The organism is Vreelandella hamiltonii (genome assembly GCF_014651795.1).
Taxonomy (GTDB): Bacteria; Pseudomonadota; Gammaproteobacteria; order Pseudomonadales; family Halomonadaceae; genus Vreelandella; species Vreelandella hamiltonii.
Window position 1 is genome coordinate 1 of the sequence record NZ_BMXO01000020.1, and the last position, 83,096, is coordinate 83,096.

Consider the following 83,096-nt stretch of genomic DNA (forward strand, 5'->3'; position numbering starts at 1 on the left):
CGCCAGCGTTCAATCTGAGCCATGATCAAACTCTTCAGTTTAAGATCAATGCGATCCTTACTCGCTGCCCGAAGGCAACAAAAGCGGATCAAACTTGGCTCAAGGCTCAAACGAATTCACTGTGATACTCCGAAGAGCATCTTGGTGTTCGCTTGCCTTGATATTAGGTGATGATTCACCCTCATCGGCAAGCGCCCACATGAATTACCTGATCAAATTGTTAAAGAGCGATTTCGCTGTGCCTGGCTCGGTGACCTGAACCGTGTTGCCTCAGCGAGGAAGGCGTATTCTACGCATTCCGTGGTGTTTGTCAAGGGCTGTTTTCAGCGAGTGAAGCGAGCGATCAATCCAACCAACAGATGACGCTAACTTCCTGACAAACCGAAGGTTTTTCAACCTTCTTCACCGCTGGTAACGCTTGGCGTCCCCGGCAGCGGATACGTACTTTACGGATTCGCTGCCGGGTTGGCAAGGGCTATTTTGAAAAAGTTTTCGTATAGCCGAGATAAAAAAGCGGCAGGCAATGCCCGAGGGCAGACCTGCCGCAAACCACCGATCAGTACCCTGACCAGAGAGTGCCTGGCAAAGGCATGGGCTCAGATCTCGAAGCCCAGGCCAAAATCTTCGCTGGAAATCGCCATCAAGCTACCGGCACCTGCCTGAATCATGGCGGCGTGCGCCTTGGTGCGTGGCAGCAGACGCTGGTAGTAGAAACGCGCCGTATTCAGTTTGGCCGTGTAGAAAGCAGCATCTTCACCCCCCTGTGCACTAGCGGCCTGCTTGGCAGCGCGAGCAAACAGATAGGCGACAGCGACATAGCCGGAGTACATCAGATAATCGACGCTGGCGGCCCCTACTTCTTCACGATCCTGCATGGCCTTCATACCGATACCCATGGTGAACTCACCCCACTGGGCGTTGAGCTTGGCCAGCGGCTCGATGAATTCCTTGAGCGCAGGGTTGTCGGCTTCGGCCTGGCAGAACTTGTGAATCTCCTTGGTGAAGACTTTGAGGGATTCACCCTGGCTCATCAGCACCTTGCGACCCAGCAGGTCCAGCGCCTGGATACCGGTCGTGCCTTCATAGAGGCGCGTGATACGCGCATCACGTACCAACTGCTCCATGCCCCACTCTTTGATGAAGCCGTGACCGCCAAAAATCTGCACGCCTTCATTGGTACACTCGAAACCCACTTCCGTCAGGAAGGCCTTCACGATCGGCGTCAGCAGGCCAAGCAGGGTCTCGGCACGCTCCTTTTCTTCGCCTGGTGCGCCATGCTCGACCACGTCCAGCATCTGGGCGGTATACAGCACCAGCATGCGCCCGCCTTCGGCAAAAGCTTTTTGGGTCAGCAGCATGCGACGCACGTCGGGATGGACGATGATCGGGTCGGCGGCTTTATCAGGGGCCTGAACACCTGAAAGGCCACGCATCTGCAAACGATCACGGGCATAGCCGAGCGAGTTCTGGAAGCTGGCTTCCATCAGACCAAGCCCCTGGATCCCCACGCCCAGACGGGCCGCATTCATCATGGTGAACATGCAAGCCAAACCCTTGTTCGGCGCGCCTACCAGGTAGCCCGTGGCACCATCGAAGTTCATGACGCACGTTGCGTTGCCGTGAATCCCCATCTTGTGCTCGAGAGAGCCACAGCTGACACCATTGCGCTGCCCAGGATTACCCTCGGCATCGGGCAGGAACTTGGGTACGACGAACAGTGAAATGCCTTTGGAGCCTTCGGGCGCATCCGGCAGCTTGGCCAGCACCAAATGAACGATGTTCTCGGCCAGATTGTGCTCACCGGCAGAAATGAAGATCTTGGTGCCGGTGATCTGATACGCGTCGCCCTCAGCAGGAACCGCACGGGTCTTGATCAGCCCGAGATCGGTACCACAATGGGGTTCGGTCAAACACATGGTGCCGGTCCATACGCCTTCGACCAGTTTGGTGAGGTAAGTGGCCTTTTGCGCCTCGGTTCCATGATGACGCAGCGCGTCTGCGGCGCCGTGGGAAAGCCCCGGATACATGCCCCACGCCAGGTTGGTGGCGCAAATCATTTCGGAAAGCATCATGGCCAGCGAATGCGGCAAGCCTTGCCCGCCCTGCTCAGGGTCCGCTGCCAGGCTTGGCCAACCCCCTTCGACATACTGTTGATAGGCTTCCTTGAAACCATGAGGAGCCTTGACCTCACCACCTTCCAGCAGGCAACCCTCTTCATCACCGCTCTGGTTCAGTGGCAATAGCACGTCACGAGCAAAACGGGCGCCCTCTTCCAGAATCGCTCCGACGACATCGGGAGACGCTTCTTCACCGTTGGGAAGTGCCGCGTAGTGGCTAGGGTAATCAAACATTTCGTTCATCACGAAACGCAGGTCACGCAGAGGGGCTTGATAGCTGGGCATGTCACTTCTCCTAAACGGGGGGCTGAAAGAGCGGGTACTCAACAGGCGCTTTCAAACACATGTTTGAAAATTAGCGCGCACGCCCGACGCCGTCAAGCAGTCGTTTGAATTAAACCGCAAAACCGGCTACAACTTTGGTCTTTACCTTATTAACACCATGTTTTTTAAAATAAAAAAACCTGCCCAAAAACTACGGGCAGGCTGTCCATCAGAGCTTACTGAGCGCGGATCACTGCATTCTGATACCACCGTCCAGGCGAATCACTTCACCATTGAGCATCGGATTGGTAATGATCTGCTCGGCCAGCAGCGCGAACTCGTCAGGCTTGCCCAAACGCTTGGGAAAAGGCACCGCAGCGGCCAATGCCTGGGCAGCTTCGTCCGGTATCTCGCTCATCATGGGGGTTTCGAATACCCCTGGCGCAATGGCCATGACACGAATGGCGTGACGCGACAGCTCTCTGGCGGCAGGCAAACTCATGCCCACAACCCCGGCCTTGGAGGCACTGTAGGCGCACTGCCCGACTTGCCCATCGAACGCGGCAATCGATGCGGTATTGATGATGATGCCCCGCTCACCCCCTTCGTCTGGCGGATTGCTGGCCATGGCGGCGGCCGCCAGACGCATGACATTGAAGGTACCTACCAGATTGATCTGAATGGTGCGCGCATAGCCCTCGAGGTCTGCCGGGTTGCCTTGCCGATCCACCAGCTTGGCCACGCTGACCACGCCCGCACAATGAACCACTCCCGAAAGGCCGCTTTCGCCCCCCAGCGCAACGGCCTTGTTCACCGCCACCTGCATGTCGTCGGCGGAGGTAATGTCGGCGATGCAGGCGTGCGCCTGAGACCCCAGCTGCTCGGCAAGGTCCGCAACACGATCACTCATGTCGCACAGCACCACCTTCCCACCCGCCTTTACCAGTCGAGCTGCCGTCGCCGCCCCTAGCCCCGAGGCCGCCCCGGTAATCAAAAACGTACGATCCTTTACCTGCATGGCACTCTTCCTCTGAATGATGTCCTGTGAATCATGAGCTGTGGCGCACTTGCTCGGCGGCTTGAGCACGCAGTTTGAAGCGCTGAATCTTGCCGCTGGGCGTTTTGGGCAGCTCATCGACGAACTCGATGACCCGAGGGAAAGCGTGGGTAGAGAGCCGCTCGCGTACCTGCTGGCGAATCTCCTCCGCCAGCGCATCGCTGGGCTCGAAGCCATCGCGCAGCACGATGTACGACTTGATGACTTCGCCACGAATCTCATCCGGCTGCCCCACGGCGGCGGACTCGGCCACCGCCGGGTGCGTCATGACGCTATTCTCGACATCCGTTGGCCCCACTCGGTAGCCCGCCGTGGTAATGATGTCATCATCACGGCCAGCAAACTGGAACGAACCATCTTCATTACGAATGACCACATCGCCGGTCAGGTAGTAGCCGTTGACGAAGGGGTCTTTCTCCTGCCAGGTATAGCCTTGGAAAAAGTGGGCTGGCGAGCGCTTGATATCCACTGCCAGTACGCCAGGCTCGCCAGGCGGCAGCTCGTTGTACTCGGCGTCGAGAATGGCCAGACGATAGCCCGGCATCGGGACGCCCATGGCCCCCACGTGCTTGGGGTGGTCCAGGGAGTGGTGGTTGTTACAGGTCATGCCCGTTTCTGTCTGACCGTAGTGATCCATCACCGGACAGCCCAATGATTTTTCCACCCAGGTGACCACCTCGGTATTGAGCGGCTCTCCGGCGGAGCTGGCCGCCCGTAGCGTCAGGGTCTGGTGAGCGTCGTCGAACAGGCCAGACGCCTTCATGAGGCGGTAGGCCGTCGGCGCGGCTGCGAAATTGGTGATCTGGTGACGCTTCATGAACGCCAGCGCGCCTTCGGCACTGAAGCCCGCTTCGCAAAAGTGTGTCGTTACCCCCAACAGCAGCGGCCCGGCAATGGCGTAATACAGGCCATAGGCCCAGCCGGGGTCGGCCATGTTCCAGAAACGATCCTCCTCGCGCAGGTCGACCGCCAGCTCCATGTAGAGCGCAAAGGCCGTCATACCCGACAGGGGCACGGCAACGCCTTTGGGCTTGCCGACCGTCCCCGAGGTAAACATCTGCAGGAACGGCTGATCCGGCGACAGCCGGGGCGGGGTATCGCTGATTGACGTATACGTCAATGCCGCCTGCCAATCATGATCCTGGGCATGCTCGCGGGTAGCGCCACCCACGGCCAGCACCGGCGGGCACTGGCTCAGGCCATCGAATTTATAGCGGTTGGCGTGATCGGTTATCACCAGCCTGGTATCTGCCCGCCCCAACCGATAATCGACCGCATCGGGCCCAAACGCGGTAAAGAGCGGCTGGTAGACCGCCCCAATCCGCCAGGTGGCGAGCACGGCCACCAGCAGCGCTGCCGAGCGCGGCAGCATGCAGGCAATTCGGTCACCCTCCCCCAGCCCCTGGCTTTTCAGCCACCCTGCCAGATGCCCACTCTGTTGCTCCAGTTCGGCATAGGTCAGCTTGTGGGTTTGGCCTTGGGTATCCTCATGCACCAGCGCCAGCACATCACCACGGCCCTGGCGTACGTGCCTTCCACAGCAAGCCTCGTAGGCATTCAGGCACCCATCGTGGTGGTCATCCAGCCTGGCGACGACGCTATTTATTGAAAAATCCTCGAGAAATGCCGAATACGCGGGAAGTGAGGTTGCTGCTGATGTCGCTGTCATGACGGCTCTCTTGTGTTGTTGGTCGTGAGCACTCGGACAGGCAGGATTCCACGTAGTATTGATGTTATTGTCCGTTTACGTTAACGGAAGCCTACCGAATATCTCAACGCTAAAAGCATTTACTCAAGAGCGCAAGCCGCAAGCCGCTCGAGAGGGTTAGACGTTGGTCGATCAGACAGCGGTTGGAGAAGCCAGAGGGGCCAAGAGCTATCGAGAAAGGATCATCGAGACAGGATCATCGCGACCAGCTCATCGGCCAGGTCGTCCGGGGTGCGCGGGCCGTTGGGATCATACCAGCGAACGGTCCAGTTCAAGGCGCCAAGAATAAAACGTGAAACCAGAAAGCGGTCTCCATGAATGAGCCCTGCTGCCAGAGCATCGTCGATCACCTCGACCCACATGGCCTCGTAGGCATCGCGTAAATGGCTCAAGTGAGCGCTGGCCGCAGGATCCAGGCGACGCCATTCGAACAGCGCTACCACATGGGCATTACGGTCGGCAAACAGCGTATCGAGGTGCGCCCGCGCCATGGCATGCAAACGCGCCTCTGGCTGATCAGGGCACGCCTGTAGCGCCGCTCTGGCGATGATCAGTGCGTTCTGAGTGCCCTCCTCGATCACCGCTGCCAGGATTTCCTGCTTGTCCTTGAAGTGGTGAAACAGGCTGCCAGACTTGATGCCCATTTCCTGGGCCAGCATGCGCACCGTGGTGCGGTCAAAGCCCTCTTGAACGAATAGCTGAGCGGCTAAGCGTGTCAATTCCTTGCGGCGAGGAGAGGCATTCATTACATTCATGTCATTTACACTAGCGCTTGCTTGGTTACCTAGGAGAAGACCACAGCCCCGCCAGCGGGTCAACGCATCGCTAGCCGCTCAGCACGATAATCACAAAAAATCTATCAGGAGATAGGCCATGAGTAACGCTACCGACATCGTCTTTTTATCCGCCACCCGCACTCCCATGGGGGGCATGATGGGCAGCCTTTCCACCTTGAGCGCCCCGGAGCTGGCCGCCGTGGCCATACGCGCCGCCATCGAGCGAGCAGGCATCGACGCTGCGCTCGTCGAAGAGGGCATCATGGGCTGCGTTCTGCCTGGCGGAGTCAAGCAAGGTCCGGCACGCCAGGCCATGCGACAGGCAGGCATTCCCGATGCCAATGGTGCCACGACCATCAACAAACTCTGCGGCTCTGGCATGAAAGCGGCCATGTTGGCCCATGACCTGATCAAGGCAGGCAGTGGAGCAATAGTGCTGGCGGGCGGCATGGAGTCCATGTCGAATGCCCCCCATGTGCTGACCAAGGCACGCGGCGGCTATCGTCTGGGCCACGGTGAGCTGAAAGACCACATGTTTCTCGATGGCCTGGAAGATGCCGAAACCGGCAAGCTGATGGGGGTCTTTGCGCAAGAGGTGGCCACCGAGCGTGGCTACACCCGTGAACGGCTGGACGATTTCGCGATTGCCTCGCTGGAACGGGCCATGGCCGCCACCAACCATGGTGACCTGGATGCCGAGATGGCGCCCGTCACCGTCACGACCCGCCAGGGTGAAACCGTGGTGACCCACGATGAGCAGCCCTTTCAGGCCAAACTGGACAAGATTCGCCAGCTGCGTCCAGCGTTTGCAAAAGATGGCACCATTACCGCCGCAAATGCGAGTTCGATCTCCGACGGTGCCTCGGCGCTGATTTTATCGAGCCATGAAGCAGCACAGCGTCACGGTGTCAAACCGCTGGCCAGAATGCTAGGGCATGCCACCCACTCGCGTCATCCCAGCGAATTTACCATCGCGCCGGTAGGAGCCATCGAGAAGCTGATGAAAAAGCTTGGCTGGGGCGTCAAAGATGTGGACCTGTTCGAGATCAACGAAGCCTTTGCGGTCGTCACGCTGATGGCCATGGATGATCTGGGCCTGCCTCATGAAAAGGTCAACGTGTTTGGCGGCGCCTGTGCCCAGGGGCATCCCATCGGCTCTACCGGCTCACGCATCATCGCCACGCTGATTCATGCCTTGCGCCAGAAAGGCGGCAAACGCGGCATCGCCAGCTTGTGCATTGGTGGCGGTGAAGCAACCGCCGTGGCGGTCGAGCTGATCGACTGATTCACAGCGCGCTTCATGGCGGCAGCAATGAAGCGCGTCCAGTCTGTGGCCCATGGCTGGCAAAATGATGGGTGTTGCCACAAAATATATATGAAAATTCATATATCAATGCCAAAATGAAGGACATCGTTTTAACGGACCTTCACATGGCACACTTCGACACCTTACCCAACCTCGACCCTGCCCTGTTCAAGATTCCCAGCCCGGAATCCCTGGGGTTGACGAGCAACGGCCTCCCTTCCCCCCAAATCCTGCTGCTGTATGGCTCGCTACGCAAACGCTCCTTCAGCCGCCTGGTCGTCGAAGAAGCTGCGCGCCTGCTCGAAGCCATGGGGGCTCAAACACGTATCTATGACCCCAGCGGACTGCCTCTCCCCGATGCCGAGGATGCCAGCCACCCCAAAGTGGAAGAGCTGCGCACGCTGGCCCAGTGGGCGGAAGGCATGGTCTGGTGCTCCCCCGAACGACATGGCGCCATGACCGGCATCATGAAGGCACAGATCGACTGGATTCCTCTGGCATTGGGGGGTGTCAGACCCACCCAAGGCAAGACACTGGCGGTCATGCAGGTGTGCGGTGGTTCCCAGTCGTTCAATACGGTGAATCAGCTGCGTATTCTGGGTCGCTGGATGAGGATGCTGACCATTCCCAACCAATCCTCGGTGCCCAAGGCCTTCATGGAGTTCGATGACGACGACCGCATGAAACCCTCCCCTTTCTATGACCGCATCGTGGACGTCATGGAAGAGCTGATGAAATTCACGCTGCTGACCCGAGAGCGCAGCGACCTGCTGACCGACCGCTATTCCGAGCGCAAGGAGAGTGCCGAAGAGCTCTCCCGACGGGTCAATCAGCGCGCCATTTGAACGAGGAGTGAACATGACACAGCCACAGCCAGCCGCCCCCAGCAGCGCCGACATGGGACTTTTCGAGCGCTATTTGTCGCTCTGGGTGGCCCTTGCCATCATGGTCGGTATCGCCGTGGGTCAATGGGCGCCCCAGGTACCGGAAACCCTGGCGCGCTTTGAGTATGCTCAGGTGTCGCTGCCCATCGCCGTGCTGATCTGGGCGATGATTTTCCCGATGATGGCCCAAATCGACTTCAGCGCGGTCGCCGGTGTGCGCCGTCAGCCCAAGGGGCTGACCATCACCACCACCGTCAACTGGCTGATCAAGCCATTCACCATGTTCGCGCTGGCCTGGCTCTTCTTCATGGTGATTTTCCGCCCGTTCATCCCTGAAGCGCTGGCCAACCAGTATCTGGCCGGGGCGATTCTGCTGGGGGCCGCCCCCTGCACGGCCATGGTGTTCGTATGGAGCTACCTGACACGGGGCGACGCGGCTTACACCCTGGTACAGGTAGCGCTGAATGATCTGATCATGCTGTTTGCCTTTGCCCCCATCGTGGTTCTGCTGTTGGGCATCTCGAACATCCAGGTCCCGTGGAACACGGTGCTGCTCTCGGTCGTGCTCTACATCGTCATTCCCCTGGCCGCTGGCTATGTCACTCGCAAAGCGCTGATGGCCAGAAAAGGCGCCGAATGGTACGACAAGGTGTTCATGAAACGCCTGGCCCCGGTCACCCCCATGGGCCTGATCGTCACGCTGGTCTTACTGTTTGCTTTTCAAGGCGATGTCATCCTGAGCAATCCGCTGCATATCGTGCTGATTGCCATTCCGCTGATCATTCAGACCTTTCTTATTTTCTTCATCGCCTATGGTTGGGCCAAGGCGTGGCGCGTACCGCATAATATCGCCGCGCCGGGAGCAATGATTGGTGCCAGCAATTTTTTTGAACTCGCCGTGGCCGCCGCCATCGCGCTGTTTGGCCTGCAGTCTGGAGCAGCCCTGGTCACGGTGGTCGGTGTGCTGGTAGAAGTGCCGCTCATGCTGGCCCTGGTGCGTATCGCCAATAAAACGCGCGCGCATTTTCCTGCAGCCCAACCCTCCTGATGAGGACCCCGCCATGATCGTGATCTATCACAACCCTGCGTGTGGCACGTCGCGTAATACGCTGGCCATGATTGAAGCATCGGGAGAAATACCGCAGGTGATCCACTACCTGGAAACGCCGCCCAGCCGAGAGCGGCTTTTGGCACTGCTGGCCATGATGCAGCTGCCCCCCAGGGCGCTCTTGCGCCAGAAAGGGACGCCTTATGGTGAACTGCAGCTCGACGACCCGACGTTGAGCGATGACCAGCTCATCGACGCCATGATGGCTCACCCGCTGCTCATCAACCGGCCCATCGTCAGTACGCCCAAGGGCACGCGATTATGCCGCCCATCCGAGCAGGTATTGGCGCTCCTGGACCACCCTGTTGCACAATTTACCAAGGAAGACGGAGAGACCGTCTACTATCCCCCCACCTAACCGCCCGGCATGGGCAGCCAGGAGCGCCATGCGTCAAGTCATCGAGATGGAGCACCCTGCCGTGGCATTCATCCAGCAGCATGGAGGCGTGGTGACGGTACGCCGTTCGCCACGTCATGGCTGCTGTGGCGGGACGGCACATATCGCCGTGGCAGAGCTGGGCGCGCCAAGCGACACATCGGCCTTCGAATATCATCAGTTGCCAGAGGCCGGCCTCTGGATAGAGCCGTCCCTTGCCTGGCAAGGCCTGCGATTACGAGTGGAAGGATGGTGGAAATTCAGGCGGCTATTTCTGGATGGCGCCCCGTTAACGCCGGGGAGCCGGGATACTCAGCAGCGCTAGCGTGGCTGCCAGCATGAGCAGCGACGTCAGCCATAGCGCGGCTGCACCCCACTGGTCGATCAGCAGCCCAAACAGCAGCGGCGCCAGGGCCTGCAAGGCCCGAGCGGGCATCATGATGAGCCCCTGCCTGCGCCCAAACCCATGCGGGCCAAACAGTGCCAGGGGCAGCGTCCCCGAGGCAATCGTCATCATGCCGTTACCCGCGCCATGCAGCAACGCAAACCCGGCGGCCGGCATGCCGAAAAACGTCAGCAACCCGGCGCCCACGGGATGCAGCGTGGTAGCGATCCTGCCTGCGAACAAGGGGTGAAAACGGCGCAGCAAAACGAACTCCCCCATGCGCGCCGCTACTTGCGCAGGCCCCACCAGAGCAGCCGCTGCAATCGCCACCGACAGAGAAACGCCACTCTCCTGCAGCAGCCTGGGAAGGTGGGCGGCCATGGCCGTGGAAACGAACCACCCCGCCGCGAACACGTACGCCAGCAGCAGCAGGGCAAAACGCGGTCGTTCAGGCGCCTCAGACGCAGGGCTCGACGCGCTGGAGAGCGCTCGCTCGGCCTTGGGCAAGCGAGCGTTCAAGGGCATTCCCAACACGACATGGGCAAGCGCCCAGCTGGCGCAGGCAGCACGCCAGCCCCACTCGCTCTCGATGAAGGCAGTGATGGGCCAGCCAAGGGTACTGGCAAATCCTGCCACCAGGGTCACGCCGGTAATCGAGGCCCTGGCATGACTCCCCAGCAGCCGCCCCAGCGTGGCAAAAGCCGCATCGTAAAGACCCAGCGCCATGCCCACGCCAATCAGCAACCATGCCAGCACCAGTGTCACCGCCCCTTGCGCCAGCGCCAGTGCCAACAAGCCCACCGCCATGATGGCGTTCGAAGCCATCAGCACACCGCGCCCGCCCTGGCGATCGATCAGACGCCCGACGCTGGGTCCCAACATGGCGACCAGCAACAACGCAGCGGAAAAGGCGCCAAATATCCAGCGAGTGGAAAGCTCCAATTCCAGCGCCATGGGCTCCGCCAGAATGGCGGGCAGATAGTAGCTGGACGCCCAGGCAAGGGTCTGGGCACTCCCCAGGGTGAGTGTCAGGCCAGCGCCAGGCGAGCGAATCACGCCACCTGCCTGGGCAACGCCAGTGCCATGAGCGCGCTGGCAGCCACCAGCGCCGCCGCCACCCACAGGCACGCGCTCAAACCATAGGCCATGTAGAGCCACCCCGAGAGCAGTGTGCCGACCAGGCGGCCCATGGCGTTGGCCATGTAGTAGAAGCCTACGTCCATGGACACGCCATCGGCACGGGCATAGTGGACGATCAGATAACTGTGCCAGCTGGAGTTGACGGCAAACAGCACGCCGAAGGCCAGCAGCCCCACTACCAGCCACCCCACCTGTGCCAGGGGCAGCAGAGCCAGCAGAATGGCGAGCACGGCAAGCGCGGCGGCCCAGCCAGCCGTGAGCATCCGAGCGTCTCCACGGAACAGTGCGGTGAGCCTGGGCGCCTGGGTCTGCACCCCGCCGTAGCCAATGATCCAGGCGGCCAACAGCCCTCCCACGGTCCAGTGGCTCCAGCCATGTTGATCATAGAGGAAGACCGGCAAGGCCACGACAAACCACACGTCCCGGGATGCGAACAGGCAGAAGCGCGCCGCCGAAAGCACATTGATGGCGCGGGACTTGGAGAAAATCTCGGAAAACTTTGGCTTGACCTTCTGTTTGCCGAGGTCTGCCTTCAACCGCCACAGCGACAGCCCCAGCACGGCACCCAGCATCAGCGCCATGGCCACCACCGCGCCGCGAAAGCCGATCAGCGTCAACAGCACGCCGCCTACAAAAAAGCCCAGCCCTTTCAGGGCATTTTTGGAGCCGGTCAACATCGCTACCCAACGGTACAAGGCACTGTTGGCATTGGCGCTATCAGCCGGCACCAGCACTTTCACCGCGCTTTTGGCGCTCATCTTGTTCAGGTCTTTAGCAATACCCGACAGCGCCTGAGCCGCCATGACCCAAACGACGGTGAGCATCCCGGCAGGCACCATGAGCATGGCAAGCGCCACGATCTGCAGCCCCAGCCCCACGTTCATGGTGCGGTTGAGCCCCAACCGCGCGCCCAACCAGCCGCCTACCAGATTGGTCACCACGCCAAACGCTTCGTAGAACAGAAACAGCATGGCGATTTGCAGAGGCGAGTAACCCAACTGGTGGAAGTACATCACCACCAGCATCCGCAGGGCCCCATCGGTGATGGTAAACGCCCAGTAGTTGCCCGTGATCAGCATGTACTGGCGCACTTCGAAAGGCAGTGCGCCGATGCGTGCCCTGAGCGACTCAGCCACGGCGCGCCTGCTCCTTGCCCACCTTCCAGGCCAGCTCTGCGGTACGGTTGGCATACCCCCACTCGTTGTCGTACCAGGCGTAGAGCTTCAGCTGCGTACCATTCACGACCATGGTCGAGAGCGCATCGATGACCGAGCTGCGCGGGTCGGTGCGGTAGTCGATGGACACCAGCGGCCGCTCCTCGTAACCCAGAATCCCCTTCAAGGGCCCCTCTGCGGCCATCTTGAGCGCCTGATTGACCTCCTCGACGGTCACTTCGCGCTCGAGCTCGAACACCATATCGGTCAGCGAGGCATTGGCCAGCGGCACGCGAATCGCATGGCCGTTCAGCTTGCCGGTCAGTTCGGGAAAGATGGCGGTGATCGCCTTGGCCGAACCGGTGGTGGTGGGAATCAGGCTCATGCCGCAGGCGCGCGCCCGGCGCAGGTCCTTGTGCGGTGCGTCCAGAATCGTCTGGGTATTGGTAATGTCGTGCACCGTGGTCATGGAACCATGACGGATGCCAAACGTTTCCAGAATGACCTTGACCACGGGGGCCAGACAGTTGGTGGTGCAGCTGGCCGCAGTGACGATGCGGTGCGTAGCGGGGTCGAACAGATGATCGTTGACGCCCACCACCACGTTGAGCACGCCCTCCTCCTTGACCGGCGCACTGACCACCACACGCTCGACCCCCTGATCCAGATAGGCTTGCAGCTTCTCCGTGGTTTTCATTTTGCCGGAGCATTCGATCACCACATCGCACCCGGACCAGTCACCTTCGGCAATCGTCTTGTGGGCGCTGAAGGCGATGGTACGGCCATCGATGGTGATCGCCTCTGGGGTAGCGTCAATGCCCTGCTCCGGCGCCCACTGGCCATGAACCGAGTCGAACTCCAGCAAATGGGCAAACGTCGCCGCATCGCCGCCCGGGTCGTTGATGCGCACCAGGGTTACCTCGTCGGCAGCGACTCGCGCCCACAGGCTGCGCAGTGCCAGACGACCAATACGGCCAAACCCGTTGATACCAATGCGTAGTGACATGCTGAACCTCCAGAGCCAAGTGAACCTCAAATATATGAAAAATCATATATGAAAAATCAAAAAAAACCAGCCATCGAACCCGCAGGCGGCCATGCCCCCTGCGGGTAACCCGTGATCAGTACTGCGTGATCACCCGAAGCGTCCCGTGATGTAATCGTGGGTACGCTGGTCTTGCGGGTTGGTGAAGATCTGGTCGGTGCTGTCCACCTCCACCAGGTCGCCCATGTGGAAGAACGCCGTACGGTCGGCCACCCGTGCGGCCTGCTGCATGTTGTGGGTCACCATGACGATGGTATAGCTCTCGCTGAGCTCATCGATCAGCTGCTCCACCTTGGCCGTCGCGATGGGGTCGAGGGCCGAGCACGGCTCATCCATCAGGATGATGTCCGGGCTGACGGCCACGGTGCGGGCAATGCACAGGCGCTGCTGCTGGCCACCCGACAGCCCGGTGCCCGGCTGATCCAGTCGATCCTTGACCTCTTCCCAGAGCCCGGCACGGCGCAGGCTGCTCTCGACGATGTCGTCCAGCTCGGCCTTGCGCTTTGCCAGACCGTGCAGGCGCGGGCCATAGGCGATGTTTTCATAAATCGACTTGGGAAACGGATTGGGTTTCTGAAACACGATGCCTACCTGGGCACGCAGCAGTACCACATCGCGATCCGGGGCATAGATATCCTTGTCATCCAGGGTGATCTTGCCCTCGACCCGACAGATGTCGATGGTGTCGTTCATGCGGTTCAAGCAGCGCAGAAAGGTGGACTTACCGCAGCCAGAAGGCCCGATGAATGCCAGCACTTCGTTTTCGTACACATCCAGACTGATACCGTTGATCGCTTGGCTGGCACCGTAAAAGACCTTGACGTCCTGGGCGCTCATCTTGACCTTGTCGGTGGCTTTACTGGTGCGGCTCTCGCCAGCGCCTACGCTCACCAATGGGGATGTCTTGGGCTCTGTTGAAGTATTCACTTACCACCTCGTCTCGAATTTTTTACGCAGCCAGATTGCCAGTGCGTTCAGGCTCAGCATCAACCCCAGCAGTACAATGATGGCCGCTGACGTACGCGCCTCGAAGAAATTACGCAGCTCGTTACCCTGCCATAGATAGATCTGTACCGGTAGCGCAGCCGACTGCTCCAATGGCGTGCTGGGCACGTTGGACACGAACGCATTCATGCCGATGAGCAGCAGCGGTGCCGTCTCGCCCAGCGCCTGGGCAACGCCCAGAATGGAGCCCGTCAGGATACCCGGCAGTGCCAAGGGCAATACATGGTGGAAGACCGTCTGCACTTTCGATGCGCCGATCCCCAACGCCGCCTGGCGAATGGAGGGCGGAATCGAGCGCAGCGATGCCCTGGTAGCGATGATGATGGTCGGCAGGGTCATCAGTGTCAGCACCAGACCGCCCACCAGCGGGGCCGATAGCGGCATGCCCAGATAGCCGATGAAGATGGAAGCCCCCAGCAAGCCGAACACGATGGAAGGCACGGCTGCCAGATTGTTGATATTGATCTCGATGAGATCGGTCAAACGGTTCTTGGGCGCGAACTCTTCCAGGTAGATGGCGCTGGCTACACCGATGGGGACCGAAAGCGTGATCACGATCAGCATCATGAACAGCGACCCCATGAAGGCCCCTGCCAAACCCGCCGATGCAGGCGAGCTGCGCGAGTCGGTGTTCAGGAACAGCGACGTGCTGAAGGAGTTGCGGATGACGTTCTCGTCGTAAAGACGGTCGGCCCATTCACGGGTCTGAGCGCTCAACTGCTGACGCGCATCCGGCAGCGAGCGGTCGATATTGCCCTTGATCCAGACGTCGACGTTGGCCGCCGCCAGCATTTTCACTTCCACGGTCTGGCCCAACAGGGAAGGATCCTTGATGAACTGCTCACGCAGCGAGAAACGCTCACCCGATGCCACCAGGGCACGCAGATCACGTAGCTGTCGAGGCTCGACCTCGACCCCCAGCGCCTCTTCCATGGCGCGGTCGATCAATGACTGCCAGTTGACCAGTCCTGCCTGGGTCAGCCACGCGGAATAACGCTCGTTGAACGCCGACTGGCTTTCACCGCTGGCGCGCACCGGCTTCTCTTCCAGCTGGATCACTTCGGGGTCGAAGTACACCTCCGGGTAGAGCGTCGCTTGCCAAAACGCCGGCACACCGCGCATCAGAATACTGATGAACAGAATGGCGACCAGGGTCAGGCCGGTCACGACGGCGGCCAACCCGGCAAAGCGAAAACGCTTTTCCTGACGATGACGTCTTGCCAGCGAGTTTTCGATCGTTGTCAGGCGATGCTGACGGCGCTGCTCAATCGTAATAGACATGGTCGCTTACTCGTATTGCTGGCGGTATTTACGCACCACAACCAGTGCGATGACGTTCAGGCCCAGGGTAATGACGAACAGCGTCAAGCCCAGAGCAAAGGCCACCAGCGACTGCGGGCTGGCAAAATCCATGTCCCCGGTCAACTGGTTGACAATGGTCACGGTGATGGTCGATACCGCCTCGAACGGGTTACCGTGAAGTACCGGGTTATTACCGGCCGCCAACACCACGATCATGGTTTCGCCGATGGCGCGGCTGGCCGCCAGCAGAAAGGCACCGACGATACCCGGCAGCGCCGCAGGCAATACCACCTGGCGAATGGTCTCGGACTTGGTTGCCCCCAGCCCCAGCGCACCATCTCGCAGTGACTTGGGCACCTGGGTAATGATGTCGTCAGAGAGTGACGATACGAACGGAATGATCATGATGCCCATCACCAGGCCCGCGGTGAGCGCGCTGGTGGTACGAATATTGATGCCGACCATATCGCCCAGGCTGGAAAGGAAAGGCCCGATGACGATCAAGGCAAAAAAGCCGTACACGATGGTCGGGATACCCGCCAGAATTTCGATGATCGGCTTGGCCACGTTACGCAGCCAGGGGGGCGCGTATTCGGCCATGTAAATCGCCGTCATCAGCCCCACGGGAATCGCTACCAGCAAGGCAATGATGCTCACCATCATGGTGCCCCACAGCAGCGGCAGCAGGCCAAACTCACCCTGTGCATCGGTTCCCGACGTGCTGAAACGCGGATTCCAGGTCGTACCCAGGAAGAACTCTGCCGGGCTGATGAAGCTGAAGAACTTCAGCGCTTCGCCCAGCATCGACAACACGATGCCCACCGTGGTGAAAATCGCGATGGCGGAGCAGGAGGCCAGCGCAATGGAGATGACGCGCTCGACATGATTACGCGCCCGCCACTGAGGGGAAATACGCCGCCGGGCAAACACCAGCCCGACCACGGCCACCACGGCCATCAGCGCGATCAGCGTGGTGTTCTGGAAGGTCTGCAGGCGCGCCATGTGTGCGGCCGCGGCCAACTCCTCGGCGCTTCCCCCCCCAGCCACGTTACGTTCATTGGCCAGCGCGGTGATACGCCGTAACAAAGTATTCATTTCACGTTCGCTCATGCCTGCCACCAGCTCGGGAGGCAGTTGCTGAACGACCAGCATGTCAATCAACTGTGGTGCCAACAGCGACCACAATACAAACAGGGCAAGCGCTGGCAGCCCACACCACAGGGCCACCAACGCTCCATAATAACCGGGGCGCGAATGCATTCTGACATCGTGCTCTGCCGCAACCGCGCGACTGCGTGTCAAACCCAAGTGGTAAGCCAAGGCCATTATCACGAGTAGCGTGGCTATCAAGGCAATGTTACTCATTCTCTCTCCGCCCATGATTTCCTACGTTCAAGCGCCAGCACCATTTCCATGATGCCGGCGCAATACCTACCTGATCACCGCTGTGAAGCGATGGCGGCAGTCTTACTCTTCAACGCTTACCACGGTACGGGCCTGGAACTGAGCCAGTGCTTCAGCACGCTCTTCTTCGCTCATCGGGATCAGACCAGCGTCTTCCAGCGGGCTGCCGTAACCAGAGATCATGTCATTCAGGAAGAACTCGGTGTACTCGGCCAGACCAGGAATCACGTCCAGGTGCTCGCCCTTCACGTAGAAGAACAGCGGACGAGAAACGGGGTATTCGCCAGAACCGATGGTTTCCAGGCTGGGCGTCACGCCATCCACAGTGGCCACTTGCAGGCGGTCACGGTTCTGGTCGTAGAAGCTCAGACCGAAGACGCCAACGGCATCTGCCTGGGCATCCAGACGAGCCAGCGTTTCGGTGTAGTCACCGGCGATCTCGACGATACGGCCATCGCCACGCAGTGAGTTACAGGCATCGCCTTCTACGTTGGCATCGCTTTCACAGCCAGCGTGGATGACTTTCTCTTCGAATACTTCACGGGTGCCGTGGTTGGAAGCCGGAATCACCAGCACGATTTCCTGGTCGGGCAGGCTGCTGTCGATTTCGTTCCAGCGGGTGTAGGGATTGTCGACCAGCTGACCATCTTGTGTGACTTGAGCGGCAGCGGCTTTGAATACGTGCTCAGGCGTCAGAGCGAACTCTTCACGGTCGATACGCGATGCAAACACGATACCGTCGTAGCCGAACATCACTTCGAGGATGTCGTTGACGCCATTTTCGTTACAGTTGGCCACTTCGCCACTGCGGATGGCACGAGAAGAGTTGGCGATGTCGATGGTGTTTTCACCAACGCCCTGACAGAACTGGCGCAGACCGCCACCGGAGCCACCAGAGCCTACCACTGGGGTGTTGAACTGAGAGTAGGTGTTACCAAACTCTTCCGCCACGATGCTGGCAAACGGCAGTACAGTTGAAGAACCTGCAATCTGCACGGTGTCACGAGCAACGGCAGCCGTCGATACGCCGGTAGCCAGTGCGGCAGCAACTACAACACCAAGTGTCTTTTTCGTTACTTTCATCGTCGTGTCCCCTTTGGTTTCATGCCTGGGCTATTCGATTTGAGCCGTTCGGCAATGTTGGCGATTGGCCTTTCACACCGAGGAGTTTGCACAGCGACGATTGCAGAAATATGACAGCGGTAATTTTTTTAGCGAGGAATGTTAACGAAGCGTTGGCCTGGGGCCCTATCACAGCAGCAAGCCCAGCGCCGCCAGCGTACACAGGGCCAATGAACAGCGTTGTAGCAGCACTTTATCCAACCGATGGGCCACCGCATCGGCCAGCGCATTGCCGATCAATACGGCAGGCAGAAACGTCAGCGCCAGCTTGAAATGCCAGATGCTGAGCTGCCCCGCCAGGGCTAGCGTCGCCAGGGTCAGCAGCGAGGTGATGACGAAGAAGGCCGCCAGATTGCCGCGCATGCGATCCGGCGAGAAGCCGTGCATCAACAGCACGATGGGCGGCCCACCAATGGCCGCCACGGTGCCGAAGATGCCCGACAGTACACCGGCCACGAACAGTGTGACGCGATTCACCGGCAAATGAAAACGGCACAGCGTCACGCCTACCGCAAACAGCACGATAGCGGCAATCAACGTTTCCAGCACGGCCATGGGCGCCGCCAGCAGCAGCCAGATTCCCAGCCCGTTACCCGGCAGCCGCCCCACCAGTGCCACGCTGATCTCGCGCAGATGCACTTCGTGCCAATAGCGCCGCACCATCATCAGTGAAACCGTAAAACCGAACAGCACCAGCACTACCGGCACCAGCCGTGGCTCCAGCATCAGCAACAGCGGTGCCCCGACGACCGCCAGGCCAAACCCCGTAGCACGCTGTACGAAGGCCCCCAGCAGCAGCACGCCGGCACAGGCCAGCCATGTCGCTAGAGAAATTCCCAAGGAGAGCTCCATGGTGAGCGCCAGCCATTCGAGCTCCGCCACGCCTAGACCGCCTGGGTGAGCTTTCTCACCCCGATGTTACCCAGCAGCGCCGCGCCCAGCATGGTCAGCACCATCGGCCAAAGATGCTCTACCTGGAAGAGCCCCACCAGCACACCCGCCAGCGCGCCACAGCTGAACTGAATGCCCCCCAGCAGCGCCGTGGCCGTGGCGCTGATATGGCCGAAATGATCCAGCAGCGACGAGATGGCGTTGGGTGTGATCAGCCCGATCATGCCGGTAAACAGCATCACCAGCGCCACCACGACCGGCAGCGTGGCCAGATCGAAGGCCGTTGCGGCCACCAGTGCCAGCGCGGCACATAGCTGCACCGTCAAGCCAAAGCGCAGGTTCTGCTGGGGCGTGCGCTTGCGCAGCAGGTGGATATTCAGCCGGTTGGAGAGCGCAATCATGACCACGTTGACCCCAAATACCAGCGGGTAAACGCCTGGAGAGAGGGAGAAGTAATCGAGATAAAGAAAGGGCGACGCCGTCACGAAAGCAAACAGACCCGCAAACGAGGCTGCCACGGCGCAAATGTAACCCATGCCCTCTCGGTGACGCAGCACGCTGGCGTAGTTACCCAGCACCTGACGAGGGGTTGCGGCGGGCAAACCGGGGTCGCGGGTTTCAGGCAGGCGCGTCCCCAACAGCCAGAGCAAAAAGCCTGCATAGACAGCCAGAAACACAAAGATCAGCCACCAGCCTGCAATATGCAGTAGCAGGCTCCCGACCGCCGGCGCCACCAGCGGTGCCAGCATCATGATCATGGCCATGGTGGACATCACCCTGGCAGCCTCACGCCCGCTGAAACAATCCCGTACGATGGCCGCCGAATTGACCACGCAGGCTCCCCCGCCCAGCGCCTGCACGAACCGCCATGCCAGCAAGGATGTCAGGCTATCGGCGGTGGTGATCATCAAGCTGGCCAGCATGAAGACCACCAGCCCGCTGAGCAGCACAGGTTTGCGCCCCATGCGGTCCGACAGCGGGCCAAAACAGAGCTGCCCCAGCGCAAAGCCGAACAGAAACATGCTGATGGAAAGCTCAGTATGGTGAATGCTGGCACCGATACTTTCCGCCAGCACTCCCATGGCAGGCAGGTAGGCATCTATTGCAAAAGGGGCCAACGCCGTATTGGCCGCCACCAATAGCGCGACGCGACGCGGATTGAGTTCCATACATCTCCTTGAAAGCTACGCTGGTTGGCCGCTCGCTGGCCACTTAGATAGGACGCTAATCATACACACAACCCCAGAATCGCGCATCGCCCACTCAGAACTGAAACATTTGCCCACTAAGCTGCCCGTCATGATTCAAATGACGCTGTCCTGGGGGCCACGATGATACTCAAAAAGCTGGAAAACATTTCGCTACGCAATCTGAGCCTTGCCGCGCTGCTATTGATGGCAGGCTGCCTGCTGATGTTCGCCGCACTGGCCTGGCATATCATGCAGCAGAGCCAGCGTGACCTGGCTTCGCTTGAGCAGGTCAATGTTCAGCAAGCCTCCTCGCTGAATCGGCTGCACATTGCCAGCCTGGAAGGTCTCAATCGCATGGACCGTGCCCTGGAGCGCCAATTGCGTCCGTCGCTCGGGGACCCCATCGCAGCGCTGGAAGCCGTCGAGTATGAATTGAACGAGATGTCCCAGGCGCTTGAAAGCTTCCTGCAGGCCACTCAGGACAGCACCTATTCAGCGTTGCGCGACGCCATTGGTGAGCGCGCCAACCAATTGCTGGCCAGTATGGATGCCCAGCGCAACGCCATTACCACCGGTGACCGCAGCGGCTATCGGCAAATCACCCTGGAAGCCATGGATCATAGCGAGGCCCTGGCAGGCCATGCTCGGGCGTTTTACCAGGTAGCCGATCAGCAGGGTGTCAGCCTGATGCAGGACGCCGAGCAGCGCGCAGGTATGGTGGCCGCTGGGCTGGCGTTGGGCATGGCGGTCTCCCTGGCCCTGATGGGCGCCTTGATCTGGCTGGGCCACTTCCAGTTGCTACAGCCCATCCGCCACTTGATCGGCCACTTTCGTCATATGGCCGAAGGAGACCTGAGTGCCGAGGTTCCAGCCCGTGGCAACAACGAAATCGGCCAGCTCTATGCGGCCCTGGGGGTCATGCAAAACTCCCTGATCGAGACCGTCAAGCAACTGCATGACAACAGCCAGCACGTGTTCCAGAGTGCTCAGCGGCTGGCTCTGGGTAACGAGGACCTGGCCACGCGCACCCATCAGCAAACCACCTCACTGGACAACACGGCCACCAACGTACATACCCTGACCGATAGCGTGGCCCACACCGCCGAGCATGCCCTGAAGGCCAAGGAACTGACCGAACACGCCACGACACAAGCTCAGCAGAGCCACCACACCATGGAAGCCTTTCTGTCGACCATGGAAGAGATCGATGCCCACGCCAAGCAGGTCAACGACATCGTCAACGTCATCAATGGCATTTCGTTCCAGACGAACCTGCTGGCCCTCAACGCGTCGGTGGAAGCGGCCCGTGCGGGCGAACAGGGTCGTGGCTTTGCCGTGGTGGCCGCTGAAGTGCGTTCACTGGCCACCCGCAGCGCAGAAGCTGCCACTCAGATTCGCAGCCTGCTGGCCTCTTCCAATACCAGTATCGAGCGCGGCAACCAGCTTTCCCGAGATGCCAACCAGCAGTTCGAGGAGATGGTCGGCTCGATCTCCACGACTCACCGATTGATTACCGATATTGCCGAAGCCGCCCACCTGCAGCACCAGAACATCGAAGAGATCAACGAGACCCTGCAGGAGCAGACCCAGGTAACCCAGGCCAATGCGCTTCAGGTGGATGCCACCGCGCAGGATGCGATGTCGCTGGAGTCGGCCGCCGAAGGCATGCGAGAGCAAGCGGCCCGATTCAAGATCAGCCAGCGGCCCCAGGCCGTCGGCTATCAGTGGCGAGCAGCGGATTCTTCATCATCGTCACCGATCAAGCATACTCAACGCGAGCCAGCCTTGTTAGAGTAACCATGACTCATACAAGGAGCACTGCATGGCCACTAGCCTATTAAGCCAATTGAAAGAGATGACCACCGTGGTGGCCGATACCGGGGATCTGGAAGCCATTCGTCGCTTCCAGCCCGAGGACGCCACCACCAACCCTTCGCTGATTCTTCAGGCGGCCCAGCAGGAGGAGCGCCGCGCTCGCCTGGCCAGTATCGCCAAGGAGAGCACCGACCTGGATGACGCGGTCGATCGGGTGGCAGTGGATATCGGTAGCGAAATCAGCAAGCTAGTTCCCGGTTATGTATCCACCGAGGTCAGCGCGCGTCTCTCTTTCGACAAGGAAGCGACCATCGCCAAGGCCCACTCGCTGATCGAGCGTTATGCCGAGTACGGCGTGGGCCCCGAGCGTATTCTGATCAAGATGGCCTCGACCTGGGAAGGTATTCAGGCCGCTCACCAGCTGGAGCGCGACGGGATTCGTACCAACCTGACCCTGCTGTTCGGCTTTGCCCAGGCCCAAGCCTGCGCCGATGCTGGCGTCACGCTGATCTCGCCTTTCGTGGGGCGGATTCTTGATTGGCATAAGGCGCGCCAACCTGATGCCGACTTCAGCGGCGCACAGGACCCGGGCGTACAGTCGGTCAAAGGGATTTACGAGTACTACAAAGGCCACGGCTACCCCACCATCGTGATGGGTGCCAGCTTTCGTAACATCGGTGAGATCCAGGCGCTGGCAGGCTGCGACCGCCTGACCATCTCCCCTGCCCTGCTCAAGGAGCTGGACGAGATCGAAGCCGACCTGCCCCGCCAACTCAGCCCCCTAGGCGCCAGCAGCTCACCGGAAGAAGCCTTGGCACAAGCCGATTTTCGCTGGGCAATGAACGAAGACGAGATGGCCACCGACAAGCTGGCCGAAGGGATTCGCAAGTTCATGGCTGACCAGCGCAAGCTGGAAGAGTTGCTGAGCACGCTGAGAAAGGGCTAGGCTACGATTTTTGCGCGCCTGCTCACCAGGCGTCTTTGAACAGCCCTCTGGCGCATCACTGGCCAGAGGGCTTTATTTTGCAGGAGCCCCCTGGGCTTCCAGCATCTCCACCAGCGGCTGAAACTGCTCGCGGTTATGCTCGTTCATGTGCATCAGGATACGGTGCGCTTCCAGAATACGGCCGCGCAGCCCCTCTTCGTCAGCGGGCTCCTCGGGCAGATCTTCCAGTACCGTCTCCAGCGGCGCCGACGGCTGAATCGGTGCCGACATCAGCGTAAAGAAGCGCGCAAAACCCATCACATCCAGCATCTGCCGGACATCCGGATTATCCGCGATGATGGTTGGGGGCTGTTCCAGGCGACCTTTGACGGCCATGGCCACCTTGGCGAGAAAACCCAGCGCCGTCGAGTCGACGTTCGTGGCCTCACGCAGGTCGATCATCACGGCACGCAGGCCTGGCGTTTCCGCTAGACGCTGTGCTTGGGTATCGAGTGTGGCGCAGAGCGTGAGTCTTACATCACCACACAGCTTTAAAACAAAAACACCGGAGTCGAACGCCGCCTTGATGCGGCCCTCTTCAATCAGCATGACCAAATCCGCTCACCATCATGATTGTCAGGTCATCGGGTAAAGCATCGCGGTCCTGGTTCGCCTCATCTTCCTCGTCGCCCCCACTCAGGAGCGAGTTGGTGTTGGCTAGCCGGTCTCGCAGCTGCTCAAGCGTGACACTTTCGCTTACTAGTTGCTCAAGTTCCGTGAGCCGCGTGTCGAGCGTCTTACCCGGCAAGCATTCCAATACACCATCTGAACACAGCCACAACCTGAAGTCGGCTGGCAGCGGACAGCTAAGCGAAGGATACTCCACATCAGGGAAAAGGCCTACAGGCATTCCTTCCCCCGCCAAACGCCTCAGGTTGCCATCCGCCATCAATAGCGGCATGGGAAGCTGGGCGCCGAGCGAATAGTGCAGAGTCTTTTCCTCATGGTCAATAACACCGACAAATAAAGTGGCGTGTTTGCCGATGTCGGTATCCTGAAGTTCACGGTTCAGGGCCGATAACCAGCGGGGTGGCAGCGCCTGAGGGTCCTGGCCGTCCCACTCGTTCAACCAGCGGTTGCAGAGATATTTCAGCAGCACGGTCACGAAGGCGGAGGAGGCCCCGTGGCCGGATACATCGGCAAAATAGAACACGCTGAAGCGGTCGTCGTAGCGCTGGTAGTCGAGAAAATCGCCCGACAGATAGAGCGACGGCGCAAACCAGTAATCGTAATAGACGCCGCTGATCACCTTGGGCCTTGGCGGCAGCAGACGGCGCTGGATATGTCCCCCACTCTGCTGATCCATTCTCAGCAGGGCCAGATGCGTTTCCAGGCTTTCGTTCAGCTCCGCCAGCCGTTGCCGGTCACGATCACGCTCCTGGGCCAGTTGATGCAGCTCGATGGCCTTGCGGATCATCCTGCGCAGCAATTCGGTATGCCTGAGCGGGTGGACGATGTAATCCACCAACCCGGCGTCGATCGCCTTGATCAAATCCGCATCCTGACGGGTATCACTCACGACCAGTGCGGGCAGGCGATGGGCCAGCTGCGACCACTGCTGCCTGGGCACTGCTCTGGCATGGGCAACGATCAGCGCGGTGCCCACCGGCAGATGATCGATATTGTCTGCGGCAAACACCCACATACCATCACAGGTAATCGCCTCGGCCAGCGCATCACGCTCGCTACCGGGCTCATCGATTACCGCGATCAACTGCTTTGCGTGATCCATGTCTAGCCTCAGTCGGCGAAGTCGTCGTCACCAAAGTCGCTATCGTCGAACTCGAAATCGTCCATGGCAAAGGGATCGTCGCCCAGCTCACCATCATTGATCTCGAACTGTCGACGCTGCAAGTAAGCATCGCGAATGAATCGGTAGCGATCCCCACGAATCAGTGACTCCTGATCCAGCAGGCCCGCCCGCAAGTGCACGATATCGAGTGCAGTCAGGCCAGCACGCAGCTGGTGATCGTCCATGTAGGTGATGGGGTGCGCCGCGATATCCAGCGGGAAACCCGACGCATCGCGCAGGGTACGCGGCCCCAGCAGCGGCAACACCAGATAACGTGAATCTTCCCAACCCCATACGGCCAGGGTCTGGCCGAAATCTTCACGCTCGGCGGTGATCTCCATATGCGTCGCGTAATCCAGCAGCCCACCGACCCCTACCGTGGAGTTGATCAGGAAGCGTGACGTGGCCAGCCCCGCATTGGCGGGCTTGCCTTGCAGCAAGCTGTTGATGGCCGTGCGAATTTCCCCCAGGTTCGAGAAAAAATTACCCACGCCAGTCTGCACCGGTTGAGGGGTGATGGTCTTGTATCCCGTGGCCACAGGCTTCAGCGCATAGCGGTCGAGCACGTCATTGAAAGCAAATACGCGCCGATTGAAGCCTTCCCAAGGGTCTTCCGGATGCGCTGACTGCTCAACGACACCCTCTCCGCTCGCGTCGCCGCGCTCGTGGGTAGACGTGCTGGCACATCCACCCATGGTCAACGTGGCCAACAACAGAGCGGGGAGCCAGGGGCGCCACGTCCCAGGCGCCGTGTCTTGCTTGGCAAACAACCTCAGCATGGGGTTTCCTCTTTTCACTTCATCAACGCAACTTCAGGGTGCACAACGCCAACGATTCGCCGCTGACGTGGTTTTCACGACGTACTTATCTCAAGTACTTAGCCTTCCCGGCGAAGGATCACACTTCCCGCGCTGTACCCTGCGCCAAACGAACAGATCACCCCGATATCGCCATCCGACAAGTCTTCGCGATGCAGATGGAAGGCGATGATGGACCCCGCCGAGCTGGTATTGGCATAGCGGTCCAGGATGATCGGTGCCTGCGACACATCGGGCTCCTGGCCCAGCACCTTGCGGGCAATCAGATCGTTCATGTGGCGATTGGCCTGATGCAACCACATACGCGAAAGGTCCTCACCGCTCAACTCCAAGGAGGCTAGGTGCTCGGTGATCAGCTTGGCGACCAGCGGGCAGACTTCCTTGAACACTCGCCTTCCCTCTTGCACGAACAGCTTGTCCAGGGCCAGCGGGTCGCTGTCGGTGACTCGATTGAGAAAACCGGCATTGTTACGAATGGCGTTGGAAAATTGAGTGACCAGGCGTGTCCCCAGAATCGCATAACGCTCCTTGGCCACCGCCACCTCACTGCTTTCCAGTACCATAGCAGTACAAGCATCGCCGAAAATAAAGTGGCTGTCACGGTCTGTAAAATTCAGATGTGCCGAGCAGATCTCCGGATTGACGATCAACGCACGCTTCACCCGCCCCGCTGCAATCGCATTGGCCGCGGTCTCCAGCGCAAACGTGGCGGAGCTGCACGCCACGTTCATGTCAAAGCCGTAGCCCGACGTGCCCAGCGCTTGCTGCACTTCCACGGCCACGGCCGGGTAGGCGCGCTCCAGGTTCGAGCAGGCCACGATGACCAGCTCGATATCCGCCGCCGACACCTTGGCTGACGCCAATGCCTGACGCGCAGCTTCGGTCGCCATCTCACACTGAATCGACGGCTCGTCGTTGGCACGTTGTGGCAGTTTAGGCCGCATTCGCTCAGGGTCAAGAATCCCGGCGGCATCGAGTACGTAACGGCTCTTGATACCCGAGGCCTTCTCGATGAACTCGGTACTCGAATAGGCCAGCGCTGCCCGCTCACCCTGGGCAATGGCCTCGGCATGGCGCGCGTTCTCGCGATCTACCCATGCATTGAAGGCAGCGACCAGCGCTGCATTATCGACCGCGTGTTCCGGCGTATAGAGTCCTGTTCCGGTAATCACTGCCTGTGTCATGCCAACCTCCTTCATTGAATGCCTTGCCCGCGGGTGATCTCTTCCCAACGCTTCTCCAGGCGTTTTGCCGATACCGGCATGTGCGTGCCCAACTGCTGCGCAAACAGCGACACTCTCAATTCCTGTATCCACCAACCGAACGCTACCAGCGTCGGGTCTTCGGCCGCGCCACGTCGCTCGCTCTTGCGCCGTGCGTCAAAGCGCGCTTCGAGGGCTTGGACATCCTGCATCAGCATTTGGTCCCTGCCCCGCTCTCGGGCGGCCTTTTCCAAGCGAATCAAGGCGGCTTCCATGTAGCGTGGATACTCCGTGAGCCACTCGTCCGCATCACGAATGAAGCCTGGGTAAACCAGCCGCTGCATTTGCGCACTGACATCGCTGTAGACCAGCGCCAGTGCAAAATTAAGTTTCCCTTTCAGAATCTTGCTGACGGCAAGATGGCCTTTCAGTGCCTCTTCGACACGCCCCAGCACGGTCTCGGCATGGGCCACCAGTTGAGTCTGCGTCTTTGCCAGTCGCTCGGCCAGCTCACCGGCAGAACGCGGTAGCGGATGCTGTGCCACGACCTGTGTAAACACCGCCAGCAGCAAATCCTCGACCAAGGCCTGCTTGCTGCCTACCTTGGCGAACAGCAGCGCGCACTTTTCGACTCCGGGTAGCCGTTTGATGGCTTTGACCTGCTCAGGCAGCTTGGCAATGGCCAACCGGGCGACCCCTTCCTGATGCGCAAACTGCGCCTTGGCGGGATGATCGAACAGGCTGACCTTGAAGTGCCCGCCCTCAGCGACCAAGGCCGGGTAGGCTTCCACGCGAATGCCCGCCTGGGTGGTGACACGAGATTCAGGCAGCGGCGATGCGGGCAGCTCTTCCAGCGTGGGTGCCTGGCTGGCCTGCTCGGCCAGCGCCTGGGCGCCGGCACTGGCGGCTTCCTCGAAGCGCCGCTCCAGGGCACGTACATCACGCCCTTGCCCCAGGGTCTTGCCCCCATGATCGACCACCCGCACATTCATGCGCAGGTGGGGCGGCAGCAGGTCGAGGCGCCAGTCGTCGGGGTGAACCCGCGTGCCGGTACGCCGCCGGATGAACTCGCCAAGCGCCTCGGTCAGGGGGCGCTCGTCCGGCACCAGTGTTTCCAGGGCGGCATCGACCCAATCGGGGATAGGCACCACCTGGCGGCGCAGGCTTTTGGGCAGCGACTTGAGTAGCGCAATACACTTCTCGCGCAACAGGCCGGGCACCAGCCAGTCGAGGGAAGTGGCAGGCAGCTGCGGCAGCATCGCCGCAGGCACGGTAAGGGTGACACCATCGTCCTCGGCATCCGGGTCGAAGTGATAGCTCACCGGATAGGCCACGCCCGCCAGGGTGAGGTGATCCGGGTACTGCGCCTGGGTCACGTCATGGGCGTCACGGGCCTTGAGCGCCTCAAGATCGAACTTCAGAAGCTCGGGCTGTTGCTGCTCGGCCTGCTTGCGCCAGTGTTCGAAGCCCTTGCCATTGACGATGTCTGGGGGGATGCGCTCGTCGTAGAAGGCGAACAGGCTCTCTTCGTCCACCAGTATGTCACGCCGTCGGGCACGATCCTCCAGCGCTTCGACCTCTGCGATCAACGCCCGATTATGGGCAAAGAACGCGCCTCGCGTCTGGAATTCGCCTTCGACCAGCGCACGACGAATAAACAGCTCCCGCGACTCCTGGGGCGCAATGGGGCCATAGTGCACCCGGCGCCGCGCAACGATAGGCAGGCCAAACAGGGTCACCTGCTCGAACGCCACCACCTGGGCGCGCTTCATTTCCCAGTGGGGCTCGCTGTAGCTGCTTTTGACCAGATGCTGCGCCTGCGGCTCGATCCACTGGGGGTCGATTTTGGCCACGGTGCGTGCAAACAGCTTGGTGGTTTCGATCAGCTCGAAGGCCATGACCCATTTGGGGCTCTTCTTGGCCAACCCGGAGCCGGGATGGATCATGAATTTGCGGTTGCGAGCGCCCAGGTATTCGCGGTTCTCCAGCAGCGTTCCCAAATTGGACAACAGACCCGACAGCAGCGCCTGGTGCAGCTTGCCAGAGGTTTTACGCCGCGCCTGCTTGGCCTGCTCTTCGCTTTCGTCTTCATCGCGAGGCAGCGGTGGCGGCACCTCGATATCCATGTCACGCAGCAGCTGACGCAGTTGGCGGAACGTATCGTGCCACTCGCGCATGCGCAGATAGTTGATGTAGTGCTCGCGACACCAGCGGCGCAGCTGATTGCCCGAGAGCGCCTCGCGAGCATTCTCGATGCCGTGCCATAGGTTGAGCAAAGCGACGAAGTCGGAATCCGGGTCGTGCCAGCGCTGATGCGCCTGGTCGGCCGCCTGACGCTTGTCGGCAGGCCGCTCTCGCGGGTCCTGAATGGCCAGCGCCGAGACCACCACCAGCACGTCGCGCAGGCTGCCCCGTTCGGCCCCTGCCAGCACCATGCGCGCCAGCCTTGGGTCGATGGGCAGTTTGGCCAGCTTACGGCCCAGCGGGCTCAACTGATGCTTGTCGTCCACCGCACCCAGCTCGAACAGCAGCCGGAAACCATCCTTGATGAAGCGGCCGTCAGGCGGGTCGACAAACGGAAAGTCTTCGATGTGCCCCAGCTTCAGCGCCAGCATGGACAGAATCACCGACGCCAGGTTGGTGCGCTGAATTTCGGGGTCGGTAAACGCCGGGCGAGCCAGAAAGTCGTCTTCATCATACAGCCGAATGCACACCCCTTCGGCCACCCGGCCACAGCGCCCCTTGCGCTGGTTGGCGCTGGCCTGGCTGATGGGCTCGATGGGCAGCCGCTGGATCTTGGCACGGTAGCTGTAGCGACTGATACGCACCAGGCCCGGGTCGATGACATAGCGAATTCCCGGTACGGTCAGCGAGGTTTCCGCCACGTTGGTGGCCAGCACGATACGTCGCCCGCGATGGGGGGAGAACACGCGATTTTGCTCTTCGTTGGACAGCCGCGCATAGAGCGGCAAAATGTCGGTGCCTTTCAGGTCGGCACGGCGCAGCGTATCGGCGGTTTCCCGAATGTCACGCTCACCGGGCAGAAACACCAGCACGTCCCGGGGGCCGTGGAGCCAGCCTTTCTGGCGCTCGATGGTCTCGATTTCCTGCACGGCATGAAGAATACCCTCTTGCAGCGTGCGGTCTTCTTCGTCCTCTTCGCTGCGCACCAGCGGGCGATAAAGGACATCCACCGGGTAGGTACGGCCCGAGACTTCGACCACCGGGGCCGGCGCGTCAGGCGTGCCGAAGTGGGCCGCAAAGCGCTCGACGTCGATGGTGGCGGAGGTGATGACCACCTTCAGGTCCGGGCGTTTAGGCAGCAAACGCTTCAGGTAGCCCAGCAGAAAATCGATATTGAGGCTGCGCTCGTGGGCTTCATCGATGATCAGAGTGTCATAGCGCAACAGCAGCGGGTCGTGCTGGGTTTCGGCCAGCAGAATCCCGTCGGTCATCAGTTTGACCAGCGTCGTGGGCGTGCTCTGGTCATTGAACCGTACCTGATAGCCCACCTGCTCACCCAGTGCCACCTCCAGCTCATCGGCAAGCCTGGCTGCCACGCTGCGTGCTGCCAGCCTGCGCGGCTGGGTGTGGCCAATCAGGCCCTGGCGTCCGCGCCCCAGCTCCAGACACATCTTGGGCAACTGGGTGGTTTTACCCGAGCCGGTTTCACCGGCCACGACCACCACCTGGTGCTCCCGAATGGCCGCCAGAATGTCCTCGCGACGCTCGACGACGGGCAACTCACCGGGGTAGTTCAAGGCAACACGCAGAGCTTCCCGCTGGGCCAGCAGCTGCGTGGCCTTTGCCATGTCGCGGCGCAGCTCGTTGACACCACGGTCGACCGGCTTGTTGTCACGCTGCCGTCGCTTCAAGCCCGACACACGCCGGGCCAGGCGCTCACGGTCGCGAAGCATGACATCACCCAGCGATGCGTCGAGTACCGCCAGCAAAGCAGCAGGATCTTGCGGGGATTCAGTGCGAGAAGAGTGCGTGTCGGTGGTCACGTTAGGCTCGGTTTCCATCTCAGAATAAAACGTCGGCCCACTCATGGAGTGGGCCGACCATTGTACCGCTTTCAATCACGTGACGCCTAACGCCAGCCAATATGGCAATGTATCAGGCCTTGTTGGCTTCCTGGTCGCGCAGCTGGCGACGCAACACTTTACCCACATTGGTCTTGGGCAGCTCATCGCGGAATTCAACGTACTTGGGTACTTTGTAGGCGGTCAGCTCCTTTTTGCACCAAGCGCGCAGCGTCTCGGCATCCAGCTGACTGTTTTTCGACACGACGAAGAGCTTGATGGCTTCGCCGGCGTTTTCATCGGCCACCCCGACGGCAGCCACTTCCAGCACGTCGGGATGCGCGGCCACGACGTCTTCCACTTCGTTGGGATAGACGTTGAAACCGGACACCAGAATCATGTCCTTCTTGCGATCAACGATCTTGATATAGCCATCGTCTTGAAGGATGGCGATGTCACCGGTGTGGAACCAGCCCTGCTCATCGATGGAATTACGCGTTTCGTCTTCACGCTGCCAGTAGCCTTTCATGACCTGAGGCCCTTGCACGCACAGCTCCCCTGGCTCACCGAACGGCACGTCGTTGCCCTCGCTGTCCACCACCTTCACCGCCGTACCTGCCACGGGTTTGCCGATGGTGCCCAGTTGAATGGCGTCGTTGGGGTTGAAGCTGACGATGGGAGAGGTCTCTGTCAGCCCGTAGCCCTCGGCAATCGGGCAGCCGGTGGTCTCTTCCCAGCGCTGAGCGGCTGCCTTGGTCAAGGCCATGCCGCCGGAAATGGTCAGCTTGAGTTTCGAGAAGTCGAGCTGGCGGAAATCATCACGGTTGCACAGGGCATTGAACAGCGTGTTCAAACCAATGAAACCGGTGAACGGCAGCCCTTTCAACTCCTTGACGAAGGCTGGCAAGTCACGCGGATTGGTAATCAGCAGCGAGTGGTTGCCGGTTTCCATCAGGAACAGGCAGTTAACGGTAAACGTGTAGATGTGGTACACCGGCAGCGGCGCAATGACCAGCTCTTCACCGTCGGTCAGATGCTCGCCAATGGCCGAGCGAGCCTGCAACATGTTGGCCACCAGGTTGCGGTGCGTCAGCATTGCCCCTTTGGGCATGCCGGTGGTGCCACCGGTGTACTGCAGCGCGGCCAGATCTTCCTGGGTGCGGTCTACCGGGCGATGGGTGAGCGAAGCGCCCTTCTTCAGCGCATCGCGAAAACCAACTGCGCTGGGCAGCGAGTAGGCGGGCACCATTTTCTTGACGTGCTTGACCACGGCATTGATCAGCCAGCGCTTGGGCACGTCATGCAAGTCCCCCAGTTGAGTGACCAGCACGTGCTTGATGTCGGTCTTGTCCAGCACCTTCTCGAGCTTGTCGGCCATGTTGGCCAGAATCAGGATGGCCTTGGCGTTTGAGTCCTTGAACTGATGAGCCATTTCACGCTCGGTGTAGAGCGGGTTGGTATTCACCACCACCAGACCAGCACGCAGTGCGCCGAAGACGGCCACCGGGAACTGCAGTACGTTGGGGAGCTGGATGGCGATCCGATCCCCCGGCTCCAGATCGGTTTCATGCTGCAGCCAGGCGGCGAAATCCGCTGACAAGTGGTCCAGGTCGGCAAAGCTGAGCGTCTTGCCCATGCAGGTAAAGGCTGGCTTCTGGGCGAAGCGCTTCACTGCCGAATGGAATACATCGGTGACCGAGTCGTACTGCTCCAACCCTTCAAGCGCTGGGCCGCGTAAAATGGGGGTGCTGGCGTGTTCGCTCATGGGGAATCTCCGCTATCCGTGTCGATGCTGTACCGACCTTGTTATTGTGGCGAGGCTATCAAGTGGTTCATGAACGCCAACGATATACGACGTCCAGCAGACTGTAAAACGAACGATTGAAACTTGCGTTTCAACTTTAGCTTAAAGCCCGTCGACCCTCACCACCGTTCTGGTCATGCCATTTCTTTAGCATAGTCAGGATTTTGGACCATAACGGGCACGGATTTCTCCCCCACGCCATACCAACAGTTCACCTGGCGCCATACGCTGCCAGGCTTCATTGTGGGTCAGGGGCTCGGTGGCCACCACCGAAACGATATCGTTGGGCGTGGTGTGCTCGACGAAATTGACCGTCATCTCGGCATCCGAGAGCTCCGCCTGCCCAAACGGTGCCCGTCGAGTGATGTGCGCCAGTTTGGTAGAACAGTAGCAATAGAGATAGACACCGTCCGAGAGCAGCAGGTTGAACACCCCCAGCCCGCGCAGCCGTTCGCAGAGCGCATGCAGCCGCTCCCAAAGTGGCTCTGGCGATTCAGGAGGCGAAGGAAAATGGCGCCGCAGCTCGCCCATCAGCCAACAGAAGGCGTGCTCACTGTCGGTACTGCCCACGGGGGTGTAGAGCCCCAGCGGCAGTTGCTGCCAGTCACTCAGTTGACCGTTATGGGCGTAGCACCAGGGCCGCCCCCACATTTCACGAGTAAAAGGGTGCGTATTGGCCAGCCGAACGCCCCCCACGTTGGCCTGACGGATATGGCTGATGACCACGTGCGACTTGATCGGGTAGTCGCATATCAACCGCGCGATAGGCGAATCCACCGAAGGGTGAGGGTCGCGAAACTCGCGATAACCGCCCTCTTCATAGAACGCAATGCCCCAGCCATCGCGGTGGGGCCCCGTACCGCCGCCCCGATGCAGAAAACCCGAAAAGCTGAAGCAGATATCCGTGGGTACATTGGCGCTCATACCCATCAACTCACACATGAAGACGCCTCCCCGGCCAGTTTGGAGATCAACGGATCACCGGCTCACGACGGCGGACAGGATGAGGCTCTTCGACACTCTGACGGCGTGCAGGGGCTTCTTCGACCGGCATCGGACGCCGCCACCACCACAGCGCAATCCCCACGCAGGCGCCCAGCGCAATGCCCAGAATGGCCCACAGCAGGCCATTGCGCAGGCCACTGGCGCTATGTTCGAAAAACGCCACCGCCGCGACCATGGCCGATGGCGCCCAGCCGGTATAGAACTCACCCTCTTCCACCAGCGGCAAGCGGTAATTGGCCGGCATCCACATGACGCCCGCCACGCCCCAGGTAATGACAAGACGAGGCAGGCGCGGCAACCAGGCCAACGCAAAATAGATGGCCAGCACGACCAGCAGCGAAAGTCCGTAATAACTTAGCCACAGCAGTGACATTGAGTCAGCAAACAGCATAATACCCCTCATGTGGGTGGAAGCACCCGACGTTGATTTCCCGTTATGGTACCTGTCAATTTATGAAAGCACAGCCTGGTATGCACGAAGGCTCGCCCGTAGCACGCTATTATCGCGCCGATGACCCTGAATGGCACTGGTTGGAATCTCGTGACGCACCAGACGTTCAACCTTTTTTAGCCGACGCCAACCAGCAGCATGCCGACTGGTTTCGCCCCTTGGCGCCGCTGGCCGACGCCCTCTACCATTCACACTTGGCACGGCGCGAGCTGGCGGTCAAAAGCCTGGCCACGGTATTGGATCACTTCACCTGCTGGAGCGAAACGGGAGCCGACGACGACTACCCCTGCTGGTGGCGACATCCCAACGGCCAGCCCCAGCGTGCCGAGTGCTTTCTGGATGTGCGCGAGCGTGCCGCAGAGCAGCCGTTCTACGACATGGGGGACATGGCCCTCTCCCCCGACGAGCAGTGGCTGGCCTGGACCGAAGACACCCAAGGGGACGAACGCTACACCCTCTGGCTGAAAGCGTTGCCCAGCGGCACTCCCCGCCAGTTGCTCGAAGACATCGGGCCGTCGGTGTGCTGGGCAGAGGACCAGACAACCCATGGCGCGACGCTGCTGTTTACCCGCTTCGACGACACCCAGCGCCCCGATAGCTTGTGGCGACTGTGGGTAGGGCTCAATAGCGACGCCCAGGTAGACACCGACGCTCAGGCTAGCGCACCGACACTGATCCTGCGTGAAGACGACCCGGAGTTCTGGCTGGGCGTTGGCAAGACCCGTTCGCGTCAATGGCTGATCATCGAGAGCGGCTCGAAAGATACCACGGAGGTCCACGCCCTGCCCGCCCACCAACCCGCCGCGAGCCCAGTATGCCTGCATGGGCGCACGAATGGCGTGGAGGTCAGCATCGACCATCGGCCGGGGGCTTTCTACCGGCTACACAATCAGGCAGGGCCACACTTTGCCCTGGATACGCGTGCCGACACGCTGGAAGATACGGGCTGGAAAAGCCTGCTGCCCCCGCGGGAGGACGCCACGCTGGAAGGGGTAGATGCATTCGCCTGGGGGCTGGTCGTGGCCGAACGCAGTCATCAGGAAGCTCAGGTGCGGTTGAGGCAACTGAGCCTGGCCGAAGATGGCCATACGCTCATCGAAGATCACTACCTGGCGCTACCCGACACGCCTGTCTCGCAGCTTCTGGAGGACATGCCCCACTTCGATGCACGCACGCTCCACCTGCGGGAAGAGTCTTTTACCCACCCTCCCCGCTGGTTTGCGCTGAACCTGGACAGCGGTGAGCGCACGCTACTCAAGCAAGTACCGGTACACGGCAGCCTCTCCCCTGAGCAACTGGTCAGCCGACGGATCTGGGCCACCAGCCACGACGGTGAACAGGTGCCCGTTTCCGTGGTCATGCGTGCCGATCTGGTCGGGCAGCCTCTGCCGACGCTGCTATATGGCTACGGCGCCTATGGCGAAGCACTCGACCCCTGGTTTTCGATTGCCAGGCTGGAGCTCCTGGAGCGTGGCGTGGCCTTTGCCGTGGCCCACGTACGCGGCGGCGGCGAGCGCGGCGAACCGTGGTACCTGGCAGGCAAGATGGCCAACAAGGAAAACAGCTTTCATGACTTCCTGGCTGCCCGCGAGGCACTGGTGTCCGAGCAGGTCAGCCAGCCTGAACGGATCGTCGCCTGCGGTGCCAGCGCGGGCGGGCTGCTGGTGGGTACCTGCCTGAACCGGGCACCAGAGGCGTTCTGTGCTGCTGTGCTCGACGTGCCCTTTCTGGATGTACTGCGCACCATGCAGAATCCCGAGCTGCCGTTGACCACCGCCGAGTACACCGAATGGGGCAACCCTGAGAGCAACGACGTCCGCGAGCGGATCGCTGGCTACTCTCCCATGGATAATATTCGCCCTCAGCGCTACCCGGCGCTATGGGTCGAGGGCAGCTGGTTCGATACCCGGGTCAGCTACTGGGAGCCCGCCAAGTTCTATGCCCGTGTGACCCAGGCTCAGCAGGGAAGCGCCCCGATTCTGCTGCACACCGACATGACCAGCGGCCACGGCGGCGCCTCCGGCAGATTCAAGGCTTGGCGCGATGCGGCACGCCAGGATGCCTTCATTCTATGGGCGTTGGGTCTCGTGACAAGGCCTGAATAAAGCCTTCGAAGGCCTGCTCGGCCCCTTGGCGCACACAAGGCCAATCGGGTTCCGGGCAGGCCGCTTCTGCCTGGCGCCATAACGCGGCCCAGGTGTCAGCCGCCAGCGGCGTGGCACCAAAAAAGCGACACGGCACCGAGGAGCCCAACTGTTGGATCACGCAACGCGCGATCACCTCCCCTCCCAACCGAGACCCTTCCAGCACGTACAGCATACCCACCATTTCCGCCTCGTTATGCGGTTCAGGGAATCGCCAGCGGGCAGTCAGTGGCTGACCAAGTGCTTGCAGGTCCTGCTCTAGCAGGGCCGCACGCGTCACCAAAGGATAGCGCCAAGACCATTCGCCAAGCGCCGCCGCCAGCGTTTGCTCCAGTCCTGATATCGCCGGGTAAAGGCGGGTCAGTGCCTGCCCATAGACCTCCAGGCTCAGCCCTGGTCGAAGGAGAGGGCTGAGCACAGGGTGATGATCAACGCGCTGGTGAGCCGTACGCGTCGTGTTCTTGAGCCACTGGGCCAACGTCGTGGCAGCGAAGGGCTCACGCGTCATCTTTACCCCACGGCAAGCTCTTGGCCTGCTGAAGCAAGGCACGCAGTTTCAACAGGTAGAGCCGGGTGCTGGAAGACCAGGGGCGGCTGTGGCCTACCCGCTGCTCCACCCACGCTTCGAAGGAGCGGCGGGGCGACACCGTGCTTTGACCATCACGGTAGTCGACGGGCTTGTCCGGATTCCCACCCCAGGTAACTTCGTACAAATGCTCGACACGGCACAGATACAGATTGACGCGATGATGGGAGTCCAGCGGCAGATCTCCGATCACTGCCACCCCCGCGACCTCACTAAGCGGCATGGATGCACAGTCCCGCTGCAGGCTGTCGCTTAACCAGACATTCGAAGGCTCGCTGACGACCTGTTGGCTAATCGCCTGAATGGCGGCGGGGGTCAGTCCAACGCCGCTCAGGTAGTATTCGTCATCCATCTGCAACAGCACACCATCCACGGCAAACGTCGTCATCAGCCAGGCGCTGAGTTCATCCCAGGCGCTCTCCAGACCACCATGGCGCATCAGGACTGCCTTGGCCTTGTCGAAGTGCCGTTCCATGCCATCGAGTATCTGCAGGCGCCGACGCGCCTTGAAGTCTCGCAAACGCAAGTTGAACGCTTCGCTCACGGCGGCCATCTGCCGAAGCTGACTGACGGTGAGTTGGCGCGGCGTGGCACAGTGGCAGGAAATCAACGCCTCCAGCTCGCCTGACTGAATGATGGGTAGCGAAATGGCGCCTTCCACTCCCATGTTGGCCATGTATTCAAGATGCATGGGCGAAGCGCTGCGCAGATCGACGTAGCCAAGATCAGGCACCGCCCCGGCCGCCAGGGCATGCACGGGCACAGGGGAGGCAGTGGCATCCGGTATGGTACGCCAGGGGTTCTTGAGATAGAGCTGCCGCGCGATATAAGGGATATCGCTGGCCGGGAAGCGAAGCCCTTGATAGCTGCCCTTGATGCCTGGGCGCCGCGCTTCGCAAAGCACTTCACCATCGCCTGCGGGGATGAAACGGTAGTACAGAACACGGTCAAAGCCGCTCATGGTCAACAGTTCGTCCATCAATTGCTGACACTGGGCATTGAGCTCATCGCTGCTATCAGGCACGGCGACAGAGGCACCAATAATCGTCATGGTGTCTCCGTGGGCATCCACTGGATAAAACTCCAACGCCAGGCCCTCCCCGTGCACAGTGGCCACGAGATCGAACTCCTGACGCTCGGTGTGACACTGGCCATAGTGACGCTCGCCCTCCTTCAAGGCAGGCAAGGTCAGCAAGTAGTCCCGAAAATGGGTAGGCAAGCGCTGCCCCAGGCGGCACGTGCCCTGGGCATCGTCCAGTCGCTCGCTGTTGGCGGACAAATGCGTGATGCGGCCTTCGGCATCAACGATGACCAGCACTCCATGGGGCTGTATCGCCCCCGTCAGATGCAATGCCTCTTGTTCACACTGGTGGATGAAACCACGCTCGTCAGTCATTGGGTTAAATCCGATGAGAGAAGTTCAGCCTTGCCATTCACACGTATCAGCTCAGCATAGGCGTCCAGGGCAAGAGGCCGTGAAAGGTAATAACCCTGAACGAAGTCACAGCCATTTTCTACCAGCCAGGCCAACTGCGCGGCCGTCTCGACGCCTTCTCCCACGGTACGGATCCCCAGCGCGCTGGCCATGCCCAGGATGGCCAGCGCAATGGCTTGATCGCTCTCGTCACTTCCGCCCAGGCCATCGACGAAGCTCTTGTCGATTTTCAGCTCCGCCAGTGGCAGACGCTTCAGGTAAGCCAGCGATGAATAGCCCGTTCCAAAATCATCCACCGCCAGTTTGATGCCTGCCTCGCGCAGCTTTTCGATATTGCCCAGCGCCGAGCTGGAGCGATCGACCAGCGTGCTTTCGGTGATCTCTACCTGAATGAGCGTGTGGGGGACGCGGTACTGTTTCAGGCAACCAAACAGATGGGTAATGAAGCGCTCTTCTTGAAAGCTGCGTGCCGAAACATTCATGGCCACGGGCAGCGGCTGCAGCCCTTGCTCGCGCCACTGGGCGATCTGCCTGATCAGCATCAGAGCAACATGGCGATCCAGGTCCAGAATCAGCCCGGTAGCTTCCGCCACGGGAATGAAGTCCACGGGGCTGACAGCGCCCAACACAGGGTCCTGCCAGCGCAGCAGCGCCTCGGCCCCCGCTAATTGGTGGCCATCTTTGCAGGTATATTTGGGTTGATAGACCAGATGCAGGCGCCCGTGCTCCATACCTTCACGCAGGGCCTGCCCAATCGCTACATCGCGCATCAAGCGAGCCTGCAGCTCGGGCTTGAACAGCTCGAAGCGGTCGCGACCATTCTCCTTGGCACGGTACATGGCGGTGTCTGCAGCTTTGGTCAACCCTGCCACGTCATCGCCATCATCAGGGCAGAAGGCCAACCCGATGCTGGACGTCACGAACAGCGTGTGGCGTCGCACATCGAAGGGCTTGGCGATGGCCTCCACGATGCGTTTGGCCACTTGTTCCGCCCCTTCGATGGAGGTTTCCATGAGGATGATGGTGAACTCGTCCCCTCCCAGGCGCGCCACGGTGTCCATATCGCGTACCAGCTCTTTCAGACGACTGGCTACCTGGATCAGCAGCTCGTCGCCCACGTCGTGCCCCAGGGTGTCATTGATACTCTTGAAGTTATCCAGATCCAGAAACATCAAGGCACTAAGCTGGTCACTACGCTTGGCTGCAGCAATGGCGATCTGTAATCGATCCTGAAACAGCGTCCGGTTGGGCAAGCCGGTGAGCGCATCATGGGTGGCCAGGTACTCCGCCTGCCGCTGGGTATCCTTGATGTGGCTGATATCGGAAAACACCGCCACATAAAGGGTTTCTTCGGGCGTCTCGGCCACGATCCGGTTGAGCGTCAACCATTGCGAAAACACCACGCCGTCATGGCGTTTGTTGTAGACTTCACCCTGCCAATAGCCCGTCTGCTGCACGATTTCCCACACCACCTGACAGCCACCCGAGCAGGAATGGTCAGACGGTGTGTTGTCCTCACAGTAGAGCAGTGGCAGTGCGGGGTGACCGACGACCTCGTCTGAACGGTAGCCGGTAATGCGGCTGAAGGCTGCATTGACAGACTGCACCTCACCCTGCGCAGTGATGACGACAATGGCCTCCCCTGCCTGTTCGTAAACCTTGGCCGCCACCTGCATGTCCCGCTCGGCGTACTTGCGAGCCGTGATGTCTTCCGACTCGGTGAGGATCAAATAGGGGTGGCCATGCTCGTCGCGGAGCAACTGGTGAACGCACGTGAGCACGCGAGGATGGCCCTCTTCCGTGGGCAACACATGCTCGGCGCTCACCTTGTTCTGATAACGCAGTGCTTCGAGATCCTTCGCCCATACCGAGCCCGCATAGGTATCCGGAAAAAGTTCGAAAATATTACGCCCGATCAGCTGCTCCTGGGTCAGCCCGAACGATTCCAGAAAGCGTGGGTTGGCAAAGGTATAGCGCCCATTCAAATCCTTGAGGGCAATCATGACCGTGCTGTTTTCCATCAACGCATGGAGCTGGGCCTGGGACTGACGCAGCTTGGCCTGGACATGACTAAGGTCTGTCACGTCCATCAGCGTCACCACCAACAGCTCGACGCTCCCCTCCTGGTTGATGCCAGGGGTCACCAGGCGCTGCAACAGCCTGCCCTCGAGCTCCAGGATACTTTCGATCGGCGATGCCTGCTCACCGACCTCCAGAAGAACATCCTCCAGATCGTTAAGCACGGCAGGCAGCCGCAGCCCGGCCACATGGCGCTGCAAGGCCGTGGGGCGCAAGCTGAAATAACGCGAGGCTGGGGCATTGTAGCGTTTGAGACACAGCTCGCCATCGAACACCAACAGCGGAAAATCGAGCGCGTCATAGAGGTAGGCATACTCATCGTTGAGCTTGGTCAGCTCGCCCGTTTTCACGTTGAGTTCTTCGTTGAGGCTGATCAGCTCTTCGTTGGTGGCCTGCAACTCCTCATTGGCAGCTTCCAGTTCCTCGTTGGTGGCCTGCAGTTCTTCATTGGAGGCTTGCGCCTCTTCGTTCAGCGACTGCATTTCCTCATTTGCCGTGGCCAGCTCTTCGATCAACGACTGCAAGTGCTCTCGCGTGGCTTCAAGCTCGTCTTCCAGGCTGTCAAGGCCATCCAACTCTGGCAGCATGAGCTTGTCCAGCGACGCGTCCGGTGTGCGCTCACTCTCCAACGAGGGTGCCAGTACCACGAGAAGACGATGATCGTCAGCCTGTTCGGTCAGGCCGCGAACACTCAACTGCCACCACTCGCCTTCGAAACGCCGACGCCTACCCATTTGCGTCGCGTGGGTCTTGTGAAACTGATGCAACAGCGACATCAGCTCGCCGCGAAACAGATCACTGACGACATCCTGAATACCGACCTGAGTACGACCAGAAGGGAAGCGCAAAAAGCGTTTGACGTCACCAGCCGTATGCTGGACGTTGCCCTGTGCATCGCATAACACCACCGTGACGCCGACATGCGCCACCAAGGCATCCAGCAGTTGCTGCATGTCTCGATCACGTCGCTTCAAAGGCGATACATGTCGCAGCATCGCCGAGGAGTGCTCTACCACTTCCGCGCTGTTGCCCTGCTTGACGAACAGGCGCTCCCGCCGATCGAGAGGTTTGAACAGCGCTTCGGAATGGGCAATGCTCTCCGAGCGCCCCAAAAACAGCACACCTCGCTCTCGCAAACCGAAATGAAACCGTTGCAGCACTCTTGTCTGCAAATCATTATCGAAATAGATCAGAACATTACGACAAGTAATCAGGTCAAGACGCAGGAAGGGAGGATCATCGACCAGGTTGTGCTTGGCAAACACGATCATGTCACGCAAGGTCTTGCTGACCTCATAGACATGGTCGTGGGCGGTAAAGTAGCGTGACCGCCACTCGTCGGGCAGTGCGGCCAGCGCCGCACCGATGTAGCGACCTCGGCGCGCAATTTCCAGCGCATCGTCATCGATATCCGTGGCAAACAGCTGCACGACCGCCTGACTTTCCAGCTGCCGTTTGGCCTCTGCGACCAGCAAAGCAATGGAGTAGGCTTCCTCGCCTGTGGCACACCCCGCCACCCAGATACGCAGGGGGCCGCTATTGGCTGACTCGACGATGCCTCTGACGGCTTTTTCCACGGCCTCGAAAGCACTGGTATCCCGAAAAAATGCCGTCACCGAGATCAGGATATCGCGACCCAGCTGTTCGAGTTCGGCCGGGTTGCTCTCTACCAGCTCGATGTACTGCTGCATGTCGGACACGTTGCTCGCCACCAGTCGACGACGAATGCGCCGACTCAAGGTTCCTTGCTTGTAGCCCGAAAAATCAAGCTGTCGACGCTCCTTGAGCAGCGTCAACAGACGCTGGGGCACCGAGACTTGATTTCCTTCCAGGCTGGCACACTCCAGGCGGGCAAGCTCTGCCAAACGCCCTCCCATCTCCTCCACATCCAGAATGTAGTCGATGACACCCGCATCGATGGCCGACTGCGGCATGCCGTCGTATTTTGCTGTGTGCGGCGTCTGTACCATGGTGACGCCCCCTGCAGCCAGAATGGCACGCAGCCCAGCCGTCCCATCGGAGCCGGTGCCAGAAAGCACGATGCCCACGGCAGATTCGTGGGCATCGCTGGCTAAAGAGGTAAAGAAATCGTTGATGGAAGGCTTGGGCACGACATGAGGCAACGCGGGCGTGGTGTAAAACACGCCCTCTCTTATCGTCGCATTCATGTTGGCGGGCACCACATAGATGACGCCGGCTTCCGGGCGCTGCTGATGCTCCAGACGCGTCACCCGCAACCGGGTCTCACGCGCAAGAATATCCACCAGCATGCTTTTGTGGGCAGGAGAGACATGCTGCAGCACCACATACGCCAGCGGTAGCGCAGGATCCAGGGGGCGTATCAGCCTGGTAATGGCCTCAAGCCCACCCGCAGAGGCGCCAATACCCACGACAAGCGGTGATACTGGCGCTGGCGTTGCAGCAGTCATGGCGTTCCTTTGAATCATGGTGAGGCGTTTCGACAGTCTACACAGCTTGGCAACAAAGCAATACGTCACCCGCCATTAAACCATTAACGCTATTACTGTTTATCGGCGATGAAGTCCTTTTCGGCAAGTGCCGTTCGAGGCGTTACAGAAAGTGAAGCCACGCTTCCTGCCACCCTCTGTGGCGGGAGGTGAAAGCCACTCACCGCTTCCAACAGGGTGTCTGCGGTATTGGAGAGCTTCTCGGCCATCTCATGGGCATCACTGACCGAACGATTGGAGCGTTCCAGCGCATCATGGATCTCGGTAACACTGTGCTCCAGGGCATCAATACCCTGGTGCTGCTGCTGTAGCGCACTGTCCATGCTACCCAGCCGTCGAGCGACTTCCGCAAACGAGGCCTCCAGCCGATGCGTGGTCGCACTGGCCGCCTGGCTCTGGGTAACGCCATTGGCAGTCTGTCGGGTAATGTCTTCCACATTGCCTCGAATACGCTCAGCGGTTTGTTGCGTATTGCCCGCCAGTTTACGCACCTCACTGGCGACCACCGCAAAGCCCCGGCCTTGCTCACCAGCACGGGCGGCTTCCACCGACGCATTCAAAGCCAGCAGGTTGGTTTGAAAGGTAATGTGGTCGATTTCTGCCAGCATGCTGCTTATGGACTCTGCCTGTTGGGCCAACTGATGCATCATATCCTGCAGGGCATTTACCTGACGGTCGTTCTCCTCCATGGCGGCCTGCGCGTCTTGCGCAAGTCGGCGGACATGCTGAGACTCCATGGCCGTATCGCGGGTGAGGCCCGCCAGTTGGGTGGCATTGGTGGAGATTTTTTCCGTTTGGCTGACATTGCGGGCAATCTGTTCACTCAGCGTATCTTGAGCACAAAACAGCTGCTCACTGAGTTGGGAAGCCGCCTGGGCGGCCGCCTGGGTCTTGTGCAAGCTGCCTGCGACCTGATCACGCATGGTCAACACCGCGGCCACGGCGGGCAAGCGCTGCTGCTGGGGAGTAAAGGTGGTGTCCAGGTGCCCTTTGCCTGCCTTGTGAGCAAAGCGGGTGACATGCAGGCCCTCAGCCACCGTGCGCGACAGCACTTTCGCCAAGTAGCCCAAAATGCCGACCTGCACTACCACCGCACCACCGTGCATCAACAGGCAGGCGACCAGCTCCGCGCCCGAATGATCATGATCGTGACCACTCCCCACCATACCGCTGTAGAGATGCACGTACCCCAGGTGTTGCAACCAGCTGAACGCCGCATGATGCAGTGCTACCACGAGACCACCGAAGGCAATCACCCGCCAGTCGCTGTAGAGAATCAGTGCGGCCAGCAGGATGAAGATGCTGAAATGCGCCTCGATCAGACCGCCACTCTGCTCGATGAGCACGGCCGCCCAGCCCATCATGACCGCCGCTTTGATGAAACCGTTGAAAATGAGCCCAGGCCACTTCCATTGTAACCAGGCGGCCAAGGGTAGCGTGGCCAACGCGTAAGCGATGGCGATCCACAGCGTTTGGGTAAACGACCCAACGATAAGGCACAGAGCGCCGATCAAACCAATAGGCAGCCACATGAGACGGTCGGCATGGGCAATATGACGTGCGAAAAGCTGTCGAGACATGAGTCTCCTTCTGTGGGGACAAGGGTCAGGCGAGGATGAGGGGAGCAGACCGAGGGGGGCGGCCTGATAATCGGACTATAGAAACCTTGTAACACTTTTTCAATACTCTGCTTTACAGATTTGTCACACTTCACCACTATTAGATTACACTGAATTTGCCAAGCCGCTGCTTCACCTCTCCGGCTCTCCCGCAGCATAATAAGACTCACAATACTTCCACCTCCTGCTTCAGAAGACACACACCCAATGGATGTACACAATCGTGAGCTGGCCCTGCAAACAGGGCTGCTGATGCTACTGGCGACCACTGTCATCATCGGCGGGGCCAGCCTGCTGTTCGGTGTCATCCCTCATTTGCCGCAACCCCAGGCACTCGCCATCCTTCCGGATAGCGCACTGGTGATCCTGCTATCCGGACTGGGCCTGAGTGCGGTGATGGCCAATCTTGCCTACTGGCGGCGGGTGACGTCGGTATCACTGCTACTGCTGTGCCTGTATACACTGGCGCATAATCTCCTGGCGGGGACGTCAGGCCTGTCGCTCTTGACGGGACAGCCCCGTTTACCTTCCCAGGCATTGCCGACGCTGACCCTGGCCGCCTTTTGTTTATGGGTTGGCCCTGTTGGCGGCTGGCAACGGCGCATGTGGCAAACCGGCGGCATCCTGCTCTGGGTCATCGGCATCATCACTTTGGCAGACCAGGCGGGGGCCGCACTGCCCCAATGGCTGCCAAGAGCCAGCGCCCTCTTGCCAGGCCTGCTCTGCTTCTCCTTTGGCCTGGCCATGATCATGGTCAGCCGCCACATTCCTCACTTGACCACATCGCTCAGCAAGACCGCCGTCCTGGCCGGGCTTCTGGGCGTCAGCATCAGCATGGCCAGCTGGTTTCTGATCAGTTGGAACCAGCATCAGAGCGTGCGCACCGAGGCGCACCATATCCTGGAGAGTGTCACGACGAGCGTGGAGAGAACGCTGACATCGCGCACACTGGTGCTGAAACGCTTGGCTGAACGATGGCAAGGCGTCTTTATCGATGCGTCTTCTCGTCAACGTGAAGTGGTTCGTTACTGGAATGATTACCCCAGTTTCTTGGCCATGGCCTACCTCGACCCGTCCTCACGAGAAACGTGGCGAAGGGCCCAACAGGGAAATGATCTACTCTGGCTGGATGAGCAACTGACAAAGCCAACGGTGCTGCGCTGGCTGAATCAGCAGCGTGCTCCCGCACAATGGCTGCTTCCCGACGCAGCCAGACCCGATATCGCGCTCCTGGCACTGATGCCTTCCAGCGAGCCACGATTCCAGCTCATCGTCATGATAGATATCGACTTTTTGATCGGTAAAGAAACCACCATCGCAGAACAGGCCTTTGCCCTGAGCATTTCGCATGACAACGGGGAAATGGTCAATTTGCGGGGCCTGGACTCGAACCCTGATCACCATGAAGGCACCCCGCTCAGTGAAGAAATACTGCTCCTACCAGAGGACACAGCTCTCCACCTGAGCCTGTGGCCAAGGGGTTCTGCCAGCTTCGAACTGGGCAATTTCATTGCCGCAGGCGTGGGAATTTCCGGGCTTTTGCTGACCTATCAGCTGGTGCTCAGTTTAGCCCTGATGGCCGCTCGGGCTCAGCGCTCTATCGAACTTACCCAAGCCAAGGAGGCGTTGGAGGACCAGCATCGAATCCAGGCCATGATTGCACGCGACGAGCCGTGCAGCGCAACGCTACTGCAAATATGCCGCCTGCTGGAGCACCAGAATCCTCAGTGGGAGGTCGCCATCTGGCGCCTGGAACCATCGTCAGCACGCCGAATAGAACTGCTTTCGGCCAGCCTCCCCGCCGCGTTGCAGAGCGACCCCAGCCTCAACGAAAGCCTGATGCGCCTGGCGAGCGAGCTGCAATTGCAGCAACGCTCCACCATGGCATGGAGCCTCGACGAGCCGCCTGCAGAAGAGTTTTCCAGGCTGTTATCGGAATATGGCTATCGACGCGCTTCATTGCACCTGCTGGATGGCAGCGATAGCCATGCACTGGGAGCGGTGGTGCTGCTATCGAAGCATGCCAACGTGACCTCACCCGATCCCGGCGCCCAAAGCACCCCTTCGCTACTGGCCAGTGCTCTGCGCCTGATGCGCCTGGCCATCGAGCGCCATAACCACCAGCAAACGCTGCTCTTTCACGCGACCCACGATGCCCTGACGGGGCTGGGCAACCGAGCCCTGTTCGAGGATCGCTTACGTCATGACGTTGCCTTGGCCCAGCGCCACCAGCAGCAGCTTGCGGTACTCTTCATCGACCTGGACGACTTCAAGCCCATCAACGATACCCTGGGTCATGCCGTGGGAGATAAAGTGCTGATTCACGTCGCCAAGCGGCTGGAAGCCATGATTCGCCCCTCCGATACGCTATGTCGACTGGGCGGGGACGAATTTGTCCTGCTGTTACCCGATCTGGTCAACGCAAGGGACGCGGAAGAGGTCGCGGAAAGGCTGCTGGTGGAGTTGGCCAAACCCTATCGCATCGATCGCCACGAGCTGTATCTTTCAGCCAGTATCGGGATCGCCCTGAGCGACGAAACGCTGGAACAGCCTGCCGCGCTGCTGCAGCAAGCCGACATGGCCATGTACAAGGCCAAACAGCAGGGTCGCAATACCCAACAGACCTTTACCCATGATATCAATCACAAGCTGACCCAGCGGGTGACGTTGCGCAACGAGTTGCAGGAGGCCATGGCTCAAGAGCAGTTCGAACTGCATTATCAGCCGCTGTTGACGCGTGATGGGAAGGTACACGGTTTCGAGGCCCTGGTACGTTGGAATCACCCTGTCAAGGGCGCCATTTCCCCTGGATTATTCATCCCCATCGCCGAGGAGACGGGGCAAATCATTGGTTTGAGCGCCTGGGTCATGGAGCGCGCTGCGCGAGACTTCTGCCTGCTGCGCCCCCTGCTCGCCGGGCAGCCGCGCGTGGCCATCAATCTCTCGCCGCTGCAGTTTCATCGGCCAAGCTTCTTGAACACCCTCCGCCAGACCCTCGCAGAAACCGGCCTCCCCCCTGGCGCGCTGGAACTGGAGCTGACCGAGGGAATCCTGATGAACGACACGGAAGCCGCCATCGAGACGCTGAATGCGCTGCGCGAGCTGGGCGTCAGCATCGCCATCGATGACTTTGGCACCGGCTTTTCCAGCCTGAGCTACCTTCGCCACTTGCCCATCGACAAGATCAAGATCGACCGCAGTTTCATCATGAACATCGACCACCACCGCAAGGATGCCGCCGTGGTCCAAGGCATCATCGCGCTGGCACACCACCTGGATCTGACCGTGGTCGCCGAAGGCATCGAAACAGACGCCCAGCAACAGCAGCTGTTGCTGCTGGGCTGCGATGTATTGCAAGGCTATATTTTGGCCAGGCCCATGCCGTTCGACACGCTGAAGTCATGGCTGACAGAACGCCAAGGCTGACAATAAGATAGCCTCCTGACGACTTTTTCCTGCAGGCAGCGCTCAGCGCTGCTTTTTTATGCCGATAATTTTTTATGAAAACATTTTCCAAAAACACTTTTCAAAACGCCTTTCTTTGGGCATACTCGCCCTACGTCTTATAGACCAACGTCTAAAACCATCTCTCCATCAGGAGTCTGTCATGAAATATCAGGAACAATTTCTCACTATCTGGGACACCCCGACCAAGGCCTCCGCACCTCAGCCCAAAGCCGCTCCCCAGGCATCGCGTACCCCGCTGAAAGAGATGTTCTTCACCATCTGGGATAGCGCCAAAAACAAAACCGCCAGCCCACGATAAGGTGAGCCAGCGGTGTCAGCCCTGCCATGGATGGCAGCGCATTGCGTGTTGGTCGGCGGTCAAGACATGGGAATGACCGCAATGATATGCTCTTCGAGATGCCGTTCCGGCACCTCATCCTGCGATACCGCAAAGCCTCTGACGCTTACACCTTTGCGATGCACGCGCTCGGCGTCATTGCTCAACAAGGGATGCCATCCCGCCAACTTGCGCCCTTCGGCCACCCTGCGGTAGCCACAGGTATGCGGCAGCCAGGTAAACTCTTTTACCAGCGCTGGCGTCAGCTGCGTGCAGTCCGGCACGCTGGCAAAGCGATTCTCGTAATCACTGCATTGGCAGCTGTGTAGATCCAACAGGCGGCAAGCAACGTTCAGAATGGCCAATTCCTGAGTGTCATCGTCATGCAGCTTCAATAGGCAGCACTGGCCACAGCCATCGCAGAGCGCTTCCCACTCTGGCGCGGTCAACTCCTCCAACGAGTAGCGCTCCCAGAAGCGCTCACGCAACGTGGTTTCCATGTTCGGTTCTCTCTCGGGTAGGTGCATGATCGCCGACGCCGATCAATGGGCGCTGGTATCGTTGCCGCTGCTGGTCAAGTGCGCCTGACATTCGCGCCACAGCACGCTGAAGTCAGCCTCAAGAAGGGCGTAATCATCGTATAGCCAAGGGACCAGCTCGGCCAAACGGTTCGGGCCTGTCAACCGCTTGCCGATGCCTGCCACGGCCTGACAGGTGAAGTCGAAATCCGCATAGCGGCGCAGCCAGTCCTGCTCGACCAGTACGGGCATCATGGTGGCCAACCGTTGGGGAGCAGGCCTGGCCGACAGCAGCTGATAACAGCGCTCGATGAGCTGATGCTGCCGCTCACCCGCTTGCTGCTGGGCAATGAAGTGATCCCACACCAGGTCGAGGGCAATACCGGCATAGCGGCGCTGCTGCCTAGGCGCGCGTTGACGGGCAGCCAGTACCCGAGGGTGCTGATCCACCCAGGCATCCACACGGCGGTGATGGCGAATGCCGTCCGCCACGCTGGCTGGCCAGCCGGAGAGATCACTGCCCTTGACCCCATCGGCAATCAGGTTGCCATAGAGAAAACCATCGTTGCCGGGGCGTGCCAGCCAGGCATGGGCCAAAAAATTCATTCTGGCATCATCACGAGCGGCTGGCAGATTCAGCGCGGTGCAGGTCCAGCAGGTACGGCTCCTTGGCGGGGGGCATCTGCAGGTAGAACCCCTGCTCTTCAATGGCCGCCATGACATCGCGGGCGGCCACACGTGCCAATGACTTCTCCTCGGTCAGGATCATGGTCAGCACCGGGACGGGCTTGCCGAAAGTCGCCATCAAGGCCTCGGGCACGTCTACCATGCCCTTGCGCTTGTCCACGTAAAGGTACATCTCTTCTTTTCGTGAGCTTCTGAAAATTTCGCAAAGTAGCTTCTCGCTCATTCCGACGCTTCCTCTAAGGCTCGTTGAAGGTCCTGACCCAGACAGACTCCGCGCCAACCGTGCAGTTCATCGAGCGGCTCCCCGGCCATGGCCTGCATGACCAGCGCTTCGATATCACGACGACGAAGCAGCATTTCCGGCGCAATCCCCAAGGCCGCCGCTTTGTCCGCCACGACCTGTTTGATGGCCTTGAAGCGTCGCTTGAAGGGCGGCTGCATGGGGTCAGGCCAACGGGCAGGCAGGGCACTTTCAGCACAGTGTTGCGCCTGCTTCACCCACCCCAGCAAGGCATCGCCCTCTTTCTTGACCAGTGGTGGCTTGACGCCCTCTACCTCTGCCAGTTCATAGCGATTTGCAGGCATTTTTTCGGCCACGGCAAACAGCAGCTTGTCACTGACCAGCCAGTTGCGTGGCAGGTCACGCCGCCGGGTTTCACCTTCTCGCCAGATGGTCATCAGACGATAGGCTTCCAGCTGGCGTGGTGTCAGGCGCCACAGCTGACGCTGGCGGGTGTACCACTGGCCGTCGCTCTCTTCGTCACGACCCGCTTGTTCGATGAGTGATGCACACTCTTCCTCGACCCAGCCAAGCCGCCCTGACTCAGCCAACTGGATGGCCTGGCGCTTCCAGACCTGAAGCAGGTAGGTCACGTCCAGCGCGGCATACTCACATTGAGAAGCGGTCAAAGGCCGCTCCAACCAGTTGGAGCGAGTCTCTTCCTTGGGCAGCGTGTCACCTATCCAGTGCTCCACCAGCTTCTGATACCCCATTCCCGGGTTCTCACCCAGAAACGCTTGCGCCACTTGGGTATCGATCAGCGGCGTCGGAAGCGTTCCTGCCCAGTGCTGAAATACTTCTAAGTCTTCACTGCAAGCATGCAGCAGTTTAGGCACCTGGCTTTGCAGAAGAGCCTTGAAAGCGGGCGTACAAGGGGTCACCAGCGGGTCCACCAGATACGCTTTTTCCCCTGCGGCAAACTGGATCAGTGCAGGCACGGGAAAGAAGGTGTTTTCACGAAAAAACTCGGTATCCAGTGCAATGACCTCTGCACTGGCCACCTGTTGGCAGGCGGCATCCAACGCCTCGGCGCTGTCGATCCATTGATACAAGGAGGAGGTTGAAGAGGACAATTCGGTCTTCCAGGTTGTCACAACCGCCTTGGCGCTTGCGTTTTATCCGACTTAATCGCTAGCAAAAGGCTGACGACCGTTAAAGGCACGACTCAAGGTGCCACCATCCACATACTCGAGCTCCCCCCCCATCGGGACACCGTAGGCGAGGCGAGAAAACGCCACACCGTACTGAGCAAGCTGGGCTGCGATGTAATGCGCCGTCGCCTCGCCTTCTACCGTGGGGTTGGTGGCCAGCACGATCTCGCGAATGTGCCCTTCGGCCACTCGGCTTTCCAATAGCGCCAAGCCCAAGGCATCAGGGCCTACACCGTCCAGCGGTGAAAGGTGACCATGCAGAACGAAGTAGCGACCCTGAAAGCCGCCCGCCTCTTCGATGGCGAGCTGATCCGCTGGCGACTCGACCACGCACAGCAAGCTGTCGTCGCGGCGCGGGCTCTCGCACAAGGCGCATATGTCGGCCTCGGTCAGCGTGCGGCAGTGCTGGCAGTAACCCACATCTTCGATGGCACGCAAGATCACCTCGGCAAGCCGCTGCCCGCCGGGGCGCTCACGCTCCAGAAGGTGCATCGCCATGCGCTGGGCCGTCTTGGGCCCAACGCCAGGCAGCACACGAAACGCATCCATCAACTGCTCTACGAGGGGGGAAAAGCGCATGGATCAGAACGGCATCTTGAAGCCAGGCGGAAGGTTAAGGCCCGCCGTTGCCTCTTCCATTCTGGCTTTCGAGTTGGCTTCTACCTTGCGCACAGCGTCGTTGACGGCTGCAGCCAGCAGGTCTTCCAGCAACTCCTTGTCTTCCTCCATGACGCTTTGGTCGATGGCTACGCTGATCACATCGTGGCGGCCGTTCATGACGACCTTCACCATGCCAGCGCCAGCCTCACCATGCACTTCTGCCTTGGCGACCTCTTCCTGAGCGCGCTGCATTTTTTCCTGCATTTCCTGGGCTTGCTTCATGATGTTGCCCATTCCGCCTTTGAACATGCGGTGATCTCCTGAGTGATATGACTGAAGTGATGGGGTCAAGAGTGCGATGCGGGTTTTACCGTCGACTCAATCAGCGTAGCCCCAAAAGCGTGACGTAACTTCTCAATATTGGGGTCACGATAAAGTAGATCAACCGCTTCGGCATGTCGCTCCTGCTGGAGACGCTCTTCCTGCTGCCGCGGGGTCTCGATTCCCGTGTCCAGCGCCGCTACCTTGAAGTGCACTTTTCTGGGCAGCCCAATCCCGTTCAACGCGCGCTCGATGCGCTGGTTGTGCACCTCAGCCTGCATGGCCGACTGCGATGGGTCCAGACGCAGCACCAGCGTGGCGCCATCATCGCTTTCCACCTGACAGTGTGCCGCGAGGTTACGCGTCAGCCCCCCCAGGCCCAACGCATCAAAGCAGCCCAGCCACCCGGCTTGATCCAACGGGCCTTCCAACGAGGGCGAAGATGACGAGGAAACCATCGACGCTTGATGAATTGGCTCTGGCTCTGGCTCTGGCTCTGGCTCTGGCTCTGGCTCTGGCTCTGGCTCTGGCTCTGGCTCTGGCGAAAGCATGGCGGCCTGATTCACTTCGTCAAGCGACCAGGGGGGCGGCTCCTCTGCTGGCTGTGCCACAGCAACGTTACTTTCTGGCGGGCGACTCTCTGATACGTTTTGGGGCGGCTCAGCAGATACCCGCGCAACAGGTGTTTGCGGCGGTGCAGCCTGCGCAGCGGGCGGCGCAGGCTCAGGCTTTTTTGGCTCGCTCTCAACGGCCGCAGCCTCGGCCGCGGGCTCAGTGACCGGTTCACGACGCAGCGGCAGCGGCACCGTGGGGGGTTTTGGAACCCCCTGCGGGCGAAACACCAGCATCCTCAACAGCGTCATCTCCAGCGCGCTGCGCAAGTCGGGCGCATGCACCATGTCGCCTCTTCCCTGGATACCGATCTGGTAGTAAAGCTGCAGATCTTCGGCGGTAAAGCGCCCGGCAAGCTGCTGAATCTGAGCGCGGTCACCGTGACTGTTATCCACCGCGTCAGGCACCATCTGGGCAACGGCCAGCCGGTGCAAAATGGCGGTCAGCTCATCCAGCACGGCGGCAAAGTCCGGCCCCTGCTCGGCGAGCTGAGCAACCTCCTGCAGCAGCTGTTGAACGTCCACGTTCGCCAGCGCTTCTACCAGCGCCAGTACGTGGCGATGATCCAGCGTACCCAGCATGGCCGCAACATCGCCATGGCGTACCGCCCCCTGACCAAAAGCAATGGCTTGATCGGTCAGGCTCATGGCATCGCGCATCGAGCCCGCAGCGGCTTTGCCCAGCAGCCAAAGCGCACTCTCGTCGTATTCGACACCTTCTTCACCCAGCACGAAGCTCAGGTGTTCGACCACCCGCTCAGGCGGCATGTGCTTCAGAGTGAACTGCAAGCACCGGGAGAGTACGGTGGCAGGCAACTTTTGCGGGTCGGTGGTCGCCAGCAGAAACTTGACGTGGGGCGGGGGTTCTTCCAGTGTCTTCAGCAGCGCATTGAAGCTGCTGGTCGACAACATGTGCACCTCGTCGATCAGGTACACCTTGTAACGTCCTTGGGTAGGCGCGTACTGAACGTTGTCCAGCAGCTCGCGGGTATCTTCGACCTTGGTTCGCGACGCGGCATCGACTTCGATCAAGTCGACGAAGCGCCCCTGGTCAATCGCCTCACAGCTGGGGCACTGGCCACAAGGTGTCGACGTGACGCCCTCGTCACCACGGCCTTTGGCCGTGCAGTTGAGGCACTTGGCCAATATCCGTGCCAGGGTGGTCTTGCCGACGCCCCGCGTCCCCGTAAACAGGTAAGCGTGGTGCAAACGCCCCTGATCAAGAGCATTGACCAGGGCGCGTTGGACATGGGCCTGCCCCACAAGCTCGTGAAATGTGCGTGGCCGCCACTTGCGGGCCAGAACTTGATAGCTCATGGAGCAAAACTTCCTTGGGCGCTGTTCTTGGGTTAGGCGTCAGTGCCGTTCTCAGCAGCGCCTGCACGCTGGGCAGCTTCTTTGATCAACTTCTCGAGATCGCCACTCTGGTGCATTTCCATCACGATATCGCATCCGCCGACCAGCTCGCCTTCTACCCACAGCTGCGGGAAGGTGGGCCAGTTAGCAATCTTGGGCAGTTCGGCGCGAATATCAGGGTTATCCAGCACGTTGACGAAAGCGAAACGCTCGCCGCAGCTCATCAGCGCCTGAACGGTCTGTGCAGAAAAGCCACACTGCGGCAGCTGAGGCGTGCCTTTCATGTAGATGAGAATCGGGTTTTCAGTGATTTGACGCTGGATATTGTCAGCCGTGGTGCTCATGGGATGCTCCTCGATAAAAGATGTGGTCTCTTCCAGTGTACGCAATTCGGCCACTGGCTTTAACCCTGCGACCGGGTAATCGTCAGTCTTGATCATGCACGTCAATACCTGAGCAAACGACTCGGTCATATTGCGTGGCGGATATTCTACGCATGCCGCTTGCGTTGCGCATCCCCTGCGGCCTCGCTAGGATGGTGTTTTTGCGCGGAGAGACGTCACCATGGCGACACGCCATTTCCTTACCCTGCTGGATTTGACCCCTGAAGAGCTGGACTATCTGATTCAGCGCGCCATCAAGATCAAGACGGATCTCAAGGCCAACGGACCGGTTTACACGCCGCTGCCCAACCGCACTCTGGCGATGATTTTCGAGAAATCCTCCACGCGAACCCGTGTTTCCTTCGAGACCGGCATGGCCCAGTTTGGTGGTCACGCCCTGTTTTTGTCTCCGCGCGACACCCAACTGGGCCGCGGCGAGCCCATCGAAGACACCGCCCGCGTGCTGGCTGAAATGGTCGACGCGGTGATGATCCGCACCTTCTCCCATGCAGGGCTGGAAGCGTACGCCAGCGCCAGCAGCGTGCCCGTCATCAATGCGCTCAGCGACGACTACCACCCCTGCCAATTGCTGGCAGACGTCATGACCTGGACCGAGCTGCGCGGCAGCGTCAAGGGCAAGACCGCCGTATGGATCGGCGATGGCAACAACATGTGCCACTCGTGGATCAATGCTGCCCGCCAGTTCGGTTTCCACTTGAGAATTTGCTGCCCGGAAGGCTACGAGCCCCGCGACGACATCATGCAAGCCGCCGACGACTGCATCACTCTGTTGCGCGACCCACAGCAAGCCGCTCAAGGCGCTGACCTGATCACCACCGACGTCTGGGCCTCCATGGGCCAAGAGCAGGAACAGGCGAAGCGAGAGGCCGATTTTGCGGGCTTCCAGGTAACGGAAGCGATGCTCGACAGCGCTAACGCGGACGTCCTGTTCTTGCACTGCCTGCCGGCACATCGCGGCGAAGAGATCAGCCACACGCTGCTCGATGACCCGCGCTCGGTGGTCTGGCAAGAGGCAGGCAACCGCCTGCACGCACAAAAAGCCTTGATCGAGTTCCTGCTGCTGGGCAAGGTCGACGGCTAGCCCACAGCGGCGCCCGCTCACTCATGAACGGGCGCCGATTGCAGCGCAGCAATAGAAGGAGTTCAAATGAGAGGCTACATGACAGTCAAAATGACAGGCAAAACAAAAAGCGCCGCGTAAGATACGCGGCGCTTCGAAATCTTGGTGGAGCCTAGCGGGATCGAACCGCTGACCTCAACACTGCCAGTGTTGCGCTCTCCCAGCTGAGCTAAGGCCCCACATGCTGCCATTGCGGCAGCGGTGCGAATATTACTCCAGGGTTTGCGCGAGGTCAAGAGTTAAAGTGAACAAGCATTAACTAATTCTCCTTTGCCAAGAGCTGTGGCACTCTATGTCAACGCAGCGTGCGTATCGCCCCAGTCCACGATAATTACCTGCAGGAGCCAGCCCCTTGATCAACGTTTTAATTGCCGATGATCACCACCTGGTGAGAACCAGCATCGCCCACCTCCTGAACGAAGAGAGCGATATCAAGATCGTGGGTGAAGTGGATGATGGTGAGAACGCAGTCACACAGAGCCGACAACTGAAGCCTGACATCGTATTGATGGACATTCGCATGCCAGGCATTGGCGGCCTGGAAGCGACCCGCCGTATCTACCGCACGCTTTCGGACGTCAAAGTCATCATCCTCACGGCACATCTGGAAGACAGCGTCTTGCGGCGCATGCTCGAAGCAGGGGCGTCAGGCTTTCTCAGCAAGGGTGCCGATGCAACGGAAATGACCGATGCCATTCGCCAGGTCTTTCACGGGCGCCGCTATGTCAGCCAGGAAATCGCCCAGCGGCTGGCACTCTCCCATTTCGACGATGAAGACAACCCTTTCAGCCACCTCTCGCATCGTGAATTGCAAATCGCCCTGATGATCGTCAATTGCCAGCGCGTACAGGATATTTCGGACCGTCTGCACTTGAGCCCCAAAACCGTCAACACCTACCGCTACCGCCTGTTTGACAAGCTCCAGGTAGCCACTGACGTAGAGCTGACCCACCTGGCGTTGCGCCATGGACTGGTCGAGGGCTTTGACGCCATCCTGGGATAGACCTACCATCGCTGCTTCAGCCGACAAGAAGCGCCGTTGATACACCATGCCCTTTGATGCCAAGCAGTTCCTCAGCTCCGTCAGCGCCTCTCCTGGCGTCTATAAAATGCTGGATGAGCAGCAGAATGCGCTCTACGTCGGCAAGGCCAAGCGCCTCAAGTCGCGTCTGGCCAGCTACTTTCGCGGCCAGCTCAATGCCAAGACCCAGGCCATGGTCTCGCGCATTGCCGACATCCAGATCACGGTCACGCGCAGCGAGACCGAAGCGCTGCTGCTGGAACAGACCCTGATCAAGGAGCTACGTCCGCCCTACAACATTCTCCTGCGCGACGACAAATCCTACCCTTTCGTATTCGTGACCGACCGCCACCCCTACCCTGCCCTCGAGTACAAGCGAGCCCGACAGCGGCGCGGTGACGGCCAGTATCTTGGCCCCTACCCCAGCAGCGGCGCAGTCAGAGAAAGCCTGACCCTGATGCAGAAAATCTTTCGTATCCGCAACTGCGAGGATAGCGTCTTCGCCCATCGCTCTCGCCCGTGCCTGCAATACCAGATCGAGCGCTGCAGCGCCCCCTGCGTGGACTACATCTCACAGCCAGAGTACCAGCGGGATGTCGACCATGCCGTCATGTGCCTGGAAGGCAAGAGCGAACATGTGACGCGACTGCTTACCGAAGAGATGGAGGCAGCGAGCCGGGCGCTCAACTTTGAAGAAGCCGCCCGCCTGCGTGACCAGATCCAGCAGTTGCGCCAGATGCAGCAACGCCAGTTCGTCGACAACGAGAATGGCGATGCGGATATTTTCGCGCTGGCTCAACGCCCTGGCGCGCTGGGCATCTCCATCCTCAGCGTACGCGATGGGCGCCTGCTGGGTGCACGACATCACATGCCCAAGAACGACCTGGACCTTTCCCCCGAGGCACTGCTGACCGAAGTGGTCAGCCAATACTATTTTGGTCAGCCCCACAGCGTGCCCAGTGAAGTGATCACCAATCTCCCCCTGGAAGACGGCACACTGATTGCCGACGCGCTTGCCCAGCAGGCAGGCAAAAAAGTCCGTGTGACCCATCAGGTGCGCGGGCACCGCGCCCAGTGGCAGCATCTGGCCATGACCAATGCCGAACAGCAGCTCGCCTCGCAGCTGGCCAACACCACGCAGCTCACCGAACGCTTCACGTCACTGCAGCAAGCGCTGGGGCTACCCTCACTACCGGAGCGCCTGGAGTGCTTCGACATCAGCCACAGCCAGGGCGAGGCTACCGTGGCTTCCTGCGTGGTGTTCGACCACCAAGGGCCACGCAAGAGCGACTACCGCCACTTTCGCATCGAAGGCGTGGCCGCAGGCGACGACTACGCCGCCATGCAACAGGCACTCACGCGACGCCTCAAACGCGTCAAAAGTGGCGAAGCCATTGCGCCTGACGTGCTGATCGTGGATGGCGGCAAGGGCCAATTGAACATGGCCCGGCAAGTGCTGACCGACCTGCAGGTGCCAGGCATCGTCCTGCTGGGCGTGGCCAAAGGCACTACCCGCAAGGCCGGGCTCGAAACCCTGTTTCTGGAAAGTAGCGACAACCCGCTGGTACTGGCACCAGCCTCTCCCGCCCTGCACCTCGTTCAGCATATTCGCGATGAATCGCACCGCTTCGCCATCGCGGGGCACCGAGCAGCACGCGACAAGGCGCGACGCACCTCTACCCTGCAGGACATTCCCGGCATCGGCCCCAAGCGGCGCCGCGAATTGCTCAAGTTTTTTGGCGGCCTGCAGGGCGTGCAAAAGGCCAGCCGTGACGAACTCACTCGGGTACCGGGCATCAGCGCCGCCCTAGCGGAGACGATTTATGTCACTCTGAACGGATAAAGCGGTGGTTAACATGGATGCAATGCGCCAAGGGGGATAGAATGACCAGGCACATTACATTCCGACTTTCATGATTCTCCGGCAAGGATCGCGCCCTGCGATGAATATACCCAACATACTGACACTGGCACGAATCGCGTTCATCCCACTTCTGGTAGTGCTCTTTTACCTGCCCTTTGGCTGGAGCATGCCGATGGCGGCCGGGCTGTTTGCCCTGGCATCGGTGACGGACTGGCTGGACGGCTATCTTGCCCGCCGCTGGAACCAATCGACACCGTTTGGCGCATTTCTGGACCCGGTAGCCGACAAGCTGATGGTCGCAGTGGCACTGGCGCTGCTCATCGAGCGCTTCGACACGCTGGTATTGACGCTCCCCGCTCTGGTCATCATCGGTCGAGAAATCGTCATTTCCGCCCTTCGGGAGTGGATGGCTGAAATGGGCAAACGCGGCATGGTGGCCGTGTCGTGGATCGGCAAGCTCAAGACCACGCTGCAGATGGTCGCCATTCTCGTCTTGCTCGCCTTCCCACCCGGACACGGCGTTGCACTGCTGGGCGCGGTCATACTGTATGCAGCAGCGACCCTGACCCTGTGGTCCATGATCCAGTACCTGCGCGCCGCCTGGCCGCACCTCAGTCGTTCGATGTAGGCAGGGTAAGCTCGCTTTTTTAAGCACTTAACGAATTGATTGATTGACAATCGCTGGGCGATGCGTATAATTCGCCCTCGAGTCAAGCGGGAATAGCTCAGTGGTAGAGCATCGCCTTGCCAAGGCGAGGGTCGGGAGTTCGAATCTCCTTTCCCGCTCCAATTTGGTTCAATCCAATGACTTGTCAGGCTGGATGGCAGAGTGGTTATGCAGCGGACTGCAACTCCGTGTACGCCGGTTCGATTCCGACTCCAGCCTCCATTTCCCAGTGTATCGATCTCTTCGACACACTGCCCGGATGGCGAAATTGGTAGACGCAAGAGACTTAAAATCTCTCGGAGGTAACTCCGTGCCGGTTCAAGTCCGGCTCCGGGCACCAATATGAAAGACGACGACGCTGCGAGATCATCTGATCGACGCGGCTTTTTTTGTGTCTGGCCACCGCCTACCATCTCTTCCTGTTGTCGATGCATCGCCCGACACCCTCAGTCGCGCTATGATGCCGAGCGAACGATGGCGACGCTAGCCACCCACTTGTACTTGTAAGTCATGGAGGAGCGGGCCCAATGAGCACGTCAACATCCGACATCGTCATTATTGGTGGGGGCGTCGCCGGCTTGACGCTGGCACTGGAAGTGGCCGATCAACGCTCGGTGCTGCTGGTGCGCCCTGCCCAGGACGACAAAGGGGCCAGCCGCTGGGCCCAGGGCGGGATTGCTGCCGTCCTGTCACCCGACGACCAGCTCGAAGACCATGTCCAGGACACGCTCATTGCCGGGGACGGCCTGTGCGATGAAGTGGCCGTACGCTTTACGGTCGACCACGGCCCCCAGGCCATTCAGTGGCTCATCGACAATGGCGTGCCGTTCACCCCAGACCCTGACCCCAGCGCCCGCTACCCCTTTCACCTCACCCGAGAGGGCGGCCATAACGCAAGACGCATCATCCATGCCGACGATGCCACAGGGCGCGCCGTGGTCGATACGCTGCTGGATAAAGTCGCTGCCCACCCCAACATCACCCAGCGCAGCGACCTGACCATTCTGCACCTGCTCCAGAACGCCTCTGGCCACTGCCTGGGCGCACTGGGCATCGACAGCGGCGGCAATCTTCACCACCTGCTGGCTACGCATACCGTACTGGCAACGGGCGGCGCCAGCGGCCTGTATCGCCATACGACGACCCCCGCCCCCAGCAGCGGAGAAGGCATGATGATGGCCGCCGAGCTGGGCGCCACCCTGTGCAACCTGGAGTTTCAGCAGTTTCACCCCACCTGCCTGTTCGACCCCAACGGCCCTGCGTTTCTGATCAGCGAAGCCGTGCGAGGAGAAGGTGGCCACCTGCTGAACGAGGCGGGAGAGCGCTTCATGCTGGCGCTGGATGCGCGTGCCGAACTGGCGCCCCGTGACATCGTGGCCCGCGCCATCGATGCCAACATTCAGCAAGGGACGCTGGGGCATGTCTGGCTCGACGTGCGCCACCTGGGCGACACCAACCTACGCCACCACTTCCCGACTATTCTGGCCCACTGCGCCTCACGGGGCATCGACATCACCCGGGAACCCATCCCCGTCGTACCCGCCGCCCACTACAGCTGCGGCGGCATTGCCACCAACAGCGCAGGCGCAACCGACGTGCCTAACCTTTACGCCATCGGCGAGACCGCCTATACCGGCTTGCATGGCGCCAATCGCATGGCCAGCAACTCCCTGCTGGAGTGCCTGGTCTACGCCCGCAGCTGCGCCCTGCATCTGCTCAGCCAGCCGCAGACGGCGCCTTGCCAACTATCTGAAGCGCTGGCTGACAGGCCCTTTGATGCACACATCAAGGTGGACCGGAACGCCCTCGACGAGCTGCGCCACGCCATGCGCAGCGTGATGAGCCAGCATGTTTCCATCGTGCGCAGCGAGCAGGGCTTGAACAGCGCTTATGCGGCGCTGGAGAACATGGCGCAGAACCTGAAAGCACTGGATCCTGAGCGGCAGCACCCCGACAGCCTTCAGCTTGGCCAGGCACTGGCCCTGGCACAGTTGACCACCCTGGCAGCCCTGCAACGCCATGAGTCACGCGGCCTGCATTACTCCACCGATTGGCCCTCGGCCCAGCCAGACAGCCAACCTTCCCGACTGACGCTGGACGACCTGCCCAACGCCAGGCGCTAACGACCGGGACGGTGCAGGCAGCGGCGCAGCTGGCGCTGCTCTGAGGCAGGCAGGCTGTCAGGCCATATCCAGATACGCTGGCTGCCGACACGCAGCCCCACCAACCAGGGCCCCAAATAGTCACAGCACACAGGCTGCTCGGGGCCCAGTTCACCAGTAGGCAACAACCAGCTTGCCGCCCAGTGTTGCCCTGTATGCACGAGCTGCAATGTTCCTGCCGGCTGACGGCAGCGGCTGCCCCACCACACCACCAACCCCACCACCAAGGCCACCCCGATCCAAGCAGCGCTGACGAGGAGCATCAGCAACGTCATGCAGCCCATCAACAATGCTGCATGAACGCCGCTGGCCACGTTAGAGCGTACGATAGGCAGCGTTATCGGTGGTTTCTGCATGCTCGACGATCATTTGGACCAATTGACGCAACTCCGGGTCTTCCGGCCACTCGCGGTGCATCAGCCAGACGAACAGATCCTGATCTTCCTCTTCGATCAACCTTTGATAGGTCAGTTGCTGCTCATGGCTGAGCGACTCGAAGCGTGCCTCCAGAAACGGAATCAACAGCAAGTCCAACTCCCACATGCCACGACGGGAGTGCCAATAGAGCCGCTTGCGCAGCACAGCTGCTGGGGATGTATCGTCGTTCAACGCCACTTCTCCACGTAAAGGGAATGAAAAGGCAGTATACCGGAGCGACAGGGTCGCGCCAGCGCCCGGCTTCGCCTATGCTGTTACTCAGCCTTGAGCTCACCAAGCTAGTACCTTGTTTTATCTGAATTGTTTTATGCCGTTTGGCGAAGTATGCTGATTTCGATGGTATCGAGGTCGCATGCGCAAGAACGGCCTTTAACGTTTGCAGGGAGCCAACCGATGACCAAGTCTGAACTAATCGAACAAATCGCGATGCGTCAACCGGAGCTATCCGCCAAGGAAGTCGAAACGGCAGTGCGTATCATCCTGGATGATATGACCGATGCCTTGTCCAGCGGCGGGCGAGTAGAAATACGGGGCTTTGGCAGCTTTTCACTTCACTACCGCGAGCCACGCACCGGCAGAAACCCCAAGACGGGCGACCCGGTGGAACTGGACGGCAAATATGTCCCCCACTTCAAGCCCGGCAAAGAGCTGCGGGAACAGGTAGACGCCAGTCGAGCGCTGGGCTATTGAGCCTGAGCAAACGCCCCCTTCGACGTTCTTCGGGATGACGTCACGCTTAGACTCAGACACAATAGCACTACCGCGAACGCCACTAACCAGGAAACACACATGCGTTGGATCAAAGGGCTGATTCTGGCCATCATTCTACTGATAGTGCTGCTGGTCGGCATTCTTTTTGCCGTCAACAACCAGCAGACCATTGCCTTGAACCTGATCTGGACAGAGCTGCCTGCCGTCTCGCTGTCGGTCTGGCTGCTGGCAACGCTGACGCTGGGCGTGGTAGTCGGCATGATCGCCATGCTGGGCGTGTACGTACGCCTGAGAGCCAAGCTGGTGCGCAGCGAACGCCACAACAAGCAACAGCGCAAGGAGCTCGACCGCCTCCGCACCCAGGAGTTCAAGGAACTGGCATAAATGCAAGATGCCGTGCTGCTGGGCGTGCTGCTGACCGCCATTGTGCTGGGCTTTGCGCTTGGGGTCAGACATGCGACCAGGCGCCAGCGGCAGGTCCCTTTGTCACGCCCACCCGATCTATCTCGAGAGTACTTCGTCGGGTTGAACTATCTGCTCAACGAGCAGCCCGACGAAGCCATCAACACCTTCATTCATGCCCTCGACATCAATAGCGAGACGGCAGAAACACATATTGCCCTGGGCAAGCTGTTTCGCGCTCGCGGTGAAGCCGACAAGGCCGTCAGTATTCATCAAAACCTGCTGGCCCGCCCCGCCCTGTCGGCAGAGACCAACGAACACGTTCAACTGGAGCTGGCGCGAGATTTCATCGCTCTGGGCGTGCATGATCGCGCCCAGCGGCTGCTGCGCAGCGTGCTCGAACACTCGAGCAGCGAGCCTATGTGCCTGGAAGCGCGCCGACTGCTGATCGACCTGCTGGAAAGAGAAAACGACTGGCATGAAGCGCTGGAGACCGCCCAGCCCCTGATGAAGCTGCAACCTGCCATGCGCCGACCCGCCGCCCACTGGCTGTGCGAACTGGCAGAACAGGAGATCGCCCAGGCAAGCCGCCCGCTGGCTCGCAAACATCTGAAAAAAGCGCTGCAGTTCGATGAGCGCTGCGTCAGAGCTACCCTGCTGTTGGCCGAACTCGATATGGAAAACGGCCATCATGACAAGGCCATCGAGCGGCTCGACCATATACTTCAACAGGATATCGCCCACATCCCCACCATGCTGCCGGTCCTGCAACGGGCCTATACCCGCAACGATGACCTGGACGGCCTGGAAAACCACCTGTATCGGCTGCTGGGGCAAGCCCCCTACACCAGCGTCATGATTACCCTGGGGGCCCTGATCCACCAGCGAGAAGGAGTCGACAACGCCATCGAGCGGATCGGCACGTGGTTACGAGAAGCGCCGAGCCTGGGTGGCCTCGACTACCTGGTGGATCTTTATCTCGAAAGCGAGAAACTGTCAGGCAAAGCTTCTCCCGACACACGCTTGCTGCTGCTCAAGCACCACACTGACCAGCTGCTGTCCGACCGACATCGTCACCGCTGCCGCCGCTGCGGCTTCAACAGCGACAGCCTGAGCTGGCAGTGCCCCAGCTGCCGACGCTGGGGCACCATCAAGCCCGTCACGGGCGTTCAGGGCGAATAGCCGCTCGCATCCAGCCTCAGACGCTCGCCAGCTCGCTTTCGATAGCGACCAATGCCGCCATCGGGTCTTCTGCCTGAGTGACCGGCCTGCCGATGACCAGATGAGTGCTACCGGCCTGCATGGCTTCTGCAGGTGTCATGATCCGCTGCTGGTCATTGGCTGCGGCGAAATGGGGACGAATTCCCGGCGTCACCTTGAGGAAGCCATCACCATACCGAGCCTTCAGAGGTGCCGCCTCGTGGGCAGAACACACCACTCCCGCCAAACCACTGGCATGCGTCAACGCCGCGAGACGATCCACCTGGGCATCGATCCCGCCGCTCACGCCGGCGCTGGCCAAATCCTCTTCCTGCATGCTGGTCAACACGGTGACGGCTATCAAGTGCGTCTTCAAACGATGCTCCGCCAGCCGCTGGGCCGCGGCCTCCATCATCTTGCGCCCACCGGAGGCATGAACATTGACCATCCACACACCCTGCTCTGCCGCCGCCTGCACCGCACTGGCGGTGGTGTTGGGAATGTCGTGAAACTTGAGGTCCAGGAATACCTCGAAGCCCCGACCATGCAATGCCTCCAGTACTGCTGGGCCGCTGCGCGTGAACAGCTCCTTGCCGACCTTCACACGGCAACGCGCCGGGTCGAGCTGGTCAGCCATGCACAGGGCCGCGTCAAGCGAAGGGTAATCAAGGGCAATGATGATAGGTGAGTCGGTGGACACGCGCTTACTCCGTGCTCGTTAGATCAACAATGGAAAGGTTCATGTCTGTCACGAACCCGTTCAATGGGCGACGGTCTGCCACCCTGCTAGTGTAACAGCCCTCGTCACGCGGCTGTGTAAGCGATTACCGACATCCCTCATGGCAAACGGATTACAAAAACTGTCGGCAATGGCTTACAGCGCGAGGCGCGCCAAAAGATTAAGTTGACTAAGGACGCAAGCAATTCGGTCATGCTGGCGATCAAGGAGGCTTGGCTCTTGGCGAGCCGAGCGACGAACCAACACCGATGAGGTACTTCACATGCAGAAAACGTTCAAGGGATTTGTAGCCGCACTCGTGATGTCACTGTGCCTGGGCTTGTCCAGCGCCGCGCTGGCCCAGGCAATCGCCCCCATCAATGTCAATAGTGCCGACGCCGAGCTGCTGGCGGAACTGCCGGGCATTGGCCCCAGCCGGGCGGCCGCCATCATCGAGGAGCGTGAAACCAACGGCGCTTTCGAGAGCGCTGACGACCTGACACGGGTCAGCGGCATTGGTCCGGCCACCGTTGACCGGATGCGCGACCAGGTCGTGGTAGAGGATTAATCACATCACACGCGACACCATGACCACCCCGCCCGTCACGGCAAGCCTTGCGCCTATACCGTGACGGGCACCACTCAGCAAGTGGCCACCAGGGTGGTCAAAGCAGTGCCTGCCGTCGATTACAGCACATCACCCGGCACGCGCACTCGCCCTTCCATCAATACCCGAGCACTGCGGCTCATGATCGCCTGATCGATTTGCCAGCGTTCCTCCACCAGGCTGGCCTTAGCGCCTACCCTGAGCGTGCCGGAGGGGTGGCCAAAAGTGACCGACTCCCGTTCGCTGCCGCCTGCTGCCAGGTTCACCAGTGTCCCCGGAATGGCCGCTGCCGCGGCAATGGCCACGGCCGCAGTGCCCATCATGGCGTGATGCAACTTGCCCATGGAGAGCGCCCTGACCAACAGATCGATCGACTCGGCCTCGACCCGCTGCCCACTGGAAGACGTATAGCCAGCCGGTGGTGCCACGAACGCCACCTTGGGCGTGTGCTGACGGCTGGCGGCCTCGTCCACATGGGTAATCAACCCCATCTTGACGGCCCCATAGGCACGTATTCTTTCGAACCTGGCCAGTGCATCCGGGTCGCCGTTGATCGCCTCTTGCAGCTCACAGCCGCTGTAACCCAGTGCTTGCGCATCGATGAACACGGTAGGAATACCCGCATTGATCAGCGTCGCCTTGAGCACTCCGATGCCGGGCACCTCCAGCTCATCCACCGGCTGCCCCGTGGGGAAGATCGCCCCCTCACCGTCGGCAGGATCCAGAAACGCCACCGGAATCTCGGCAGCAGGAAAGGTGACGCCATCCAGCTCGAAGTCTCCGGTTTCCTGAACGGCGCCGTGGCTGATCGGCACCTGAGAAACGATGGTTTTCTGTATGTTGACCTGCCAGATACGCACTTCCACGACGCCGTTTTCAGGCACCCGCGCGGGGTCGACCAGCCCATTGGCCACGGCATAGGGGCCCACCGCCGCAGACAAGTTGCCGCAGTTGCCGCTCCAGTCCACGAAAGGCTTGTCGATGGACACCTGCCCAAACAGGTAATCCACATCATGCTCCGGGGAAGTACTTTTCGAGAGAATCACCGCCTTGCTGGTGCTGGACGTGGCACCGCCCATCCCATCGATCTGTTTTTCATAGGGGTCGGGGCTACCCATCACCCGCAACAGCAGCCTGTCTCGCGCCTCACCCGGCTGCTGCGCAGCGGGAGGCAGGTCACTGAGGGTGAAAAACACCCCTTTGCTGGTGCCACCTCGCATGTAGGTGGCGGGAATACTCATCTGCGCTGCGTGCGCCATGGTCACTCTCCTGACAACGGCCTGACACGCGTCAGGCCGTCGATGTTCACTCGTTGGGCTTTCCCTTCCGGTGCTACGCTGGGACAACGCGGCTAGACAGCGGCGCTGGATTCCAGAAAATCCTGCGCAAAGCGCTGCAGCACACCACCGGCGGAGTAGATGGTGACCTCCTCGGCGGTGTCCAGACGGCACACCACCGGCACACGCTCCACAGCTCCCTGCTGGCGATGGATCACCAGCGTCAGCAGGGCTCTGGGTGCAGGCGTTCCTTCCACGTCGTAGATTTCGGTGCCATCCAGCGCCAGCGTTTTCCGAGTCGTGCCCTCCTCGAATTGCAGCGGCATCACGCCCATACCCACCAGATTGGTGCGGTGGATACGTTCAAAGCCTTCTGCCACGATCGCTTCGACCCCGGCCAGAGCCACGCCCTTGGCCGCCCAGTCTCGAGACGACCCCTGGCCATAGTCGGCACCCGCGATGATGATCAGCGGCTGTTTGCGCGCCATATAGGTTTCGATGGCTTCCCACATGCGGGTCACGGTGCCTTCCGGCTCGATACGCGCCAGCGAGCCTTGCATGACCTTGCCCTGCTCGTCGTGCACCATCTCATTGAAGAGCTTGGGATTGGCCAGGGTGGCCCGCTGGGCGGTCAGGTGGTCTCCGCGGTGGGTGGCGTAGGAGTTGAAGTCCTCCTCCGGCAAACCCATGGCATGCAGATACTCGCCAGCGGCGCTGTCCATGAGAATGGCATTGGACGGCGACAGGTGGTCCGTGGTGATGTTGTCCGGCAGGATGGCCAGCGGGCGCATGCCTTTCAGCCCTCGCTCTTTCGCCATGTTGCCTTCCCAATAGGGCGGGCGGCGAATGTAGGTACTCTGGGGCCGCCATTCGTAGAGCGGGCTTACCTGAGTACGCGCACTTTTATCCAGATCGAACATCGGGATATAGGTTTGGCGGAACTGCTCCGGCTTCACCGACGCCTTGACGATGGCATCGATTTCGCTGTCTTCCGGCCAGATGTCCTTGAGGGTGACCGGATTGCCCTGGGCGTCGTGACCCAGCACGTCCTGTTCGATATCGAAACGGATGGTGCCCGCAATGGCATAGGCCACCACCAGTGGCGGCGAGGCCAGAAACGCCTGTTTGGCATAAGGGTGGATACGCCCATCGAAGTTGCGGTTACCCGACAGCACCGCCGTGGCATAGAGATCGCGACGAATGATCTCCTCCTGGATACTCGGCTCCAATGCACCGGACATGCCGTTGCAGGTAGTGCAGGCGTATGCCACGACGCCGAAGCCCAGCGCTTCCAGCTCGCCCATCAGATCGGCTTCTTCCAGGTACATCTTGACCGTCTTCGACCCCGGAGCCAGCGAGGTCTTGACCCACGGCTTGCGGGTCAGGCCAAGGCGGTTGGCGTTTCGGGCAATCAGGCCTGCCGCCACCATGTTGCGTGGATTGGACGTATTGGTGCAGCTGGTGATGGCTGCAATGATCACCGCCCCATCGGGCATCCTGCCTGCTGCCTCCTCTTCCCGCGCCTTGTCCAGCCCGACGGCAATGCCGCGCTTGGCAAGCTCCGTGGTAGGCAGGTGGGCATGAGGGTTGGAAGGCCCCGCCAGGGTACGCGTCACGCTGGACAGGTCAAAGCGCAGGATGCGCTCGTAGACTACCTGCGTCAGGTCATCGGCCCAGAGCCCGGTATGCTGGGCGTAGGCCTTCACCAGGGCTACCTGCTCATCGTCACGGCCGGTCAGCTTGAGGTAGTCGATGGTCTGGTCGTCGATATAGAACATCGCCGCCGTGGCGCCGTACTCCGGGGTCATGTTGGAGATGGTCGCCCGATCCCCCACCGACAGTGCGTCGGCACCTTCCCCGAAGAACTCCAGATAGGCGCCGACCACGCGCTCGCGGCGCAGAAACTCGGTAATCGCCAGCACCATGTCGGTGCCAGTGATACCGGGCTGCAGCTTACCCGTCAGCTCGACACCCACGATATCGGGCAAGCGCATCATGGAGGCGCGGCCCAGCATCACGCTCTCGGCTTCCAGCCCCCCGACCCCCACGGAGATCACGCCCAGCGCGTCCACCATGGGCGTGTGGCTGTCGGTGCCCACGCAGGTGTCCGGGTAGGCCACCTGCACGCCCTGCTCATCCGGGCGGCACTGCACCACCGGAGACATCTTTTCCAGGTTGATCTGGTGCATGATGCCGTTGCCGGGAGGAATCACGTCGACGTTCTCGAACGCCAGCTTGGTCCAGTTGATGAAGTGAAAGCGGTCGTCGTTACGCCGATCTTCCACCTGACGATTCTTCTCGAAGGCGTCCTTCTCGAAACCGGCGTGCTCCACAGCCAGCGAATGGTCGACGATCAGCTGCGTCGGTACCACCGGGTTCACCTTGGCAGGGTCACCGCCCTTCTCCGCAATGGCGTCGCGCAGCCCGGCCAGGTCGACCAGCGCGGTCTGGCCCAGGATGTCGTGGCACACCACCCGGGCCGGGTACCAGGGAAAGTCCAGCTCCTGCTTGCGCTCGATCAGTTGCTTGAGGGCGTCGGTCAGCAGCGCCGGATCACAGCGCCGAACCAGCTGCTCGGCCAGCACCCGAGACGTATAGGGCAACTGGGCATAGGCACCGGGCTGGATCTCCTCGACGGCCTGACGCGTATCGAAAAAGTCCACTGGTGCGCCCGCCACCGACACATTCGGCAGCGGCTTGCGATAATTCGTGTTCATGATGCCTCTCACTTGGTCACAGAGCCAAACGCCTAGTCACGGGCTTCAATGGGCACCCATTCGCTCTTCTCCGGGCCGATGTAGTCGGCGCTGGGGCGAATAATGCGGTTATTGGCACGCTGCTCGAATACGTGGGCGGCCCAGCCGGTCAGCCGCGACATGACGAAGATGGGCGTGAACAGTTTGGTCGGAATATCCATGAAGTGGTATGCGCTGGCGTGGAAGAAATCGGCATTGCAGAACAGTTTCTTCTCCCGCCACATGACCTCTTCGCAACGTACCGATACCGGGTAGAGCACGGTGTCGCCGACGTCGTCCGCCAGCTTCTTCGACCACTCCTTGATGATCGCATTGCGCGGGTCGGACTCACGGTAGATGGCATGACCAAAGCCCATGATCTTCTCTTTGCGCTCCAGCATGCCGAGCATCTCTCGCTCGGCTTCTTCGGGCGAGCGCCAGTGCTCGATCATCGCCATGGCCGCCTCGTTGGCGCCACCGTGCAGCGGACCGCGCAGGGAGCCAATCGCCCCGGTGACACAGGAGTGCATATCCGACAGCGTCGAGGCACACACCCGTGCGGTGAACGTGGAGGCATTGAATTCGTGCTCGGCATAGAGAATCAGCGAGACGTTCATGACCCGAGCATGCAGCTCGGAAGCGGGCTCACCACGCAGCATGTGCAGAAAGTGACCGCCCACCGAGTCATCGTCGGTCTGGGTGTCGATGCGCACGCCGTCGTGGCTGAAGCGGTACCAGTAGCAGATGATCGACGGCAGCACCGCCAGCAGCCGATCCGCCACGTCCTGTTGCTGATCGAAGCTCTCTTCGGTTTCCAGATTGCCCAGCATGGAGGCACCGGTACGCATCACATCCATGGGATGGGCGTCCTTCGGAATCTGCTCGAGCACCGTCTTCAGGGCCTCGGGCAGCCCACGCAGACCTTTCAGCTTGGTGATGTAGTGATCGAGCTCCGCCTGATTGGGCAGCTTGCCCTTGAGCAGCAGGTACGCTACTTCTTCGAACCTGGCTTTCTCAGCCAGCTCCTTGATGTCGAAGCCGCGATAGGTCAAGCCGGAACCGGTTTTACCCACGGTACACAGCGCCGTCGAGCCGGCACTCTGCCCACGTAATCCTGCACCTGCTAGCGGTTTATCAGCCATGGTAGTCTCCTGACGTACTCAGTATTGTCACTGTTATTAGATGTGTTGCCTGCGCACTCAAGCGTCTTTTTGTTCGGCGAACAGCGCATCGAGCTTCTGTTCGAAATCGTGGTAATTCAAGAAATCGTACAGCTCATCGCGGGTCTGCATGGTGTCGACCACCTCGCGCTGATGGCCATGCTCCAGAATGCTCTGGTAAACCTTCAGGGCCGCCGCGTTCATGGCGCGGAAAGCCGACAGCGGATAGAGCACCATCCGGCAGCCGACGCCCCCCAGCTCCTGCTGGCTGAACAGCGGCGTGGCGCCAAACTCGGTGATATTGGCCAGAATCGGCGCATTGACGCGCTGGCAGAAGGCGCGATAGTCGTCGAGGGTATGCACGGCCTCGGCGAAGATGGCGTCGGCTCCTGCTTCCACACAGGCGTTGGCGCGCTCGATGGCGGCATCGAGCCCCTCCTTCTGGAAGGCATCGGTGCGTGCAATGAGGTAGAAATCCGGATCCAGCTTGGCATCGGCCGCAGCCTTGATGCGGTCCACCATCTCCTGCTGGGAAACGATCGCCTTGTTGGGGCGATGACCGCAGCGCTTCTGAGCGACCTGATCTTCCAGATGCACTGCGGCGACTCCGGCGCGCTGCATCTCTTTCACGGTGCGCGCAATGTTGAACGCGCCGCCCCAGCCGGTATCGATATCCACCAGCAGCGGAAGCTCCGTGGCAGCACAGATACGATGTGCATCCTCGACCACGTCGTTCATGGTCGTCATGCCCAGATCCGGCAGGCCGAAGGAGGCATTGGCCACGCCGCCGCCGGAGAGATAAATGGCCTGGTGCCCCACGCGCTGGGCCATCATGGCCGTATAGGCATTGATGGTACCCAGGATGGGCAGCGGGCGTTGGGCTTCCAGCGCGGCACGAAAGCGCCCACCAGGGCTCAGGCGAGAAGTGGATGAAGCGGTCATGACATCAGCTCCTGTCTTCGGTTGTTGTTTGTTGTTCAAGAATGGCGGCGTAGCGGTCTGCTACGTTCGCCCGTGACGCGCTGACATGGCGACGCATCAATAGCTCGGCCAGCTCGGCATCGCCGGCCTCGATGGCATCGACAATCCGGTGGTGCTCCACGAACGCCCGCTGAGGGCGGGCACCACTGGCGCTGAACTGCGTGCGGTAGAGGCGCACCAGGTAGTAGAGGTCATCACACAGCAGGTTCATCAACATTTTGTTGTGACTGCCCTGAACGATGCGATAATGGAAATCGAGATCGCCTTCGCGCTGGTAATAGGCTTCCCCGCGCTTGAGGTCGCCCTGGCTTTCGTGCAGCGCCAGAACGTCTCGCAGCCCCTGGATTTCCTGGGCAGACATGTGCTCAGCCGCCAGCCGCGCCGCCATGCTTTCCAGCGCCTCGCGCACGTCGAAAAGCTCCAGCAGCTCTTTCATGGAAAGCTTGACGACCCGGGCGCCCACATGGGGCACGCGCTCGATCAATCGGTGGGCCTCGAGACGCCGCATGGCCTCGCGCAGCGGCCCCCTAGAGATACCGTAGGTCTTCGAAAGCCCAGGCTCAGTGATTTTGCTGCCAGGCGCCAGTTCCCCACGGACAATGGCGCTTTGCAACTGGTGAAACACACGCTCGGCCAGTGTGCGTACTTCTGGCGAGACGACGTCGCTGGCGTCGCCGTCCGGTAGTGGTGAAGTGGAAGCAAGTAAGGTCATGGTTAATTGTCGACAATTAAGGGATGATGAAACTTTAGCCCTCCCCCTTTCTGACGTCAACCTCGGAAAATAAGCGTTTTTATTCATCTTTCGTTGCACACCTGACGAGACCTCCTGCGCAAATGTCTACAATCTCTGTTGCGGGCCCCTCTCACCGCCCGCTTACGTGAGAACGCCGTCGATAAACGCGGCTGGTGTCCTTGGCGCGAGCACCCTAAAATATGCCGCCCTTTCCGGACTGGCGTTTGCTTCATGACAACGGCGTTGACGATCTCCGCTCTGCCCTACTTCTCCGACCCGCTGGCCACCTTTGCCCGCTTACGGCAACGGCCCGGGGCGGTGCTGCTGGACAGCGGCCGACCCGTGGCCACCAGCGGCCGGTATGACATCCTCAGCAGCGACCCGCTGGCCACGCTGGAAATCTGCGCAAACCGCCAGGCACAGCTCAGCTCCACCACATTGACGCTGCCAGCTCATCTCGACGATGACAGCACGGCGCAACAGCAGTGGCTGCTGGAACAGCTGCCCGTGCCCACCCTCGACAGCGAACTGCCCTTCCTGGGCGGTTTGATCGGCTACTGGAGCTACGACTTGGGCCGCCAGGCCTGTTCAGTACCCAGCCAGCACCCGCCCGCTACTCAGCTGCCGCTGGCCCGCCTGGGCCTGTATGACTGGTGCATCACCTTTGACCATGTCACCCAGCAAGCCTGGCTGGTGGCCAGCGATGCGCGCCGTCGAGAGGTGCTGGCCTGGCTGGAAGAAGCCCCGCCAGCAGGCGAGCCTTTCACGCTGACACAGCCGTTCAAGGCCCAGCTCAACCAGGCCGAATATACCGAGCGCTTCGAGGCCGTACAGCGCTATATCCGCGCCGGTGACTGCTACCAGATCAATCTTGCACAGCGCTTCTCCGCCCGCTACGAAGGGGATGAGTGGCAAGCCTATCTGCAGCTGCGACGCGCCACACCGACGCCTTTCTCGGGGTATATGGCCTGGCAGGGCCAGGCAGTGCTGTCGCTGTCGCCCGAGCGCTTCATTCAGTGCCGTGATGGCCGCGTCGAAACCCGCCCCATCAAGGGCACCAGGCCCCGCGGCGAAACGCCCGCAAAAGATCAGGCGCTAGCCGAGGAGCTACTCAACAGCACCAAGGACCGGGCCGAGAATGTGATGATCGTCGACCTGCTGCGAAACGACCTCGGGCGAGTCTGCACCCCCGGCTCGATACGCGTGCCGCAACTTTGCCAACTGGAAAGCTACCCCAACGTGCACCATCTGGTTAGCGTCGTTCAGGGAGAGTTGGCGCCCGCACACTCACCGCTTTCGCTGCTCACGGCAGCCTTCCCCGGCGGCTCGATCACCGGCGCGCCCAAGATACGCGCCATGCAGATCATCGATGAGCTGGAACCCTGCCAGCGTAGCGTCTATTGCGGAAGCCTGGGCTATATCGACATCCGTGGCAGCATGGACACCTCGATAGCCATTCGCACCATGGTGGCCGATCACGGTAGCCTGAGTGTATGGGGCGGCGGCGGACTGGTCGCCGACTCTCAGGCAGACGAGGAGTACACGGAAACCCTCGACAAGATCCGCCATCTGATTGGTGCTCTAGAATAAATCAGCGCTTTGGAATAAAAAAGAAGCACTGTTACATCAGAAAGGAATATAAAACCCAAACCAAACGGTATTGGGGCACTACACAGGGCTTTGGTAGCCTAATGGCATCGCACGCTTTTCAACAGGAGGCAGCATGTCCTCAGCTCTCGAAGCCATTCATCAAGAATACGCCGATGACCCGCAGGGGTTGATCGAATGGGCGTTCCGTCAGGGCGAGCGCCCTATTTGCACCACCAACTTTCGCCCTTTCGAGGCCGTGATCCTGCACATGGTGACGCAGGTTCGCCCGGACATTCCTATCGTCTGGATGGACAGCGGTTACAATACCGAGGCTACCTACCGGTTTGCCGACGACGTGATTCGACGGCTCGACCTCAACCTGGTGAGTTTTTTACCCCAGCGCACCCGCGCCCACCGGGAGGCCCTGGACGGCCCCATGCCGGGCATCGACGACCCGCGTCATGCAGCGTTCACTCAGGAAGTGAAGATCGAGCCGTTCGAGCGCGCCCTGGCCACCATGCGGCCCGACATCTGGTTCACCGCCCTGCGCGCCGAAGACACCCCCGAACGGGCCAGGATGCAGTCCGTTAGCCGCAACAGCGACGGCCTGCTGAAAGTGGCGCCGCTACTGAAGTGGACCGCCAAGGACATGTACGAATATCTTCAGGCCCATGACCTGCCCAACAACTTCGACTACTTCGACCCCACAAAGGTGGAAGAGAAACGCGAATGTGGGCTGCACCTGCAGCATTGATATTGATATAGCCACCTGACGAGTTCACCGCCCTGTTCACCACAACATAAAGCGGTGAACAGGGCGGTGAGTTGGTTTATCAACCCCAAATCGCTGGCCGCGCTCAATATTCGGGGAGTTCGACACCTTCGAACAGCGCGTGCTCATGGCGCGGCCCCGCCGTCAGCGCTTCGTCCACTCGGTCGCGAGTCAGGTGGGGGGCAAAGCGCGCCAGGAAGTCATACATGTACCCGCGCATGAACGTGCCACGACGAATGCCGATCTTGGTGGTGGAGCTGGCAAACAAGTGGCTGGCGTCCAGCGCCACCAGATCGTCATCCTGGGTAGGGTCTACCGCCATATGAGCCACGATGCCCACTCCCATGCCCAGGCGCACATAGGTCTTGATGACGTCGGCATCAGCGGCCGTCAACACGACGTTGGGGGTTAACCCCCTGGCCTTGAAGGCATCGTCCAGCTGCGAACGCCCAGTGAAACCGAAGACGTAAGTCACCAACGGATACTCTGCCAGGGCGTCAAGGGTCAGCGGCCCTTCCAGAGAAGCGAGTGGGTGCTCCTTGGGCACCAGCACGCAGCGGTTCCAGCGGTAGCAAGGCAGCAGTACAAGGTCGGTAAACAGCTCCAACGACTCGGTGGCAATGGCAAAATCCGCCTGCCCTTCACTGACCATCTGGGCAATTTGCTTGGGAGTGCCCTGCTGCATGTGTAGCGCCACGTCAGGATACTTTAGCGTGAACTCGCTAATGATCGGCGGCAGCGCATAGCGGGCCTGGGTGTGGGTGGTCGCGATGGCCAGGCTGCCACGACGCTCGTCGCTGTGTTCCTGGGCGACCTGCTTGATGTTTTCGGCAAGCTTGAGCACTTGCCCGGCCAGCTCGATGATCGATTGGCCCGCAGGGGTGACGCGCGTGAGGTGCTTGCCGCTGCGGGCAAAAATCTCAACACCCAGTTCGTCTTCCAGCAGGCGAATCTGCTTGGAAATACCCGGTTGAGAGGTAAACAGACTCTGGGCAGTTGCTGACACATTCAGGTTATGTCGATTGACTTCCCAGATATAGCGAAGTTGCTGTAGCTTCATATCCTCACCTAATGTTCAATGCCGGAAACGCCGCAAAACGTCCCGCGCCGCCACCACTGCGTGCCCGCCCGATGCCCGGAGCATGACGCTCAACGAGCATAATTGTGAATAAAAAAACGATCTATAATTCCCATATAGTATAAAAAATCATCGCTATCAGCATCCATTAATTTTTTCTATTTCAGCGTAAAACGCATCTGGAATTTGCCAGCATCCGCCGTGACCGCTAACATCTGGCAACTTGGCGCGGTGAAAGAGCGCTGGTAAATCGCGTAATGACCGTTGCTCCATTTGAGGCAACGTAACTGCAAGAGCAACGCAAACGGGAGAAGCAAATGGCTAACAATGTTGATGTCACCAACGCCAATTTTGAGCAAGAAGTCCTCAACGCCGAACAGCCTGTCCTGCTCAAATTCTGGGCCCCCTGGTGCGGCCCATGTAAAGTCATGGCACCTGTGGTGGATGAAGTCGCTGCCGAGCGCGGAGACAACCTGAAAGTCGTCAGCGTCAATGTGGACGACGCACCGGAAATTGCCGCTGAGCAGGGTGTACGTGGCGTGCCCACGGTCATGCTGTTCAAGTCAGGCACCAAGGTCGCCTCACTGGTCGGCGCGCAGTCCAAGTCGCAACTGACTCAGTTCATCGACCAGAACGCCTAAGCGCTCACAATCACCGCTGGCCTTGCCAGCGGTGGCTGCCCCGCCCTACGCCTCCTACCCTTGCGACTCTTGCTTGTCACGCTTCAGCGGTGGCCGCCGTGCATCGCCAGGCTGGGCATCCGAACGGCGCTGCTTTCCAGGCCCCAATAGGTGTGCCATCCAACGGGTTTGTGGATGACTGTCCAGCGCAATCTTGAGCGTCATGGTCAGCACCACGGAGAGCAGCATACCCGCCGCGCCGAAGATCCAGCCCCACACCACCAGGGAAAGAAACGCCACAAAGGTGGATAGCCCCAACGCCTGCCCCATGACCCGGGGCTCGACCAGATTGCCCAAAATGAAGTTAATGGCCAGGTAAGCCGACGCCAGCATGAACGCCTGCAGCACGCCGCCATCCTGAGACACCAGCAGCAGCAAGACAGGAGGAATGGCCGCCAGGGCAGAGCCAATGTTGGGAATGAAGTTGAGGGCAAAAGCCAGCACCCCCCAGAGCAGCGGAAAATCGACCCCTACCATCAGGCAGGAAAGCCACACCAGAACACCGGTGGCCAGACTGATGACCGTCTTCACGGCCAGATAGCGCTTCAGGGTCAAGCTGAACTCGCTGAAACGCTTCAGGCTGGGCGCAGGGTTTTCCAGGGCGCGCGAGACCTTGTCACGAAAGTGCAGCGTCTCGAACAGCATGAAGATCACCAACAGCGCCACGATGGTGCCCTGCATGAACAGTGAACCCAGCTCGCCCAGCAGCATGGCAACCCATGAGCCATCGTCTTCCATAGCAAACATTGAGCTTAGCTGCTCCGGGTTGATCGCCAAGCCATGGGACGCCAGCGTATTGAGCAAATTCCAGTAATGCTCGTACAAGCGCGCCTCGATGTCCGGCAGCGCTTCCACGAAAGTGCCGAAGCTGTTGACCACCAGCAGGCCAATCAGGGAAATGAAGGCCAGTAGCACCAGCAGCGTCAGCATGGCTGCCGTACGCCGACTCAGCCCCCAGCCATGCAGCCACTGCACTGGCGACGTGCACACCACCGCAATGAACACCGCCAATAGCAAAGGTACCAGCAGATCGGCACCTACTTTCATTCCGGCAACGATGACCACCAGCGCGGCCAGCGCCAGGGTAGCGTTAAGTGGAATACTGCGATAATCCTCATCTGACAACTTCGACATAGCCTGATCCTTAGCATGTTATCCGTACATAATGGCTGCTGGCGTGACAATGCACAAACCGTGCACCTATTGAGAAAGACGTCATCACGACTCATTAGCCTGTGAACTTTCCGTGTATCTCTGCTTCAAAGCTGCGGGTCATCACCCAGCATTCGGTCTCATAACACATTGGCTCTCTCAGCAAGGAAGTGACTCCATGCAAACCCAGCTCAACTCCGTCAATCGGCTGCGCCACCCTATCAAACGCCTTCGCTATGGCGTGTTGGGGGGCGCCCTTCTCGCACTATTGGTCGCCCCCATCAGCCAGGCAGCACCGCCTCCCCCAAGCGTCTTCGTGCAAGCGCAGTCGTGGGTAGAAGTCGAGCCCGACAAGGCGACGCTCAGCGCGCGGCTATGGGAAAACACCCCTGCCGTGTCTGCCCTGGAAGACACCCAAAGCGATGAGCTGAGCGACGCCCGGCAGCGGCTGGAGCAGCGCGCCAGTGAGCTGATTGCGGCCATCGAGGAAGCGGGCATCAAGCAGCGCGCCATCACGGCGGGCTCGCTCAACGTCTACCCCGAGTACGTGGCAGGCCCGCGTAGTGACGATGGCGAGCAGGAGAACCTGATGCGTACGCGTCTCGAACGCCCGTTCAGCGTCGAACTGGCTGACGTAGAACAGCTGGGGGATGTGCTGGACGCGCTGATCGGCGCGGGGGTCAATGCCCTGGATGGCGTGCAGTTTGACCTGCACGACCGTGACGCCGCCACCGATGAAGCATTGACCAAAGCGCTGGAGAAGGCCCGCCACAAGGCAGACCTGATGGCCACCACCCTTGGCGTGGAGCTGGGCCATGTCCAGCGTATCGAAGAGACCCAGGCGCCCATCTTCCAGCCACGCATGATGGCCATGCGGGCCGAAAGTGACGCCGTGGGTAGCGGCTCAGCCAGCGACTATCGCCCCGGCACCATTCGCATCGATGCTGGCGTGAACGTCGAGTGGGCCATTACAGGGCAAGACGCTCCTGACCGCCCAGATAGCGCTGAAGAGGCGCCGGCACGCTAATCGAACCATCCGCCTGCTGGTGGTTCTCCAATACCGCCAGCAGGCACCGCCCTACCGCCAGCCCCGAACCGTTCAGGGTATGCAGCAGCAGCGGCTTTTTCGAATCCGGGTGGCGGTAGCGAGCCTGCATGCGACGCGCCTGGAAGTCTTCGCAGTTGGAGACCGACGAAATTTCCCGGTAGGTGTTCTGGCTGGGCAGCCACACTTCCAGATCGTAGGTTTTCGCTGCCCCAAAGCCCATATCCCCTGTGCAGAGCGTCACGACCCGGTAAGGCAGCTCCAGAGCCTGCAGGATCGCCTCGGCATGCTCGCGCATCTCCTCCAGCGCCGCATAGCTCTTGTCGGGCTCGACGATTTGTACCATTTCGACCTTATCGAATTGATGCTGGCGAATCATGCCCCGGGTGTCGCGCCCATGAGAACCGGCCTCGCTACGAAAACAGGGCGTGTGCGCGGTCAGCTTCATGGGTAGCGCCGACAGCTCGACGATCTCGTCGCGCACAAAGTTGGTCAGCGGCACCTCGGAGGTGGGAATCAGGTGGTACTCTCGCTCATCGTCGAGCTTGAACAGGTCTTCGCCAAATTTCGGCAGTTGCCCCGTTCCCATCAGCGAATCGCGATTCACCATGTAGGGCACATAGCACTCTTCATAACCATGTTGCTGGGTTTGCGTATCCAGCATGAACTGGGCCAGTGCACGATGCAGACGCGCGATCGGCCCACGCATGACGGCAAATCGCGCTCCGGTCAGCTTGGCGGCCAGTTCGAAATCCAGATAGCCCGAACGCTTGCCCAGGTCCACGTGGTCCAACACCTCGAAGTCGAACTCACGGGGCGTGCCCCAGCGGTGCAACTCGACGTTGTCGTCTTCGTTCTTGCCTTCCGGCACGCTGTCATGGGGCAGGTTCGGAATACCGCTGATGGCATCGTCCCACTCCTCCTGCACCTCAGCCAACTCTTTCTTGGCCTTGTCCAGGCGGTCGCCCAGGTCACTTACTTCATCCAGCAGCGGCTGGATGTCTTCGCCGTTGGCCTTGGCCTTGCCAATCGCCTTGGAACGCATGTTGCGCTCGTTTTGCAGCTGCTCGGTCTGAGTCTGCAACTCACGACGGCGCGACTCCAGCGCCTGCAGTGCCGCTGTATCGAGTTCGAAGCCCCGCCGGGCCAGTTGTTGCGCCGTCGTCTCCAGATCACCGCGCAGCAGTTTCGGATCGAGCATGAGGTATTCCTTGGCCAGAATTCAATGACACGCGCCGCCCAGGGCGCGACAAAGGCGACCATTGTAGGCAAAAGCGCGGACGGGAGCCATGGCCATTGTACGAGGGAAAAGCGGACATGAAGATTGTAGGCGTTTGGCTATAGCAAAACGCTGCATTTTAAAGCTAAGGTAGTGCAAAGCCTCACCATACTGAGCAACCATAATCTCTCTCGGTCTCGCCAGCGCCAACGGCCAGGCAAGATGCACGCCTGGAGTAGCTGGGGTAAAGTACGCTATTCCCCTATTCGCCCCCAGCAGTGACGGCTCGATTCACCATGATTGCATCTCTGGATACCCGCACGGCCCCCGCTGAACGTTTGAAGGGCCACTACGTCCGCTTCCTCGACGCCCTGCGCGCCCGCGGTTTCGAGGGCGAAATCGCCCCGGATTACGCCAACCGCACCGTGCTGGCCACCGACAACTCGATTTATCAGCGCCTGCCCCAGGCAGCGGTCTTCCCCAGGCACGCCGAAGACCTGGAGCGCTTGGCCAAGCTGGCTGCCGAGCTGCCCCACCGGGAAGTGGTGCTGACCCCCAGAGGTGGCGGCACCGGCACCAATGGCCAATCGCTGACCGACGGCATCGTGGTGGACGTTTCCCGCCACATGAACCAGATCCTCGAGATCGACGTGGAAGCACGGCGGGTGCGGGTGCAGGCCGGGGTGGTCAAGGACCAGTTGAACGCCGCTCTGAAACCCCACGGGCTATTTTTCGCCCCCGAACTGTCGACCTCCAATCGGGCCACCATCGGTGGCATGATTTCCACCGATGCCAGCGGCCAGGGCAGCTGCGAATATGGCAAGACCCGCCATCACGTACTGGCGCTGGATACCATCCTGCTCGGTGGGCAGCACCTGCACAGCCGCCCGCTGAGCGAGGAAGAGGAGCAGCAAGCACTGGCCGAGGAAGGCGTACTGGGGAAAGTACACCGTACCGCTGCCACCATCATCGACCAGCAGAAGGCGTTGATCGACGCCAAGTTCCCCCCGCTCAACCGCTGCCTGACCGGCTATGACCTGGCCCATCTGCGTGAGGACGGCCAGCTCAACCTGAACAGCCTGCTGTGTGGCTCCGAAGGCTCGCTGGGCTTCCTGAACGAGGCGGTGCTGAACGTGCTGCCGATTCCGAAGTACGCGACGCTGGTGAACGTTCGCTATGCCAGCTTCATGGATGCGCTGCGCGATGCCAAGGCGCTGATGGCCAGTAGCGCTCGCCCTACCTCCATCGAGACCGTGGGCGACACGGTGCTGCAGCTAGCCATGGAAGATTTCGTCTGGGACAGCGTGGCCGAGTTCTTCCCGGCGGGCAGCACGCCCATACAGGGCATCAACCTGATCGAGTTCAACGACGACGACGCCGATACGCTGGCCGAGCGAGTGGCGGCATTCACCCGGCACCTTGGCCAGGACACCCGCGTCGAGCGGCTGGGCTACACCTTGGCGGAAGGCCGCCCACAAATTCAGAAAGTCTACGCCATGCGCAAGCGCTCGGTGGGCCTGCTGGGCAATGTGCAGGGAGAAAAGCGCCCGCTACCCTTCGTGGAAGATACCGCCGTGCCGCCGGAACACCTGGCCGAGTTCATCGCCGAGTTCCGCGCGGCACTGGATGCTCGCCAGCTCTCCTACGGCATGTTCGGCCATGTGGATGCGGGGGTGCTGCACGTGCGCCCGGCACTGGACATGAAAGACCCCGAGCAGCAAGCGCTGATTCGGGAGATTTCCGATGAAGTGGTCGCCCTGACCCAGAAATATGGCGGGCTGCTGTGGGGTGAACATGGCAAGGGCGTGCGTTCGGAGTATGGCCCCACCTTCTTTGGTGAGCTGTACCCTTGCCTGCAGCAGATCAAGGCGGCCTTCGACCCGCATAACCAGCTCAACCCTGGCAAGATCGCCTCGCCCGCTGAAAATGCCCCGCTGATCGCCAGACAGAGCGACCCGGAGCTGCTGCGCGTGGATGGCGTAACGATGCGCGGCCAGCTGGACCGCACCATCGACGAACGCGCCTGGCAGGCTTACGACGCAGCGGTTTACTGCAACGGCAACGGCGCCTGCTACAACTACGATGTGGACGACCCCATGTGCCCGTCGTGGAAGGCCACCCGCGACCGCCGACACTCTCCCAAAGGCCGTGCCAGCCTGATCCGGGAATGGCTGCGCTTGCAGTCTCAGGCAGGCATCGACGTGGTCGAAGAGTCGCGCAAGAAGAAGGCCGAACGCAGCTGGGGCTTTATCAAGAGCTTTCCCAAGCGAGTGATGAACACCCTCAGCCGTCAGCAGCACCACGACTACTCCCACGAAGTGTACGATGCCATGGCAGGCTGCCTGGCGTGCAAATCCTGCGCAGGCCAGTGCCCTATCAAGGTCCACGTGCCTCAGTTCCGTGCGCAGTTCCTGGAGGTCTACCACGGCCGCTATTTGCGCCCGCTGCGCGACTACGTGATCGGGGGCACCGAGTTCATGCTGCCCGCGCTGACCAGGATCGCCCCTCTGTATAACGCCGCCCTGGGGCAGCGCTGGGTCACCCAACTGATGCACAAAGGGCTCGGCATCAGCGACTCCCCCACGCTCTCCCGCGCCAGCGTGAAAAAGCAGCTGCGTGCCTGGGGGGTGGCAGAAGCCACGCCTACGTCACTGGCCCTGCTCACCGAACAGCAGCGCGCGCAGAGCGTGATCATCGTGCAGGACGCGTTCACGACTCACTTCGAAGCCAGGCTGGTGATGGATGTCGTAGAGCTGCTGTCGCGGCTGAACCTGCGCGTGTTCGTGATGCCGTTTTCCACCAACGGTAAGCCGCTCCACGTACAAGGCTTTTTAGGTGCCTTCGAGCGCACCGCGGCCAAGCAGGCCAGGCGCCTGCGGGCGCTGAGCGAGTTCGACGTGCCCATGGTAGGCATCGACCCAGCCATGACGCTGACCTATCGCCAGGAGTACGTCAAAGCGCTGGGCAGCGAACAGGTGCCCACGGTGCTGATGCTGCAGGAGTGGCTTGCTACCCGTGTCAACACGCTCAATCCCAGCCCGGTGAAGCTGAATGACCCGGGCTACAAGCTGCTTTCCCATTGCACCGAAAAAACCAACGCGCCGGGCAGCCCCAAAGCGTGGCAGCAGGTGTTTGCTGCCTTTGGCTTGCAGCTGGAGCTGGCCACCACGGGCTGCTGCGGCATGTCGGGTACTTACGGCCATGAAAGCCGTAACGTCGCCACCTCCAAAACCATCTACGCCCAGTCTTGGCAGCCTCAGGTAGAGGCCGAAGAGAACGCAGGCAAGCTGCTGGCCACCGGGTACTCGTGCCGTAGCCAGGTGAAGCGTTACTCAGCGCAAACGCTGGCTCATCCGCTTCAGGCGCTGCTCCACTGCCTGCGTAGCCAATAACCGCCTCGAACCGCAACGCGAAGGGCCTGCTGTCTCCAGCAGGCCCTTTGGTTTTCCGGCGGTTGCCGCTAATCCGTTAGCTCTCTTCCTGCTGTTGACGTCCTCCCCGCCCTAAAGGACGGGGATTCCAACTTCTTGAGGGCAACGTCCTGCCCCGAGGCTGAGGATATTCCGGGCCGCATTCACGTCCCGGTCGTG

68 protein-coding genes and 4 tRNA genes are annotated in these 83,096 nt (G+C 60.3%); 27 read left to right on the forward strand and 45 right to left on the reverse strand.

Annotated elements, in window-relative coordinates:
- Positions 1-596: 596 nt before the first annotated feature.
- From IE061_RS16385 to IE061_RS16400, 4 genes are all read right to left on the reverse strand, one after another.
- On the reverse strand, positions 597-2,402 hold the full coding sequence (locus IE061_RS16385) for an acyl-CoA dehydrogenase C-terminal domain-containing protein (protein WP_193462077.1): 1,806 nt from the start codon (positions 2,400-2,402) through the stop codon (positions 597-599).
- A gap of 229 nt (positions 2,403-2,631) precedes the next feature.
- Complete coding sequence (locus IE061_RS16390; protein WP_193462078.1) at positions 2,632-3,399, reverse strand: SDR family NAD(P)-dependent oxidoreductase; 768 nt, start codon at positions 3,397-3,399, stop codon at positions 2,632-2,634.
- A 31-nt stretch (positions 3,400-3,430) separates the two neighbouring features.
- Complete coding sequence (locus IE061_RS16395; RefSeq protein WP_193462079.1) at positions 3,431-5,107, reverse strand: AMP-binding protein; 1,677 nt, start codon at positions 5,105-5,107, stop codon at positions 3,431-3,433.
- Positions 5,108-5,328: 221 nt separating this feature from the next.
- Positions 5,329-5,892, reverse strand: coding sequence for a TetR/AcrR family transcriptional regulator (locus IE061_RS16400; RefSeq protein WP_193462080.1), 564 nt, complete (start codon positions 5,890-5,892; stop codon positions 5,329-5,331).
- A gap of 127 nt (positions 5,893-6,019) precedes the next feature.
- Here IE061_RS16400 and IE061_RS16405 point away from each other — a divergent pair, with 127 nt between their 5' ends.
- From IE061_RS16405 to IE061_RS16425, 5 genes are all read left to right on the forward strand, one after another.
- Complete coding sequence (locus IE061_RS16405; protein ID WP_144983867.1) at positions 6,020-7,207, forward strand: acetyl-CoA C-acyltransferase; 1,188 nt, start codon at positions 6,020-6,022, stop codon at positions 7,205-7,207.
- Positions 7,208-7,353: 146 nt separating this feature from the next.
- On the forward strand, positions 7,354-8,073 hold the full coding sequence (gene arsH, locus IE061_RS16410) for an arsenical resistance protein ArsH (RefSeq protein WP_039182627.1): 720 nt from the start codon (positions 7,354-7,356) through the stop codon (positions 8,071-8,073).
- A gap of 13 nt (positions 8,074-8,086) precedes the next feature.
- Positions 8,087-9,160 carry an ACR3 family arsenite efflux transporter gene (gene arsB / locus IE061_RS16415; protein ID WP_039182624.1) on the forward strand — a complete coding sequence of 358 codons (1,074 nt, stop codon included), beginning with the start codon at positions 8,087-8,089 and terminating at the stop codon, positions 9,158-9,160.
- Positions 9,161-9,173: 13 nt separating this feature from the next.
- Positions 9,174-9,578 carry an arsenate reductase (glutaredoxin) gene (gene arsC / locus IE061_RS16420; RefSeq protein WP_039182622.1) on the forward strand — a complete coding sequence of 135 codons (405 nt, stop codon included), beginning with the start codon at positions 9,174-9,176 and terminating at the stop codon, positions 9,576-9,578.
- Between the two features lie 28 nt (positions 9,579-9,606).
- The gene (locus tag IE061_RS16425) at positions 9,607-9,921 is read left to right on the forward strand and encodes a CC/Se motif family (seleno)protein (protein ID WP_026001749.1); all 315 of its coding nucleotides are present in this window, start codon (positions 9,607-9,609) and stop codon (positions 9,919-9,921) included.
- Here IE061_RS16425 and IE061_RS16430 read toward each other — a convergent pair.
- From IE061_RS16430 to IE061_RS16470, 9 genes are all read right to left on the reverse strand, one after another.
- A complete protein-coding gene (locus IE061_RS16430) occupies positions 9,886-11,037 on the reverse strand; it encodes an MFS transporter (protein WP_052196482.1) in 1,152 nt (383 codons plus the stop codon). The genes IE061_RS16425 and IE061_RS16430 overlap by 36 nt on opposite strands.
- Complete coding sequence (gene arsJ, locus IE061_RS16435; RefSeq protein ID WP_016914322.1) at positions 11,034-12,257, reverse strand: organoarsenical effux MFS transporter ArsJ; 1,224 nt, start codon at positions 12,255-12,257, stop codon at positions 11,034-11,036. The genes IE061_RS16430 and arsJ overlap by 4 nt, the downstream gene beginning before the upstream one ends.
- A complete protein-coding gene (locus tag IE061_RS16440) occupies positions 12,250-13,281 on the reverse strand; it encodes an ArsJ-associated glyceraldehyde-3-phosphate dehydrogenase (protein ID WP_039182619.1) in 1,032 nt (343 codons plus the stop codon). Before IE061_RS16440 ends, arsJ begins: the two co-directional genes overlap by 8 nt.
- A gap of 129 nt (positions 13,282-13,410) precedes the next feature.
- On the reverse strand, positions 13,411-14,157 hold the full coding sequence (pstB, locus tag IE061_RS16445; protein WP_050980293.1) for a phosphate ABC transporter ATP-binding protein PstB: 747 nt from the start codon (positions 14,155-14,157) through the stop codon (positions 13,411-13,413).
- A gap of 90 nt (positions 14,158-14,247) precedes the next feature.
- Positions 14,248-15,606 carry a phosphate ABC transporter permease PstA gene (gene pstA, locus IE061_RS16450; protein WP_039182616.1) on the reverse strand — a complete coding sequence of 453 codons (1,359 nt, stop codon included), beginning with the start codon at positions 15,604-15,606 and terminating at the stop codon, positions 14,248-14,250.
- 6 nt (positions 15,607-15,612) lie between these two features.
- Positions 15,613-17,007 carry a phosphate ABC transporter permease subunit PstC gene (pstC, locus tag IE061_RS16455; RefSeq protein WP_308428151.1) on the reverse strand — a complete coding sequence of 465 codons (1,395 nt, stop codon included), beginning with the start codon at positions 17,005-17,007 and terminating at the stop codon, positions 15,613-15,615.
- 87 nt (positions 17,008-17,094) lie between these two features.
- A complete protein-coding gene (locus IE061_RS16460) occupies positions 17,095-18,114 on the reverse strand; it encodes a substrate-binding domain-containing protein (RefSeq protein ID WP_039182610.1) in 1,020 nt (339 codons plus the stop codon).
- 168 nt (positions 18,115-18,282) lie between these two features.
- Positions 18,283-19,005, reverse strand: coding sequence for a sulfite exporter TauE/SafE family protein (locus tag IE061_RS16465; RefSeq protein ID WP_039182659.1), 723 nt, complete (start codon positions 19,003-19,005; stop codon positions 18,283-18,285).
- 32 nt (positions 19,006-19,037) lie between these two features.
- Entirely contained in the window at positions 19,038-20,213 is a 1,176-nt protein-coding gene (locus IE061_RS16470) for a multidrug effflux MFS transporter (RefSeq protein ID WP_039182607.1), read from the reverse strand.
- 162 nt (positions 20,214-20,375) lie between these two features.
- Here IE061_RS16470 and IE061_RS16475 point away from each other — a divergent pair, with 162 nt between their 5' ends.
- Positions 20,376-22,031 (forward strand): methyl-accepting chemotaxis protein, encoded by a 1,656-nt coding sequence (locus tag IE061_RS16475; protein WP_039182604.1) that lies wholly within the window; start codon positions 20,376-20,378, stop codon positions 22,029-22,031.
- Positions 22,032-22,056: 25 nt separating this feature from the next.
- A complete protein-coding gene (gene tal / locus IE061_RS16480; protein ID WP_039182601.1) occupies positions 22,057-22,995 on the forward strand; it encodes a transaldolase in 939 nt (312 codons plus the stop codon).
- A gap of 72 nt (positions 22,996-23,067) precedes the next feature.
- Here tal and IE061_RS16485 read toward each other — a convergent pair whose 3' ends face one another.
- From IE061_RS16485 to IE061_RS16520, 8 genes are all read right to left on the reverse strand, one after another.
- A complete protein-coding gene (locus IE061_RS16485; RefSeq protein ID WP_039182597.1) occupies positions 23,068-23,583 on the reverse strand; it encodes an STAS domain-containing protein in 516 nt (171 codons plus the stop codon).
- Positions 23,573-24,766: a PP2C family protein-serine/threonine phosphatase gene (locus IE061_RS16490; protein WP_039182594.1), complete on the reverse strand. Its 1,194-nt coding sequence runs from the start codon at positions 24,764-24,766 to the stop codon at positions 23,573-23,575. Before IE061_RS16490 ends, IE061_RS16485 begins: the two co-directional genes overlap by 11 nt.
- An 8-nt stretch (positions 24,767-24,774) precedes the next feature.
- A complete protein-coding gene (locus IE061_RS16495) occupies positions 24,775-25,605 on the reverse strand; it encodes an MlaA family lipoprotein (protein ID WP_193462081.1) in 831 nt (276 codons plus the stop codon).
- Positions 25,606-25,703: 98 nt separating this feature from the next.
- On the reverse strand, positions 25,704-26,828 hold the full coding sequence (locus tag IE061_RS16500) for a beta-ketoacyl-ACP synthase III (protein ID WP_039182588.1): 1,125 nt from the start codon (positions 26,826-26,828) through the stop codon (positions 25,704-25,706).
- An 11-nt stretch (positions 26,829-26,839) separates the two neighbouring features.
- The gene (gene hrpA / locus IE061_RS16505; RefSeq protein ID WP_193462103.1) at positions 26,840-30,871 is read right to left on the reverse strand and encodes an ATP-dependent RNA helicase HrpA; all 4,032 of its coding nucleotides are present in this window, start codon (positions 30,869-30,871) and stop codon (positions 26,840-26,842) included.
- A 94-nt stretch (positions 30,872-30,965) separates the two neighbouring features.
- The gene (locus IE061_RS16510; protein ID WP_193462082.1) at positions 30,966-32,636 is read right to left on the reverse strand and encodes an AMP-binding protein; all 1,671 of its coding nucleotides are present in this window, start codon (positions 32,634-32,636) and stop codon (positions 30,966-30,968) included.
- A 195-nt stretch (positions 32,637-32,831) separates the two neighbouring features.
- Complete coding sequence (locus IE061_RS16515; protein ID WP_039182579.1) at positions 32,832-33,617, reverse strand: class II glutamine amidotransferase; 786 nt, start codon at positions 33,615-33,617, stop codon at positions 32,832-32,834.
- 28 nt (positions 33,618-33,645) lie between these two features.
- Positions 33,646-34,071 carry a hypothetical protein gene (locus tag IE061_RS16520; RefSeq protein WP_193462083.1) on the reverse strand — a complete coding sequence of 142 codons (426 nt, stop codon included), beginning with the start codon at positions 34,069-34,071 and terminating at the stop codon, positions 33,646-33,648.
- A 62-nt stretch (positions 34,072-34,133) separates the two neighbouring features.
- Between IE061_RS16520 and IE061_RS16525 the strand changes: the two genes are divergently transcribed.
- Complete coding sequence (locus IE061_RS16525) at positions 34,134-36,236, forward strand: S9 family peptidase (protein WP_193462084.1); 2,103 nt, start codon at positions 34,134-34,136, stop codon at positions 36,234-36,236.
- Here the strand turns inward: IE061_RS16525 and IE061_RS16530 are convergent.
- The 4 genes from IE061_RS16530 to IE061_RS16545 all read right to left on the reverse strand — a co-directional run bounded on the left by IE061_RS16530 (position 36,196) and on the right by IE061_RS16545 (position 44,423).
- Complete coding sequence (locus IE061_RS16530; protein WP_189464167.1) at positions 36,196-36,783, reverse strand: biliverdin-producing heme oxygenase; 588 nt, start codon at positions 36,781-36,783, stop codon at positions 36,196-36,198. The genes IE061_RS16525 and IE061_RS16530 overlap by 41 nt on opposite strands.
- Positions 36,773-38,257: a GAF domain-containing protein gene (locus tag IE061_RS16535; RefSeq protein WP_193462085.1), complete on the reverse strand. Its 1,485-nt coding sequence runs from the start codon at positions 38,255-38,257 to the stop codon at positions 36,773-36,775. The genes IE061_RS16530 and IE061_RS16535 overlap by 11 nt, the downstream gene beginning before the upstream one ends.
- Entirely contained in the window at positions 38,254-42,804 is a 4,551-nt protein-coding gene (locus IE061_RS16540) for an EAL domain-containing protein (protein ID WP_193462086.1), read from the reverse strand. Before IE061_RS16540 ends, IE061_RS16535 begins: the two co-directional genes overlap by 4 nt.
- 92 nt (positions 42,805-42,896) lie before the next feature.
- Positions 42,897-44,423, reverse strand: coding sequence for a methyl-accepting chemotaxis protein (locus tag IE061_RS16545; RefSeq protein WP_193462087.1), 1,527 nt, complete (start codon positions 44,421-44,423; stop codon positions 42,897-42,899).
- A gap of 246 nt (positions 44,424-44,669) precedes the next feature.
- Between IE061_RS16545 and IE061_RS16550 the strand changes: the two genes are divergently transcribed.
- Entirely contained in the window at positions 44,670-47,888 is a 3,219-nt protein-coding gene (locus tag IE061_RS16550; protein ID WP_193462088.1) for a putative bifunctional diguanylate cyclase/phosphodiesterase, read from the forward strand.
- A 181-nt stretch (positions 47,889-48,069) separates the two neighbouring features.
- Positions 48,070-48,228 carry a hypothetical protein gene (locus IE061_RS16555; RefSeq protein ID WP_186299152.1) on the forward strand — a complete coding sequence of 53 codons (159 nt, stop codon included), beginning with the start codon at positions 48,070-48,072 and terminating at the stop codon, positions 48,226-48,228.
- A gap of 59 nt (positions 48,229-48,287) precedes the next feature.
- On the opposite strand, the gene IE061_RS16560 is transcribed toward IE061_RS16555, so the two are convergent.
- From IE061_RS16560 to grxD, 8 genes are read right to left on the reverse strand one after another with little or no spacing between them, the layout of a single operon-like run.
- Positions 48,288-48,746, reverse strand: a complete 459-nt coding sequence (locus IE061_RS16560; RefSeq protein WP_144983830.1) for a YcgN family cysteine cluster protein — start codon at positions 48,744-48,746, stop codon at positions 48,288-48,290.
- 42 nt (positions 48,747-48,788) lie between these two features.
- A complete protein-coding gene (locus IE061_RS16565) occupies positions 48,789-49,370 on the reverse strand; it encodes an acyl carrier protein phosphodiesterase (RefSeq protein WP_039182559.1) in 582 nt (193 codons plus the stop codon).
- A gap of 10 nt (positions 49,371-49,380) precedes the next feature.
- The gene (locus tag IE061_RS16570) at positions 49,381-49,674 is read right to left on the reverse strand and encodes a YcgL domain-containing protein (protein WP_096922690.1); all 294 of its coding nucleotides are present in this window, start codon (positions 49,672-49,674) and stop codon (positions 49,381-49,383) included.
- Positions 49,671-50,804 (reverse strand): ribonuclease D, encoded by a 1,134-nt coding sequence (gene rnd / locus IE061_RS16575; RefSeq protein WP_167385714.1) that lies wholly within the window; start codon positions 50,802-50,804, stop codon positions 49,671-49,673. Before rnd ends, IE061_RS16570 begins: the two co-directional genes overlap by 4 nt.
- 51 nt (positions 50,805-50,855) lie before the next feature.
- Complete coding sequence (gene recR / locus IE061_RS16580) at positions 50,856-51,461, reverse strand: recombination mediator RecR (protein WP_081138363.1); 606 nt, start codon at positions 51,459-51,461, stop codon at positions 50,856-50,858.
- A 3-nt stretch (positions 51,462-51,464) separates the two neighbouring features.
- Positions 51,465-51,791 (reverse strand): YbaB/EbfC family nucleoid-associated protein, encoded by a 327-nt coding sequence (locus tag IE061_RS16585; protein ID WP_016914346.1) that lies wholly within the window; start codon positions 51,789-51,791, stop codon positions 51,465-51,467.
- Positions 51,792-51,829: 38 nt separating this feature from the next.
- Entirely contained in the window at positions 51,830-53,731 is a 1,902-nt protein-coding gene (dnaX, locus tag IE061_RS16590) for a DNA polymerase III subunit gamma/tau (protein WP_193462089.1), read from the reverse strand.
- 32 nt (positions 53,732-53,763) lie between these two features.
- On the reverse strand, positions 53,764-54,114 hold the full coding sequence (gene grxD, locus IE061_RS16595; protein WP_039182647.1) for a Grx4 family monothiol glutaredoxin: 351 nt from the start codon (positions 54,112-54,114) through the stop codon (positions 53,764-53,766).
- 220 nt (positions 54,115-54,334) lie between these two features.
- Here grxD and argF point away from each other — a divergent pair, with 220 nt between their 5' ends.
- A complete protein-coding gene (gene argF / locus IE061_RS16600) occupies positions 54,335-55,255 on the forward strand; it encodes an ornithine carbamoyltransferase (protein ID WP_193462090.1) in 921 nt (306 codons plus the stop codon).
- Positions 55,256-55,397: 142 nt separating this feature from the next.
- Here the strand turns inward: argF and IE061_RS16605 are convergent.
- Positions 55,398-55,473, reverse strand: a tRNA-Ala gene (locus IE061_RS16605).
- Positions 55,474-55,646: 173 nt separating this feature from the next.
- On the opposite strand from IE061_RS16605, the gene uvrY reads away from it, so the two are divergent.
- From uvrY to nadB, 7 genes are all read left to right on the forward strand, one after another.
- A complete protein-coding gene (uvrY, locus tag IE061_RS16610) occupies positions 55,647-56,297 on the forward strand; it encodes a UvrY/SirA/GacA family response regulator transcription factor (RefSeq protein WP_039182542.1) in 651 nt (216 codons plus the stop codon).
- A 46-nt stretch (positions 56,298-56,343) separates the two neighbouring features.
- Positions 56,344-58,158 (forward strand): excinuclease ABC subunit UvrC, encoded by a 1,815-nt coding sequence (gene uvrC / locus IE061_RS16615; protein WP_193462091.1) that lies wholly within the window; start codon positions 56,344-56,346, stop codon positions 58,156-58,158.
- Positions 58,159-58,258: 100 nt separating this feature from the next.
- Complete coding sequence (gene pgsA, locus IE061_RS16620) at positions 58,259-58,807, forward strand: CDP-diacylglycerol--glycerol-3-phosphate 3-phosphatidyltransferase (RefSeq protein WP_193462092.1); 549 nt, start codon at positions 58,259-58,261, stop codon at positions 58,805-58,807.
- 86 nt (positions 58,808-58,893) lie between these two features.
- A tRNA-Gly gene (locus IE061_RS16625) sits at positions 58,894-58,968 on the forward strand.
- A 26-nt stretch (positions 58,969-58,994) separates the two neighbouring features.
- Positions 58,995-59,068, forward strand: a tRNA-Cys gene (locus IE061_RS16630).
- A 31-nt stretch (positions 59,069-59,099) separates the two neighbouring features.
- Positions 59,100-59,186 (forward strand) — tRNA-Leu (locus tag IE061_RS16635).
- Positions 59,187-59,373: 187 nt separating this feature from the next.
- Positions 59,374-60,969: an L-aspartate oxidase gene (gene nadB, locus IE061_RS16640; protein ID WP_193462093.1), complete on the forward strand. Its 1,596-nt coding sequence runs from the start codon at positions 59,374-59,376 to the stop codon at positions 60,967-60,969.
- Here the strand turns inward: nadB and IE061_RS16645 are convergent.
- The gene (locus IE061_RS16645) at positions 60,966-61,364 is read right to left on the reverse strand and encodes a hypothetical protein (RefSeq protein ID WP_230478493.1); all 399 of its coding nucleotides are present in this window, start codon (positions 61,362-61,364) and stop codon (positions 60,966-60,968) included. The genes nadB and IE061_RS16645 overlap by 4 nt on opposite strands.
- Entirely contained in the window at positions 61,324-61,617 is a 294-nt protein-coding gene (locus IE061_RS16650; protein WP_193462094.1) for an FAD assembly factor SdhE, read from the reverse strand. Before IE061_RS16650 ends, IE061_RS16645 begins: the two co-directional genes overlap by 41 nt.
- Before the next feature lie 165 nt (positions 61,618-61,782).
- Between IE061_RS16650 and IE061_RS16655 the strand changes: the two genes are divergently transcribed.
- The 3 genes from IE061_RS16655 to lapB all read left to right on the forward strand — a co-directional run bounded on the left by IE061_RS16655 (position 61,783) and on the right by lapB (position 63,741).
- Positions 61,783-62,136, forward strand: a complete 354-nt coding sequence (locus tag IE061_RS16655; protein WP_254893852.1) for an integration host factor subunit beta — start codon at positions 61,783-61,785, stop codon at positions 62,134-62,136.
- A 99-nt stretch (positions 62,137-62,235) separates the two neighbouring features.
- A complete protein-coding gene (locus IE061_RS16660; RefSeq protein ID WP_039182525.1) occupies positions 62,236-62,541 on the forward strand; it encodes a lipopolysaccharide assembly protein LapA domain-containing protein in 306 nt (101 codons plus the stop codon).
- On the forward strand, positions 62,542-63,741 hold the full coding sequence (lapB, locus tag IE061_RS16665) for a lipopolysaccharide assembly protein LapB (protein ID WP_193462095.1): 1,200 nt from the start codon (positions 62,542-62,544) through the stop codon (positions 63,739-63,741).
- 16 nt (positions 63,742-63,757) lie between these two features.
- Here lapB and pyrF read toward each other — a convergent pair whose 3' ends face one another.
- Positions 63,758-64,459, reverse strand: a complete 702-nt coding sequence (gene pyrF, locus IE061_RS16670; protein WP_193462096.1) for an orotidine-5'-phosphate decarboxylase — start codon at positions 64,457-64,459, stop codon at positions 63,758-63,760.
- Between the two features lie 301 nt (positions 64,460-64,760).
- Between pyrF and IE061_RS16675 the strand changes: the two genes are divergently transcribed.
- A complete protein-coding gene (locus tag IE061_RS16675; RefSeq protein WP_016914360.1) occupies positions 64,761-65,045 on the forward strand; it encodes a ComEA family DNA-binding protein in 285 nt (94 codons plus the stop codon).
- 119 nt (positions 65,046-65,164) lie between these two features.
- On the opposite strand, the gene prpF is transcribed toward IE061_RS16675, so the two are convergent.
- From prpF to IE061_RS16700, 5 genes are all read right to left on the reverse strand, one after another.
- Entirely contained in the window at positions 65,165-66,343 is a 1,179-nt protein-coding gene (prpF, locus tag IE061_RS16680; protein WP_193462097.1) for a 2-methylaconitate cis-trans isomerase PrpF, read from the reverse strand.
- Positions 66,344-66,435: 92 nt separating this feature from the next.
- A complete protein-coding gene (acnD, locus tag IE061_RS16685) occupies positions 66,436-69,078 on the reverse strand; it encodes a Fe/S-dependent 2-methylisocitrate dehydratase AcnD (RefSeq protein ID WP_193462098.1) in 2,643 nt (880 codons plus the stop codon).
- 32 nt (positions 69,079-69,110) lie between these two features.
- On the reverse strand, positions 69,111-70,238 hold the full coding sequence (gene prpC, locus IE061_RS16690; RefSeq protein WP_016914363.1) for a bifunctional 2-methylcitrate synthase/citrate synthase: 1,128 nt from the start codon (positions 70,236-70,238) through the stop codon (positions 69,111-69,113).
- Between the two features lie 57 nt (positions 70,239-70,295).
- Positions 70,296-71,198: a methylisocitrate lyase gene (prpB, locus tag IE061_RS16695; protein WP_016914364.1), complete on the reverse strand. Its 903-nt coding sequence runs from the start codon at positions 71,196-71,198 to the stop codon at positions 70,296-70,298.
- A gap of 4 nt (positions 71,199-71,202) precedes the next feature.
- Complete coding sequence (locus tag IE061_RS16700) at positions 71,203-71,949, reverse strand: GntR family transcriptional regulator (RefSeq protein ID WP_016914365.1); 747 nt, start codon at positions 71,947-71,949, stop codon at positions 71,203-71,205.
- Positions 71,950-72,201: 252 nt separating this feature from the next.
- Here IE061_RS16700 and pabB point away from each other — a divergent pair, with 252 nt between their 5' ends.
- Positions 72,202-73,560: an aminodeoxychorismate synthase component I gene (gene pabB, locus IE061_RS16705; RefSeq protein ID WP_193462099.1), complete on the forward strand. Its 1,359-nt coding sequence runs from the start codon at positions 72,202-72,204 to the stop codon at positions 73,558-73,560.
- Between the two features lie 133 nt (positions 73,561-73,693).
- Entirely contained in the window at positions 73,694-74,314 is a 621-nt protein-coding gene (locus tag IE061_RS16710) for a phosphoadenosine phosphosulfate reductase domain-containing protein (protein WP_193462100.1), read from the forward strand.
- Between the two features lie 103 nt (positions 74,315-74,417).
- On the opposite strand, the gene cysB is transcribed toward IE061_RS16710, so the two are convergent.
- On the reverse strand, positions 74,418-75,392 hold the full coding sequence (cysB, locus tag IE061_RS16715) for an HTH-type transcriptional regulator CysB (protein WP_193462101.1): 975 nt from the start codon (positions 75,390-75,392) through the stop codon (positions 74,418-74,420).
- Between the two features lie 335 nt (positions 75,393-75,727).
- Here cysB and trxA point away from each other — a divergent pair, with 335 nt between their 5' ends.
- Entirely contained in the window at positions 75,728-76,051 is a 324-nt protein-coding gene (gene trxA, locus IE061_RS16720) for a thioredoxin (RefSeq protein ID WP_016914369.1), read from the forward strand.
- 54 nt (positions 76,052-76,105) lie between these two features.
- On the opposite strand, the gene IE061_RS16725 is transcribed toward trxA, so the two are convergent.
- The gene (locus IE061_RS16725; protein WP_193462102.1) at positions 76,106-77,224 is read right to left on the reverse strand and encodes an AI-2E family transporter; all 1,119 of its coding nucleotides are present in this window, start codon (positions 77,222-77,224) and stop codon (positions 76,106-76,108) included.
- Positions 77,225-77,420: 196 nt separating this feature from the next.
- Here IE061_RS16725 and IE061_RS16730 point away from each other — a divergent pair, with 196 nt between their 5' ends.
- Positions 77,421-78,269, forward strand: a complete 849-nt coding sequence (locus tag IE061_RS16730; RefSeq protein ID WP_189463342.1) for an SIMPL domain-containing protein — start codon at positions 77,421-77,423, stop codon at positions 78,267-78,269.
- Here the strand turns inward: IE061_RS16730 and serS are convergent.
- Complete coding sequence (serS, locus tag IE061_RS16735; protein ID WP_016914373.1) at positions 78,211-79,488, reverse strand: serine--tRNA ligase; 1,278 nt, start codon at positions 79,486-79,488, stop codon at positions 78,211-78,213. The genes IE061_RS16730 and serS overlap by 59 nt on opposite strands.
- Positions 79,489-79,802: 314 nt before the next feature.
- Here serS and ydiJ point away from each other — a divergent pair, with 314 nt between their 5' ends.
- Complete coding sequence (ydiJ, locus tag IE061_RS16740) at positions 79,803-82,898, forward strand: D-2-hydroxyglutarate dehydrogenase YdiJ (protein WP_016914374.1); 3,096 nt, start codon at positions 79,803-79,805, stop codon at positions 82,896-82,898.
- Positions 82,899-83,096 lie beyond the last annotated feature (198 nt).

Bases quoted from the DNA above. Each gene is read 5' to 3' on its own strand.
- argF (WP_193462090.1), top strand. From the start codon at position 54,335: ATGGCGACACGCCATTTCCTTACCCTGCTGGATTTGACCCCTGAAGAG.
- trxA (WP_016914369.1), top strand. From the start codon at position 75,728: ATGGCTAACAATGTTGATGTCACCAACGCCAATTTTGAGCAAGAAGTC.
- lapB (WP_193462095.1), top strand. From the start codon at position 62,542: ATGCAAGATGCCGTGCTGCTGGGCGTGCTGCTGACCGCCATTGTGCTG.
- pstA (WP_039182616.1), bottom strand. From the start codon at position 15,606: ATGTCTATTACGATTGAGCAGCGCCGTCAGCATCGCCTGACAACGATC.
- arsH (WP_039182627.1), top strand. From the start codon at position 7,354: ATGGCACACTTCGACACCTTACCCAACCTCGACCCTGCCCTGTTCAAG.
- IE061_RS16655 (WP_254893852.1), top strand. From the start codon at position 61,783: ATGGTATCGAGGTCGCATGCGCAAGAACGGCCTTTAACGTTTGCAGGG.
- IE061_RS16555 (WP_186299152.1), top strand. From the start codon at position 48,070: ATGAAATATCAGGAACAATTTCTCACTATCTGGGACACCCCGACCAAG.
- IE061_RS16425 (WP_026001749.1), top strand. From the start codon at position 9,607: ATGCGTCAAGTCATCGAGATGGAGCACCCTGCCGTGGCATTCATCCAG.
- IE061_RS16440 (WP_039182619.1), bottom strand. From the start codon at position 13,281: ATGTCACTACGCATTGGTATCAACGGGTTTGGCCGTATTGGTCGTCTG.
- IE061_RS16725 (WP_193462102.1), bottom strand. From the start codon at position 77,224: ATGTCGAAGTTGTCAGATGAGGATTATCGCAGTATTCCACTTAACGCT.
- IE061_RS16700 (WP_016914365.1), bottom strand. From the start codon at position 71,949: ATGACCTTACTTGCTTCCACTTCACCACTACCGGACGGCGACGCCAGC.
- nadB (WP_193462093.1), top strand. From the start codon at position 59,374: ATGAGCACGTCAACATCCGACATCGTCATTATTGGTGGGGGCGTCGCC.
- serS (WP_016914373.1), bottom strand. From the start codon at position 79,488: ATGCTCGATCCGAAACTGCTGCGCGGTGATCTGGAGACGACGGCGCAA.
- grxD (WP_039182647.1), bottom strand. From the start codon at position 54,114: ATGAGCACCACGGCTGACAATATCCAGCGTCAAATCACTGAAAACCCG.
- IE061_RS16520 (WP_193462083.1), bottom strand. From the start codon at position 34,071: ATGCTGTTTGCTGACTCAATGTCACTGCTGTGGCTAAGTTATTACGGA.
- recR (WP_081138363.1), bottom strand. From the start codon at position 51,461: ATGCGCTTTTCCCCCCTCGTAGAGCAGTTGATGGATGCGTTTCGTGTG.
- IE061_RS16570 (WP_096922690.1), bottom strand. From the start codon at position 49,674: ATGAGCGAGAAGCTACTTTGCGAAATTTTCAGAAGCTCACGAAAAGAA.
- IE061_RS16560 (WP_144983830.1), bottom strand. From the start codon at position 48,746: ATGGAAACCACGTTGCGTGAGCGCTTCTGGGAGCGCTACTCGTTGGAG.
- IE061_RS16585 (WP_016914346.1), bottom strand. From the start codon at position 51,791: ATGTTCAAAGGCGGAATGGGCAACATCATGAAGCAAGCCCAGGAAATG.
- IE061_RS16405 (WP_144983867.1), top strand. From the start codon at position 6,020: ATGAGTAACGCTACCGACATCGTCTTTTTATCCGCCACCCGCACTCCC.
- IE061_RS16540 (WP_193462086.1), bottom strand. From the start codon at position 42,804: ATGACTGCTGCAACGCCAGCGCCAGTATCACCGCTTGTCGTGGGTATT.
- acnD (WP_193462098.1), bottom strand. From the start codon at position 69,078: ATGAACACGAATTATCGCAAGCCGCTGCCGAATGTGTCGGTGGCGGGC.
- uvrC (WP_193462091.1), top strand. From the start codon at position 56,344: ATGCCCTTTGATGCCAAGCAGTTCCTCAGCTCCGTCAGCGCCTCTCCT.
- IE061_RS16525 (WP_193462084.1), top strand. From the start codon at position 34,134: ATGAAAGCACAGCCTGGTATGCACGAAGGCTCGCCCGTAGCACGCTAT.
- prpC (WP_016914363.1), bottom strand. From the start codon at position 70,238: ATGGCTGATAAACCGCTAGCAGGTGCAGGATTACGTGGGCAGAGTGCC.
- IE061_RS16710 (WP_193462100.1), top strand. From the start codon at position 73,694: ATGTCCTCAGCTCTCGAAGCCATTCATCAAGAATACGCCGATGACCCG.
- IE061_RS16475 (WP_039182604.1), top strand. From the start codon at position 20,376: ATGATACTCAAAAAGCTGGAAAACATTTCGCTACGCAATCTGAGCCTT.
- IE061_RS16390 (WP_193462078.1), bottom strand. From the start codon at position 3,399: ATGCAGGTAAAGGATCGTACGTTTTTGATTACCGGGGCGGCCTCGGGG.
- IE061_RS16545 (WP_193462087.1), bottom strand. From the start codon at position 44,423: ATGTCTCGACAGCTTTTCGCACGTCATATTGCCCATGCCGACCGTCTC.
- IE061_RS16565 (WP_039182559.1), bottom strand. From the start codon at position 49,370: ATGAATTTTTTGGCCCATGCCTGGCTGGCACGCCCCGGCAACGATGGT.
- cysB (WP_193462101.1), bottom strand. From the start codon at position 75,392: ATGAAGCTACAGCAACTTCGCTATATCTGGGAAGTCAATCGACATAAC.
- pabB (WP_193462099.1), top strand. From the start codon at position 72,202: ATGACAACGGCGTTGACGATCTCCGCTCTGCCCTACTTCTCCGACCCG.
- prpF (WP_193462097.1), bottom strand. From the start codon at position 66,343: ATGGCGCACGCAGCGCAGATGAGTATTCCCGCCACCTACATGCGAGGT.
- IE061_RS16465 (WP_039182659.1), bottom strand. From the start codon at position 19,005: ATGGAGCTCTCCTTGGGAATTTCTCTAGCGACATGGCTGGCCTGTGCC.
- IE061_RS16500 (WP_039182588.1), bottom strand. From the start codon at position 26,828: ATGACACAGGCAGTGATTACCGGAACAGGACTCTATACGCCGGAACAC.
- IE061_RS16515 (WP_039182579.1), bottom strand. From the start codon at position 33,617: ATGTGTGAGTTGATGGGTATGAGCGCCAATGTACCCACGGATATCTGC.
- arsC (WP_039182622.1), top strand. From the start codon at position 9,174: ATGATCGTGATCTATCACAACCCTGCGTGTGGCACGTCGCGTAATACG.
- IE061_RS16495 (WP_193462081.1), bottom strand. From the start codon at position 25,605: ATGCTGAGGTTGTTTGCCAAGCAAGACACGGCGCCTGGGACGTGGCGC.
- IE061_RS16385 (WP_193462077.1), bottom strand. From the start codon at position 2,402: ATGCCCAGCTATCAAGCCCCTCTGCGTGACCTGCGTTTCGTGATGAAC.
- IE061_RS16510 (WP_193462082.1), bottom strand. From the start codon at position 32,636: ATGAGCGAACACGCCAGCACCCCCATTTTACGCGGCCCAGCGCTTGAA.
- IE061_RS16490 (WP_039182594.1), bottom strand. From the start codon at position 24,766: ATGGATCACGCAAAGCAGTTGATCGCGGTAATCGATGAGCCCGGTAGC.
- IE061_RS16550 (WP_193462088.1), top strand. From the start codon at position 44,670: ATGGATGTACACAATCGTGAGCTGGCCCTGCAAACAGGGCTGCTGATG.
- IE061_RS16675 (WP_016914360.1), top strand. From the start codon at position 64,761: ATGCAGAAAACGTTCAAGGGATTTGTAGCCGCACTCGTGATGTCACTG.
- IE061_RS16645 (WP_230478493.1), bottom strand. From the start codon at position 61,364: ATGCAGAAACCACCGATAACGCTGCCTATCGTACGCTCTAACGTGGCC.
- dnaX (WP_193462089.1), bottom strand. From the start codon at position 53,731: ATGAGCTATCAAGTTCTGGCCCGCAAGTGGCGGCCACGCACATTTCAC.
- IE061_RS16660 (WP_039182525.1), top strand. From the start codon at position 62,236: ATGCGTTGGATCAAAGGGCTGATTCTGGCCATCATTCTACTGATAGTG.
- IE061_RS16530 (WP_189464167.1), bottom strand. From the start codon at position 36,783: ATGACGCGTGAGCCCTTCGCTGCCACGACGTTGGCCCAGTGGCTCAAG.
- pgsA (WP_193462092.1), top strand. From the start codon at position 58,259: ATGAATATACCCAACATACTGACACTGGCACGAATCGCGTTCATCCCA.
- tal (WP_039182601.1), top strand. From the start codon at position 22,057: ATGGCCACTAGCCTATTAAGCCAATTGAAAGAGATGACCACCGTGGTG.
- IE061_RS16395 (WP_193462079.1), bottom strand. From the start codon at position 5,107: ATGACAGCGACATCAGCAGCAACCTCACTTCCCGCGTATTCGGCATTT.
- IE061_RS16730 (WP_189463342.1), top strand. From the start codon at position 77,421: ATGCAAACCCAGCTCAACTCCGTCAATCGGCTGCGCCACCCTATCAAA.
- hrpA (WP_193462103.1), bottom strand. From the start codon at position 30,871: ATGGAAACCGAGCCTAACGTGACCACCGACACGCACTCTTCTCGCACT.
- IE061_RS16485 (WP_039182597.1), bottom strand. From the start codon at position 23,583: ATGCTGATTGAAGAGGGCCGCATCAAGGCGGCGTTCGACTCCGGTGTT.
- prpB (WP_016914364.1), bottom strand. From the start codon at position 71,198: ATGACCGCTTCATCCACTTCTCGCCTGAGCCCTGGTGGGCGCTTTCGT.
- IE061_RS16470 (WP_039182607.1), bottom strand. From the start codon at position 20,213: ATGGAACTCAATCCGCGTCGCGTCGCGCTATTGGTGGCGGCCAATACG.
- IE061_RS16460 (WP_039182610.1), bottom strand. From the start codon at position 18,114: ATGAAAGTAACGAAAAAGACACTTGGTGTTGTAGTTGCTGCCGCACTG.
- ydiJ (WP_016914374.1), top strand. From the start codon at position 79,803: ATGATTGCATCTCTGGATACCCGCACGGCCCCCGCTGAACGTTTGAAG.
- IE061_RS16400 (WP_193462080.1), bottom strand. From the start codon at position 5,892: ATGAATGCCTCTCCTCGCCGCAAGGAATTGACACGCTTAGCCGCTCAG.
- arsB (WP_039182624.1), top strand. From the start codon at position 8,087: ATGACACAGCCACAGCCAGCCGCCCCCAGCAGCGCCGACATGGGACTT.
- pstB (WP_050980293.1), bottom strand. From the start codon at position 14,157: ATGAGCGCCCAGGACGTCAAGGTCTTTTACGGTGCCAGCCAAGCGATC.
- IE061_RS16535 (WP_193462085.1), bottom strand. From the start codon at position 38,257: ATGACTGACGAGCGTGGTTTCATCCACCAGTGTGAACAAGAGGCATTG.
- pstC (WP_308428151.1), bottom strand. From the start codon at position 17,007: ATGGGCGGAGAGAGAATGAGTAACATTGCCTTGATAGCCACGCTACTC.